This is a genomic window from Paenibacillus sp. BR1-192, from assembly GCF_029542445.1.
GTDB lineage: Bacteria > Bacillota > Bacilli > Paenibacillales > Paenibacillaceae > Paenibacillus_AQ > Paenibacillus_AQ lautus_A.
Window position 1 is genome coordinate 882397 of sequence record NZ_CP120718.1, and the last position, 110104, is coordinate 992500.

General features: G+C 53.3%; 91 protein-coding genes, 2 pseudogenes and 1 riboswitch (2 of these 94 running past the window's edge). Of the genes and pseudogenes, 73 read left to right on the forward strand and 20 right to left on the reverse strand.

Features of this window, described 5'->3' with window-relative positions; all coding sequences use genetic code 11:
- A protein-coding gene (locus tag P0X86_RS03865; protein WP_277747822.1) for a sensor histidine kinase crosses the window boundary here: on the reverse strand, positions 1 to 432 show its beginning. 1062 nt of this gene lie to the left of the window's left edge; only the first 432 of its 1494 coding nucleotides appear in the window; the start codon lies at positions 430 to 432; the stop codon falls past the left edge of the window.
- Positions 429 to 1115, reverse strand: coding sequence for a response regulator transcription factor (locus P0X86_RS03870; RefSeq protein WP_036664469.1), 687 nt, complete (start codon positions 1113 to 1115; stop codon positions 429 to 431). Before P0X86_RS03870 ends, P0X86_RS03865 begins: the two co-directional genes overlap by 4 nt.
- Positions 1116 to 1354: 239 nt before the next feature.
- Between P0X86_RS03870 and P0X86_RS03875 the strand changes: the two genes are divergently transcribed.
- From P0X86_RS03875 to P0X86_RS03890, 4 genes are all read left to right on the forward strand, one after another.
- Complete coding sequence (locus tag P0X86_RS03875; protein ID WP_096777035.1) at positions 1355 to 2119, forward strand: pirin family protein; 765 nt, start codon at positions 1355 to 1357, stop codon at positions 2117 to 2119.
- Positions 2120 to 2535: 416 nt separating this feature from the next.
- Positions 2536 to 3342 (forward strand): C40 family peptidase, encoded by an 807-nt coding sequence (locus P0X86_RS03880; protein ID WP_012818990.1) that lies wholly within the window; start codon positions 2536 to 2538, stop codon positions 3340 to 3342.
- A 189-nt stretch (positions 3343 to 3531) separates the two neighbouring features.
- Positions 3532 to 3729, forward strand: a complete 198-nt coding sequence (locus P0X86_RS03885; protein WP_036673676.1) for a YwbE family protein — start codon at positions 3532 to 3534, stop codon at positions 3727 to 3729.
- 165 nt (positions 3730 to 3894) lie between these two features.
- The gene (locus tag P0X86_RS03890) at positions 3895 to 4500 is read left to right on the forward strand and encodes a hypothetical protein (protein WP_277747823.1); all 606 of its coding nucleotides are present in this window, start codon (positions 3895 to 3897) and stop codon (positions 4498 to 4500) included.
- A 59-nt stretch (positions 4501 to 4559) separates the two neighbouring features.
- On the opposite strand, the gene P0X86_RS03895 is transcribed toward P0X86_RS03890, so the two are convergent.
- Together P0X86_RS03895 and P0X86_RS03900 are read right to left on the reverse strand one after the other, a co-directional pair.
- A complete protein-coding gene (locus tag P0X86_RS03895) occupies positions 4560 to 4922 on the reverse strand; it encodes a hypothetical protein (protein WP_012818992.1) in 363 nt (120 codons plus the stop codon).
- Positions 4923 to 4998: 76 nt separating this feature from the next.
- On the reverse strand, positions 4999 to 5484 hold the full coding sequence (locus P0X86_RS03900; protein WP_192569754.1) for a GAF domain-containing protein: 486 nt from the start codon (positions 5482 to 5484) through the stop codon (positions 4999 to 5001).
- 186 nt (positions 5485 to 5670) lie between these two features.
- Between P0X86_RS03900 and P0X86_RS03905 the strand changes: the two genes are divergently transcribed.
- Positions 5671 to 5976 (forward strand): hypothetical protein, encoded by a 306-nt coding sequence (locus P0X86_RS03905; protein ID WP_009594879.1) that lies wholly within the window; start codon positions 5671 to 5673, stop codon positions 5974 to 5976.
- Positions 5977 to 6060: 84 nt separating this feature from the next.
- Here P0X86_RS03905 and P0X86_RS03910 read toward each other — a convergent pair whose 3' ends face one another.
- Positions 6061 to 7131 carry an alpha/beta hydrolase gene (locus P0X86_RS03910; RefSeq protein WP_096777031.1) on the reverse strand — a complete coding sequence of 357 codons (1071 nt, stop codon included), beginning with the start codon at positions 7129 to 7131 and terminating at the stop codon, positions 6061 to 6063.
- A gap of 166 nt (positions 7132 to 7297) precedes the next feature.
- On the opposite strand from P0X86_RS03910, the gene P0X86_RS03915 reads away from it, so the two are divergent.
- The 12 genes from P0X86_RS03915 (at position 7298) to P0X86_RS03970 (ending at position 23514) form a co-directional block, all read left to right on the forward strand.
- Positions 7298 to 7861: a GNAT family N-acetyltransferase gene (locus P0X86_RS03915; RefSeq protein ID WP_277747824.1), complete on the forward strand. Its 564-nt coding sequence runs from the start codon at positions 7298 to 7300 to the stop codon at positions 7859 to 7861.
- A 19-nt stretch (positions 7862 to 7880) separates the two neighbouring features.
- Complete coding sequence (locus P0X86_RS03920) at positions 7881 to 8639, forward strand: energy-coupling factor transporter transmembrane component T family protein (RefSeq protein ID WP_277747825.1); 759 nt, start codon at positions 7881 to 7883, stop codon at positions 8637 to 8639.
- A 125-nt stretch (positions 8640 to 8764) separates the two neighbouring features.
- A complete protein-coding gene (locus tag P0X86_RS03925) occupies positions 8765 to 9352 on the forward strand; it encodes an ECF transporter S component (RefSeq protein ID WP_096777028.1) in 588 nt (195 codons plus the stop codon).
- A gap of 4 nt (positions 9353 to 9356) precedes the next feature.
- Positions 9357 to 10988, forward strand: a complete 1632-nt coding sequence (locus P0X86_RS03930) for an ABC transporter ATP-binding protein (RefSeq protein WP_277747826.1) — start codon at positions 9357 to 9359, stop codon at positions 10986 to 10988.
- A 146-nt stretch (positions 10989 to 11134) separates the two neighbouring features.
- Positions 11135 to 12649 carry an MDR family MFS transporter gene (locus tag P0X86_RS03935; RefSeq protein ID WP_277747827.1) on the forward strand — a complete coding sequence of 505 codons (1515 nt, stop codon included), beginning with the start codon at positions 11135 to 11137 and terminating at the stop codon, positions 12647 to 12649.
- A gap of 256 nt (positions 12650 to 12905) precedes the next feature.
- A complete protein-coding gene (locus tag P0X86_RS03940; RefSeq protein WP_277747828.1) occupies positions 12906 to 14696 on the forward strand; it encodes a sensor histidine kinase in 1791 nt (596 codons plus the stop codon).
- Positions 14677 to 16314 (forward strand): response regulator, encoded by a 1638-nt coding sequence (locus P0X86_RS03945; RefSeq protein WP_277747829.1) that lies wholly within the window; start codon positions 14677 to 14679, stop codon positions 16312 to 16314. The genes P0X86_RS03940 and P0X86_RS03945 overlap by 20 nt, the downstream gene beginning before the upstream one ends.
- A gap of 97 nt (positions 16315 to 16411) precedes the next feature.
- Positions 16412 to 18097, forward strand: a complete 1686-nt coding sequence (locus P0X86_RS03950) for a type 2 periplasmic-binding domain-containing protein (RefSeq protein WP_277747830.1) — start codon at positions 16412 to 16414, stop codon at positions 18095 to 18097.
- 172 nt (positions 18098 to 18269) lie between these two features.
- Positions 18270 to 19160 (forward strand): ABC transporter permease, encoded by an 891-nt coding sequence (locus tag P0X86_RS03955; RefSeq protein WP_277747831.1) that lies wholly within the window; start codon positions 18270 to 18272, stop codon positions 19158 to 19160.
- Between the two features lie 21 nt (positions 19161 to 19181).
- A complete protein-coding gene (locus tag P0X86_RS03960; RefSeq protein ID WP_009594891.1) occupies positions 19182 to 20060 on the forward strand; it encodes a carbohydrate ABC transporter permease in 879 nt (292 codons plus the stop codon).
- Positions 20061 to 20100: 40 nt separating this feature from the next.
- The gene (locus P0X86_RS03965; RefSeq protein WP_277747832.1) at positions 20101 to 22173 is read left to right on the forward strand and encodes a beta-galactosidase; all 2073 of its coding nucleotides are present in this window, start codon (positions 20101 to 20103) and stop codon (positions 22171 to 22173) included.
- A gap of 333 nt (positions 22174 to 22506) precedes the next feature.
- Positions 22507 to 23514 carry a glycoside hydrolase family 53 protein gene (locus P0X86_RS03970; protein WP_277747833.1) on the forward strand — a complete coding sequence of 336 codons (1008 nt, stop codon included), beginning with the start codon at positions 22507 to 22509 and terminating at the stop codon, positions 23512 to 23514.
- A 72-nt stretch (positions 23515 to 23586) separates the two neighbouring features.
- Here the strand turns inward: P0X86_RS03970 and P0X86_RS03975 are convergent, their stop codons facing one another.
- Positions 23587 to 24057 carry a MarR family winged helix-turn-helix transcriptional regulator gene (locus P0X86_RS03975; protein ID WP_012819005.1) on the reverse strand — a complete coding sequence of 157 codons (471 nt, stop codon included), beginning with the start codon at positions 24055 to 24057 and terminating at the stop codon, positions 23587 to 23589.
- Between the two features lie 212 nt (positions 24058 to 24269).
- On the opposite strand from P0X86_RS03975, the gene P0X86_RS03980 reads away from it, so the two are divergent.
- From P0X86_RS03980 to P0X86_RS03990, 3 genes are all read left to right on the forward strand, one after another.
- Positions 24270 to 24404, forward strand: a complete 135-nt coding sequence (locus P0X86_RS03980; protein ID WP_277747834.1) for a hypothetical protein — start codon at positions 24270 to 24272, stop codon at positions 24402 to 24404.
- Positions 24405 to 24486: 82 nt separating this feature from the next.
- Positions 24487 to 25218, forward strand: a complete 732-nt coding sequence (locus tag P0X86_RS03985) for an ABC transporter ATP-binding protein (protein ID WP_192569744.1) — start codon at positions 24487 to 24489, stop codon at positions 25216 to 25218.
- 14 nt (positions 25219 to 25232) lie between these two features.
- Entirely contained in the window at positions 25233 to 26498 is a 1266-nt protein-coding gene (locus tag P0X86_RS03990) for an ABC transporter permease (protein ID WP_277747835.1), read from the forward strand.
- A 50-nt stretch (positions 26499 to 26548) separates the two neighbouring features.
- Here the strand turns inward: P0X86_RS03990 and P0X86_RS03995 are convergent, their stop codons facing one another.
- A complete protein-coding gene (locus tag P0X86_RS03995; RefSeq protein WP_277747836.1) occupies positions 26549 to 27826 on the reverse strand; it encodes a BaiN/RdsA family NAD(P)/FAD-dependent oxidoreductase in 1278 nt (425 codons plus the stop codon).
- A 210-nt stretch (positions 27827 to 28036) separates the two neighbouring features.
- Here P0X86_RS03995 and P0X86_RS04000 point away from each other — a divergent pair, with 210 nt between their 5' ends.
- The 3 genes from P0X86_RS04000 (at position 28037) to nadE (ending at position 31442) form a co-directional block, all read left to right on the forward strand.
- Positions 28037 to 29761 (forward strand): two-component system sensor histidine kinase NtrB, encoded by a 1725-nt coding sequence (locus P0X86_RS04000; RefSeq protein WP_213580205.1) that lies wholly within the window; start codon positions 28037 to 28039, stop codon positions 29759 to 29761.
- Between the two features lie 323 nt (positions 29762 to 30084).
- Positions 30085 to 30519 (forward strand): BrxA/BrxB family bacilliredoxin, encoded by a 435-nt coding sequence (locus P0X86_RS04005; protein ID WP_009594942.1) that lies wholly within the window; start codon positions 30085 to 30087, stop codon positions 30517 to 30519.
- Positions 30520 to 30632: 113 nt separating this feature from the next.
- Positions 30633 to 31442: an ammonia-dependent NAD(+) synthetase gene (gene nadE / locus P0X86_RS04010; protein WP_009594931.1), complete on the forward strand. Its 810-nt coding sequence runs from the start codon at positions 30633 to 30635 to the stop codon at positions 31440 to 31442.
- Between the two features lie 77 nt (positions 31443 to 31519).
- On the opposite strand, the gene P0X86_RS04015 is transcribed toward nadE, so the two are convergent.
- Complete coding sequence (locus tag P0X86_RS04015) at positions 31520 to 32071, reverse strand: dihydrofolate reductase family protein (protein WP_277747837.1); 552 nt, start codon at positions 32069 to 32071, stop codon at positions 31520 to 31522.
- Positions 32072 to 32267: 196 nt separating this feature from the next.
- On the opposite strand from P0X86_RS04015, the gene acpS reads away from it, so the two are divergent.
- From acpS to P0X86_RS04030, 3 genes are all read left to right on the forward strand, one after another.
- On the forward strand, positions 32268 to 32663 hold the full coding sequence (acpS, locus tag P0X86_RS04020) for a holo-ACP synthase (protein ID WP_096777114.1): 396 nt from the start codon (positions 32268 to 32270) through the stop codon (positions 32661 to 32663).
- Positions 32664 to 32688: 25 nt separating this feature from the next.
- Positions 32689 to 33837 (forward strand): A/G-specific adenine glycosylase, encoded by a 1149-nt coding sequence (mutY, locus tag P0X86_RS04025; protein ID WP_277747838.1) that lies wholly within the window; start codon positions 32689 to 32691, stop codon positions 33835 to 33837.
- 64 nt (positions 33838 to 33901) lie between these two features.
- On the forward strand, positions 33902 to 35137 hold the full coding sequence (locus P0X86_RS04030) for an MFS transporter (protein WP_096777014.1): 1236 nt from the start codon (positions 33902 to 33904) through the stop codon (positions 35135 to 35137).
- Between the two features lie 101 nt (positions 35138 to 35238).
- Here P0X86_RS04030 and P0X86_RS04035 read toward each other — a convergent pair whose 3' ends face one another.
- On the reverse strand, positions 35239 to 35847 hold the full coding sequence (locus P0X86_RS04035) for a superoxide dismutase (RefSeq protein WP_009594941.1): 609 nt from the start codon (positions 35845 to 35847) through the stop codon (positions 35239 to 35241).
- 320 nt (positions 35848 to 36167) lie between these two features.
- On the opposite strand from P0X86_RS04035, the gene P0X86_RS04040 reads away from it, so the two are divergent.
- The 9 genes from P0X86_RS04040 (at position 36168) to folE (ending at position 46656) form a co-directional block, all read left to right on the forward strand.
- On the forward strand, positions 36168 to 38735 hold the full coding sequence (locus P0X86_RS04040; protein WP_277747839.1) for a hypothetical protein: 2568 nt from the start codon (positions 36168 to 36170) through the stop codon (positions 38733 to 38735).
- 27 nt (positions 38736 to 38762) lie between these two features.
- Positions 38763 to 39530 carry an ABC transporter ATP-binding protein gene (locus P0X86_RS04045; protein ID WP_012819016.1) on the forward strand — a complete coding sequence of 256 codons (768 nt, stop codon included), beginning with the start codon at positions 38763 to 38765 and terminating at the stop codon, positions 39528 to 39530.
- A gap of 50 nt (positions 39531 to 39580) precedes the next feature.
- On the forward strand, positions 39581 to 40876 hold the full coding sequence (locus P0X86_RS04050; RefSeq protein ID WP_096777011.1) for an ABC transporter permease: 1296 nt from the start codon (positions 39581 to 39583) through the stop codon (positions 40874 to 40876).
- Positions 40877 to 40909: 33 nt separating this feature from the next.
- Complete coding sequence (locus P0X86_RS04055) at positions 40910 to 41998, forward strand: efflux RND transporter periplasmic adaptor subunit (protein ID WP_277747840.1); 1089 nt, start codon at positions 40910 to 40912, stop codon at positions 41996 to 41998.
- Between the two features lie 449 nt (positions 41999 to 42447).
- Complete coding sequence (locus P0X86_RS04060) at positions 42448 to 42870, forward strand: GNAT family N-acetyltransferase (RefSeq protein ID WP_012819018.1); 423 nt, start codon at positions 42448 to 42450, stop codon at positions 42868 to 42870.
- Positions 42871 to 43076: 206 nt separating this feature from the next.
- Positions 43077 to 43679, forward strand: a complete 603-nt coding sequence (lepB, locus tag P0X86_RS04065; RefSeq protein WP_277747841.1) for a signal peptidase I — start codon at positions 43077 to 43079, stop codon at positions 43677 to 43679.
- Between the two features lie 41 nt (positions 43680 to 43720).
- Positions 43721 to 45565, forward strand: coding sequence for a tRNA epoxyqueuosine(34) reductase QueG (gene queG / locus P0X86_RS04070; protein WP_277747842.1), 1845 nt, complete (start codon positions 43721 to 43723; stop codon positions 45563 to 45565).
- 137 nt (positions 45566 to 45702) lie between these two features.
- Positions 45703 to 45939, forward strand: a complete 237-nt coding sequence (locus P0X86_RS04075; protein ID WP_009594912.1) for a YneF family protein — start codon at positions 45703 to 45705, stop codon at positions 45937 to 45939.
- 123 nt (positions 45940 to 46062) lie between these two features.
- Complete coding sequence (folE, locus tag P0X86_RS04080) at positions 46063 to 46656, forward strand: GTP cyclohydrolase I FolE (RefSeq protein ID WP_012819021.1); 594 nt, start codon at positions 46063 to 46065, stop codon at positions 46654 to 46656.
- 110 nt (positions 46657 to 46766) lie between these two features.
- On the opposite strand, the gene P0X86_RS04085 is transcribed toward folE, so the two are convergent.
- The 5 genes from P0X86_RS04085 to P0X86_RS04105 all read right to left on the reverse strand — a co-directional run bounded on the left by P0X86_RS04085 (position 46767) and on the right by P0X86_RS04105 (position 51467).
- Positions 46767 to 47039, reverse strand: a complete 273-nt coding sequence (locus P0X86_RS04085; protein ID WP_277747843.1) for a hypothetical protein — start codon at positions 47037 to 47039, stop codon at positions 46767 to 46769.
- A gap of 32 nt (positions 47040 to 47071) precedes the next feature.
- On the reverse strand, positions 47072 to 48352 hold the full coding sequence (locus P0X86_RS04090; RefSeq protein ID WP_277747844.1) for a Tle-like phospholipase domain-containing protein: 1281 nt from the start codon (positions 48350 to 48352) through the stop codon (positions 47072 to 47074).
- A 72-nt stretch (positions 48353 to 48424) separates the two neighbouring features.
- Positions 48425 to 48709 (reverse strand): hypothetical protein, encoded by a 285-nt coding sequence (locus tag P0X86_RS04095; protein ID WP_009594886.1) that lies wholly within the window; start codon positions 48707 to 48709, stop codon positions 48425 to 48427.
- Positions 48710 to 49132: 423 nt separating this feature from the next.
- Positions 49133 to 50311, reverse strand: a complete 1179-nt coding sequence (locus P0X86_RS04100; RefSeq protein WP_009594876.1) for a Fe-Mn family superoxide dismutase — start codon at positions 50309 to 50311, stop codon at positions 49133 to 49135.
- Between the two features lie 163 nt (positions 50312 to 50474).
- On the reverse strand, positions 50475 to 51467 hold the full coding sequence (locus P0X86_RS04105) for an alpha/beta fold hydrolase (protein WP_096777006.1): 993 nt from the start codon (positions 51465 to 51467) through the stop codon (positions 50475 to 50477).
- A 221-nt stretch (positions 51468 to 51688) separates the two neighbouring features.
- Between P0X86_RS04105 and P0X86_RS04110 the strand changes: the two genes are divergently transcribed.
- A complete protein-coding gene (locus P0X86_RS04110; protein WP_009591105.1) occupies positions 51689 to 52429 on the forward strand; it encodes an IclR family transcriptional regulator in 741 nt (246 codons plus the stop codon).
- Positions 52430 to 52665: 236 nt separating this feature from the next.
- Here the strand turns inward: P0X86_RS04110 and P0X86_RS04115 are convergent, their stop codons facing one another.
- Both P0X86_RS04115 and acnA read right to left on the reverse strand, forming a co-directional pair.
- On the reverse strand, positions 52666 to 52821 hold the full coding sequence (locus P0X86_RS04115) for a hypothetical protein (RefSeq protein ID WP_277747845.1): 156 nt from the start codon (positions 52819 to 52821) through the stop codon (positions 52666 to 52668).
- A 181-nt stretch (positions 52822 to 53002) separates the two neighbouring features.
- Complete coding sequence (acnA, locus tag P0X86_RS04120) at positions 53003 to 55720, reverse strand: aconitate hydratase AcnA (protein WP_277747846.1); 2718 nt, start codon at positions 55718 to 55720, stop codon at positions 53003 to 53005.
- A gap of 316 nt (positions 55721 to 56036) precedes the next feature.
- Here acnA and P0X86_RS04125 point away from each other — a divergent pair, with 316 nt between their 5' ends.
- From P0X86_RS04125 to P0X86_RS04195, 15 genes are all read left to right on the forward strand, one after another.
- A complete protein-coding gene (locus tag P0X86_RS04125) occupies positions 56037 to 57059 on the forward strand; it encodes an amidase domain-containing protein (protein WP_009591119.1) in 1023 nt (340 codons plus the stop codon).
- A 45-nt stretch (positions 57060 to 57104) separates the two neighbouring features.
- The gene (locus P0X86_RS04130) at positions 57105 to 58199 is read left to right on the forward strand and encodes a D-alanine--D-alanine ligase (protein ID WP_012819030.1); all 1095 of its coding nucleotides are present in this window, start codon (positions 57105 to 57107) and stop codon (positions 58197 to 58199) included.
- A 98-nt stretch (positions 58200 to 58297) separates the two neighbouring features.
- The gene (locus tag P0X86_RS04135; RefSeq protein WP_009591113.1) at positions 58298 to 58615 is read left to right on the forward strand and encodes a hypothetical protein; all 318 of its coding nucleotides are present in this window, start codon (positions 58298 to 58300) and stop codon (positions 58613 to 58615) included.
- Positions 58612 to 59613 (forward strand): UV DNA damage repair endonuclease UvsE, encoded by a 1002-nt coding sequence (uvsE, locus tag P0X86_RS04140; protein ID WP_277747847.1) that lies wholly within the window; start codon positions 58612 to 58614, stop codon positions 59611 to 59613. The genes P0X86_RS04135 and uvsE overlap by 4 nt, the downstream gene beginning before the upstream one ends.
- Positions 59614 to 59876: 263 nt before the next feature.
- Positions 59877 to 60740 (forward strand): inositol monophosphatase family protein, encoded by an 864-nt coding sequence (locus tag P0X86_RS04145; RefSeq protein WP_036671729.1) that lies wholly within the window; start codon positions 59877 to 59879, stop codon positions 60738 to 60740.
- Positions 60741 to 60806: 66 nt separating this feature from the next.
- On the forward strand, positions 60807 to 61073 hold the full coding sequence (locus P0X86_RS04150) for a hypothetical protein (protein WP_096777002.1): 267 nt from the start codon (positions 60807 to 60809) through the stop codon (positions 61071 to 61073).
- Between the two features lie 181 nt (positions 61074 to 61254).
- The gene (locus tag P0X86_RS04155; RefSeq protein WP_277747848.1) at positions 61255 to 61416 is read left to right on the forward strand and encodes a hypothetical protein; all 162 of its coding nucleotides are present in this window, start codon (positions 61255 to 61257) and stop codon (positions 61414 to 61416) included.
- Positions 61413 to 61583, forward strand: a complete 171-nt coding sequence (locus tag P0X86_RS04160; protein WP_277747849.1) for a hypothetical protein — start codon at positions 61413 to 61415, stop codon at positions 61581 to 61583. The genes P0X86_RS04155 and P0X86_RS04160 overlap by 4 nt, the downstream gene beginning before the upstream one ends.
- Before the next feature lie 74 nt (positions 61584 to 61657).
- A complete protein-coding gene (locus P0X86_RS04165) occupies positions 61658 to 62920 on the forward strand; it encodes an SGNH/GDSL hydrolase family protein (RefSeq protein WP_213580214.1) in 1263 nt (420 codons plus the stop codon).
- 428 nt (positions 62921 to 63348) lie between these two features.
- Positions 63349 to 65214 (forward strand): SLC13 family permease, encoded by a 1866-nt coding sequence (locus P0X86_RS04170; RefSeq protein ID WP_145040883.1) that lies wholly within the window; start codon positions 63349 to 63351, stop codon positions 65212 to 65214.
- A gap of 303 nt (positions 65215 to 65517) precedes the next feature.
- Positions 65518 to 67350: a sensor histidine kinase gene (locus P0X86_RS04175; protein WP_096776998.1), complete on the forward strand. Its 1833-nt coding sequence runs from the start codon at positions 65518 to 65520 to the stop codon at positions 67348 to 67350.
- Entirely contained in the window at positions 67350 to 68669 is a 1320-nt protein-coding gene (locus P0X86_RS04180; protein WP_277747850.1) for a response regulator, read from the forward strand. Before P0X86_RS04175 ends, P0X86_RS04180 begins: the two co-directional genes overlap by 1 nt.
- A gap of 97 nt (positions 68670 to 68766) precedes the next feature.
- Positions 68767 to 69702, forward strand: coding sequence for a carbohydrate ABC transporter permease (locus P0X86_RS04185; protein WP_277747851.1), 936 nt, complete (start codon positions 68767 to 68769; stop codon positions 69700 to 69702).
- A 1-nt stretch (position 69703) separates the two neighbouring features.
- On the forward strand, positions 69704 to 70570 hold the full coding sequence (locus tag P0X86_RS04190; protein ID WP_090912776.1) for a carbohydrate ABC transporter permease: 867 nt from the start codon (positions 69704 to 69706) through the stop codon (positions 70568 to 70570).
- Positions 70571 to 70701: 131 nt separating this feature from the next.
- The gene (locus tag P0X86_RS04195) at positions 70702 to 72150 is read left to right on the forward strand and encodes an ABC transporter substrate-binding protein (protein ID WP_277747852.1); all 1449 of its coding nucleotides are present in this window, start codon (positions 70702 to 70704) and stop codon (positions 72148 to 72150) included.
- A 115-nt stretch (positions 72151 to 72265) separates the two neighbouring features.
- Here the strand turns inward: P0X86_RS04195 and P0X86_RS04200 are convergent, their stop codons facing one another.
- From P0X86_RS04200 to P0X86_RS04210, 3 genes are all read right to left on the reverse strand, one after another.
- Positions 72266 to 73138, reverse strand: coding sequence for an aminoglycoside 6-adenylyltransferase (locus tag P0X86_RS04200; RefSeq protein ID WP_277747853.1), 873 nt, complete (start codon positions 73136 to 73138; stop codon positions 72266 to 72268).
- Positions 73139 to 73311: 173 nt separating this feature from the next.
- Positions 73312 to 74628 (reverse strand): glutamate-1-semialdehyde 2,1-aminomutase, encoded by a 1317-nt coding sequence (locus P0X86_RS04205; RefSeq protein WP_277747854.1) that lies wholly within the window; start codon positions 74626 to 74628, stop codon positions 73312 to 73314.
- Between the two features lie 81 nt (positions 74629 to 74709).
- Positions 74710 to 75798 (reverse strand): LCP family protein, encoded by a 1089-nt coding sequence (locus P0X86_RS04210; protein WP_277747855.1) that lies wholly within the window; start codon positions 75796 to 75798, stop codon positions 74710 to 74712.
- Between the two features lie 130 nt (positions 75799 to 75928).
- On the opposite strand from P0X86_RS04210, the gene bcp reads away from it, so the two are divergent.
- A complete protein-coding gene (gene bcp, locus P0X86_RS04215) occupies positions 75929 to 76411 on the forward strand; it encodes a thioredoxin-dependent thiol peroxidase (RefSeq protein ID WP_012819045.1) in 483 nt (160 codons plus the stop codon).
- Between the two features lie 139 nt (positions 76412 to 76550).
- Here bcp and P0X86_RS04220 read toward each other — a convergent pair whose 3' ends face one another.
- Positions 76551 to 77399: a pirin family protein gene (locus P0X86_RS04220; protein WP_096776991.1), complete on the reverse strand. Its 849-nt coding sequence runs from the start codon at positions 77397 to 77399 to the stop codon at positions 76551 to 76553.
- A 167-nt stretch (positions 77400 to 77566) separates the two neighbouring features.
- Here P0X86_RS04220 and P0X86_RS04225 point away from each other — a divergent pair, with 167 nt between their 5' ends.
- The 21 genes and pseudogenes from P0X86_RS04225 to P0X86_RS04325 form a co-directional block, all read left to right on the forward strand.
- The gene (locus P0X86_RS04225; RefSeq protein WP_213580223.1) at positions 77567 to 78880 is read left to right on the forward strand and encodes a polysaccharide deacetylase family protein; all 1314 of its coding nucleotides are present in this window, start codon (positions 77567 to 77569) and stop codon (positions 78878 to 78880) included.
- Positions 78881 to 79149: 269 nt separating this feature from the next.
- A complete protein-coding gene (locus tag P0X86_RS04230; protein WP_277747856.1) occupies positions 79150 to 79620 on the forward strand; it encodes a helical membrane plugin domain-containing protein in 471 nt (156 codons plus the stop codon).
- 32 nt (positions 79621 to 79652) lie between these two features.
- Positions 79653 to 80827: pseudogene (locus tag P0X86_RS04235) on the forward strand (NAD(P)/FAD-dependent oxidoreductase).
- A 324-nt stretch (positions 80828 to 81151) separates the two neighbouring features.
- Positions 81152 to 82930 (forward strand): sensor histidine kinase, encoded by a 1779-nt coding sequence (locus tag P0X86_RS04240; RefSeq protein ID WP_277747857.1) that lies wholly within the window; start codon positions 81152 to 81154, stop codon positions 82928 to 82930.
- Positions 82905 to 84458, forward strand: coding sequence for a response regulator (locus P0X86_RS04245; protein ID WP_277747858.1), 1554 nt, complete (start codon positions 82905 to 82907; stop codon positions 84456 to 84458). The genes P0X86_RS04240 and P0X86_RS04245 overlap by 26 nt, the downstream gene beginning before the upstream one ends.
- 141 nt (positions 84459 to 84599) lie before the next feature.
- Positions 84600 to 85922: an ABC transporter substrate-binding protein gene (locus P0X86_RS04250; protein ID WP_009591115.1), complete on the forward strand. Its 1323-nt coding sequence runs from the start codon at positions 84600 to 84602 to the stop codon at positions 85920 to 85922.
- 157 nt (positions 85923 to 86079) lie between these two features.
- Positions 86080 to 86904, forward strand: a complete 825-nt coding sequence (locus tag P0X86_RS04255) for a carbohydrate ABC transporter permease (RefSeq protein WP_050802803.1) — start codon at positions 86080 to 86082, stop codon at positions 86902 to 86904.
- A gap of 29 nt (positions 86905 to 86933) precedes the next feature.
- Complete coding sequence (locus tag P0X86_RS04260; protein WP_012819052.1) at positions 86934 to 87767, forward strand: carbohydrate ABC transporter permease; 834 nt, start codon at positions 86934 to 86936, stop codon at positions 87765 to 87767.
- Positions 87768 to 87934: 167 nt separating this feature from the next.
- The gene (locus P0X86_RS04265; protein WP_277747859.1) at positions 87935 to 89482 is read left to right on the forward strand and encodes a helix-turn-helix domain-containing protein; all 1548 of its coding nucleotides are present in this window, start codon (positions 87935 to 87937) and stop codon (positions 89480 to 89482) included.
- 17 nt (positions 89483 to 89499) lie between these two features.
- Positions 89500 to 91344, forward strand: a complete 1845-nt coding sequence (locus P0X86_RS04270) for a sensor histidine kinase (protein WP_012819054.1) — start codon at positions 89500 to 89502, stop codon at positions 91342 to 91344.
- On the forward strand, positions 91316 to 92848 hold the full coding sequence (locus P0X86_RS04275; protein ID WP_213580225.1) for a response regulator transcription factor: 1533 nt from the start codon (positions 91316 to 91318) through the stop codon (positions 92846 to 92848). Before P0X86_RS04270 ends, P0X86_RS04275 begins: the two co-directional genes overlap by 29 nt.
- Positions 92849 to 92974: 126 nt before the next feature.
- A complete protein-coding gene (locus P0X86_RS04280) occupies positions 92975 to 94678 on the forward strand; it encodes an extracellular solute-binding protein (protein ID WP_192569717.1) in 1704 nt (567 codons plus the stop codon).
- An 86-nt stretch (positions 94679 to 94764) separates the two neighbouring features.
- Positions 94765 to 95724 carry an ABC transporter permease gene (locus tag P0X86_RS04285; RefSeq protein WP_036664362.1) on the forward strand — a complete coding sequence of 320 codons (960 nt, stop codon included), beginning with the start codon at positions 94765 to 94767 and terminating at the stop codon, positions 95722 to 95724.
- Positions 95724 to 96682 (forward strand): annotated as a pseudogene (locus tag P0X86_RS04290) (carbohydrate ABC transporter permease). Before P0X86_RS04285 ends, P0X86_RS04290 begins: the two are co-directional and overlap by 1 nt.
- 57 nt (positions 96683 to 96739) lie before the next feature.
- Positions 96740 to 101179 carry an endo-1,4-beta-xylanase gene (locus P0X86_RS04295; RefSeq protein WP_277747860.1) on the forward strand — a complete coding sequence of 1480 codons (4440 nt, stop codon included), beginning with the start codon at positions 96740 to 96742 and terminating at the stop codon, positions 101177 to 101179.
- 255 nt (positions 101180 to 101434) lie between these two features.
- Positions 101435 to 102442, forward strand: a complete 1008-nt coding sequence (locus P0X86_RS04300) for an AAA family ATPase (protein WP_213580227.1) — start codon at positions 101435 to 101437, stop codon at positions 102440 to 102442.
- Positions 102439 to 103737, forward strand: a complete 1299-nt coding sequence (locus tag P0X86_RS04305; protein ID WP_213580228.1) for a DUF58 domain-containing protein — start codon at positions 102439 to 102441, stop codon at positions 103735 to 103737. The genes P0X86_RS04300 and P0X86_RS04305 overlap by 4 nt, the downstream gene beginning before the upstream one ends.
- Entirely contained in the window at positions 103709 to 106033 is a 2325-nt protein-coding gene (locus P0X86_RS04310; protein ID WP_277747861.1) for a transglutaminase-like domain-containing protein, read from the forward strand. Before P0X86_RS04305 ends, P0X86_RS04310 begins: the two co-directional genes overlap by 29 nt.
- A 78-nt stretch (positions 106034 to 106111) precedes the next feature.
- On the forward strand, positions 106112 to 107650 hold the full coding sequence (gene guaA / locus P0X86_RS04315; RefSeq protein ID WP_096776979.1) for a glutamine-hydrolyzing GMP synthase: 1539 nt from the start codon (positions 106112 to 106114) through the stop codon (positions 107648 to 107650).
- Positions 107651 to 107875: 225 nt separating this feature from the next.
- On the forward strand, positions 107876 to 108814 hold the full coding sequence (locus P0X86_RS04320; protein WP_277747862.1) for an NADP-dependent oxidoreductase: 939 nt from the start codon (positions 107876 to 107878) through the stop codon (positions 108812 to 108814).
- Between the two features lie 282 nt (positions 108815 to 109096).
- Positions 109097 to 109195, forward strand: a riboswitch (purine riboswitch).
- Positions 109196 to 109407: 212 nt separating this feature from the next.
- Positions 109408 to 110104, forward strand: the 5' portion of a protein-coding gene (locus P0X86_RS04325) for an NCS2 family permease (RefSeq protein ID WP_192569711.1). It continues 674 nt past the right edge of the window; only the first 697 of its 1371 coding nucleotides appear in the window; it begins with the start codon at positions 109408 to 109410; its stop codon lies beyond the right edge, outside the window.

The window sequence follows — 110104 nt, forward strand, 5'->3', positions numbered from 1 at the left end:
AACGGGCATACGCTTTTTGAATTGCTCCAGAATCGAGGTATAAGTCTCTGCTGCCAGCTGCGGAGCGGACAGACCGTTGTCACTGGCCAGGTCGGTGTAACTTCCGTTCGTTGCGATCTTGGCAAGCGACATATTCGGCAGAAAGAGCAAAGGTCTATTCTCCTGGCGGGGCATGCCCGCATGGGCGTCGTTATTCGGAACAGAAGGCCGGTTATGTTGCACGCGATCAGGCTCCCACATCTCCACGGGGATAGAGCGGACCTGAAGCGAAAGCGCCTCGGCTTGATTGCGGAACAGGGCGTTTTTCATCAGTACATATTGCAGCGCCCCGATCAGCACGAGCAGAAGCGCCAAGACGAGAAGGGAACGCGACAGGAGCTGCGTGCGCAGAGACGTTGGCCGAGATGCGCGTATGCGGTTTCGGAAACTCATGGCAAATCCACCCGGTAGCCGGCTCCGCGAAGCGTGCGAATGACCCGATGCTCCTTGTCTCCGAGCTTCTCTCGCAGGGATCGGATATAGACCTCCACGATGTTATCCTCTCCTCCAAAATCATAATCCCACACAATATTCAATATGTTCGATTTGCTCAGAACGCTGCCGTGTTTGGTCACAAGCAGTTTGAGCAATTTATATTCCGTAGGGGAAAGCTCCAAGGCTTCCCCCAGGTATGAAATTTCTTTCTTGCGGTCATCGATGGTGAATGGCCCAAGCCGGATTTCGCCCAGTAGGCTCGGGAACTGATTGCGGAGCCGAGCTTGAATGCGGGCCAGCAGCTCTTCGAAACTGAAGGGTTTGGCCATGTAGTCGTCCGCTCCGGTCATAAGGCCCGTTACACGGTCATCGATCTCATCCTTCGCGGTAAGCATAATGACCGCAACATCCCTGCCTTCCTCCTTCAAGCGTCTGCACACCGCAAGACCGTCCATTCCCGGCATCATCACATCCAGAACGATGACATGCGGCTCGAAGCTGGCTGCTTCCCTTAACGCACATTCCCCATCGGAGGCCGTGCGCACCTCAAACCCTTCATTTTGGAGACCAAGCTCCAGAAATTGCAGTATGTGCGGCTCGTCATCCACAAGCAAAACGCGAATACGATGCATGGATCCCATGACACAAAACTCCTCTTCTTTCATTCCTTCAACTTTATCATACGTGCCGTAGCTGAATGAAATCTGAACGCGAACTGAAAATAAACTGAAAAATGATTCGCAAATATGCATTCTCAAATCAGGGAATTTAAGGATGTTGATATCTGTTCGGTTATCGTTGATACTATCTTAAAGCCAAGATAATCAATGTAGCACCTGTTCAAGATCCATCATGGATGGGTGAAAGGAGGAGACTGGACATGATAGGAAATGTATATCCACCCGAGAATCAGGGCAAGGGCTCACTCGATGGAGGAAGGATAACGGAGTTGAAGCCGATCGGTTTCTCCGGAGAAGGGTCAGCCGTGACCCGGGTAGGGCCGCTTTTCTATTGGTCCTGGTTTCGTTCGCCCGTCGAAGGCTATATCGCGCCTCATCCCCATCAGGGTTTTGAAATCGTGACTTATATGATTCAGGGAAAGTGCGACCATGAGGATTCGCATGGTACGCACAGCATAATCGGGCCAGGAGGCCTGCAATTGATGAGGGCCGGTTCCGGACTTACGCATGAGGAACTTCTGACCGGGCCGGATGCAGAAGGATTCCAGATTTGGTTTGAGCCGTATCTTCGCGATTCATTGAAGCAAAACCCTGCCTGTCGTCAGTATCGTCCGGACTCCTATCCGGTAACCCGTATCCAGGGGGGATTGGTCAAAACGATGATCGGCGGTTCCGCGCCAACCGATCTGTCCGTGGACGTGAGGATGCTGGATATTCAAATTCTGGCCGGGCACGAAGCACGATATGAACTGAAAACCGGCAGGCGTGCGGCTGCGCTTGCCGTAAGGGGAGCCGGCAGCTTTAGCACGGAAGAGGATAGCCTCCTGTTTCAACATCGGGACTTTATGGTAATCGATACGGTGCTCGGTGAGACGATAAGCCTTAAGGCGCAAGAGAATGTCAGGGTCATCCTGATTGACGTACCGGAAAACCCTGGATATCCGCTCTATTCCAAGCGGCCATAGGGTCAAAAGTTTACAATATTGTAGTGGAATGAAATTTAGAAGGTACGATAAACTAGAGTCTGTCAGATGGGGTATCCGTCTGTACAGGCTTTTTTAAAAAGCGTGGCAGGGAACCAAAGCTCATCTTTCATGCAGCAATTGCAAGGAAAAATACATATATATGGTAAGCAGAAAGACCCAACAAAGAAATCCGGACTTCTTTAGGCCGGACCGGTTGGGTTATTTTGGCATGTTTTTTTGCTATAATAATCTATTTATACTAAATTCAAGTATAATAAGAGACTAAAGTCCTCCTCTTTACCAATAGTTGGCATGTGTTTTTGTGAGGATGGTAGCATGCGTCCCGAGACACAGCCTGTCTATAATGATTGCGGGATCACGAAAATGACATTTTCGTGATTCCACAATCAAACGAGATGGGGGAGATCGTTATTTTCTCGAAAAAAAGATTTAAACAATTGATGGCCGGAGCGCTGTTATCAGCAGCGGTTCTTGGTTCTTACGGATATGGGTCTGTGAATGAAGTGTCTGCTGCCAGCGTGCAGTCTGTAACCAAAGGTGTAGCAAGCTCGAATGTGTATATGCGCAATAAGCCTTCGACTTCGGGTAAAGTCGTTGACCGCGTGCATAAGGGTGAGCGCGTTCAAATTCTGGGCAAGAGCTCAAGCTGGTATAAGATCAAGACTTCGGACGGCAAGCAAGGATATGCTTCGTCTAAATATATTAACCAAAGCAGCGGATCTTCTAACACTTCCGGCAATTCGGGAAGCACGGCGCCTTCTGCGAGCGCAAGCGTTGAAAAAGTAATCAGTGCAGGCATGAAGTATCTGGGCACGCCGTACGAATTCGGTTCTAACCGCAATTCAACGAGCACCTTTGACTGCTCGGCATTTGTCCGCCGCGCATTCATGGACGGTGCTAACATTACGCTGCCAAGCGATTCCCGGAAGCAAGGGCAGTACGTCAAAGATAAAGGAACGGCTGTATACAACGTTAATCAATTAAAGCGCGGGGATCTGGTATTCTTCATGAGTTACCGAGGTTCATCGGCATCCGCTTATGCCGGATTGGACAAGTCCAAACAGCGGATTACGCACGTAGCGATCTATCTGGGAGACAACAAGCTGCTGCATACGTACTCGAAACAATCGGGCGGCGTCCTCGTAGGTAACTTCGGCGATTCTTGGAAACACCGCTTCATGCACGGCGGAAGCGTGCTATAAAACATCGTTCCATGGATAAGATTCATCCATGGTTAGAATAAAAACAGAAGGACTGTCCGGTTGGGAGATCTGAACGATCTTTAACGGGCAGTCCTTTGTGTTATGCGATTTGCATTTCGCTCTCGATTTCAGTAAGGTGGACAGTAGGAACGGGACAACAGCATGAAGATAGGAACAGGAGGGACGATGATGAACGGTGGGCAGCGTTCCAATATCAAACCGGGGCTTGAGGTTGATATCGTACTGAAGCAGGACCAGAGAACGGGCAAATTAACCCGCGGCGTGGTCAAAGATATTTTGACCAATTCGCCCAACCATCCGCACGGCATTAAAGTACGTCTTCAGGACGGCCAAGTGGGACGGGTAAAGAACATTTACGAGACATAACATTCGATGCAGTCCGCGACTGCGGCCATAGGCTGCGGGATATAGCAAACCAAAAGCCGCATCCAAAACTTCGCAAATCTGAGGAGTTTTGGATGCGGCTTTTTTGCATTTCTATGCAACATTGCTCCCAATCCATCCGTCTGGAGGTTGAGGTGAACAAAAAAGATGAGAAGATACCTTTATATGGGGTTTATCTTGATGTTGATGTTAACGGGCTGCGCGAAGCAGGAGATGCAGGGGGCAGATCCGACTGGACCTTCATTGAATAAAGCTGCCAGGGGAAATCAGGCGGAAATTACCGACGGGGACTTCGTGTATCGACTCGTTAGCGAGAAAGAAGAGCATGAACAGGGAGATCAAGTTCAAGTATACGGGGAGCTGGAGTATATCGGCGAAGAGGATGAGATTACGATCGGCCATGCGGCCTCCGCTTTTTATTTCCCGATGAAAGAGCTCACAAGAGACTACAACATCAGTTATGCCATGAACGAGCCCTATATTACAACCAAGCTGAAAAAGGGCGAGCCGCTGCGCGAATATTACAAAATCGGCGGTGGATACGACAGCAGGGACGACAAGACATTCAAAGATTTCATCCGTTCGCTGAAGGATGGTTTTCCGGGCGGGCGCTACGTCGTCTACGGATCCGCGGATTTCGTGATTGATTCCATGTCGCAGGGCGCGAGTCAGAGCGGTTCGAACGGGGAAGAGCCAAAGCGCTATAAGATACAAGCCGAGATCGAATTCAGCGTAAACGAAGAGAAGGAATAAAGCAATGGGGGGGTAACCCGCAGGTTCTAGGAACCTGCGGGTTACCCCTTTTAGCATGCTTATTGGAAGCCTTGGCCCTGATGTGTGTTAGGAAAACCTTGTTGGCCGTATGAAGGCTGAATATGCTGTGTTTGGTTGTGGGCTTGTACGGAATACTCCACTTGTTTAACGATCTGGGAGATTTGCTGATACTGCTGCATCGCCTGTTGATGGCCTTGAAGGGCAGTTTGGATCATCTGCGCCGCTTGACGCTCACGCTGAGCGAGTTCCTCGAGTCGGGCCGCATTTTGCTGCTCTTGCTGCATCAGCTGCTGGTACATAGCCGAGCCCTGCTGCGTTTGCTGGGTCAGCTGCTGAAGAATTTGCTCGCACTGACGAATTTGCTGCGAAATTTGCGAGTTGTTGTTATTCATTGGATACATGGTTGTGTATTCCTCCTAAGAATTGTGGTTTCAATCCTTGGTTAGTGTACGGAAGAATACGTCAAATCATCCTGAATTATAATGTGAGTTGGCCTTCCAATATATGGACGAATTCCTCCAAAAAGGCTTGATCCTCTTGATCGAAACGGTTCTTGAGCGGACTGTCGATATCCAGAACGCCATATAATGCGCCATCCACCATCATGGGCACCACAATCTCGCTGTTCGAAGCCGCATCGCAGGCAATGTGCCCCGGGAACTCATGTACATCGGCTACAAGCAGTGTCTGCTGTTTAGCCGCAGCGGTTCCGCAAACTCCGCGATTCATCGGAATCCGGATGCAAGCGGGCAGTCCTTGGAATGGCCCGAGCACCAGCTCTTTGCCATCATAAAGATAGAAGCCGACCCAATTCGTATCGGACAGAAACTGATTGAGCAGCGCAGATGCATTGGACAAGTTGGCAATGGCATTCGGCTCGTCGTGGATAAGTGCTTTCAACTGATTCAGGACCTGGGCGTATTGCTCGCTCCTAGTGCCTTCATAGGGTGTGTTTTGAAACATTGGATATCCGCCCTTCCTTCATTTGCGTTGATTCATTCACATTAGTATAAGTATATGATATTCGTCAAGGGACAAGCCATGGGAAGAAAGGCTCCGGCGAATCCGGCTGATTCCTGACCATGTCGCAGGGGTAATGTATGACATGACCAGGTATCAATTCAATCAGGTGGAGGGAGAGAAGATCGAATGCGCGCAGACGTTCAAAATTTGTTTATCGGTATTCATATGCTCTATCACGCCCATGAGCGGGACCTTACGATCAGCGAGATGCAGCCCGAGCTGGAGCGTCATGGATATAAGGTCGGCGATCGGGAGGTTAAGCATGAACTCGAACGCTTGACCGAGGAGAACTTCCTAACGGCGCACGGTGAGGGGTACAGCCTCACGGGAGCCGGGATCGAGGAGTTCAAGGAAATCCAGATCAGGCTTAAGGAGCTTTGCGATGAAGTGCTTAAACCGGTGAACCCGAAAAAGGCCGATTCCATGGCGTAGGGCAGATAACAGCATAACAATTGAAAAAAGCCCCCGACTCACGCAGATCCAGCGTGCAGTGCGGGGGCTTTTTGAGCCGCCGTCCTATACTGTCTCAAGGGATCCGTCCAGCTCCAGTTGGAAGGTGCTTTGGGCTGGCGCTGCTTCCGGCTGCGCTGCACGGGCAGCTTCCGGCAGCGGTGCCTGAACGGGTTGATCTATATGTTCACGAAGGAAAGAGTGCACGCCTTCCCGATATTGCTCAGGATCCACATGATAAGCGTTCGCATGGATAGCGCCTTCGATAAGAAGAAGTTTTTTCGGGTCCGGTTTGGCTTCGTACATCTCGATGCTCATTCGGGTAGGCACGTAATTATCCTTGGTGCCATGGATGAACATAACCGGAAGCGTGCTGTTCCGAACAGCACGGATCGGGCTGACCTGATCGAGGCTGAACCCGGCTTTACGCCGAATTCTGGCGTTCACCCAGGACAGGAACGGCACGGAAGGGATTTTGTTGATGCGCGTGAGCTGATGCCGCATTAAATCCGTCAAATCGGAATACGGGCAATCCGCGATGACAAGCTTGACCTGCGGATCAGCGATGGATAAATACTCCAGCACGGTTCCGCCTCCCAGCGATTGTCCATGAAGCCCGATCGCCACATCCTCGCCGTATTTGCGGGTAATCCAGCGCACCCACGCCTGCACGTCGTGTTTCTCATAATAACCGTAGGTGGTATAGCGTCCTTCGCTTCGTCCATGCCGGCGCTGATCGATCAGGAGCACGTTGTACCCCTCTTCCGTAAACAAATCAATGAATTGGGTGGATACGGCTCGCGAACCGGTATAGCCGTGGGCAAGAAGCATCCAGTGCTTGGAGCCGGGATTGTTTAGAATGGCTGCGCCGCACAGCTTCAACCCGTCAAAGCTCTTGATCGCCACTTCGTTCTTTTGAAGCGATTCATATTTCTCTCTGCTGTACAGTCCGGCTTTTTCCAGCACCGTGAACAGCTTGAGGTCATTCTTTACGCGCATCCGCGTAATCTGCAGATATCCGATTTGCGTAATGGCAGCGGCAATGACAACGACGGTGAACAGCAAGACAATCGCGATATACATACTCAGATGACTTCCTCCTTCTTCCGCACTGTACAAGGGAGCCGTGACAAGCATATTGACGGAAGCCTCCCGAATCCATCAATATATATACATCCAGCTCTAAGATGTTGATGGGGGACCAGGATACGGATTGATTTTCGCTATACTCTTTTATACACGCACATAGTATCACCGGAAACAGCCGATGCAAGTCAGTTTTTTTGCGAGAGGGTGGAATACCATGTACAGATGCGAAGGAATCGTTCCGGGAATGAAGGGGCGGCGGATCCGGCTGCGAAGGATGGAGACGGAGGATGCGGAAGCGATGCTGGGCTGTTGGTCCGATCCCGCCGTAGCCGCCTTTCTGGATATGCCCGTCATGGATTCAGCCGAGGACGCAAAGGCACTGATTGAGTGGCTGCAACGGCTTGCCGAGCAGGACGAAGCCATTCGCTGGGGCATCGAGATCACCGAAACAGGCCAATTGATCGGCAGCTGCGGATTTAATATTTGGCAGCTGGAGGGCGCGTTCAAGGGCGAGTTTGGGTGTGAGCTGGCAAGCCGTTATTGGGGGAAGGGCTATATGACCGAGGCGGCCGAGCTGGTTGCGGCTTTCGGGTACGCGTCCATGGGACTAAACCGAATCGAGGCTTTCGTCGATTCAAGAAATGAGCGTGCATGCCGATGGTTCGCGAAGCACGGTTATATGCGCGAAGGAGTGCTTCGCGATTATCGCCATACGTCCGGCGGTTATGTCGATGCCGTCGTTTTTTCGCGATTGAGAAAAGATTGGAACACGCTATAAGAGAGGCAGTTGGTGGAATATGCTGATTCAATATGAGAAGGGCGGCACGCTTCTTCATCGATATGATCCTTTAAGCAAGCTGGTGATCCTGTTCTGTACAGCGGTAATCGCCATGCTGCTCGACCAAGCCTGGCAGCAGGCGTTGTTTCTCCTGTTATGCATCGGCCAAGCCCGATTCGCCGGCCGGGTGTCTTTCAAGCGTCTGCTGGGAGGGATCCGGCTCATTGCAATCGTTGCGGTACCCTACTTCATTCTGACCAGCTTGACGGTCCAAGGGGACACCGTATGGCTGCAGTGGGGGCCCATCGCCCTGACGGTTGAGGCTCTGAACGCCGCGGGTGCCATGTCGCTCCGGATGTTTACGTTGTTTCTGACCTCGATGGCGTATATCTTGACGACGGATCCAAGAGAACTGGTTGCCGAGCTGACCAGACGTCTTCGAATCCCTTACCGGTTTGCGTTTGGCGTATCCGCTGCGCTGACCTTCATTCCGCTGTTGGAGGAGGAGGGTGCCCATATTCTGGCTGCCCAGCAGGTAAGGGGCCATCGACCGCCCAAGGGACTCGGAAGCCGCATCGGCTACGGATTGAAGTTTGTTTCGGCTGTCCTGCTTAATGCGCTGCGTCGTGTTCAGCAAACGGCGGGCGCAATGGAATCCAAAGGATTTGGCGCATACCCGGACCGAACCTATCGCACGGAGGTTAACATTCCTTCATGGGCGGTCGCATCGGCAGTTATGTATGTACTGGCAACGGTTTTCGTCTGGTGGATTGCCTGAATTGTTAACCTGAATCAACAAAAAATGGGTTGACGTTAAGAGCGGAAGTGTGCAAAATATGAAAAGAAGCGTTGACGAACGCTAGCACAGCCGCCGAGGGCGGTTGGTATGAAGGAGGACTACCTTTGAATTCATCATCACAGAAAAAATGGTTTGCTTTTACGACGCAGGAGATTATCCTGATGGCGATGCTTGCTGCCGTTAATGCCGTTCTCACCGTATACATAGGGCCGGTTAACAAGCTGTTGAACAGTCTGGGCGGACCCATCGCCACTTCAACGACGACGGGAATCTACATGGTTTATGGACTCTTGGCTTACTACATCATTCGTAAACCGGGAACGGCGGTTGTCACGTTTGCGATCGGCGGCACGATTCAGGCTCTGACCGGTACGGTATACGGCATTGCTTCGTGTTTTGTGGCCGCGGGCTGCTACATGATCGTGGCGGAGACGATTTTCGCGATCTACCGATACAAAAAATGGAGCGCCGGCGCTCTCATGCTGGTTGGCGGGGCGATGGTACCGCTCTGGTTCCTGTTCGCGGCCAACATGTTCGGGTATACGTCCTGGCCGATCGAAGTGCTTGGCATTGCGCTGGCGGTGCGTATTCTGAGCGGCGTTCTCCTCTGCGGCCTGTTAACCAAGGTTTTAGGCGAAGCGTTAGTGAAGACGGGCCTGCTTCGCCGTTTCGCCGTCTCCGTTAAGGGATAGCCCGATGTCGGGAACAAGGGTGTCATGCCGGGGACTGGGATTCCTCTATGACGGAGAGGAACGTCCGGTTATCCACGATATGAATCTGGACATAGCGGAGAACGATTGGGTCGCGATTCTTGGTGCCAGCGGCAGCGGGAAGTCGACGCTGTGCCAGCTGTTATGCGGCCTTCTTCCGCGGAGCGGCGGAGGCGCAAGAACGGGGGAAGTGCTGCTGGACGGCATGGATCCTGCAGCGGCGCCGATAGCCGACGTAGCGGATGCGGTCGGGGTGCTGTTTCAGGATCCGGATGCCCAGCTCGTTCAGGGGATCGTAGAGGACGAAGCAGCCTTCGGCCCTGAAAATATGCGGGTTCCGCCCGCGGAAATCGAGGAGCGGGTGGTGCAGTCCCTTGCGGCGGTCGGGCTGCTTCATCGGCGGACCGATCCGGTGCGCAGCCTGTCCGGCGGACAGCGGCAGCGCACGGCCTTGGCCGCGGTGCTGGCGCTGCGCCCGCGGCTCTTCGTCTTCGACGACGCCTGCGCCAGCCTGGATGCCGCGGCGCAGGCGAACTTCCTGCAGCTGTGCCATAAGCTGCAGGCGGAGGGCCGGACGCTGATCACCGCGTCCGGCCGCTTTGACGATGTCGCGCGCGCCGCGGGGCGCGTCATCGTCTTGGACGGCGGCACCGTCGTGCAGGACGGGCCGCCGGAGGAGCTGCTGCACCGCTGCGGGGAGCAGCTGGTGCAGCTGGGCTTGCTGCCTCGGCCCGCAGGCGAGGCAGCGAGTGCCGCCGCCGGGGACAAGCCTGTCCCGGCAACAACTCCCCCGCATCCGGCAGCGCGCCATGCGGAATTGCCGGTCCCCGCAGGTTCCGCGCGTGCGGCGGTATCCCATGCGGGCAAGCCAGTTCCTGCAGGTTCCGTACCTGCGGCGGAATCCCATGCAGAAGGCGCCAGGCTGCCTGCCGTCTCCCCGCTGCTCCGGATCGATTCGCTGACGTTTGCGTATCCCGGCGGCCGGGAGGCGCTGAGCGATATCAATGCGAAGATTGATCCCGGCGACTGGGTGCTGCTGACGGGGGAGAACGGATCGGGCAAAACGACGCTCAGCCGCCTGATCATGGGCCTGCTGCCGTCTCCGGCAGGCAGCATACGCTGGCAAGGGGAAGATACGAAGGGAATGGCCGTCTACCGCAGGGCCGAGTCGATCGGCTACGTGTTCCAGCAGCCGGAATATATGTTTACGGCCCCGAATGTTTGGGAGGAGCTGATCTACAGCCTCCATGGCGGGATGTCCGTGAAGAAGCGTCCGGAGCTGACGGCCGGCCAGCAGCAGCGGGCGAGGTTTCTATTAGGGATGGCGGGACTTACGGATCGTCTTCAAATGTCTCCTTATTTGCTTAGTCAGGGCGAGAAGCGTCTCTTAAGCATCATCAGCCAATTGATGCTGGAAAGACCGCTGTATATCCTGGACGAGCCGACCTCGGGAATGGACTATGCCGCCATCGATAAAGTAACCGATCTGTGCCGTTATGTCATCGGGGAAGGCTCGGCCGTCCTGATGATCACGCACGATCCCGAACTCATGAAGCGGCATGCCACTTCCTTTATTCATCTGCGGAACGGGAAAATGTCTGTGCAACCTTCGCGGTAACCTTTATAATAGAAATGTTACATGATGTGAAAGCGCTCCTGGTATCGGGAGGCGCTTTTATGCTGTTGGCCCCGGTTTTGTCCTAATAGGATCGGCAGGGACAGGAGTCATGCCGGGGCCGTCTAGAGTAAAGGGGACGAAGGAACGTGGGTGTATTAAGACAAGACAAACGCAGTTATATCCTGGTCGGTATTCTGTTATCCACCTTTATGGCTGCGATCGAAGGAACGGTTGTCGGTCCGGCGGGTCCGGCCATTATCAGCAGCTTCGGCAGCGTAAGCCTGATGAGCTGGATTTTTACGGCCTATCTGCTGACGATGGCCGTTACGACGCCGATTTTCGGTAAAATAAGCGATTTATATGGACGCAAGCCCGTATTTTTATACGGCTCGCTGATCTTTCTCGTAGGCTCATTGCTGTGCGGGCTGTCGCAGAACATGACGCAGCTGATCATTTTCAGGGCAATCCAAGGGATCGGAGCCGGTGCGGTTATACCGGTGACATTCACGATTGTCGGAGACATTTACAATCTGGAGGAACGAGGGAAGATTCAAGGGATGATCAGCTCCGTTTGGGGAATTTCATCGCTGATCGGACCGCTGCTTGGCGGGTATTTCGTGGATTACTTGTCCTGGCACTGGATCTTTGTTTTTAATGTTCCGTTCGGGCTGTTATCGATAGGGCTGATTTTCCGTTATTTCAAAGAGGAGCGCAACGCCCGCGAAGTATCGATCGATTACGGTGGGGCGGCCCTGTTTACCGTGGGAATGACCGCGCTGCTGTTTGCGCTCGCGGTCGGCGGCGGGGAGAGCTATTCCTGGAATTCTCCGTTCATGCTCGGTCTGATGATCGGTTCCGTGGTGCTGCTCGCTGCGTTCCTGGTGGTGGAGAGCAGGGTGAAGGAGCCGATGCTGCCGCTCCATCTGTTCAAGATCCGGGATATTACGGTATCGACGATAGCCAATATTCTGGTAAGTGCGCTTATCATCGGGTTGACCACGTATTTGCCGCTGTGGATTCAAGGCGTTCGTGGCGGCAACGCCACCTTGTCGGGTCTGACGCTGGCCCCGATGTCGATCGGATGGCTGATCGGCTCGATCATCAGCGGTCGACTGATCGTTAAATCCGGCTCCCGGAAAACGGCGCTGATCGGCGTCGTGCTTCTAATCATCGGAGCGGTGGGATTGGCGTTCATGCATAAGGATACGGCGCTGGGCGTGCTGCTGGTCTTTACGTTCATTTATGGCGTCGGCTTCGGTTATATCTCCACCTTGTTTCAGATCATTGCGCAATCCTCGGTCGGCTATGAGGTTCGCGGAGCTTCCACGGCGCTGAACTCCTTCATCCGGACGTTCGGTCAGACCGTGGGCGTAGCGGTGTTCGGATTATGGGTCAATGCGGGAATCGCGGGCAGGCTTGCCGCTGAGCCGGATGCGGCCGGCATTACGAGCGACGACATTAACAAATTGCTCTCCCCGCATGGAATGGCCGAACTGCCGGAAGGGTCAGGCAGCCTGTTGAGCGGAATACTGGAGGGAAGCCTTAATTCCCTGTTCGTGGTGATGGCCGTGATGGCGGTGATCTGTATGTTGATCGTGGCCGCCTTCCGCAATGCGCCCCCTGAACCGGAGGCGGGAGAGGAACAACCGTCAGGCCATTGATCGATGGACGCATGTAAGGCATATATTTCATAATAAAAATGTAACAGGACCCCGGTCTCTTTGAGGCCGTGATCCTGTTTTTTTGTTGGATGCACTCTTTGGGGGCTGCGCAAACGTCCATGTCGTAACAATCCCTTCGAAAGTGCCCGAAATCTTGCTTTTATGCCCTACACGGCACAGGGCGAACTCCGATATAATAAACATATTTCGCTATAAATGACTTCTCACACTACATAAACCAAGGGGCTGCCGATGTATGTCCAAATTTAATCTGTTCCGAAAAATCGTCCTGTTCATTTTTCTGATGTTGATTCCGATTGTCGGCCTCTATTTCTATTCGAACCAAACCACGACGAACGTGCTCAGCAAGGAGCTCAGCCAATCGAATACGAACCAGCTTGTTTTTTTTCAGAATCAGGTGAATACCAATATCGATATTTTGGCATCATGGCCGAATTTGCTCCTGCATGACCCGGACATCTCAAGCTTTCGGGATATATATTTGGAGGATAAGTATTTGAACCTGGACGCGATTAATCTGGTGAAGCAAATTCAGACGAAGCTGAGCATACAGGAGAGCTCTTCGAACTGGCGGAGCCATCTGGCCATTTATTCCCCATCCCTCGGGCGGGTGGTCACCGAAAGCGATGCCGGGTTTTATTCGCCCGAGGAGCTCGCGGAGGACGTGAAGCCGGGGTGGCAGGTCACTCCTTATTACGAGGGGAGCGACCGGCGTTTCCTGTTTGTCTGGTATTCGGTGGCACCGTATTCCACCCAGCATCATACGGGCAAGTCGAATACCGTGATCAAGGTTGAATTCGACAGCACCAACATCCAGGATATGCTGGACCGCTTTAAGAGCGACGGAAGGAGCGATCCGTTCTACTATAAACCGGATTCGGGCGTTATCTACAACCGTACCGCGGACCAGGAACTGATTAACCATATGATGGCGGAGCTGGATCGGGAGCCGCTCGAAGACGTGGAGAACCGCGTGAAGGAAGTGGGCGGCAAAACCTATTCGGTCAGCATCGTATTATCGGAAACGACCGGATGGTATTTGATAGACTATATTCCGCTATCGGACATTATGAAGCCGATCCATACGTCGAACAGGCTCTTTTATATTTCGATCGCAGCATTGCTCCTGATGAGCTGCCTCGCCGCATATCTGCTGTACTCCCAGGTTCAGGTTCCGATCAAGCAGCTGGTTTATGTGTTCCGAAGGCTCCAAGCCGGGGATTACGGGGTGAGGATGAAGGTAGCGGGCCGTAACGAGTTCAGTTTTCTGGCCACGAGATTCAACTCGATGGTGGAGCAGATTCAGGAGCTGTTCGAGCATGTATACATGGAGAAGATCCATGTCAGGGAAGCGAAGCTGAAGCAGCTGCAGTCCCAGATCAATCCCCATTTCTTCTACAATTGCTTCTCGTTTATTACCAGCATGGCGAAGCTTCGGAAATACGAAGCCGTCGTGGCGATGTCGCACAGCTTGTCCCGGTATTTCCGATATACCACGCGTCAGGAACGGGAGCTGGTTCCCTTGTCGGACGAGGTGGAGTTCGTTACGCATTATCTGGAAATCCAGCAGATGCGGATGAGGCGTCTCCAATATCATCTTGATTTGACGGAGGAAGCGGAAGGCATGGAGATCCCGCCGCTGGTCATTCAGCCCTTGGTGGAGAATGCCGTGCTGCATGGCATTGAACCTCACTCGGGCGACGGTGAAATCAGGGTAACCTTCCGGATTGTGAACGGTCTGGCCTGCATTCAAGTGGATGATAACGGTATCGGCATGAACGGGGAGAAGCTGGCCGAGCTGGAGGCCCGGCTGAACAGGCCGATGGATCAGGAGATGGGCTGCGGCGTCTGGAATGTTCACCAGCGCATGCGGCTGCGTTATGGCGAAGAAGCCGGCTTGCGGTTTGCGGCATCTCCGCAAGGCGGCGTACGGGCTGTACTCTACTGGCCATTGCCGGAACGCTTGGGAAGAATCAATCAAAGTCAGGGCAGGGGGCAAAGAGTCGATGAATATCTTATTGGTTGATGACGAGAGTTATGTTACGGAAAGCTTATATCAGACGATACCATGGCGTGAGCTGGATATTGAAGAAGTGTATCAGGCTTCTTCCGCCCTGGAGGCGATCGACCTGCTGGAGGAGCAGGACATCGATGTGGTGGTTACGGATGTTCGGATGCCGGTGATGACCGGCCTGGAGCTGATGGAGACCATAACCGAGCGTTGGACGCATATCCGCTGCATTTTACTTACGGGTTATTCGGATTTTGAATATGCCAAGCAGGCGATTCGGCTGCAGGCATCCGATTACATTTTGAAGCCGGTGGACGATGGTGAATTCATGCGGAGCGTGAGCTCCGCCTTGGCGTCGATCCAGGAGGAGCGGAAGGAGCTTGGGCACTACCATCAGCTGATGTACAGCCGCAAATCGGATCTCGGCATTCTGCGAAACAGCCTCATGCATGATCTCTTGCTGGGACGCGAGATGCCGCGTCATTCGCTTGATCACAAGCTTCATGAATATGAAATTCCGCTCCGAACAGACCAGCGGACGATCATGCTGCTGATCCAGCTAGGGCAGAGGTTTACGGGAATGGACGACTATTCGGTGGGACTGATGGAATATGCCATCGGCAACATTGCCGAGGAGGTATTTGCCGAGCTGCTCCATGTGTGGTCCTGTAAAACGCCGCATCATTGTTTGATTCTATTGGCTCAGCCCAAGAGAGTGCCGAACGCTGGAGATATGGAAACATTCGCGGATTCCCGCGAATTGAAACGGTATATAACCCAGTTTCAACAGGATGTGGGCAGCTATTTAAAGGGAAGCATTTCGGTTTTCGTGTCAGACTCCTTTGATTTTCCGGGGGAACTGGGATCCGTTTACCGGTCGGGACTAAGCTCGCTTTACCTCTGGGGAAACGGAGATCATGAAGCTATCCGATTCGCCGAAGACCAAGATGACCGGCTGCATGAGCCTGTATGGGACGTTACCCAGGCGTTTGCAAAGCCGCCCAGCCTGCTGCATCTGCTGGAAACAAGGCAGTGGGATGCCGCCCGGGACAAAATAGAACAAGTTTTTGCAGAAGTTGAAACCGCATTCATCGGGCAGACGGCGTTGTATGAAATATTTTTATCGGTTGCGAATGCCTACATGTACCTTGCTCACAAGCAGGGGCATTACATTCATCAGCTGGACCAGGCCGGCTGGGACCCCTTATATATTCAGCAGGTGGTTCAGTCGGCTGCCAAGCTGCGCTCCTGGTCGCTTGATATGCTGAATAAACTTCATGATATCTCGTCCGAACAGGAGACAACGGGCAAGAGCCATATCATCAAGCAGGTCCAGGAGATGGTGACTGCCGATTCGGGTCACGACCTGTCCGTCAAGACGATTGCGGACCGGGTATTTCTGCATCCGGTATATTTATCCAAGATTTATAAGAGCGAAACCGGAGAGGGACTCGGCGATTATATCATCCGCAAGCGAATGGAGCGGGCGTTATATCTGCTGAAGCATACGAACAAGAAGATTTATGAAATTACCGCTGAGCTCGGATACCAGAATCCGCAGTATTTCAGCAAGATGTTCCGGAAGCACTACGGAATGACCCCGAACGAATACAGAGACCAAGGATGTTGCTAAAGGTGCAGAAATCTTCGATTCGTGACATAGGATGCGGCTGCCGGCCCCTCTATAATTAAACATGTAATCCATAAGGTGGTAGAAGGGGGATTTAACGATGACCGCTAGAAGAAAGAAATGGTTCCCGATCCTGGCCGCGTCCTTGCTCCTGGCCGGATCCTTGGCCGGATGCTCCGGCGGCGAGCCGAAACCGGAAGCGGCGCAGCAGCCGGCCGAATCCAAAACTGAAAACGTCTACAAAGAGAAATACGATCCGGAAGTTACGATTACGACGGTGTGGGGCGTCGATCCGACGCTTCAATTCAAGAATGGGGAAACGATCGAGAACAACGTGGCTACGAAGTGGGCCAAGGAGAAGTTTGGCATCAACATCAAATCGTTGTGGTCCATTACGGATACCAACGGCGCTTTTGCAACCAAGCTGCGGCTGGCCATGTCCTCCGGACAGGAAATGCCGGATATCGTCACGCTCGGCACCGAAAATCAGCAGCTGGCCCAGGATTTGATCGATTCCGGCATGTTTGCCGAGGTCGGCACGCTGTTTGACCAGTATGCATCGGAAACGTGGAAGAACGCGATGAATCTGGATCCCAACGTGTGGAATCAGTACAGCCGGGACGGTAAGCGAATGGGGCTTCCGGTTCTGGATTTTGCCTATAATCACGACTATGTATTATGGATCCGGCAGGATTGGCTGGACAAGCTGGGGATGAGCGCACCGAAAACGATGGATGAGCTTGAGCAGGTGATGGATGCTTTCAAGAACCAGAACCCGTCCGGTCTTGCTCCGGATAAAGTCACGCCGCTGAGCATCGGCTTCAAAACGTCCATGAGCACCTGGATGGGCGATCCGTCATGGATATTCGGCGCTTACGGAACGCTGCCGCAGCAGTGGAACGTGGCTGAGGACGGAAGCCTGGAATACGGCTCGGTCCATGCGGGCATGAAGCAGGGCTTGGTGAAGCTGAACGAGTGGATGAATAAAGGATACATTCCGAAGGAAGCCGCATTGTGGGATGAGAACAAAACGGCGGAGCCGGCTGTAGCCGGAACGGCCGGCATCATTCCGGGGCCTTACTGGATGAGCGGCTGGCCGCTGATCGATACCGTGAAGAATGCGCCGGAAGCCGTCTGGAAGCCTGTCCAGATTCCGGCTGGCCCTGACGGCACTGCGATGCGCCATGGAACGCAGTATACGAACGGCGTTACCCTGATCCATAAAGATATGGAGCATCCTGAGGCCTTCTTCACGTATCAAAACTACTTGTTCGATAACTTTGCCGTATCCAAGGAAGGCGGCGAATTTGCCAACGGGCTGTTCGAGGGCTACGACTTCGAGCTCGATGCCAATGGCGAAATGGTGCCCAACGATCAGATCCAAGGCGGTTACGTGAATGTCGTCCGTTACTTGCTGGTCCGCGACGGTGCCCGCATTCCGGACGAGCAGATGAAAGCGCTGCTGAAGCTGGCGAAAGGCGGGAAGCCGGAGAGCCGCCTCGAAAAGGACGTTGCGGTCAACTATGGCAAGGATACGCCTGCCGCTGCGGAAGTGCTGCTCTCCCAAGAGGAGATCTCCAAGAAGAACATGTTTACGGGACCGGTAACCGCCACCATGAAATCGAAGTGGGATTATCTCCTGAAGATCGAGAACCAAACCCTGAACGAGATCATTTACGGCAAACAGCCCGTTGAATCGTTTGATACGTTTGTGGAAACGTGGAAAGCCGGAGGCGGGGAACAGATCACCAAAGAGGTTAACGAATGGTATCAAAGCGTGAAGTAGTTGTGGTTACCGAGTAATGAAGGGCGGCCTGCCTAGGCCGTCTTTTTTGTTCCATGAGAGACGCTGCAAATTGATTGCTATCGTGCCATGAATATTGGTTTTGTGGGCTACTGCGCCCCGTGGGACGGGTCCTATAATCAAGAGGTAGATTGATTTAACGGGAGGATCTTGGATGAAGAGGATGAAGAAAACGTGGCCTTTCCACGTCATGCTGCTGCCGGCCCTTATCTGTCTGTTCTTGTTCAGTTACTTGCCGATGGGCGGCATCATTATGGCTTTTCAGGACTATAAGCCGTGGGAGGGCGCCCGCGGCTCCGCATGGGTGGGCTTGGACAATTTCCGATACTTGTTTGAAAGGCAGGACAGCATGCAGGTCATATGGAACACCTTTGTCATCGCGGTGATGAAAATCGTGTTCAATCTGCTGATTCCGTTCGTGTTTGCCATTCTGCTGAATGAAATCCGAAAAACGGCGCTTCAGCGGAGCATCCAAACGATGGTGTATTTGCCCCACTTTTTGTCCTGGGTCATCCTGGGCGGAATTTTGATCGAAATGCTCGCCGTCGACGGCTTTGTTAATCGAATTCTGGCCGCTGTCGGCATCGATCCGATCTTTTTTCTCGGAGACAATAACTGGTTCCGGTTCACGGTGATCGTATCCGACGTTTGGAAGGAGTTTGGCTACAATACGATTGTATTCCTGGCTGCGCTGGCCGGCGTTAGCCCGACCCTGTACGAAGCCGCGGAAATCGATGGAGCGGGACGCCTGAAACAAACGCTTCATATCACGATCCCTTCCATGATTCCCATCACGATCGTTGTCGGGACCTTGGCGCTCGGCAACATCCTGAATGCCGGGTTTGACCAAATCTTCAACCTGTACAATCCGCTGGTATACGAGAAAGGCGATATCATCGATACCTTTGTATACCGGACAGCGATCCTGAATGGCGAGATGGGGTTCGGAACGGCTATCGGCTTGTTCAAATCCGTGATCAGCATGGTCCTTATTCTCGTATCCTATCGGCTGGCCTACAAGTGGGCGGGCTACCGTATATTCTAGCAGAGCGAAAGAGGGAGAGCCATGTACCATAAAACGATGGAATACCGCATATTTAACGTGTTTAATACCTGCTTGCTTGTCGCGCTGGCCATTCTCTGCATCATTCCGCTGCTTCATGTGCTGGCGATTTCGTTCAGCTCCAAAGCCGCTGCCGACGCCAGTCTGGTGGGATTATGGCCGGTCGATTTTTCGCTGGAAGCTTACAAGAAAACGATCAATAACCCGGCATTTCTACACTCGATCTGGATCTCGATTGCACGTACCGTACTGGGAACGGCTTTGACGCTTGCCGTGACGTTTCTGGCCGCATATCCGCTGTCCAAAGAGAACCGCGTCTTCCGCAGCCGCAGTGTTTATTCCTGGCTGTTTGTGTTCAGCATGGTGTTCAATGGAGGCCTGGTGCCGTTCTATATCGTGATTCAGAAGCTGGGCCTGATCAACTCCTTCTGGGTGCTGGTGATCCCCGGCACCGTGAACACCTTTTTGGTGATCCTGATGCTGAACTTCTTCAGGGGAATTCCGAAAGAACTGGAGGAAGCGGCTTTCATCGATGGAGCCGGCCATTTCAAAACGCTGTTTAAGATTTATTTGCCGATCTCGCTGCCCTCGATTGCCACGATTGCGCTGTTCAGCATGGTGTTCCACTGGAACTCGTGGTTTGACGGGCTGCTGTACCTGAACAATGCCAAGGATTTCCCGCTGGCGACCTTCCTGCAGACGGTCATTATCCAGCGGGACATGAGCTCGATGAGCATGAGCCCGAAGGAGATGGAGCTGTTGTCCCAGACGACGGTGAATGCCGCACAGATCTTTATCGGCGCGGCGCCCATCCTGCTGGTTTATCCTTTTTTGCAGCGTTTTTTCGTTAAAGGGATGACGCTGGGTTCTGTCAAAGAATAAGAGATGCGATCCTATCAGGAAACAGGAGGTTTAACTTACTATGAAACGAACGTTTAATCCGATTAGCTCGCGGGTTCCGCACATGCTGCATGGCGCCGATTATAATCCGGAGCAATGGCTCCGTTATCCCGAAGTGCTCGAAGAGGATATCCGGCTGATGAAGCTGGCGAATTGCAACGTGATGTCCGTCGGCATATTTTCATGGGTTTCATTGGAGCCCGAGGAAGGGGTATTCACGTTTGATTGGCTTGACGGCGTATTGGACCGCTTTGCCGCCAATGGAATTTATGCTTTTCTGGCAACGCCAAGCGGCGCAAGACCGGCCTGGATGTCGGAGAAGTATCCCGAGGTGCTGCGCGTAAGCGAGAGGCGCGTTCGTAACCTGCACGGCTTTCGTCATAATCACTGTTATACTTCGCCGGTCTATCGGGAGAAGGTCCATACGATCAACAGGAAGCTTGCGGAGCGGTACGGCAACCATCCGGCCGTGATCGGCTGGCATATCTCTAATGAGTTTGGCGGCGATTGCCACTGCGACTACTGTCAGGACGCATTCCGGTCTTGGCTGCAGGCGAAGTACGCCACGCTGGATGACCTCAACCATGCCTGGTGGACCGCATTCTGGAGCCATACGATTACGGATTGGAGCCAGGTTGAATCTCCGTCGCCGCACGGGGAGACGCAGGTACATGGAATGAACCTGGATTGGAGACGGTTCGTAACCGATCAGACGGCGGATTTCATCCGGCACGAAACGGAACCCCTCCGCAGGGTCAATCCATCCCTTCCGGTGACGACCAACCTGATGGAATATTTTGAAGGACTGAATTACTGGAAGTTTGCCGATTTGCTGGACGTGGTATCCTGGGACAGCTATCCGACCTGGCATGATCAGGGCGGGGATGAGGCCGCGCAGGCAGCCCGCGTTGCCATGATGCACGATATCGTCCGCTCGATCAAAGGCGGGCAGCCGTGGATGCTGATGGAGAGCACCCCAAGTTTGACGAACTGGCAGCCGGTGAGCAAGCTGAAGCGTCCGGGTATGCATTTGCTGTCTTCCATGCAAGCCGTTGCCCATGGTTCGGATACGGTGCAATATTTTCAATGGCGCAAGAGCAGGGGATCGAGCGAGAAGCTGCACGGCGCCGTCGTCGATCATGTCGGTCATGAACACACGCGGGTGTTCGGCGACGTGGCTGAGGTCGGGGACTATCTCAACAAGATGGATGCCGTTGTAGGAACGGGCATTCCGGCGGAAGCGGCGGTCATTTTTGACTGGGAGAACCGCTGGGCCATCAACGATGCGCAAGGTCCGCGGAATAAGGGAGTCAAGTATGAGGAGACCGTGCAAGAGCATTACCGGGCTTTATGGAAGCAGGGAGTCCCGATGGATGTCATCGATATGGAGCAGGATTTCTCCGGATATAAACTGGTGGTCGCCCCCATGCTGTACATGGTGCGCCCAGGCGTGGGCGAACGGATTCAACAATTTGTGGAAGCGGGCGGCACATTTGTTGCGACGTATTGGTCGGGAATCGTCGACGAGTTTGACCTTTGCTTCCTTGGCGGATTTCCGGGTCCCCTTCGTAAGACGCTCGGCATATGGTCGGAGGAAATCGATGCTCTCCATGATCACGATGTCAATGGGATCGTAACGAGTGACGGAGGGGGGCTTGGCTTGGCCGAGGCCTATGAAGCCGTTGAGCTGTGCGACCTCATTCATCTGGAGACGGCGGAGGCGCTGGCCGTTTACCGGTCCGATTTCTATGCGGGACGGCCAGCATTGACGGTCAATCAGCTTGGGAAGGGCCGGGCCTATTATATCGCCTCCCGGAACAAGGAGCCTTTTCATTCCGATTTTTACAGGAAGCTCATTGAAGAGACAGGCGTCCGCCGGGCGCTGCCGGTGGAGCTGCCTTCTGGCGTCAGCTCATCCATACGTACGGATGGAGAGTCGGATTACATTTTTGTGATGAACTTCTCTGTCGAAGCGAAGCGGGTCACGCTGGACGGAGCCGATTACCGTGATTTTATCTCGTGCGAAGCCCTAGGGGCAGAGCTAGAGTTGGCGCCTTACGGAGTGAAGGTGATCAAAAAAGGAGCGAGAGCGTAAGCCGGCTCAGCCTTCCAATGTTCCGATTCGTTTCAAAACATGCCTCTTCCAGGGACAGGTGCCTTCGTGCGAAGCCTGTCCCTTCATCATGCACCGCGCCGCTCATTTGCCTATTCCATGTGATCGTCCTTTCCGCACCGGATCTGACATTTCGGCCCCTTGCGCCGGGTTCATTTTGCTTGGAAAAGGACCGGATATGTTGGCATTATGCCCTGTTGCTTCATATGGAAAACGCTTACAATTAGAGTGTCGCTTGCGCAGTGAACGAAAAACCAAGGAGGTATCGTAATGACTGGAGTCGCGAAAGGAGTTTGGTTCAGAATGTTTCTTTGCATGTCAATGCTTGCATTAACGTTCGGCTTTTCGGGTAACGACGCCGCCGAGGCGGCACCTGCCTTTGCAAAAGGTGCGGACATCAGCTGGGTTCCAGGTATGGAAGCTCAAGGGTATAAATGGAAGGACAAGACAGGGGTTCAGCGCGATATTCTGGACATTCTGAAGAACGATTACCAGATCAATTCGGCAAGGATCCGTGTCTGGGTCAATCCCAACATGAATGATTACATGAACGGTTATCTGAATGCGGAAAAAGCCGCCGAGCTGGCCCAGCGTGCCAAGAATAAGGGCATGAGCATTATGCTTACGCTGCATTACAGCGATTCCTGGGCGGATCCGGGACAGCAGAACAAGCCCTATGCTTGGCGTAATTTCACTTTTCAGCAGCTGATGGATGCGGTCTATTCCCATACCGTCTATGTGATGAACACCATAAAGAACAAGGGCGTGACTCCGGATTGGGTACAGGTCGGCAACGAAACCAACAACGGAATGTTGTGGGAGGACGGCAAGGCCTCAGCGAACATGAAGAATTACGCATGGCTCGTCAATACGGGGCATAACGCGGTGAAGTCCGTCAGCAGCCAGACCAAGACGATCGTTCATTTATCGAATGGCTACGACAATGAATTGTTCAAGTGGAATATTGGCGGCTTGATCAGCAACGGCGCGAACTTTGATATTATCGGCATGTCGCTGTACCCGGAAGCGGGCGATTGGTCATCGAAGGTCGATCAGACGATAGCCAATGCCAAAGACATGACCGCCAGATATGGAAAAAGCATCATGATCAGCGAAATCGGCATGGATTACAATCAGCCGGCGGCAGCCAAGAGCTTTATCCAGAGCATCAAGACCAAGGTGAGAGGCTTAGCGGGAGGTACCGGGCTGGGCGTGTTCTACTGGGAGCCTGAAGCTACGCCGGGATACAATGCGGGATACAACAAGGGAGCCTGGCAGGCTGACGGGAAGCCGACCATTGCCTTGGAAGGCTTTAAAGACTGAGCGTTCTAACCGGTATATTGAGCAAGAAGAACCCTGTTTCCGAGAAGGAGGAAGGGTTCTTCTCTTTTTTTTTCAGCCCTGCTGGCGCACGATCTGCACCTGTTCCGCATGTTTTCCCATTTTGCCCAGCAGTCCGATCAGCTGGCGCTTCTCTTCCTCGTCCAATCCTCCCAAGGCATGCTGGATGTGTTGTTCATGCAGCGGGTACAGCTTCTGCATCAATTGCTCTCCGGATGGAGTCAGCTCGGCATAGATCACTCGTCTGTCCTCGGGGCAGGGTCTGCGGCGCACGTAGCCTTTTTCAACCAGCTTATCGACCACGTAAGTTACGTTTCCGCTCTGCAGGAGCAGCTGTGCCCCGATCTGCTGGATGGGCTGGCGGCCTTTATAGAACAGTACTTCCATTACGGCAAAAGAGGTTGGATTAAAGCCTTCGATTTTACTGCCATTCACGACATGTTCGTTGACGCTCTTGAATGACTTGGCAAACACCCGATACAGGTGCATCGCAAGCTGTGTATCGCGTTCATGTGACACCTTCATACATTCTCCCGCCTTTGGTATGGACTCATGTCCTGAATTACTTCAAATCTAAGATTACGCTGAAATGTACAAATGCAACATGTGATTTGTCACAATGCGGACGAAACATTTTTCATCCTCCGGCTCCGGCAGCCACGATGCCTCCAGCCCGATACGCCCTTCGCGCGCCGATCCTATAATGAAATTCAAATGGGAAGAAAAGGGTGGGGGACATGAAGCAAGCACAAACCGCAGAATCCGCGGGGCTCAAACCGCTGCTGCTGTGCAAAGGCAGAATCGACAGGAAAGATGTTGCCGCTGCAGCAGGGAAAGGTGTCTATATGGTCCCTGAAACGACTACGATATAATGCAAGAATGTTTCGCTAAATGCAACTAATCCTTGCCCTGATGCGTAATACTGGGAATAGAGACAACGGATGGGGTGTTAGGATGCATAAGATTCAAGAGAATGGACTTGGGCCTGAACCGGTGCTGAAGGTGGATATTCAGGAGGCAGGATACGAACCAAGCCGCCCGCGCATACGGGATATATCGTTTCAAGTGGTGCCCGGCGAGCTTTTGGGTTTGATCGGACCGAACGGAGCGGGGAAAAGCACGACCATTAAGACGGTGCTGGGGCTTCTTAAAGATAGCAAGGCCGACGTCTATATTGCGGGCAGTCCTCCGCGATATGCTTACGTTCCCGAGCAGCCCGTGTTTTACGAGGACTTGACGCTGTGGGAGCATTTGGATCTGGCAGCCGCTGCTTTTGGAATGGACGATCAGCATTTCGAGGAGCAGGCCGCCCAGCTGCTTCGGCAGTTCGGCATGGAGTCGGTTCGCCATGAACTGCCGGGAGGCTTCTCCAAAGGAATGAAGCAGAAGATGATGCTGATGATCGGCTTTCTCTCCAAACCCGACGTTTATATCGTAGACGAGCCGTTTATCGGTTTGGATCCCCGGGCAACGCGCGATTTCCTGAATTTGCTGCTCGAGGAGAGGCGCCGCGGCGCCGGTGTATTGATGTCTACCCATGTGCTGGATACCGCGGAGAGAATTTGCGATCGATTTGTGCTCATTTCCGCAGGACGGATTGCCTCGGAGGGCACGCTGGACCAAATCCGGCAGTCCGCTGAACTTCCCGGCGCATCGTTGTTTGACTGCTTCGATGCGCTGACATGAGGGGGATGATGGATATGGAACGATCACATCACTTCAGACATCCGGGCTCCCTCTTATGGCGAAGGGTGACCGCTCATTGGAAGAATCAGCGCGACAATCTGGCGACGGTGGTCGACTGGGTCGTGATGCTCTACATTATTGTCCCCGGCCTTCTCTTGGGAGGCGGGTTATACCGCGAGTTATGGACGAGCCCGCTTCCCGGATGGGTACAATTCCTGCCGCTGCAAGCGGTGGTAGGGATCCTGCTCTTCATGTTTTCCGGCAGAGTGCTGCTATTCTTTGAAGAGGCCGACACGTTGTTTCTTCGCCAGCAGCGGGAATGGATGAAGGGATTAATGATCGGAGGCATGGCGTACAGTCATGCGGTTTCAACGATCAAGGGTTTGTTCATTTCGGTGCTGGCGCTGCCGATTCTCGTCAGGGAACATGAAATTACCGGAACTGCCCTGATGACATTGCTTGTGGTTACAGCCGTATGCGCCTCGTGCGCCAACCTATGGACGGCCATGATTCGTTCCCGTTATAAAGGCTGGCGGAAGCATCTGATGACGTATGTTGTACGCTGGCTATCATTCGGACTGCTGACGCTGCTTGTTACGTTTTGGCTTCAGTCCTATGTTGTGATATGGGCGGCGGTTTTGCTTCTACTCATACTGCTTTTTTTTCTCAGCCGAAAGCGTCTGGCCATGCAGGGGACCTTCCTGGCCGATGCGCGCGAAGATGCAAAGACTCGGGTCCAGCTGACGGAGAAGCTGCTGGTTCAAGCCGTCGGGAAACCGCCCAGCATACGAAGCAAAACCTGGTTTATGCGGAAGTCCGGCCGATTGTTCAAAGGCACGGCAGAGAAAAGGCTCGCCGACGCGGGGCTTAAAGCGATTTTGCGCCAACCTGAGAGCTTGTTATTGTACGTTCAGATTACGCTGGTCGGCATCCCGGCCGTCTGGCTGCCGCCGCTGATCATCAAAATCATCGTTTATGCCGCCCTTGTCTTGATGATGTCGTATTGGCTGAACACAAGATGGGCATTGTTTGCCAAAGCCGAATTCATGCATGTGCTTCCGTTTACGAATCAGCAGCATCGAGCCGCCGGCATTGTTGCGGTACGAGCTTTGCTCGCCGTTCCCGCATTTCTTTATTCGCTCGTGGCAGGGTTAACGCTTTTTCAGGGCGTAATGGGATGGCTCGCCGTGCTTGCATTGACCGTGCTTGCTCTCATGGTCGCGCCATCGCTCATGTCTTGGCCGGTATACAAGGAGGAGAAACGCCAACCTCAGGAATAATCAAAGCGCGCCGGAATGCTCCCGTCTACAGGGCATTCCGGCGCGCTTTTTTAATCGGCTATGTGCGATACGGACTCGGCGGCATGCTTGCCTGCCGTATATCCGGTCGCAAAGGCGGCCGTGATGTTGTAGCCGCCGGTGTATCCATGTATATCCATTATCTCGCCGCAGAAGAAGAGGCCGGGCATCAGCTTCGATTCCATGCTTTTGGGCTGGATTTCCTTGAGGCTGACGCCGCCGCCCGTCACGAAGGCCTCCTTCAGCGAACGGGTGCCTGAAGCGCGGAACGTAAACTTTTTAAGAACGGAGGCCAGGTTTTCCTGCGCGGCTTTGGATATGCCGCTGCAGATCATGTCGCTATCGATGGACGATTTGGATAACAGCAGCGGGATCATCCGCTCCGGCAGCATGCCCTTAAGCACGTTCTTGATGCTCTTTCGCGGCTCATCCTCCAATCGTCCTTTGAGCTCGGCCGCAAGCTCCGTTTGAGAGCGCTCGGGGAACATGTCGATGGCCATGTCCACGTTGACGACATCGAATTTCCGCTGCACCTGGCGGATGAACTGACTGCAGCGAAGCGCGATCGGTCCGGACACCCCGAAATGGGTAAACAGCATATCTCCCCGGTGGGCAATCACTTTTTTTCCTTTCGGATTCCAGACGGACAGCTCCACCTCCCGCAGTGACAAGCCCTGCAGCTCTTTAGAGGCAATAAAAGGCTCGGTAGACACGATAGGCACCTCGGTCGGATACAGCTCCGTTATCGTATGGCCTGCGGCTTCAGCCCATGGATAACCGTCTCCCGTCGAACCGGTCTGGGGCACGGATTGCCCGCCGGTGGCAATGATCACGCAGGAAGAGTGGATCACTTCCCCGGATTTCAGCTCGACCCCACACGTCCGGCCGTTCTCGTAGAGAACGCGGTTCACCGGGCTATTCGTCCGGATATCGGTACCGAGCTCCTTCACTTTGCCGATCAGGGCATTCACCACGCTGGAGGCTTTGTCCGTAACAGGGAACATGCGCCCGTTGTCTTCCTCCTTCAGCCGAATGCCAAGACCCTCGAAGAAGGTCATGATGTCCCTGTTGTTCCAATGCTGAAAAGCGCTGTATAAAAAGCGTCCGTTCCCCGGAATGTTGGCAATCAATTCATCCTGTTCTTTGGCATTCGTGACATTGCATCTTCCGCCGCCCGAGATGCCAAGCTTACGGCCTAGCTTGTCCCCTTTGTCGATCAAGAGGACAGAAGCTCCTCTTTCCCCTGCAGCCACGCAGGACATCAATCCGGAAGGTCCGCCTCCGACGACGATAATATCATAATCAAGCATGTTTGCTCATAGCTCCTTTGGGGGTATATCAATTAATAGATGGATCTTATTATATAGGATATTCACGAATTATCCCAAACCTCATGGATAGGACATAAGACGTGGGACTCCGTCGCCGCTGCAGGAATTTACAAGATATTGTAATATGATGTCGCCTGTGCTTTAATCAGAAATATTAGATGCGTTGTCCAATTGAGGTGATGGATCACTGTGCTGAGCCTATGGAAAGATATTTTGCTGCAAGTTTTGCTGTCTGGTACACTCATCTTTCATCTGCCGCTTCTCCTCGACAGACATCTAAAGTGCCTGAACAAGAAGAACCCGGATGATCTGCTTCGATTTCGCAAGCATATTGTCATTGCCAGCGGAATCAGCACCGTATTGTGCGTCTTGATTTCTGCAATGAGCGATTATTACGTTCCGATCCATCTTGGCGTGATCCCGTTATTTTTAGGCATATTATATGGAAGCAGGAGTTCAGGGCTATGTCTTGCAGTAATTTATGCCACAAGCCATGGGCTGATTAACGGCTGGTCAACGACCGGCCTCGTTCTGAATTTGCTTGTCTTGGGATACTCGCTATTACCTAGGGTATCCTCCAATTTCAAGCAAGGCTCCATGACCGAAAAGATTTATTGGCTCTGGAGCGCGCTCGTTCCGGCTATGCTGATTATTGTAGCCTGCCACGCGATGGAAGGAAAGGCTAGGAATGACGATCTGAATCCGGACACGATTCTGGTGACCATTCTGTATATGCTGATCGGCATTTTTTATTCGGGCGTGATCGTGTATTGGATCGAATTAACCTCTGGGCGTCTGGCTTCGGGCCAGTACGACGTGAAGGGCGGAGAGATTGCTTCATTAACGAAAATGATGGAGATGATTCCTTTAGGGATGGTTGCGGTGGATCGCAGCGGCAATATCATCGCCTTTAATCAACCGCTTATCCGCAGCTTTCGAAGCGTGTTTCCCAATCTGACCACCAAGGATGTCATCGGCAGGCCGTTGTTCGACTTGTTGGAGGGCATGATTCAAAAGGAACATCTGCGCAGCCGATTTCAGAGAGCCATAAACGGTGTCGAAAGCACCGGGGAAATTATGCGCAGCGCTACTAGAGTGTATTCTACCGGCATTTATCCGCTTATACATAATGGGAACGGCGACATCATGGGTGCGGTAGGCATTATGGAAGACATTACGGAGCTTGAGAAGCTCCGCACGGAATTTATTAATGTAGAACGGTTAAGCTTGGTCGGCCAAATGGCGGCAAGCATCACCCACGAGATTCGCAACCCGATGGCTGTCGTGCGCGGATTTCTGCAGCTTATGAAAGAGAAGAGTCCGGATACGCTGGATCATTATTACCGGATCGTCATGGAAGAGCTCGATCGGGCCAATGGCATCATCAGCGACTTTTTGTCCCTGGCCCAGAACCGGGCAGCCGAGAAAGAAGAGTGCCACCTTCATGACATTATCCATGAGCTCAGCCCGCTCTTGTGGGCGGACGCCAATTTGCGCGGACAGAACATCGAGCTGAAACTGGGAACCGGCATTCCCGAACTGTATCTGAATGCCAAGGAGATGAAGCAGCTCATTCTGAACTTGTGCCGCAATGGGATGGAGGCCATGGATGACAAGGGGACGTTGACGATCGAAACCCGGCTGGAAGGAGACCTCGCCCAGTTGTATGTGGCGGATACCGGAATCGGCATACCGGAGAATGAGCTGGAGCGCTTGTTTGAACCTTTCTTTACCACGAAGAGCAAGGGGACGGGGCTTGGACTCGCCCTGTGCATGAGCATTGTACAGCGTCATCATGGAACGATAGACGTAAAATCGCACCTAGGCGAGGGCACGGTGTTCATCATTTCTTTTCCTGTCCGCTCGTACCCGCACGGCCTGACGGAATCCCAGAGCGCTGCCGCTTCCGAATAAACGGTCTGTTAATTACGCATCATAAGGCAGAGCTCAGGGTAAAGGAGGGATTCGGATGAGTAAGAACGATTCCAAGCAACAGGAGCAGCAGGAGCGTGAAAACAAAGATCGCCGTGGCGAGCCCATCGTTGACAAGAAAAAGGACGGGGTAAACTATCCTGCTACCTAGTATGATGATTGAAGCAAGAAGACGGGCGGTATCCCATTTTGTGATGCTGCTCGTTTTGTATTTTCTTGCTTTCACTCTTTAGGATTGTATAATATAGATATCGATGAGCTGTTATAATTCGAACAATCTTGTTTATATAAGGAGTGAAGCAGTTATGGGTATGTCTTTTGACCGATATATGCGCGATATGGTTCAACCGATGCGGGATGAACTGACCAGTTTGGGAATCAAGGAGCTCACAACACCTGAAGAGGTGGAAGAAGTGCTTCCGGAGGCGAAAGGCACAACGCTGGTCGTTGTAAACTCCGTATGCGGATGCGCAGCAGGGCAAGCACGTCCTGGTGTAGCCATTGCGCTTGAGAACCAGGTGAAGCCGGATCATTTGTATACCGTGTTCGCCGGACAGGATAAGGAAGCAACGGCGAAAGCCCGTGAGTATTTTGCTCCGTATCCTCCGTCCTCCCCATCGATTGCGCTGCTGAAGGACGGGGAATTGGTACACTTTATTGAGCGTCATCAAGTGGAGAACCGTTCCGCCGAGGAAATCGCCGCAGATTTGACCGACGCATTCAATCGCTACTGCCAGTAATTCGGCAGTTACATAGGCCCCGAAGCATTCGGCATATTCCGAAGCCGCGGGGCTTTTGTTGTATGAATGAAGTACTTAAGTTAGAGAGAACATACTGAAAGGAGTCATCTATCATGAGCCTGCAAGAACAAATTATCGCTGAACTGGGTGTCAAGCCTACGATTAACGTGGAGGAAGAGGTACGCAAGCGCGTGGATTTCCTGAAAAACTACGTGAAGAACTCCGGCACTTCCGGACTGCTGATCGCCATTAGCGGCGGGATCGATTCGGCCGTGGCCGCCGGCCTGTGCAAGCGGGCTACAGACGAGCTCACGGAGGAGAACGGCAAGGAATACAAGACGCTCGGGGTGTTCCAGCCATACGGCGAACAGGCCGATATTTCCGACAGCTACGCAACGGCGAAGGCCTTCGATTTGAAATATACCGTCGAGACCAATATCGAGGAGGCGGTGAACGAGGTTGCTTTGGAAGTGGAGCATGGCCTGAAGAATATCGGCGTCCATCAACATATGAGTATCCCCGGCAAAGGCAACGTGAAGGCCAGAGTGCGTATGGTGGTACAATATGCGCTGGCATTCGAGCAGAATTTGATCGTTGTCGGCACGGACCATGCATCCGAGGCGATTACCGGCTTCTATACCAAGTGGGGGGACGGCGCAGTGGACATTACGCCGCTGAGTTCCCTGAACAAGCGTCAGGTTCGCATGCTTGCATCCTATTTGGGGGTACCGCAATCGATTCTGGACAAAGCGCCTTCTGCCGGACTTTGGGAAGGACAGACGGACGAGAAAGAGCTCGGAATCAGCTATGATGATAACAGCGACTATCTGGAAGGCAAAACGATCAATCCCGAGGTTCAGCAGAAGCTTGAGAGCTATTACGTCAAAACGGCGCACAAGCGCAATACGATTCCAGGCATCTAACATAACCATATCCCAAGCGCAACAAGCCTTTCGGAGGATATCCCATCCCCCGGAAGGCTTTATATTTTTTATAGAGACTAGGTATATATGATGTTGTAGGTCGGTTTGAGAACGCCGTTGGCATATTGCTTCATATCGATCAAATCGAACTTCAACCTGGGTTTGACACTGCCGAATAACGGAACACCGTCACCAACCATCACTGGATTAATTTTTAAAACCAGCTGATCGATGAGTTTATGCTGGAGCAGGCTTCCTGCCAATTCTCCGCCGCCGCACAGCCACAGCTTGCCCTCTGCCTGCTCTTTGAGATGACGGATGAAGGGGATGGCGTCCTCCTTGATCAATTCAACCTCATCGTTGGATTCGAATTCTAACGAACGTGAGAATATATAATGCTTAAGACCTTTGTAACCTGGCTCCCCCGGCTTAGCCCCCATCTTAAAACCAAACGCATACGTTTTTCCGCCCATGAGGACCGCCTCATAGTCCTGGATTTCCGCTAGAAAGTCCGGAACATGTTCCCCATCGAATAAAAAAAGGGTCTGATCGATTCTTCCCTCCATCATGGCCTGATCAGCGATAAAATAGTCAAGCGAAACGGCAACGTGATAAATTAATGTACCCAAAACATGATTCCTCCTTTGTTTTATATGCTGTTTTGTTCAGTTTATATGGATAAAATTTGAAATACAACAAATGTATTTAATTCATGCTGTTGTAACACCGTAGTCTCGCGTTGGCGGACATCGACTGCTACAATAAGAAGGAGTGTTTATTTTTTTGGAACAGGAAGACTGGATCAACGAAGGGGAGCAGACGATTGTGATCTACGGAATCGGGCATGATGTGCTGGACATGAAGCGAATGGAGACGTTGATGACAGGCCCGCATGGAGAGAAGTTCATTCAGCGCGTGCTTACGCAGCAAGAGCAGGCCGTTGCCGCTAAGAAGGGGGCAAGACGGACGGAGTTTATTGCCGGGCGTTTTGCTGCCAAGGAGGCGATATCCAAGGCATTTGGCTGCGGAATCGGCCGCCTGATCGGATTCCATGACATGGAAGTAATGCCGGGTGCTCTCGGCAGGCCGGAAGCCAGTCTGTCCAAGGAAGCCTGGGACCGCCTGGGCTTGGGGGGCCCAGCCCATTATGCGATTCATTTGACGATTTCCCATCAGGCCACGCTGGCTTCCGCCTTCGCCGTGGTGGAGAAGATCAAGTAAGGAAGACGAAGGAGATTACGAATAGATGCTTAACACGGAACACAAACGATACTTCAGCCAAGTGCTGCTGGATTGGTATGAAATCAATAAACGGGATCTGCCATGGCGCAGGCATCGCGATCCTTATTATATATGGGTATCTGAAATTATGCTGCAGCAGACCCGGGTAGATACGGTGATCCCGTATTTCCATCGGTTTATCGAGCGGTTTCCGACGATCCAATCGCTTGCGGACGCGCCGGAGGACGATGTATTGAAATGCTGGGAGGGTCTGGGCTATTATTCCCGCGCACGCAACCTTCAGGCTGCCGCAAGACAAGTGACGGAGCAGTACGATGGCGTGATGCCCAGCGGCAAAGACGAAGTGTCGGGTCTGAAAGGGATAGGGCCCTATACCTCGGGCGCCATTCGCAGCATCGCGTTCAACATTCCGGCCGCGGCCGTGGACGGCAACGTGATGCGCGTGCTTTCCCGTTATTTTTTGATCGAGGAAGATATCATGAAAGTGAAAACCCGTACCAAGATGGAGGATCTGGTGCTGACGCTGGTTCCGGATGGACGGGCCTCGGATTTCACCCAGGCGCTGATGGAGCTGGGGGCCTTGATCTGTACGCCGAAGTCGCCCAAATGCCTGGTATGTCCGGTCATGGAGCATTGTTCGGCTCGGCTGGAGGGCAAAGAGGAATCGCTTCCTATTAAAACGAAGGCCAAGCCGCCGCGTCCTGAATACCGTCTTACCGCGATTGTAGAGGGCACCGGCGTGCACGAAGGCAAGATCCTGATCCGCAAGCGTCCAGCCGCCGGTTTATTGGCCGGGATGTGGGAGCTGCCGCATGTGATCGTATCGGCCGATGGGAGCAGCGTACCGGCTGCAATGCCCGAGGAGACGGCGATGGTCCGCTTGCGCGATGCCTTGCTGGAGGATGGGGTCCCGGTCCAGCCGATCGGCCATGTGATGGACGCGGAGCATACCTTTAGCCATATTCAATGGAATATAAGCGTATACCGCTGTAAGTGGCAGGATGTGCCGCCGGCAGTCCTGCAGGCTGCGGAAAGCGCGGCTGCATATGAGACGGGAGAAGAGAATTTCCGGTGGATTCACGTTCAGGATATGGAGCGTTACGCATTTCCCAATGTATTCATCCGGATTCTGAATGCCTATTTCTCATCTTGAAGCCGCTTTTGCCTTTTTCATTAGGATGTAATGCAGAAGAGGTTTGTAAGGAGTCGTGAAGCTTTTGCATAGTTGGAAGAATGCGTTGTTGTACATTTTTGGCATCGGGATCTCCAATCTCGGGAACTGGATCTATCTGGTTGCCATCAATTTGCTCGTGCTCCACATGACGGGGTCTCCCGCGGCAGTGGCCGGATTGTTCATCATCCGGCCGCTCGCTACCCTGTTGACCAACTCCTGGGCGGGCAGCATCATCGACAGGGCGAACAAGCGCAGGCTTATGATGATCACCGATGTGATCCGGGGGGCCTTGATCGCCCTGATTCCCTTCATGTCCTCGGTGTGGGGCATCTATGGCATCATGTTTCTGATTAACGTGGCGGGCTCTTTCTTTGGGCCTACGTCCATGACGTACGTAACGAAGCTGATTCCGGCAGAGGAACGAAAGCGGTTCAACGCATGGTCCAGCTTTACGACTTCCGGCGCGGTGCTGCTTGGACCCGCCTTATCCGGCCTGTTGATCGCCTACACGGATATTCGGGTCAGCATCGTCATCAATGCGGTATCCTTCCTGATCTGTGCGCTTGTCATCTATTTCCTTCCCGATGTGGATGAAGAGGAGGCGGCAGACAGCAAGCGGGAGGCCATGACGATGAGAATGCTGCTTCGGGACTGGGCCGCGGTGATCGATTTCGGAAAGGCCGCGAAGTATTTTATGCTCGTATACGTGCTGTTTCAATCCGCCACGCTGCTTGGTTTTGCGCTTGATTCCCAGGAGGCCACGTTCATTAAGCAGGTGCTGCTCCTCGGCGACGAGGATTACGGATTGCTTGTCAGCGTTGCGGGAGCAGGGTATCTGGCAGGCTCGATGGCTGCGTCTTTATCCGTTAAACGGCTGTCGCTGCGTATGTTTATCGGTGCAGGGATGCTCCTGTCGAGCATCGGCTATATGATCTTCTATGCGGCATCGGGCCTCATGACGGCCGTAATCGGTTTTATCGTGTTTGGTTTCTTCTCTTCGTATGCCAACGCGGGCTATACCACCTTTTTTCAAAACCAGGTACCCGTTGATCTCATGGGACGCTTTACGAGCGTGACCCGACTGCTGGAAGGGATGCTGCAGATTCTCTTCACGCTCCTGCTCGGTTTTGCCGCCGATGCCTGGTCGCTGCAGGCCGTATGCCTGATCGGTGCAGGCGCAGCGGTTCTGTCCTCGGCCATGCTGCTGGCGGTCATCTACTCGCCGTCCAAAGCGCGTTATTATGAGACCGGCCCTGCGGCAGCGGCAAACGATGCGTAGGAGAATTCAATGAAAATGAAAAGGCTGCTTTCGCGGTAGACAGGGTCTACGGCGGAGAGCAGCCTTTTTTGTGATATGAGATCGGTTGTAGTCAGACGATATTACTTCGCGTTGTCGTAACGTTTGCCGACTTCTTCCCAGTTTACAACATTCCAGAATGCGGAGATGTAGTCCGGGCGTTTGTTTTGATATTTCAGGTAGTAAGCATGCTCCCAAACGTCCAGGCCGAGGAGAGGAGTTTGACCTTCCATGATCGGGCTGTCTTGGTTAGGAGTGCTGGTTACCGCCAGTTTGCCGTCTTTAACAACGAGCCAAGCCCAGCCGCTGCCGAAACGAGTTGTAGCCGCTTTGGCGAAATCTTCCTTGAATTTATCGAAGCCGCCGAGCTCGCTGTTGATGGCATCAGCCAAAGCGCCGGTTGGTTGCCCGCCGCCGTTTGGTCCGATCACTTCCCAGAACAGGGAGTGGTTAGCATGGCCGCCGCCGTTGTTGCGAACCGCTGTGCGGATGCTTTCCGGTACAGCATCAAGGTTGCCGATCAGATCCTCAAGGGATTTGCCTTGAAGCTCAGGAGCGTTCTCAAGAGCAGCGTTCAAGTTGGTTACGTAGGTATTATGGTGGCGATCATGGTGGATCTCCATCGTTTGTGCGTCGATGTGGGGCTCGAGCGCGTCGTTTGCGTAAGGAAGTGCTGGTAATTGAAATGCCATAGTAAAAACCTCCTGTAAATTTAGTTTTTGGTTATGATGAAAGGCCTTCCTTCATCAGGAAGCCTTTATCATCCCGGAGCAATGGAATATGTAATCCGGCTACACTACATATATTAAACCGTTTTGGGTGATTAAATCAACTTTTATGTTTGAAAAGTCCGCGAGAGCCGTTTTAACGCTTAAAGAATGTTGTTTCGCCGCAATGGAAAATGATGAAAAACTTTCCTAAGAAAGTTGTCGTTATATATATAGCCTTGAAGAAATCTGTACTTATAGATGGAGCATGAAAGGGATAGATCGAGGTAGAAAGGAGTCGTAACATGAATAGTACAAAGTTCAGAGTGACGGCCATCTTGATGGCTGCGATTCTGGCTGCGGCACCGCAAGTCGAAGCTGCTGCATCTAAGACGGAGACATCGCAGATCGCGAAGTCGGCCGTGCAGAAAAATGCAAATCTGGCCTGGAGCGTGAAGCTGGGCAGCAACGTCACGGCGAAGCTCGACCATGCCGACGTATGGCAGCAAAACGGGTCGCATGCGGCGGTATTTACCCTGACCTATAAAAATGGGGGCAAGAGCGCGGCGCGCCTGGTATCTTACTTTCCCAAGGTGGTCCTTCCCGGCGGTTCCGTGAGCGCGGCCAATCCCATTTCCAAGGACCTGGCCAAGAAAAAGGTAGAGCCCGGGCAAAGCGTGAGCGTCACTTACTATGCGAAGACCGACAGCAGCTCTTTGGCCGGCATGAAGCTGGTCATGGACGTATGGAATCCGCAGGTCAAAGGCTACCTGCAGCGCGTCGGAACGTACAGAATGCCCGCCAATTATTCCGCTGCCGTCCCAACGGGCTCAAGCACCAAGCTGAAGCTGGGCGGAACGCCGGTTACCGTACAGGCGGAATCGCTGGAGATCATCAAGTACGACGGCAAAGTCATCGCCAAAGTCGGGATGTATATGACCAATCATGGCGGCAAGGTATGGAACGATCGGGGATTCGAGCCGCATTTGGTAACGGCAAGCGGCAATTCGTTCCCTTTGCGTCATGAGGCGGGGGCAGAGGGGGTGCCTGTCCAGCCCAAAGAAAAGAAACTGGTTTACTACATAACGGAAGTTCCCTCTTACCTGAAGACGGCCGGCCTGCGTTTCTTATGGACCGAAAACGATGACACGCTGAAGCTGTCCCTGCCTGTCGCCTCATTCAAGCTGCCGGCGGCAACAGCTCCGAAGTGGGACGTCAAGGCGGGCGAAGCCAAGAAGTTGACCATCCGGGGGATTCCGGTCGATGCCAGAATACGCCAGTCTTCGCTGCGTGCCTCCGGGGGACAGGGCATATGGACCATCGAGATGGCCTTCAAGAACAAGGGTAAAAAATCGGTGGAGGTTCCGGCCTACGAGTTCGCGATTAAAGCATCCGAAGGCTCCTTCCATCCTTATACGCCGGACGCCAAAGCGGGCTTGACGCTCCGCCCCGGGGAAGAGAAAACGATGGTGATGGAAATCGCGCTTCCGCTTGATCTCAAGCAGGACCGGCTGAAGCTGCAAATGATCGGGGCATCAGGCACGGCCGGCTCATCCAAACCGCCCGCGAATCCGGGTGAGTCGGGCAGCGAGCCGACCTCCGAGGTCCAGGAGCCGTTGACCTTGCCGATTGCATACTTTGCCATCCCGTACCAAACGGAACGCAAGTCATCCATCGGCGTGGAATACGGCGCGCAGTCGGCCAAAGGATTTGCGTACACGCTGGAATCCATCCAGCGCCTTCCGTGGCAGGACCAGGACCTGATCGTGGCGAAGCTGCGGCTGCGGAATACCCAGGAATCCAAATCGCTGCCGCTGCCAGAGCTTAAAGCGAACGTCACGGCGGATGAAAAAACAAGCTTGGCCGGCCCGGAGGTCATCGCTGAGGAGCAGGGCTCCCTGATTGCGCCGGGGGCATCAACCGAGGTGTACGTCATGGCGCGGATCCCGTATACGAAGGATATCCGTTCGCTCCGTTTCGAGCTGTTTACGCAGCAGGAGACGGCGAAAACGTCGTTCCTGACCATGACCACGTCCGGGATGATGCAGTCGATCGGCGTTCTGGAGAAAGGGAAGCCGTATACGGTCACGGTTGCGGGTAAACGTGCGGAGGCACAAGAACGGCGGACGGTCATCTATGAAGGAGCAGACTCCGATATCGTCTATTCGGAATTCGTGCTGACCAGCAACGAACAGCGCCGCGTTCAAGCCGCAGTGCTGAAAGGGTACTTCCAAAGCGCGGACGGCAGGATTTATGAAGCGGAGACCCTTCAGCCGGAAGCGGCCCTTCAGCCGGGATCCAGGCAGTCGATCGTCTTTTGGGCCCGAGTGCCGAAAGGGGCTGCCAGCGAATTGGGCCTGGCCCTCGGCACGGCGATGTCCGGAGGCAAGCTTGCGGAAACGGGCAAGGACGCTACGGGTGTGCTGGGCGTGAAAAAATTGATGCTGAATCCGGCCAGACCTGCGGCAAGCTCCGGCCTGACGCAGCTCGATTGGTATCCTTACAGCGTTTCGGTCACGAAAGCGGCTGGGCATTTACAGGAGGGCAGTTCCACCATATCGCTCAATGCCACGTTGGATGTGAAACGGAGCGAGAGCATTGCGGCCGCGGATTCCGGCCGCAAGCTGATACTCATCATCAAGGACAGCCTCGGACAAACACAGGAGCGGACGCTTACGCCAGGCACCGATATCCAAGTGCCGGGCACCCGGTCGATATCGATGGAGCTGACGGACGAGCAGTACAAAAAGCTCCGCGGCGGCTGGTTTAACTTGACCCTTGTGGACGAATTCCAGAACGAGCGGATCACGCTGGGCAGCCAGAGCTACAACCTGACGTTCCAGCCCCTTCTGGACCCGAACGAGGAGAGATAGACTAAGAACCGGAAAGGAATAGCGAACATGCTGCGTTTGGAAAATGTATCGCACAGCTTTAAGAACGGCAACGAAGTGTTAAAGGTGCTTCATAACATCCAGTTCGAAGTCCAGAAGGGCGAGATGATTGCACTGCTCGGCAGCTCCGGATCGGGCAAGTCCACGCTGCTCAACTTGATGGCCGGGCTGATGAAACCGACCGAAGGCCATATTTATATTGCGGATCAGGATATCGTCAAATACGGGGAAAACAAGCTTGCCGTTTTTCGGCGCAAGCATATCGGATTTATTTTTCAGGCTTACGAATTGATTCCGACACTCACGGTTCGTGAGAACGTGGAGCTTCCGCTTGTTTTTCAATCCGTTTCTCCGTCCAAGCGCCGCAAGAAAGCGATGGAGCTTCTGGAGATGACGGGGATCGGCGATAAGGCTTCGCTGTACCCATCCCAGCTGTCCGGCGGACAGCAGCAGCGCGTCAGTATTGCCCGCTCGTTGATTACCGAGCCTTCCGTCATTTTTGCGGACGAGCCGACGGGCAACCTGGACACCAAAACGGAAGAGGAAATTATCCGAATCATGATGTCGCTGAACGAGTCCATGAAGACGACGTTTGTCATCGTTACCCATGAGATGGAAGTCGCCGCCCAAATGAAAAAAACGATTATGCTCCGCGACGGTTATTTGGTTCAGCCGGAGAACTACGCAACTTCCACGGGAGGGCAGCGGGGGCCGAGCGCCCCTTCGCCCCTGTCCGGGGTCCCGGTTCATTCGGAGGAGGCAGGTGAGGTCAGCTGAGATTTTTAGACAGCATACGGCTGGCATGGGGACAGATCAAACGCCGTAAAGTGGTAACGGCCCTGTGCATGACGGGCATTTCGATCGGATGTGCGGCTATCATCGTAGCGATCAGCATCGGAAACGGCGCCCAGAGTTATTTGGAGACGGAAATCATAGGCGGCATGAAACTTGACGAAATTACGGTGACTCCGCAGAGCACGGGCGGGCCCGGGGAAGGCGGCGGCCAATCGGCGGGAGGAGAACGGGGATTGCTTACGGATGATAAGGTTCAGGTCATTCAGGGCTTCAATCACGTCAAATCCGTTGTAGCCACCAAGCAGCTCGGTTATTTCCGGACCATTTCGTCCGACAACCTGATCCATGAAGGCATCAACGTCGTGGCCGTGGACCTGTCCAAGCTTAAAGAGCAGGGAAACCGGTTCAAGGAAGGCGGCCCGCTGGAGCAGATCGGTGCCGTGGTGCTGAATTACGGAGCGACAACCGGATGGAAGGACGCGGAGACGAGCGAAAGATTGAACAATATGATGAATTCCGATCCCAACAATCCGCAGCTATGGGAAGAGTTCCAGAAGTATGAGAGCGCCGTTTCGGAAATGATCGGAAAGAACGTTCAGCTGGAGCAGATGGACAACGACAAGAAATTGCTCAGCCCGCAGCTCTACGTCGGGGGCGTGCTGGATGTGCCCAAGGGGCGGGATGCCCAGTTTGCATTCTATGACCGTCAGGCCTACATATCCTTTGACACGGCAGATTGGCTGACGGACAGCTTGAATCTGCAAAAAGGGCCAGCTTCGAAACAGCGGGTTTACGATAATCTAACGGTCAAAGTGGAGGATCTGCAATATATTAAACCGCTCGAGGACCTGATCTCCAAGCTTGCGCTGAATGCGAGCGACAATCTGGCCATGCGGGATCAGGTTGCTTCCCAATTGGACACCTTCAAGGCGATCGCTCTCGGCGTAGGCGTATTTATCCTGTTGCTGGCCTCGATTTCGATCATCGTCGCCATGACGATGTCGACGCATCAGCGCCGCCGGCAAATCGGCATCATGAAGGTTCTGGGAGCGAATATGCCGCAAATCCGGAACATGTTCATCGTGGAAGCCAGCCTGCTCGGTTTGCTTGGCGGCTTGCTCGGCATCGTATTCGCGTATTTGATCATCAAAGGGCTGAATTCATTCATCATGGCTTCGGCAGGCATGTCGGGACTGCAAATCGCCGTGACGGCGGAGACGCTGCCGATCGGCATTGCCTTCGCCGTAATGACGGGCATCTTCTCGGGGATATACCCGGCGATCAGCGCAGCAAGAACGAATGCGCTGCTGGCCATCAAGCGGGATTAGGATCATGAGTTTCGGAAAGGAAGCTAAATCGGAATGATAAAAAAAATCATAAAATGGACGGTTATCGCTGCTGTGCTGGGTCTGGTGGGATATTGGGGATATGGGCAGGTGAAACCCAAGGAACCTGAGATTCCCATGATGGAAGAGCCGCAGGTCATCTCATTCCCCGTAACCGAGGAAACGATCCTATCGACCGTGCAGGTCAAGGGAACGTCCGAATACGGAAAGGAAACGAACGTATACGCGCCTTTTGAAGCGAAGGTGGAGTCCTGGAACGTCGAGAACGGCCAGCAGATCAAAAAAGGCGACGCCCTTTTCAAATTGGAGCAAAAGGCGATTCGCCAGCAGCTCCAGCAGAAGGAGGCCGAGCTGCAGAAGCGGAAGCTGGAGCAGGAGCTGAAGGAGTTTACGCTGAATCAGGATCTCGACAACGCGCCTGTAGGCGCAACGGAGGCGGGGCGCCTGAAAATGCTGGCAGACCAGGAAAATGCGCGGCTGAGCAGTCAGCTGGACGAGGTGAACAACGATATCGAACGTCAGACGCTTGCCGATTTGAACGACAGGCTGAGGCAATCGACATACGTATCTCCGGCAGCAGGCCTGTTCCTGTTCGACCCGACCCAGCAGCGGCCGCAATCGGTGACGGCCAACCAGTATATCGGCAAAATCGTCGACCTGGATTCCCTGCGGTTAGTGGCATACGTCGGGGAAAACGACATCTTCAGCATTCAGCCGGACATGGCGGTAGAGGTCAAGCTGCCGTCCATCAAGGATTTGAAGCTAAAGGGCAAGGTGCTGGAAGTGGCCAAATTCGCCGAGGCGACGGCTCAGGAGAAACAGACGTCCCAGACGCCGCAGTTCAAGGTCATCATCTCGCTGCCGAAGAACGAACGCTTGATCGGCGGATTGACGCTGAACGGAGAGATCGTGACCAAACGGAAGAACAAGGCGGTGGTGGTTCCCAAGCTGGCCGTCATGACGGAGGGAGATAGCTCTTATGTCATGGTGGACAAGGGAGGCGGCCAGATCGAGCGGCAGGATATTGAGACGGGGATGCAGACGCTTGATAAAATCGAGGTTTTGTCAGGGCTGAAAGCGGGAGATACCGTCGTTCTCCAGTAAACATGGATGTACGAAAGCAGCGTTCCTCCAAAGGCACATGGCCGGGGGGCGCTGTTTTTTTTCATCAAGTTCCTTCATTACAGCATGTATCGCCACAGGAAAGGTAGCCCGGTGATTTCAAAAATACATGGAGACAATGAATGATGTAAACTCATTGGTAATTAATGGAGCAATTTTTACCATGAGCTAATGGTTTAACGGCAGGAAACGAATCGTTCATTCAACAAAAATATGGAATTTTATCCATCAAAAATAATGAAAACGCTTCATATAAAGCGCTTTCAGAAGAAAACTCGTGAATTTACGAGAAAGATGTGGTTTAATGGACAAGGAAACAGGATTTTCGGGTTTTTTGTAGTAAACTTAAATGTCAGGTTTGCGTTAACGGAATACTAGATCTTTGTAAACCGGGTAAACCGCATCATGCTAACGAAAAGGGAGATTTTGAAATGCATGTTCGTTCCTTTCAGTTGAGTGACTGTAACCCCGTAACCGAGCTATTACAGATTGCTTTGTCGGAAGAATGCTACGAAAACACGATGGAGCCTTTCTCCAGGCAGCTCGCTTGGGACTCCGATCTGATTATGGTGGCAGAAGAAAACGGTGAAATCGTTGGTGCCTTAATCGGTACGATCGAGCGCAATCATGGCTGTTATTACCGCATCGCCATTCATCCCGACTATCGCAGGAAAGGGATTGGCAAAGCCTTGATATCAGCGATGGAACAGCGTTTTCAATCACGGAAAGTCAGTCGGATCATGGTAGCCGGAGATGAGCACAACGCCGCAGCCATGCCATTTTATGAAGCCATGGGATACGGTGCCAGCCAAATCCTGCGGTCGTTCCAGAAGCTCAGTATCCTTGGTCAATAGTTGCAGCGACTACAGCGGTACATACGAGCAGCGCAAAACGGCGGCCTTAAGCTTCGACAGAGATAAGAAACGACATTTTTTCGATATGAAGCATATCTTTCAGCCGTTGCAAATGGGTGGGAGATATGCTTTTCTATTAATGTACCTGTTTTTGAAGGTGCCACCCTCGATGCTCGAAGGTGAAATCGAAGTAAAGTAGGTGTAGCATGGGACAAGTGATTCCTCCGGATTCGACTGATCATGGCGAGAACAACGGGCCTCAGAATCAACCGGCCAAGAAGAACGGCTGGGCCGCCGAGCTGTGGGATTGGGTAAAGACGATTGCGATTGCATTTGTTATTATGGTGCTTCTAAATATGTTTGTGTTTAACCTGTCTATGGTTAAGGGCGAATCCATGCAGCCGACGCTGGTGGCATCGGAGCGGCTCTTTATTAATAAAGTGGTCTATCGCTTTTCGGAACCGAGCCACGGCGACGTCATTGTGCTTAAGGATCCGAGCGACGGCCCGGACAAGAAGGAGTTTCTTGTTAAGCGTGTCGTCGGCGTACCCGGGGATACCATTGAGGTAAAGGATCAGAAGCTGTACGTGAATGGCGTGGCCCAAGAGGAAGGGTATACCGATGTACCGATCGAGGATCCTGGCTTTGAGCCCGTTACCCTGGAAGCGGGAAGGTATTTTGTTATGGGGGATAACCGCCACCTCGGAAAGAGCAAGGACAGCCGCATGTTCGGCAGCGTGAAGGAAAGCGACATCGTGGGCAGGGCCGAATTTATTTTCTGGCCGTTGTCGGAGATCAAAAAGCTGTAGCTTAAGACAGAACATCATCCCAGAAAAGGAGGCGCTGGAGAATGACCTACACACTCGGCTCGTACGCTCCTCCGCCTTCGGTATGGGAGGAGCTCAAGCAGGAGCTAAAAGCCGTTGCACCCGAGCTCGGCATTGATGATATCGGCTTCGCCTCGGCGGAGCCGTTCCAATCCCTGAAGGGGATTTTGCAATCCCATCGGGATAAGGGATATGAGTCCGGGTTCGAGGAGTCGGACCTGGATAAGCGGGTGACTCCCGCACTCCCCGGCACCGAGCCGAAGTCCCTGATCGCCATCGCGATAACGTACCACTCCAAGATGGAGAACCCGCCGAAATCGGAGCCTGGCAAGTACAGGGGCATCATGGCGCGATCCGCTTGGGGAAGGGATTATCACCATGTGCTCCGGGAGGCGATGAGCCGCCTGGAGGCGTACATCAAGGAACGCGTGCCGGATGCAAAGCTTGAAAGCATGGTGGACACCGGCGCGCTTGTCGACCGGGCCGTCTCGCAGCGGGCCGGCATCGGTTTCAGTGCCAAGAACTGCTCCATCATCTCTCCGAAGTTCGGTTCCTGGATATTCCTTGGCGAAATGGTAACCAATATCCCGTTTCCGCCGGATTCGCCGGTAACCGAGGATTGCGGGGACTGCACCAAATGCATCGATGCATGCCCAACCGGCGCCCTTGTCGGTCCCGGGCAGCTGAATGCCCAGCGCTGCGTTTCTTTTCTGACCCAGACCAAAGGATTTCTGGACGAAGAAGCCATGCGCAAGATCGGCAACCGGCTGTATGGATGCGATACCTGTCAAATTGTTTGTCCGAAGAACCGGGGCAAGAGCTGGACCCATCAAGAGGACTTCAAGCCCGATCCTGAAAAAGCCAAGCCGCTGCTCCTGCCCATTCTGGATATGAGCAACCGGGAATTCAAGGAGACCTTCGGAGATACGTCCGCCGCTTGGCGCGGCCGTAAGCCGATTCAGCGCAATGCCGTCATCGCGCTCGGCAATTTTAAAGATATTTCAGCCGTACCGAAGCTGAGCGAAGTACTGCTGAAGGACCCGCGCCCGGAGCTGCGAGGAACCGCTGCATGGGCTCTGGGCCGTATTGGAGGCGAAGAAGCGTTGAACAACTTAGAGAAAAGCATGAAATCAGAAGGGGATTCCCGAGTACGAGATATGCTGCAGCAAGCCTTGAATAAACTAAAGCCTGAACCGGCTGGGAATGAAGCACCTGCCGAAGCGCAAGCCGCGGCCGAGGCTTCATCCGCCGGGGCTCCGAGTTCCTCTAGTGGGGGCAATCCGGAGCAGGAGGGTTCTGTCATTCAGGGGGTCGAGCCGATGGCCATCCCTGAAGGAGGACCGGAAATGCTGTATTATGATGAAGTTCAATCTCCGATCGGACCGCTGACGGTCTGCGCCACGGAGAAGGGGCTTTGTCTCATTGAATTCGGCAGCTTCTATGTGAAGGAAGCGGTCATCCAGCAGTGGTCGCGGACTTGGGCCGGCAACGGCGGCTACCAACGGGACGAGGCCAGACTAGCCCCTGCGATCACGCAGTTGAAGCAGTACTTTGCCGGGGAACTGAAGGCTTTCGACGTACAGCTGGACATGCGTGGAACCTCATTCCAACTGCAGGTATGGGAAGCGCTGAAATCCATTCCCTATGGAGCGGTTTGCTCCTATAAGGATGTAGCCGAATCCATCGGACGTCCGAAAGCGGTTCGAGCCGTAGGCGGAGCGAACAATAAGAACCCCGTTCCGATCATCGTGCCGTGCCACCGGGTGGTAGGAGCCGACGGAGCGTTGATCGGCTATGCCGGCGGCCCGGAAATCAAACGCACCTTGTTGACGATCGAAGGAGCCATGCCGGACCGTAAAGGGTCGTAGTTGAGCAAGGCGTAATCATCGGAACTGCCTGCTGCCAAGCATCCGTTATTTTCATTTGCTGTGACGAAAAGGACATGCTATGATAGGTTCGTGTATGCGCCATGAAATGGCAGATATTAGTAGAAGGTGGTCAAGTGATGGATATTGTCATTCCGATTATTACATTGATCGTGGGTCTGGTCGGCGGATTCTTCATCGGCGTATTCTATCTGCGCAAGCAATTGGAGAAGATGCAGAACGATCCGCAAATGCTGCAGAAGATGGCAAAACAAATGGGGTATAACATGAACAGCAAGCAGATGCAGCGTGCACAGCAAATGATGAAAAATCAGCCTATGCCGGGCAAAGGGCAAGGCCGCAAACGCAAATCATAATGCAAGAAAGCCCGCTCCCGTCTAAATGGAACGACGGAGGGGCATTTCTATTTAAAAAGACCGCTAACAGCGGCTATAAGTTAACCGTTTGCTTTTTTTTGGAACGGAAAGGGGGATTGTACTGTGGCGGGCGTAAAGGACTATGTGAACCATAAAGTAGGCCAAAACCGGGAGCAGATCGAGTACCATGTTGAGCAAATATTGAAGCTGATCGGTGAAGATCCCAAGCGTGAGGGTCTGCTTGAGACACCGGCCCGCGTGACGCGGATGTACGAAGAGATCTTTGCGGGATATGAAGTCGATCCCAAGGACGTTCTCGGGGTTACCTTCGACGAGAATCACGAGGAACTGGTCATTGTGAAGGATATCGTGTACTACAGCCAGTGTGAGCACCATATGGCGCCGTTCTTCGGCAAAGTCCATATCGGATATGTCCCGAGCGGTAAAATCGCCGGCTTGAGCAAGCTGGCACGCTTGGTAGAGGCGGTAACTCGCCGTCTTCAGGTGCAGGAGCGCATCACTTCGCAAATCGCCGATATTATGGTGGAGGCGCTGCAGCCTAACGGCGTTATGGTCGTGGTGGAAGGCGAGCATCTGTGCATGTGCGCACGCGGCGTGAAGAAGCCGGGCAGCAAGACGGTAACGTCGGCTGTACGCGGTACGTTCCAGAGCGATTCCGCGCAGCGCTCGGAGTTTTTGTCCTTGATTAAAGACTGAGCAGGATCATATGATATCGAAAAGGCTTCGCCCACGGAGGCGAAGCCTTTTTTTGTTATCCCTGTAGCAATATGAAGTCATCTGATCATCCAAGCACAGGCCGGGAAGGCTCAAGATGCGCCATCGACTTGTTTCATATATTGCACATACTGGACGAGGGCGCTTTTTTGCTCCTCGATCTCCCGGATTCGACGAGACATCTCCATGAAAAAGACTTCGATCTGATCTCTCAGCACATTGGCCGATTGTCCCTTCCAATCCTGAAGGCGGGCATACATGACCCGCGCCTCTTGTTCGTCGGCCCGAAGGGCTGCAAGCAGCCCCGTCAGCTCGCGTTCGGCTTGAAGCAAATCATCAAGCTCCAGCAGAATCTCTCGACTCATCCCCATTCCTCCCGGTGGTTGCTAATAGATGTTTACCCGCTGTTATCTGTACGTTCAAACAGATCCGCCTTAAATTTAATGTACTGCACGATGTCGGTGGTATGCTGCAGATGCCACTGACTCATCGACATGATGGATGTATCCAGCTGCTGGACGATCGGCTGCAGACGCCGGCTGTGGCTGGAGAACATGTATTTGGAGAGACGCTGCCGGATTCCCTGCATTTCGGCATCGCTCTGATGGGCATGCGCTCTCCATTTCTCGGCTACGCTTCGCAGCTCGGCAGGGGTAACCTGGATGGTGCCGGAGGAGCCTCCTGCGGAGCCGGCCAGGGCTCCCATCGAGCCGCCCAAACCTAAACCTAAGCCCAAGTTGCTCAACGGCCCGCCAAGACCAAACAAGAGACCGCTATGGGAAGGGATTCTGGGCGAATCCACGGATTTACCGGTAGCGCCGTCATACAGACGGTTCGAAATGTAACCATTCTCGAATTGATAGCGGTCCAACTGGTGATAGTTGGGGCCTCCCAGCGTATTATCGATTTTTTCTTTGATACTGAGCCCGTCATTGGCATCCTTGTAACTGGAGTCTATGTAATAGGTAGAGCCGACGTGACCGTCGTAACCTCCGAGCGCGCCGCTGGCAATAATGTCGCCGGGATGGGCGAAATTAATGATCTGGGAGTCGAATTCCCCATTCTCGGCTTTTCTTCTGGCTTCAGGGGAGAGGCTTCCGATGACGGACGGGGCGCTGAAGGTGACAGCCGACATGCCCGTATAAGCGGCAGCATATTGCGCATTGGCTCCGCCCAGCGAATGACCGGTAAGGGAAAAATCAACGCCCTTGTACTTCTCCTTCATTTCCAGTGCGTAATCCTCGGCTTGATACAACTGATTGGTGCCCAAGATATCCGTTTTCTTATCGATTTTCCTCGATTGTTCGCCGAACCAATCCGTGACATCGTTAATGCCCGTCACTTCTTTGACTTTGTCTACATGGTCGGCCCAAGGAGCCCGGAACTCCGGAATTTTCCTTTTGATCTCTTCAATGCCAATATCCGCGTCGGCCAGATAATCGGGGAGAGCATGGGATAAATCTCTGCCTGCTTCGGTGCCGCGGTATGCGATAACGGCCTGGTTCGTTTCCTTGTTGTAGAAAGTTACCGCGTCAAAACCGGATATGCTGTTGCTCTTATAGTCCTCAAGAACCTCCCATCCCGGCAGGTCCTCAACGGTATCTTCTTTTTCCAGATCGAGATATGCCGCTTCCGACATAAGTCGGTATGTCTCGTCATCCACTTGCGGTGAACTCAAATATATTCCCTCCCTTAACGTGATCTATCAGGTTCAGAGCCTATGGTTATTGCAAAGAGAAACCTAGGCCCGTCACTCGCCCTTAATAGCTTTTCTAAGCTCCGGGTTCATCACGAAATTGGACGTTTCGCCTGTGTTGAAATCTACGGATATTTTAAAGGTTTGTTCAGGATGATCCACAACAAACCCTTCGAGGTTGACCTTGTCCGCTACGATCGAAGGCATCATCTCTTCTTTGGTAATCTCTACATCCAAATTGTATTTTTCCTTAAAATGCTGAACGGCCGTGGTTTTCGCCTTTGTTATAACCTCGTCCGAGCTGCCGTTTGCAGTGGCTTCGTTTTGATTATGGTTCACGGGCTGGCATCCTCCAACAATTAGAATAATGAATACAAAAGCAAAAATGAAAATACGCGATTTGAACCTACTGTTCACACTGACCCATCCCTTCAGTCGTGATGTCCTGCTCCCACAGGCACGCCGGATCTTTCGGTTGTTGCCTTAGACCAATGCTGAGGCTGCGTACCAAGCTTACTGTCATATCATAATCCAGCATATGGTAGCGATCAACCGAATAAATAACCAGATATGTGGTAAAAAAGACCTAACAATAAGGTTGGGTTACTCCTTAACTTGAATAATCCTGCTCGAATCCGGGCTCATGACCAAGTACCCCTCTGAACAGGAAGCCCTCCCTAAACTCCCTAAAGGAAGTAAGGAGGGCTATAGACTTCATACCCAATATTAACCAATCCGAAGCAGCTAATGCCGGAGTGAGAGTTAAAACGGTTTCCATTTCAGCTTGCTGGCATGCTTGAAACGCTCTGCGACTTCCGGCCAGTAGACCACGTTCCACCAATCGTTGATGTAATCCTTGCGTTTATTTTGATGTTTAAGGTAATATGCATGCTCCCATACATCCAGGGCGAGGAGAGGGACGACGTCCCACTGGGAGAGATTTTGATGTTTCTCGGCCTGCAAAATCTCAAGCCGATGGCTGCGCGGACTCCAGACGAGGATCGCCCAGCCGCCGCCTTCCACTTTGTCTGCTGCTTCGGTAAAATGCTTCTTGAATCGATCGAAGCTTCCAAAATCCTTCTTGATCTGCTGTGCAAGCTCTCCGCCCGGTTCGCCGCCGCCCCGCGGGTTCATGATGTTCCAGAAGATCGTATGCAGATAGTGCCCGGCACCGTGGAACGCAAGCTCGCGTTCCCAATGCTTCACGAGCTCGAAATCGCCGCTTTTTCGGGCCTCCTCCAACTTCTTCTCTGCCTTGTTCAAGCCGTCGACATAGCTTTGGTGATGGATGTCGTGGTGAATCCGCATGGTTTTCTCATCGATATAAGGCTCGAGCGCATTATAAGCGTAAGGCAGTGGAGGGAGGCGGTGTCCGCCAATCGGCACAGCCTTGCCGCCGTTGTCTCCCATGCCTTGAATGGACAGCTCGGCTTCGGGAGTAGACGGCGGAGGAGACGTGGCCTCGTGCAGCGTCATCGACTGCAGCGGCATATCCACATCCATGAATCTCTCCAGCGCTCCGGCGGCGTTCAGTGTTTCGAGTGCATTCAGGAAATATTCGGACTCCCGAATCACATGGTGCAGGACCGTACCGGCAAGCGGTACTTTCTGAACGGCCTCACTGTTCTCTTTTAAGCTGTGCAGCTGGCGAATGAACTCCCTGGACTGCTCGCAGGAAGCGCGCAAGAGCTGCTCGACCTGGGCCAGCATTTGAGGTGTGGGAGAAGCATTATAACTTAGAATATGGCGCAGAAGTTCGTCTGCCGCCTTCTCCGTGTCGGAGAACACGATGGCCCATTGATCCAGCATCTTCACGTAGACCGGCTCCAGATCGGGCACCACGGCTTTGATCAGCGCGAGGTGTTTTCTTTCCTGATGTTTCCAAAAGCGAATTTCCTCCAGTAATCGTACCGGGAGCTTCGCTCCATAATGAAATAACATGTCCGTTCCCTCCAGTATCAGGTTCACTAAACACACTATATTCATTTGGCGGCCTGTATTATGAAGGAAAAATAAAAAACCCCCGCTGCATCAGGCAGCAGGGGAGTAGAATCGTATCATGAAAGGCACGGCCTCTTCGCTATATAAACAACTGATGAAAACCTCAGGATTCGTCCGGCGTTTCGAGTTTGCCTAGGAAGGTCGATACTTTGCGCAGATATTCCCTAGGATGCTCGCGGAAAATAAGCTCATGATGGGCATCCTCTACAATCCAGGAATCGGAATCCGCATGCGTCTGGTTGGAAGCGATTTTCTCGGCGATCGGGTAAGGAGCCTTATCGTCTTTCGTTCCGTGGATGAACAAGGTCGGGAACGGGTAATCGTGCTTCTTCACCTCATTGTACGGGATCTGGTCCAGACTTGTGCCGTTAAGCACAGGGAAGAGCAGCTCCAGAATCTCCAGCGATGGATGACGGGGGAGATCAATCTGGTTGTGGATATTGTGGTAAAGCGTGTCCGGCTCCAATAAAAAGGCGCTGTCCAGAATCATGGCATCCACGTCCTTGGTCTCAAGTCCTGCCTGCAGCGCGGTACCGGCCCCCATGGAGAATCCCCAGACGACAATTTGCTTCGCGCCCCGCTGCTTCACATGCTCAATGGCTCCAAGAAGCTGGCGTTTCTCCTCCTTGCCGCCGGTCGCCACTTCCTTGCTGGTCTGGGAGGCAAAACCGTAATCAAACATGAGCACATTGAAATTCATATTGTGCGCGTAGTGGGCAATATCGTACATCGGTACCCAGGTTTCCTCCCTGTTGGCGCCGTAACCATGGCTGAGCACGATGGTTTTCGAGGAATTCTCGGCCGGGATATACCATCCATTGATATTTCGTTTCCCGTCAATCGAGTGGAACGTGACGTTCTCGTAATTCATATCTTTCGCAAGCTTGGGATTGGAATAGAGCGGAGCCACCGTCGGATTCGACAAAACCCAAGCGATATAGGCATGAAGCGCAATAAAACAGAAAACGAGGAAAAAAACGACAGATAATAGCAGCGCTAATATAATATGCTTTAGACGGACCAAGCCCGTGGACAGCTCGGCCGGCGCGTCATTCAATTGGGAGAGTGGGGCATTACTACCAGTTGTAGTGCTCATAAGTGGCCCCTCCTTACCATATAGTCTGAGTGCGTTTCGTGAACATGAAAAAGTTGAAATTATAATAATCGTATGCCCGGATGCCTATAAAGTCAATGCAAAACCATAGATTGTAAGACAACTGTAAAGTCCCTGTCCCCATGGTTTACTTTTGAGAAGAATTCTCATATAATTCTTGTAACCAGGTTTCATACAATGAAACAGGAGAGGAGCTGATCGGGATGGAAGACCGCAAATTGACGGTACGCGCCGTAGAGCGGGCCCTTGATATCTTGATGTGTTTTACGAAGGATGGCGAACTTGCTCTCACGGAGATTTCTTCCCTTATCGGATTACATAAAAGCACCGTCCATCGGCTGCTAACAACGCTGGAAGACAAAGGATTCGTTGTGCGGAACAAAGAGACGGAGAAATACCGGCTCGGCTTGAAAATATGGGAGCTGTCGATGCATCTGTCCCAAAGCGACGACCCTGCCATTCGCCTTCAGCCGGCGATGGAGGCCTTGCGGGATCGGCTTGGGGAAACGGTGAGTCTGTATTTAAGGGACGGTTCGGATCGCCTTCGGATTCAAGCGGTTCAGAGCAACCAGGGGATCCGCCGGGTCGCCCAGGTCGGCGTGCGGCTGCCGCTCTCGGTGGGCGCGTCCAGCAAGGTTCTTGTGGCCTTTGCGCCTGAGGCGGACCAGGAGGAGCTGCTGAATGCGCCGGATTGGCCGGAGGCGGTCGATAAGAACGCGTACCGGCAGCAGCTGGCGGAAATACTGGAGAACGGCTACGCGATCAGCATCGAAGAGCGCGAACCTGGAGCGGCTGCCGTATCGGTGCCGATCTTCGACCGCAGCGGCCGCGTCGCCGCCGCGTTGTCGATGTCCGGGCCTGTAACCCGCCTGTCGGCCGAAACGCTTCGCGAGCATGCTCCAATCCTGATGGAAGCGGCAAGGGAAATGGGAATGATGATTTAATTTATTCTATTGCCGGATCAGAGACAGCATCACTATAAGTTATTGAATGACCGGGAGGCTGCGGGTGATACAGCCGTCCGGCATAACAAACCGTCCAAGCGCTGGCCGTCTTCGGAGAAGGCTCGCCCATAAACGCTATTTCTTATAGGATGGAAAAGGACCGTCCCCATGATCTTGGTGATCGCGGGGACGGTCCTTTTGACGTTGCAGCTCAGTATGTAACACGTAAGCGCAACTTAGGTCAGCTTCACGTTCTTTTCCTTCATTTTCTGATTAAGGATTTCTTGAAAGGTCAGGGGTTTGTCCGTCGCTTCCTCTTTCTTAGGCGCCGCCACCTGGTGCGGCCGCTGGTATTGATAGTGGAACGAAGCCATCGTATGTATTTTGATCATCGGTACCTTCCTCCTGGATATGGGTTTCCGCAATGTTTTGTACCCATTAACCTGTGCGGCCTTATTCGAAACGGAATTTCCAATATTCAGGAAAAAAGTACCGGGAAATAACAAAATCCCCATCATCCACGCGTGGATGATGGGGATTTTTGACTAAGGCCAAATCGCCTATAAGAATGCTTTATTGGTTCGATGCGATCATTTGACGCAGTACCGTTTGGAGGATACCTCCGTTATGGTAGTAATCCACGTCCACCATGCTGTCGAGACGGGCGATGGCTGGGAACTCGAATTGGGTTCCGTCTTCGCGCGTAGCGACAACCGTCAATTCCTGGCCTGGCTTCACGTCGTTGCTGAGGCCCAAAATATCGAATGTCTCGCGGCCGTTCAGACCGAGGCTCTTCCAGCCGTGACCTTCCTGGAACTGGAGCGGCAGAACGCCCATGCCCACCAGGTTAGAGCGGTGGATACGCTCGAAGCTTTCCGCCAGTACAGCCTTGACGCCGAGGAGATACGTACCTTTTGCCGCCCAGTCGCGGGAGCTTCCCGTACCGTATTCTTTACCTGCGATAACGATCAGGTTCTGTCCGCCTGCTTGATAATTCATCGATGCATCATAGATGGACATCACTTCTTCCGTTGGCAGGTAAGTCGTAACGCCGCCTTCCGTACCTGGAGCTACCTGGTTACGGATCCGGATGTTAGCGAACGTACCGCGCATCATGACTTCGTGGTTACCGCGGCGGGAGCCGTAGGAGTTGAAGTCTTTGCGTTCCACGTTGCGATCGCTCAGATATTTGCCGGCAGGGCTGTTCGTTGCGATGTTGCCCGCTGGAGAGATGTGGTCCGTCGTAACGGAATCGCCCAAGAGAGCCAGCACGCGCGCTTCCTTGATGTCCTGGATGTCGTTCAGGCCGTTGCCCAGGCTTTCGAAGAACGGCGGGTTCTGAATGTAAGTGGATTGATCGTCCCACTCGTACAGCTCGCCTTCAGGCACAGGAATCTTGTTCCAACGCTCATTGGCGGTGAACACGTTCTCGTACTTGGCGCGGAATGCTTCAGCGCTGACGGACAGGCCGATCGCTTCGCGGATTTCCGCGCTCGTTGGCCAGATGTCTTTCAGATATACAGGCTCATTGTTCGGATCGTAACCGATCGGATCGTTCTGAAGATCGATGTTCACCGTGCCTGCCAGGGCGTAAGCAACAACCAGCGGCGGCGAAGCCAGGTAGTTGGCTTTGACTTGAGCATGCACGCGGCCTTCGAAGTTACGGTTACCGGACAATACGGCAGCTACCGTCATGTCGTTGTCGGCAATCGCTTCGCTCACTTCATCCGGCAATGGACCGGAGTTACCGATGCACGTTGCGCAGCCATAGCCTGCCACGTAGAAGCCGAGGGATTCCAGATAGTGCAGGAGGCCGGCTTTTTCCAGGTAGTCGGTTACGACGAGGGAACCCGGTGTCAAGCTGCTCTTCACGTAGCCAGGCTTCTTCAGGCCGCGTTCAACGGCTTTCTTGGCCAGGAGGCCAGCGCCGAGCATAACGCTTGGGTTCGACGTGTTTGTACAGCTGGTGATGGCCGCGATTACAACCGCACCCGTACCCATTTCGCTGGTAGAGCCGTCTCTATGGTTAACTTTAACGGTCTCTGCGATTTTCTCGTCGCTGAGTCCATATCCGCCCTTATCGATCGGTGTACGGATGATGTCGTTAAAGTTTTGTTTCATGCTGGTAAGCTCGATACGGTCCTGCGGACGTTTCGGTCCGGCCAAGCTCGGCACAACCGAAGCCAGGTCCAGCTCGATTACGTCGGAGAACTCAGGGTCCGGCGTATCGGCCGTACGGAACATGTTTTGCGCTTTATAGTAATTCTCCACAAGCTCAACCTGCTCATCGGAGCGGCCCGTGTTGCGAAGATAAGCCAGCGTTTCGTCGTCAACCGGGAAGAAGCCGATCGTAGCGCCATATTCCGGAGCCATGTTGGCAACCGTTGCACGGTCAGCCAAGCTGATGTTGGCGAGGCCTGGACCGTAGAATTCTACGAATTTGCCTACGACGCCTTTCTTGCGGAGAAGCTCGGTTACCGTGAGGGCAAGGTCAGTCGCGGTAGCGCCTTCTGCCAGGCTGCCTGTCAGTTTGAAGCCGATAACTTCAGGGGTGACAAAGTACAGCGGCTGGCCGAGCATACCGGCTTCCGCCTCGATGCCGCCGACGCCCCAGCCTACAACGCCAAGACCGTTGATCATGGTTGTATGGGAGTCCGTGCCTACGAGGGAATCAGGGAAGACCAGCGTTTCGCCGTCAACGGTCTTCGTAGCCGCAACGGAAGCCAGGTACTCCAGGTTAACCTGGTGAACGATACCTGTTCCCGGAGGAACCGCGCGGAAGTTGTTGAATGCCGTTTGAGCCCAGCGGAGGAAACGGTAACGCTCCTCGTTGCGCTCAAATTCAAGCTTCATGTTCGTTTCAAGCGCTTGGTCGGTACCAAAAGCGTCGACCATGACGGAGTGGTCGATAACGAGGTCGACCGGTACGAGCGGATTGATCTGTTTAGGATCGCCGCCGGATTTTTTAACGGTGTCGCGCATGGCTGCAAGGTCTACGACAACGGGTACGCCGGTGAAGTCCTGCAGTACGATACGGGCAGGGATAAACGGAATTTCCTTGTTGTTGTCGCGTCCTTCGTTCCACTTGGACAAGAGTTTTACGTGATCTTCGGTAATCGCGCGTCCGTCAAACTGACGAACGGCAGCTTCAAGCAGCACCCGAATGGAGAAAGGAAGCTTGGACACGCTGCCGTATCCTTGCTCTTCGAGCGCCTGCAGGCTGAAATAGCGGTAATTTTTACCGCCCACCTCTAGGTTGCGAGAGATGGAGAATTGATCCTTTGCTGGCATTGATGAACCTCCTTAAGTCATTTCATAAATCGAATAAAGACAGTTAGGGTTAAATCCTTTTTGGTTTCACTAGATGAAACCTAATTTCATAAATTAACTACTTTAAGTATAACGTTTTCAACTCCCCGCGTAAAGCATTTTTTATAGAAGAAACGCATTTCAAAAAGGTGAAAACAAGCCTGTTTTCTTACCGGAAAACAGCCGGTGCAATCCCGTGTTTCTGCAATCTCTTGACCGAAGTTCATAGCCTGAAGATTTGCTTCATATAGTTGTGATAGGGAACGGCGTGAATGGCAAGGTTAGAGGAGGAGAGAGGATGAACAGTTTGAAGCAAGCCGAGAAGCCTTGGAAGCAAGCTCTATATATTTACGTCAATCAATATAACCAAAATCGCGTGGACTATTCCTCAGGCCTGAAAGAGCAGATTGTGGCGGACCTGAACTACCTGGTAGAGAGAGGAGAGAGGCAGTTTCGCCTGCAATCGTGGTATGCGGAGCGGGAGGCAACGCCGCTTAAGAGCGAGACCCGTGCCCGTCTTCAGCGCATACTGAGGGAAACGGAGGATGATGTGGTCGCCGACGTGCGGCTCCACAGCGTCTTTTATTATGAAAAAAGAGGGATGACGCATCGGGAAGACACGGTTGTCGGGGAACGGCTGACGCTGATTCGGGACGGGGATGCCTGGCTGATCGTCGGCATCGAACGTCTGCAGGATGAACGCCATCCTTTGCAAAGGGCCGATATTCCGGGAGCAGGCTCGGACGCGGCCGGAAGGGAGCCGTCCACTCCTTTCATGAACGGACGCGTATACGCCGCTGGCAGCAGTCCGCGATCGGGACGTTACGAACGCGAAGCCGCGGCTGCCTATGCCGACCGTTGGTGGGATTCGGGGAATCCGGAGTTTGAGGAATTCGACGTGGATTGCACGAACTATATCTCCCAATGCCTCTTTGCAGGCAAAGCCCCAATCCACTATACTGGTAAAAGAGAAACGGGATGGTGGTACAAGGGATACGTCAACAAACGGGAGTGGTGGAGCTACAGCTGGGCGGTGTCGAACAGCTTCGCGCATTATCTGAATGCCAGTACCACGGGCCTTCGGGCCGAGCGGGTGGAGCGTCCCGAACAGCTGATGCTGGGGGACGTCATCGTGTACGACTGGGACGGCGACGGCGCGTTTCAGCACAGCACCATCGTGACGGCGTTTGACGCGGGCGGGATGCCGCTGGTTAATGCGCATACGGTGTCAAGCCGCCACCGCTATTGGGACTACCGGGATTCCTATGCTTGGAACGATAACACCGAATACCGGTTTTACCATATACCCGATTATTTTTAAGATGACAGCATGTCATGCTGCAATACGGACAAGAGAGAGGTTAACATGGGACAGGATAAATTGACGGTTGGTTTAGTATACGGGGGAAAATCCGGCGAGCATGAGGTGTCGCTATCCACGGCATTCGCGGTCATGAACGCTTTTGATTTTGATAAATACGAGATTGTCCCGTTTTATATTTCAAAACAGGGAACCTGGAGAATCGGCAGCAAGATGTCGGCTCCTTTCGCCCGGCAGGAGGAATTGAAGCTGGCTGAAGGGGAAGGCACGCAAACGGCGCTGAACGCAGTGTTCAGCAGACTGTACGGGGAAGAGAATCAGGCGGTCGATATTATGTTCCCGCTGCTTCACGGGACGTTCGGCGAGGACGGGACGATCCAGGGGCTGTTCGAAATGGCGGACATCCCTTACGTGGGAACCGGCGTGCTTGCATCCGCTGCCGGGATGGACAAAGTCGTCATGAAGAAGCTCTTTGCCCAGGCAGGATTGCCGCAATGCGAGTACTGCTATTTCAACCGCACCCAGTGGGAGCGGAGCCAGCATGAAGTGCTCAAGAACATCGAGGACAAACTCGGATTCCCGAGCTTCGTGAAGCCGGCTAACCTCGGCTCGAGCGTCGGGATTTCCAAGGCCAAGAACCGGGAGCAGCTGAAGGCAGCGATTGAATCCGCGCTCCGCTTCGATGACAAGATCATCGTTGAAGAGTTCGTCGATGCGCGCGAAGTGGAGGTCAGCGTGCTCGGCAATGACGAGCCGATGGCGTCCGTTCCGGGTGAAATCGTCTCTTCCAGTGAATACTATGACTACGCGGCCAAATATACGGATGGACAATCGCAGATGCAAATCCCGGCCGAGATCGACCCGGATACGGCGGATCGTCTGCGCGACCTGGCCATTGCCGCCTTCAAAGCGATTGAGGGCGGGGGCATTACCCGCGCCGACTTCTTTGTCCGCCGTTCGGACGGTGCGATACTGATCAACGAAGTGAACACGATGCCGGGCTTCACGCCGTTCAGCATGTACCCGCTCTTGTGGCGGGAGACGGGCGTTTCCTATCGCGAGCTGCTTGACCGGATGATCGAGCTGGGCCTTGAGCGGTACCATCGCAAGCAATCCCTGATTTATGAGAACCAGGCGTAAGCCGTCACAATAGGATATGAAACACCAGGGGGAGTCCGCGCTATTCATTACGGCTCCCCTTGAGTCTAATATTTTGGGATGAAAGGAAGAGACATGATATGGGATTTCAAACCGAGTTCAATTCCGTTTGTAAGTTTAAAAGCGAGCAGGAGCTCTACGAGCTGCTGGAATACGGCCGCGGCAAAATGCTGAAGGACGGGCTCCGGGTGTTTCCGACGGGACAGAAGGTCATTGCCTATACGCCGGATAACCGGGCGGTGGCCATCGTCCTGATCACCGCATGCGTATCGGAGATCAACTTCCAGGGGCGGGAGGTCACTTCGGTCGAGCTGCAGCTCATCCGCAAATTGACGGATGAGGAAGCGCGCGTACAGACCGCGCTCGCGCACGAGATGTTCTTCGGAGACCATGCATGATTGTCCGTTTCGGTTATGTGGCCATGTCCACGGTCGTGCAGAATGCTTCTCCTTCCAAGACGATGACGATGAAGAGTTTCATGAAGCTGAATGACCGTGAGGCCGGCCTGCACAAACTGGAGCGGATCGCGAATGAGAACCTACATAATACCCTTCGGCTTCTGAAGCATAATGCGGCTCACGATATCAAGGTATACCGCTTCTCGTCCAAGCTGATTCCGCTGGCCACGCATAACGACATGCGGGACTGGGACCCGTTCCCGGCTTTGCGGGAAGGCTTTCAGGCCATTGGGGAATTCGTGAAAAAACACGGGATGCGGGTTTCCTTCCATCCGGATCATTTTACGGTGCTGAGCACGCCACGTCCCGAAGTGCTGGTCAATTCGGTTCGCGACTTGGAGTCGCACGTCCGCATGCTGCAGGCGATGGAACTGCCTGCTTCCATGAAGAATAACATTCACATTGGGGGAGCTTATGGGGACAAGCCTTCGGCAGCGGCCCGATTCGTTGAACATTTTCATGAGCTTGACCCGCACATCAAGGAACGGCTGACCCTTGAAAATGACGATAAAACCTTTACGGCGCAGGAAACGCTGGCCGTATGCAAGCAGATCGGGCTGCCGATGGTGCTGGACATCCATCACCAGTGGGTTAATAACGACGGCGAGGCGTCCTGGGAGCTGTGGCCGGATATCCTTCGCACCTGGGAGACGCCGCTGGCGCAGGCCGATTCGGAGCCGGCTCAGCCGCTCCCGCCTAAGATTCATGTCTCCAGCCCCAAGAGCAAGACCGATATCCGCAGCCATGCGGACGGGGTGGATGTCGTGCCGCTGCTGGCTTTTTTAAGGAATATTGCCGGATCTACACCGAAAGTGGACGTGATGATCGAAGCGAAGATGAAGGACGGCGCCTTGTTTGACCTGATGAGGGATCTGGGAAATTATACGGAAGAGGGCATTACCATACTCGACGGTGCTTCCATCGAAGTGAACCCTTAACCGATAAGTTGAGCTTGTTAACACTTGCAAGTTGATGGGTTTTGGGTTACGTTGGAAGTAGCCAAACAGGGATTCCCCTTAAGATAATGACATTGGACTAAAAAGTTCGTTCTCGCCAAGCATTCAGGTGCACAGCATAGGACGGACTTTTATTGAAATAGGCGGAATTTTCGCGTGGCTGCCCTTTCGGCTACCGTAATGACGGAATAGGATGTAGAGATTTCCAAGATTACTAGATTTATATAGAAAGTAGAGTGAGTGCTTTGAACGAGAATGAAAAGATTCCTTATGTTGTCAGCAGTAAGAGCTATACCGCCGTTGCGATTAATTGCGCCGCGAAAGCGGGAGAATGGATTAAGAGCAAACTGGGCACCGTCAAGCAGCTGAGCACCAAGTCTTCGGCACAGGATATCGTAACCGAGGTCGACAAAGGCGCGGAGCAGATGATCCGCAAGCTGATCCTGACGCACTTCCCGGATCATGCGATCCTGGGAGAAGAAGGGGTTGCCCCGGGTACGGATGCCTATGCGAAGGCGCTTGAGGAAGCTAAAGATGAAGAGTATCTTTGGATTATCGATCCTGTGGACGGCACGACGAACTATGTTCACGGATTTCCGTTTTACTCCGTATCCATCGCGCTGGCTCATCATGGAGAAGTGATTGTCGGCGTTATCTACGACCCTTCCCGGGACGAGTTGTTCGTGGCGGAAAAAGGCAAAGGGGCTTACGTTCACGGCAATCCGACCTATGTCTCCACGGAGGAACAATTGTCGGACAGCTTGCTGGCCACGGGCTTCCCGCTGGACAGCAAGGTCAACTTGCCGCTCAACATGGCGGAGCTTCAGGCGCTGCTGCCGATGGTACGCAATGTAAGGGCGGGCGGTTCAGCCGCGCTTCATCTTGCTTATGTGGCGGCCGGCCGGCTGAGCGGGTACTGGGAGCACGGCTTGAGTGCCTGGGACGTTGCCGCAGGCGCGCTGCTGGTTCAGGAGTCCGGCGGCAAAGTAACCGATACGGAAGGACGTCCCTACGATCTGTCGGTGCGTCATTTAGCGGCAACCAACGGGTTGATTCATCAGCGTTTTTTGGATACGCTAAAAGATGCGGGCGAGGCTTTGGTCCGCTAAACGGTCACCATCCGCAGAGAGAATGCCGTTCACTATTAACCGTTTGATAAAAGGAGTGTGCGTACGATGAATGAGAAGTCGGATCAGGATTTGGAGCGCCAGCTCAGCGAGATGTTAACGGACGGTGAAATGGAGAAGAAGGATCGGGAGAAGGAGGAGCGCAGGCTGCTCTCTCCGAAATATGAGATCCGGATTCAGACGCAGCTCGACCCCATCGTGGAGGAGACGCTCAAATACCGCAGCATGGCAAAGGAATTGGATGACCGCTATGACAAGTATATCGATAAGGCGGTAAAGAAGGAGAAGCCTGAGGATTCAGGCGAAGGCGTGTGATAGCGCTTCAAGGAATATTGCGGTATTGGAGCGTAACATCATCCTAGTTCGCGGTATCAGGAATGGACAGCATGAAACAGGCTGTCCATTTTTTTGTGCAGCAATCAAGATAAGACTCTTCAAGACGGTGAATGTCGGAGTCAGGATGTGCGACCTTGTCCATATAGGGGGAGGAGAAACAATGCGGGTTCAGCTGAAGGCTTCTCACTTTTTGGCAGGATTATCAGGTGTGGGTTCCATCCTGTTGTGGTGCATACTTATCATCTTTAATCCGTATACGGACGTTATGAACTGGAGTCCGGCCCTGAATACGTTCATTATGTGCCAGGCTGCTTGGCGTTGATTGCGATGGTGTATTCGTACAGAATGCTGCTGCTGATTGCTTTTGGATGGTCGATACTGCCAAGCCTGTATATGGCAGGCACGCCAGGGATATTTGCTTGGTTTGGAGTTACCTCCATAGGTTATCTATTCGCTTATCTTCTCATGAAGCCGACTCGTCCGGCTTGATTCGGTACCATTCGCCTGATGGTGGTGGTAAAATAAGGCTGTATCAAGATATTCGACGTTAAGGGAGTGAAGTCATGTTCAAACAATGGAAGAAGGGGCTGGCGGCAGTAACCGGCAGCTTGACGCTCGCGGTGGCGCTAGTCGGACCGGGCGTTGCGCCGGCTTATGCCGATGAGGCTGCGGCTAAGCATACATATCGTATCGTAACGCTGGGGGATTCGCTGACCGTCGGGTATGAGCCGGGAATGGATCTGAACAGCAAACCGTACGGTTTTGTTGACCGGCTGTATGAGCAAGGGCTGTTCCATGGCAGGACCGAAGTCACGAATCTGGGGATCGGCGGGTTGAAGACCGACGGGCTGAACAACTACGTCAAGGCCGTCCTGGATGAACGGGCGATCACGCCGGAGGAGCTGCAGCCGGGACTCAGCAGCATCGATCCGCGGACCAAGCAGATAGGCGCCGATGCAGCGAAAGCCAAGCCGATTATCGCCGAAGCCGATCTGATCACCATTACGATCGGCGGCAATGACATGATGAGTCTTGTCAGCACCGTGGAAACGTTAAGCGATGAGCAGCTGCAAGCCAAGATGCAGGAACTGTTCCAGATCTATAAGGACAACGTGTCATCCGTCATTACAGGCCTGCATTCCCTGAATCCGGATGCCGCGATCGTCGTGGCCGACCAGTATAATCCGGTTCCCAAAATCGCCGACGACGTCGCATACGCGAAACTGCTTGCGGCATCCGGTGAGTTCACGAAGCTGGTGGACGGGGTGGCCGGCGGTTTTGCAAGCCAGGGCGTAGACATCAAGGTAGCGCATGTCGCGAAGAAATTCGTGGGCTCCGAGCTGACGATGACCCATATCCTGAAGGATGACATCCATCCGAACCAATACGGATACGAAACGATGGCCAGCGTGTTTGCCGAGACGATCTGGGGCAGCTATCAGAAACCTCCTGTACAAAATGAGGGGCAGCCGATGCGCATCGTCGTGAAAGGGCAGGAGCTGAATACGCCATACAAGCCGATCCTCCGCGACAACCTGAATTACGTAGCCATACAAGACATCGTGAACGCGGTGGGGGCGACTACCAAATGGGAGAATAAAACATCCAGCGCAACGATTACCTTCGGAGACCAGACGGTCGTGGTGAAGATCGGCGCCAAAACCGTTCAAGTCAACGGAACGGCCGTACCGATCGATACGCCGGCTTTCCTGCACAAAGTAGGAAAAGAGGATAAAACCTACGTGCCGCTCGCCGTGATTGCATCCGGCCTGGGCTTTGACGTTCAGTACAGTTCCAAATTGCGTACCGCATTCATCAATTTGTAATTCCATGAGCAAGCTGCACCGGCTGGAAGGAGCCGATGCAGCTTTTTTTGTGATTCCCCCGTGACGGCCTACGAGAGAAGTTCTTTGTTTACCCCTCGTTATGGTCGACGGTTCGATAGAGGATCGGATGGGGATATCGTGCACACTGCTCCCTGTGCGCACGATGCGTGGTTCGGGGCATGCTTGGATGGCTGTTATCGTCTAGAGATGTTTTTGCACACAGCGTTGTGACGTTTTTAACATGAGATGCTCCCGGCAGGTGTTACAATACTACATCATTTCCCTTGAATGGGTGGTGTGACGTTGGCGCAGATTGGCCGCCCGCTCCGGACCGGAAAGTGGCAGATCCGTGAAATGGGCAGGGAAAGGCTTATCGAATGTCGAATCTTGGAAGAAACATAGATATGGCATTATAGGGGGATCAAGGAATGAATGGACCGATGATCATTACGTTGTCTGTTTTGGCCGTGGCATCCGTATTGTTCATGTCGGGAAAAGTGCGGTCGGATTTGGTCGCGATCGGCGTGTTGATGGTACTTATGCTAACGGACATTTTAAGTCCGGCTGAAGCCCTGTCGGGCTTTTCCAATTCGGTTGTCATCATGATGATCGGTTTGTTTGTTGTGGGGGGCGGGATTTTCCAGACCGGGCTGGCCAAGATGGCCAGCGGGAAGCTGCTGAAGCTGGGCGGAGGAAGCGAGACCCGGCTCTTGATCATGATCATGCTGGTGACGTCGCTCATCGGCGGATTCGTCAGCAATACGGGCACGGTAGCTGTGATGCTGCCCATCGTTGTCAGCCTGGCATACAGCGCGGAGATCAATCCGGGGCGGCTGCTGATGCCCCTTGCGTTTGCAAGCAGCTTGGGCGGCATGCTCACCTTGATCGGAACGCCGCCGAACCTTGTGATTCAGGAGACGCTGATTAACGCAGGGTACGAACGGTTGTCGTTTTTTGCTTTTCTGCCGATCGGCTTGGTGTGTCTGGCAACCGGGATTCTTGCGATATTGTTCCTTCGCCGTTATCTTCCCAGCAATGAAGAAGGAAGAACGGGGAACCAGGGCGGACGCTCGCTCAGGGAGCTGGCCAAGCAGTATCGGCTGACCCAGAACCTGTATCGGATTCAGGTCGGAGCCGATTCCTCCATTCGCTCCAAGACGCTGCGGGAGCTGGATATTCCGGCACAGTTCGAAATCAACATCATTGAAATCCGCCGTAAAATGTCGGCCAAGAATCAATTCTTCAAAACGATCAACCAGGAGATCGCAGGTCCCGGGACCGTGATAGAGGAAGAGGATATTCTGTACGTGAATGGTCCATTCGAGCGGGCATCGGAGTTTGCGGAGACATACGGGCTTGTCATGCTGGACCAGGGTGTGCCCGAGCATCGTAAACATGCCGAAGAGTCGCAGTACGCCACAAGCGACGTCGGCATTGCGGAGGTGATGCTGACGCCGTCCTCGCGTCTGATCGGCCGGCTCGTCAAGCATTCGGGATTCCGCGAGAAGTATCGGGTGAACATTCTGGGCATACAGCGTAAAGAACAGTATTTGCTGCATCATCTGAAGGAAGAGAAAATGCGCTTTGGCGACGCGCTGCTCGTGCAGGGCACGTGGAAGGACATTGCCCTGCTGGCAGCGGAGCAGACGGATGTCGTGGTGGTGGGGCAGCCTGCAGAGGAGTCGCGCAAATTGACGATGGATCACAAAGCGCCGATCGCGGCGGGGATCATGCTGCTGATGGTGATCCTGCTCGTGACGGAATGGATTCCGGCGGTGGCCTCCGTGATGATTGCCGCGGTGTTGATGGTGGTGTTCGGCTGCGTGCGCAACATGGAGGAAGCCTATAAGACGGTCAACTGGGAGAGCATCGTCCTTATTGGAGGGATGATCCCGATGTCCATTGCCATCGAGAAGACGGGAGCCGCCACGCTGATCTCGGATATGCTGGTTCATTCCCTGGGCAGCTATGGATCGCTTGCCCTGCTGGCAGGGGTGTATTTCACCACTTCGCTGCTAACGCTGTTTATCAGCAATACCGCCTGCGCGGTATTATTCGCGCCGATTGCGTTATCGGCTGCGATCCAGATGGGAGCCAGTCCGTATCCGTTTCTGTTCGCCGTTTCGATTGGAGCGAGCATGTGTTTTGCGTCCCCGTTCTCCACGCCGCCCAACGCGCTCGTCATGTCGGCAGGACGTTATAAATTCAGCCATTACGTGAAGGTCGGCCTGCCGCTTCAACTGACGATCGGGCTCGTCATGATGGCGGTACTGCCGCTGTTCTTTCCGTTTTAAAAAAGGGAACCGCCACCTAACACCCGCATGTTCAATCCGATGAGGATCGCGCATGCGGGTGTTATTCCATTTTGAGGGTAGATAGCGTGGAAGACGGGCGGTCAATACTCCCTCATACCTCGACAGATCGACTCCCGCCAGACGCTCCTGCCCCTTTTGCAGGAAATCGCCAGCCGCAGGGCTAATACATCCACTTAGGGCATCCTGCCTAATCGTAAAAATGCGCATCATTTCCGTAGAAATGACTACGCAGATCCCGCTGGATTGTTGCTATGCTTGAGAAAGCCGGAGGTGCAAGGGCCGATGAAGAACCGCTTCAAAAATCCGCTGGGCCGCATGAACATCAAACAGCAGATGATTCTGCTGTTCCTGGTGCTGGTCATTCCGTTATTCGGGCTGAACGCCTACGGGAATTCCATGGCCGGGCAAATCCTGAAGCGCCATGTGACCAATGCTTATATCGAACTGAACAAACAAAATTTCAAGCTGATTAACCGGGACATTGAAACCGTCAACAAAGTAACCTCCACGGTCATCCAGAACTCGCAGATCCAGCAGCTGGATCCTTTTGCCGAGGTTACAGTACTGGAACGCGTCAAAAATTACGAGCGGCTCGAAAAGATGCTGATTTCCTTCTCCCAAGAGACGGATGAGCGTGAACCGGTCTATTACTCGCTTTATGTGTACGACCCGGACAACAGCTACTTCTTTGCCCCGTATTACCCAGACCGCAGAAAAGCAGGGGTATATTTTTTCTCCGACGAGAAGGAGAAGCCCGCTTGGTTCGATGAAGCCGTGGCGATGAAGGGGAACGGGTACCTGAAGCGCATGGCCAATCTGTCGCCGCCGGTGCAAGGACGACAGGATCAAGAGACTTTAAGCTATGTGCGGGCCGTTAACAATATCTATCGGGGCGGTACCATCGGCGTATTGCTGGTCACCAATTTGGACGCGCGCATCGGCGAGTCGTTATCGACGGTCTCGATTCCCGATGGGGAGCTGTATTTTACGGATTGGGACGATAATATCCTGACCTCGTCGGTACAGGGCATGGCGGGCAAGCTGGAATTGCCGCCCGAAGCGGATCCGGGCCATTCCACGATCGGCGTCATGGACGTGATCACGTCGGATTTCATCTATGTCATCGATTACAATTACGTGCTCCAGCAGAAGCTGGTCTACAAGGTGCCCGTCAAAACGCTGCTTGCCCAGCAAAGCGAGATGAAGCGCGTCATACAGGTCATTTCCGTCGCTTATTTTGCCGTGGGCCTCATTATCGTCTTTTACTTCTGGCAGTCGCTGATGACGCCGCTCCAGAAGCTGGCGCATTTCGTGAGGAGGTACGAACCGGGAAACGTCGTGCCGGAAACTCCTTATCGGCGCAGAAAAGACGAAGTCAGCGTCCTGATCTCCACGATCTATGACATGGCCCGCCGACTGAATGACCTGATCCATTACAAATACAATATGGATTTGAAGCAGAAGGAAGCGCAGCTGCAGCTGCTCTATCAGCAGATCAATCCCCACTTGCTGTACAACACCCTGGAGAGCATTTACTGGAAGAGCACGATGGAGGGCAATACCGAGTCCGCCGAAATGATCAAGGATTTATCCAAATTGATGAAGATTAGTCTCAGCCGGGGCCGGGATCTTATCACGCTTGGGGAAGAGCTTGAGCATGCGGGGGCTTATATGAATCTCCAGCTGAACCGTTATGATTATCAGTTTACGATCCGATGGGACGTTCCCGAGGCATTGCTGGCGAATCATGTGCCGAAGATCACGCTCCAGCCGCTGCTGGAGAACGCGATCATTCATGGCATTAAAAATATGGGCGAGGACGGAATGATCCGCGTATCGGGTCATCTGGAGGGTGATCGATGCCGGATCGTCATTGAAGATAACGGCTTCCGCCCCGTGAACTACGAATCCATTCACCGGCTGCTCCATGATGATGCACCCGATCATTCGCTGGGCTACGGCATCCGCAATATCCAGGAGCGGATCCGGCTGCATTTCGGCAGCCGCTACGGGCTGCAGTATGAGCCCGGGGAAGAAGGGGGAACCCGCGTGACGATCACGATACCGCGAACAGAAGCAGCAACCATTACAGCAACCGGACAGGAGGTTTCCTGATGTACAACATTTTGGTGGTAGATGACGAACCTTTGATATGCAAGGGCTTGGCAGGGCTGTTAACGTCCTCGGGCCTTGCCATCGATGGCATAACCACGGCTTACAGCGGGCAGGAAGCGCTGGACTACATACGGATGGGGGACATCGACCTGCTGGTCACCGATATCCAGATGGGCGAGATGAACGGCATTGAGCTGATGCAGCAGGCGAAGATCGTGAAGCCTTGGGTACAGACGATCATTATTTCAGCCCATGAAACATTTCAATATGCGCAGCGGGCGCTTCAGCTAGGAGCCAAGGATTATTTGATCAAACCGCTGAACAGCGAGCAGTTTCTGGATTCGGTACGCAGCGTGCTGCTCAAGATGGACCGGCCGGCGCCCCAGGTCGAGCCGCTTCTCATGGCCGATAATGAGCATTTCCGGATGGAGGAGCCGCCGTCCGAAAGAATAGAGCGGCTGAACGAGCGGCTCTCCATGGAGCCGGATCCATCGGCTGCTGCCGGTGCCGACGAGTCGGAGCTAGGCCTGGTCGGCCCCTATTTTGCCGTTATCAAAATGAAACTGGGACTGGCGGAAGAGCGCAGCGTTTCTTTTTCCAGTCATGATATAAACCTGATTCAATATGCCGCGCTGAATATCGCCAAGGAGCTGCTGGAGCAGGAGCCGCACACCTTAGTGTTCTATTCGCCGGAACGGGACGTCAACATCATCCTTCAATGGAGCGAGCAGGAAATGGAGGAGAACGCCAGCGGGAAAATCCATCACCTGGAGATGATCGGCCGGAGTCTGCACCACCATGTGGAGCTGCACCTGAAACGGAGCTGTACCGTGGGCATCAGCCAAATATTGAGGGGACGGGAATTCTTGAGCGTGCTCAGCCGCCAGGCGGACAAAGCGATGCTGTGGAGCGAGCAGCTGCATGATTTCCATGTCTTTTATTACGGGGATTTCAATTGGCACAATTATGCCCAGGAGACGTCGCAGGAGGTGCTTTCGAGCCAGAGCAACCGGATCGTGGAGAATACGAGGCAATATATCGACGAGCATTACCGCCAGAAGGGATTGACCATTCACGATGTAGCGAAGAACAATCACGTGAGCCCCAACTATTTGAGTTACCTGTTCAAAAAATATACCGGCAGCAGCCTGTGGGAGTATGTGGTGAAGCTGCGAATGGAGGAGAGCAGGGCATTGATCCTGAACACGGATCTCCGCCGGTACGAGATAGCCGAGCGGGTGGGGTATGAATCCCCGGAGCATTTCAGCAAAATCTTCAAAAAGTACTACGGCGTCAGCCCAAGCGAGCTAAAGAAGTAAGATTCGTCATACTTCACATAGTTTTAGACATGTTCGAAGGCTCCCCGGCTTTTTTACAATAAAAGCTAGACATTGAATAAAGGAATGAGGGAGTCGGATGGAAGAAACGATCATGTCACAAGGCCAGGCTCTGATCGAGCCCGGCCGCCGCGCCCGGAAGGAGCATAAGCGCAAGCCGCTGTGGAGGAAGTATATATGGGGGTATTTGTTCCTTGTCCCGGCCATAGCGATCTTTATCGTCTTTTTATGGGTGCCGATTTTCAAAGGGATCTTTTACAGCTTTTTTCATATCGATTTCGTAAAAGGCAATACCTTCGTCGGTTTGGATAATTACGCCAACGTTCTGAGCAATCCCGACCTGCTGCTATCGGTCAGGAATACGTTGTATTTCATGCTGTTAACGCTTGTCATCGGCTTCTGGGTGCCCATCGCCGCATCCATTGCCATCTCGGAGCTGAAGCTGTTTCAAGGGTTCGCCCGGATTGCCGCGTATCTCCCGTTTGTCGTGCCCGGGGTCGTGCTCTACGGCATGTGGCGATGGATGTACGATCCGGTGGGCCCGGTCAATGCGTTGTTCGGCTTCTTCGGGGCAGAGCCGGTATCGTTCATATCGGATAGCCGCTTCTCGATGGTATCGCTGGTGGTCATGGAGACATGGCAGCAATTCGGCTCGGCGATGCTGATCTATCTGGCCGGAGTGCTGAGCATACCGAAGGATTGGTATGAAGCCGCCGAAATCGACGGTGCCGGCGTGTGGGCCCGGATTAAATACATCACGCTTCCCTCGATGCGCAATCTGATTGTGCTCATGCTGATTCTGCAGCTGATCGGCACGTCACAGGCGTATCAATCGCAGCTGGCGATGCTGGACGGCGGACCGAACAAGGCCACGCTCACCTATGCGCTCCTTACCGTAAAATATGCGTTTAACCAGCTGGATTACGGGGCCGGAACCGCGATGGGGATCTTGATGTTCCTTGTGCTGAGTTTGCTGGGCATCCTGCAATTCAAGATGAACAGGGAGGAGTACTAGGATGAAAGAGAGAGGCATTCTGTCCGCTTCGGATTTGAGAAAACCGTGGAATAAGGCGGTTTACGGATTTATGGTGCTGTGCATTGCCGTGATGACCTTCACGATGCTGTACCCGATCGGCATGACGATGTTCAACGGATTGAAGAGCAATCAGGAAATCAACACGTTTCCGCCGCGCTTTTTCCCGTCGGAATGGCATTGGGAGAACTTCCCGAAGGGGTGGGCATACATCGATCTGCCGATGTTTCTGAAGAATACGCTGCTGATTTTCGGCGGTAATCTGTTGGTCACGATTCTGGTGCTGGGCATGGCGGCATTCAGCATTTCCCGCATCCGGGTTCCGTATCATCGGGCCATCTATTTCTTCATTCTGATGACCTTGTTCATTCCGGCGTCGAGTTACATGATTCCGAATTTCGTCAATTTGAAGGAGCTCGGCCTGCTGAATTCCTACTGGGCCTTCTGGCTGCCGGCCGGAGCGAACGCGTACTTCTTCCTGCTGATCAAAAACTTCTTCGACGGCATTCACCCGGAGATCTTCGAGGCGGCGCGCATCGACGGCGCTTCGGAGATGAGCAGCTTCCTGCGGATCGCCATACCGCTATCCGTTCCGATCTTCGCGACGCTGGCGATTTTTACGTTCTCCACGGCATGGAACGACTGGTTCTGGCCGTCGCTCGTCATGCAGACCCAGGACAAATATACGCTGGCTACGGCCATTTACAAGTATGTCATCAACGCAAGGAGCCTGGACAGCAGCGTTAAATTTTCGATCCTGTTCATGGTGATGGTGCCGCCGATCTTCGTATTTCTGGCGTTCCAGAAATTCATCATGCGCAGCGTCAGCCTCTCGGCCGTCAAAGGGTAGGGCAGCAGCGGTACACATCGTAGCCCTGCACACGATCGTCATATGAATGCACATCGTCCTTTCCGGATTTGGCTTTTATGATGGAGAGAGGAAAGGACATCATTATTTCAATAAGGAAAAGGGGAGTATCCATGCGCAAGTTCCCAGCATTACTGATCTGCCTTATGCTGTTCAGCTCCTTGCTCGCCGCATGCGGCGGCGGCAAAGCGGCGCCGGAGGTCACGAATACAGTGGGAGGGACCGCCAATTCGGGCGGGACGGCCACGACGCAAACGGAGGAGCCGAAGGAGGATATCGCGGATCAAAAGATCACGATCAAGATTCACTATCCGCTGCCGGATGATACAACGCTGCGTCAGCAGGAGGATGATAAAATCGCCCGCTTCCAGGCGAAATATCCGAACGTGACCATCGTGAAGGACGACTGGCAGTACAGCGTCAACGAAATTGGGGTGAAGATGGCTTCGAACGAAGCGCCGACATTTTATAACACTTGGGCCACGGAGGCACAGCTGCTCGTGGAGCGGGGCTGGGTGGCCGACATTACGGAGTTCTGGAACGAATGGGAGTACAAGGACGACATGAATCCCGTGCTGCAGGATCAGTTCATCGTGGACGGCAAGGTGTACGGCGTCACGCAGAACGGTTATATCACGTCTACGATCGTGAACAAGAAGCTGCTGGACGCGAAGGGCGTGCCCGTACCGCCGATGGATTGGACATGGGACGACATGTACAACACGGCGAAAGGCACTGCGGACCCGAAGGCCGGCATCTCCGGAATCGCGCCGATGGGCAAGGGCAATGAGGCAGGCTGGAACTGGACCAACTTCCTGTTCGAAGCCGGCGGGGATATCGAAGTGAACGAGGACGGCAAAGTGAAAGCGGTGTTTAACTCGGAAGCCGGCGTGAAGGCGCTGGATTTCTACAAGAAGCTGAGATGGGAAGCAAACGCCATTCCGCAGGACTGGGCCCTCGGCTGGGGCGATGCCGTCAGCTCGTTCCAGCAAGGACGGACGGCGATGGTCATTGCAGGCGCATTTGACGTGATCCAGCCGGCATTGAACGAGGGCGGCATGAAGCCTGCGGACGTGCTTGCGTATCCGATGCCTGCGATGGAGAAAGGCGGAGCGCACCACGGCATTTTGGGCGGCAACTATCTGGTCATCAATCCGAATGCCACGAAGGAAGAACAGGAAATGGCATTCCGCTATATCACGTTTGATTATTTTACGGATGATGCGCTGAAATCGGTGGAAGATACGATCAATGCCCGCAAAGCCGAGGGCAAATATTTTGTGCCGACGCCGCTGGAATATTTCAGCGACGATTCGGAGTATGCGGCGAAGGTGAAGGCGATCTACGATAAGTACGACAACGTCTATGAATACGATCCGCAGCTCTTCAGCCTGTTGGAAGGAAAGCCTGAAGCGCAATTCGGCACGCAGGATTATTATGCCGCGATGTCCAACGTGGTGCAGGAATCGTTCTCGAAGGAAGGCACGGATTCCAAGAAGCAGCTGGACGAAACGGCCAAGCTGGTTCAGGAGAATTTCTTCGATAAGATCGAACAGAAGTAGGAAAGAGGCCATTTGATGTCCCGTGAATCTAGTAAATAAACGTAATAGAACAACCCGCCCAAGGATTATCCTTGGGCGGGTTGTTTCTGTTTCATAGGGATGACCGTGGAATCGATTAGTAGATCTCGCTCGCATCCGCCGGCAGCTGCCGGACATGCTGCAGGAAGCCCGTTACGCGCTGATCCTGCCCCATATCGTATTCAAAGCCCAGCTGCTTGGCGACATCCAGCGCTGTTCTGCGGAACAGCGCTCCCATCGTAAACAGCGCCTCCCACACCTCTTCGTAGGTTCCGCGAGGGTAGGTGGACATCAGCTCGTTCCAGCTGTCCGCAGACATATAGTTTTTCAGGTACTTGCCGTTCTTGCCCACGCTGAGCGAGAAATCGGTCTGTGTGCCCACCTGCCACTCCAGCATTTTCATCAGCATCGGACGCATGATGTTGTGAAGATGGTCCTGGGCATACAGGATTTCTTCCCGCCACAAGCCTTTGGCGACATACGTGGATACCCACCAGAACTCGTTGCAGCAATCCTCGAAAAAGGCTGCTGACGGACGCTGTACCCAGAAATCCTCGTCGGACGGAGAAGGAACCTTGGGAAAGGTTTGATCTTTATCCATTAAGATCTGGATCAGTTTGTCTTCCTTGCAGTATTTCTCCTTCTCCTCGATGGGGATCAGGGTCATGTCAATCCGGTTCCCGTCGGTAAATAACATCAGGTATGAGAACCAGCCTCCAAGGTCGGGAGGGAACAGGTCCATATCTTCCGGCGTCTGCAGAATCAACCGTTCCCCGAAGACGTCAATCCAGTTTGGATCCTGGATAAAGCTCTCCATATCCGTAACATGAAAGCTGATGTCGTAATCCTGAAAAATATCCTTAGGCACGTTGGGATTCGTTCTGGAGCCTTCCAGGGTCACGGCCCGAACCCGCTCATCGCGGGCTGCATAGCCCAATACCAAATCCATCATTTCTTGCTCGCTTCTCATATGTTCGTAGCCTCCGTATTCGTATTTGGACTACCGACGATTCGAATCGAACAGGTAAGGAGGTCCACGGATCCGGATCGTAGAAGCATGGCATGGATGTGGAGCTGGTTATAACTTGTTCAACAGCTTTTTCATGAGGAAATCTCCTTTCGCGTTCTTTGAATTTATCTAGGTTAATTCTTCATGGCCTTAAAAGATTCCTCCGCGGCCTCAAGCGTTGCCTCGATGTCCGCATCCGTATGGGCCGTGGTCATGAACCAGGCTTCGTATTTGGAAGGGGCCAGGTTCACGCCGCGGTCCAGCATGTGGCGGAAGAAGGCCGCAAAGGCTTCGCCGTCGGTATCCTGCGCTTCGTCATAGTTCGTTACCGGATGATCGCAGAAGTGCGTGGAGAAGGAGCCCCGGATGCGGTTGATCGTGAGCGGAACGCCATGGCGGTCTGCTGACGCTTGCAGGCCTTCCGTCAATTTGATGGTCAAGCGCTCCATCTCCTCATACACGCCTTCGCCCTGCAATACCTCCAAGCAGGCGATTCCGGCCGCGATGGAGGCCGGATTGCCAGCCATGGTTCCCGCCTGATAAGCCGGGCCGAGCGGGGCAACCTGCTCCATCACGTGCTTCCGGCCGCCATAAGCGCCGATCGGCAGTCCGCCGCCGATGATTTTGCCAAGAGCCGTAAGATCCGGCTGAATCGCCTCGTGATTGGCCAGACCCGCATAGGTTTGGGTGGATCCGTAATGGAAGCGGAAGGCGCTGATAACCTCGTCATAGATGACCAGCGACCCGTTGTCGTGCGTCATCTGGCACAGTCCTTCGAGGAATCCCGGCTTCGGCATGACCATTCCGAAGTTGCCGACGATCGGCTCGACCATCACGGCGGCCACATCTTCGCCCCAAACGTCGAGGGCAGCGCGCAGGCCTTCCAGATCGTTGAAAGGAACGGTAATGACTTCCGTGGCAATGCTGGCCGGGATGCCGGCGCTGTCCGGAATGCCGAGCGTGGAAGGCCCGGAGCCTGCAGCCACGAGGACCAGATCGGAATGGCCATGGTAGCAGCCGGCGAACTTGATGATTTTGTTGCGCTTGGTGTACGCGCGGGCGACCCGAATCGTGGTCATGACGGCCTCGGTGCCGGAATTGACGAAACGTACCTTGTCCATGGACGGGATGGCTTCCTTCAGCATTTTGGCCAAGGTAATTTCAAGCTCCGTCGGCGTTCCGTATAGGGTGCCGTTTTGGGCAGCCGCCGTGATCGCCGCCGTAATATGCGGATGGGCGTGTCCGGTAATGATCGGGCCGTAAGCCGCCAAGTAATCGATATAACGGTTGCCGTCCTCGTCCCAGAAGTGGGCTCCGCTTGCGCGTTTCATGAAGACGGGGGCACCGCCGCCTACGGCTTTAAACGAACGGGAGGGGCTGTTTACGCCGCCTACGATATGCTGCAGCGCTTCTTGATACAGGGCTTCGGAACGGTTTCTTGAGGTTGACATGATAGTAAAACTTCCTTTCTTCATGAAGCAGGACAGGAAGCTAGATTGACGTAGCGCCCTGTCCTGATTGCTGTAAGTGTATTAGTTGCGATCCGTTGTCGCAGATGGTGTTGCGGAGCTTTCAGAGTCGCTGTTCTCGGAGTCGGTGTTCCCGGTATCGGTATTCCCGGAATCACCTTCCGTGCCTTCGCCGCCTTCGGTCTCAGGGTCTGGCGTCGGCGGGTTCATGATGTCCTGGATATACTGCTTCAGCGTATCCGGATTGCCGACCGTTAAGACGGCCGCGCCGCCGATATGTTCTTCTTTCAGGAGTTTCATCGGAGGCACCTGCTCGCTGCCGCTCATTTTGCTCTTGTAGGCGACGTTCGCAAGCTTCCACATATCCTCGACATCGAGATTCGTATCAATATAAGGGCTGACGGACTTCAGGATGTCCGGAAGCTTCATGATGGAAGTGGTGGTCTGCATTTTCTTGGCTACGGCCTTCAGGAGCTCGCGCTGCCGCTCGGTGCGGGTGAAGTCGCCCATCGCATCATAGCGGAACCGGACGTATTGCAGTGCCGCATTGCCGTCCAGATGCTGCATGCCTTGCTTCAAATCAATGTCGTACTCGTTCTTGTCGGCTTTACTTGAATAACTCATGTCCTTCTCCACGTAGAAGTCCACCCCGCCGACGGAATCAACCAGCTTCATGAAGCCCTGGAAGTCCGTATAGACGTAGTATTGAATCGGTATGCCCAGCAGATCGCCTACCGCCTTCATGGCCGTGTTCGGGCCGTGCGTGATGGCCGTATTGATACGGTTTCTGTCATACCCGGGTATTTCTACGTAAGTATCGCGCAGAATAGAGAATAAGTGCATTTTCTTTTTTACGGGATCAATCGAGGCAACAAGCATACTGTCGGAACGAGGAATTTCCCCTTCCTCGAAACCGCGCGCATCGACGCCCATCAGCAGAATGTTAACCGTCTCCTTGCCTTCCCACTCCGGCGGGGCAGGGACTTTGGCATCCACCTTCTCGATTTCCCGAAAAGGGGAGGCTTCGCCAGTTTTCTGAAGACTTTGCAAGCCGTCATAAAACGAGGCCGCATAATAGATGCCGTAACCGATGACGGCGGCCAGTATGATGCTGACACTCCATATAATCGTCTTCTTTGTTTTTTTGGTCATTGGGTTCTTCCTTTCGGATTACGCTGATGAATAAATTCGATAGAACATTTGAACATTCGACATTCATTCTATTATAATTTTTTTCGAAAAGACAATCAATTTTACGGGCCTAAAGTCCGTATAGCAGGAGTTGAGCCTTATCGCAGACCAAAAGCAGTTGAAGATTGGAAGCAAGGTGCCGGATTTTTCACTTCCGGCTTCGAACGGGGAGAAGGTAGCATTAAGCGATTTTCGTGGGCGCAAAGTCGTGCTGTTCTTCTATCCGAAAAATATGACCCCAACCTGCACCGAGGAGGCTTGCAGCTTCCGGGACAACTATGGTGCGTTGGAGCAAGCCGGCGCAGTCGTGATCGGGATCAGCCCCGATCCGCTGAAATCCCACGCCAAATTCATCGATAAGCATAGCCTGCCCTATTTGCTCTTGTCTGATGAGGAGCATAAGGTAAGCGAAATGTTCGGCGTATGGCAGATGAAGAAGATGTTCGGCCGTGAATATATGGGTATTGTACGCTCAACCTTCTTGATTGATGAGAAGGGGAAGCTGGCCGGCGAGTGGCGGAAGGTGAAAGTGAAAGGCCATGTCGAAGCGGTTCTCGCAGCCGTGCTGTCATAGCTATATATGAAGAACGGTCCCTCGGCATGCCTGAACAGGCATGGTAAGGGACCGTTTTTTTTGAATATATCTTGCAAGCAGGGAACCTCGAATGAGGGGCTTATCACCTAAATCAGAGGATTTGGCCAAGCTGAATGAATCAGAACTTCAAGAACGTACCCGTCCGATATTCGCGGAAGGCTTCGTTCACTTCTTCCTCCGTGTTCATGACAAAGGGACCGCGGGCCGCCACGGGCTCCCGCAACGGCTCGCCTGCGTACAGAACAAAGCGAAGAGGCTCCGCAGCCGCTGCCCGTATTTCGCTAGGTTTTCCGTCGATTCCAGCGCCCAGCCACAACACCTGGCTTTTAGCCGCGTTTACGCCATTGCCTCCGAAGGTTCCGCTGCCCTCAAGGATGTAGATGAAGCCGTTATAACTGCCGGGCAGGTCCTGCGCGATGGAGGCGCCGGGCTCCAGCAGCACCTCGACCATCGTGACCGGAACATGATTTTCGGTGGCGGATACGACATCGCCGGAAGAACCGGAGAAGACTCGCACAACCGCGCCATCCTCTTGTCGGATCGGCATATCCGCGCCTTTCAGGTTCTGGTAGCGGGGAGTCGTCATCTTCTGCTCGCGGGGCAGATTGATCCAGAGCTGCAGGACGTGGGCCGTTATGCCTTCTGACGGCACTTCGTTGTGGATGACGCCGCTTCCCGCCGTCATCCACTGCACGTCTCCAGGCCCTAGCACGCCGCCCTTGGAGAGGCTGTCATAGTGTTCAACGGTTCCATCGATGACAAAAGTAACGGTTTCGATTCCCCGATGGGGATGGTCGTCGAATGAACCGGCCTGGAACTTGTCCTCCATCATCCCGAGAAACGGATCGGCTTTGCTCCAGTTTCCAAATTCGATGACGGGTCCTGAGGCATGGATGGAGCTGTGCCGCCGAAGAACGACATCCCGGACTTCCGTAATATCACGCTGAATGACCGCTTGGTGATTCATATGTCTATCATCCCTTCCGAGTTCTGGATTTGAATTCAGTTTACTAGTAATGTGAATAGGAATCAAGGGACGTAAGAAAATATCAGATTCTAGTCTTTTTTTGATTCGCCCTCCATATAATCTATCAGGAAGCCGAACTCATAGAAACGATGGAGGTAGAATTGATAATGAAAAATATGGTGCGGGTTACATCGATAGCGGTATTCTTCGGCGTTGTGGCAGTGCTGATCATGATCGGCATGGGACTTGAGGTTCAGGCGCCGATGGCAGACTATGCGGAGCAGGCCCCTTTAGCAGCGGCACCCCTGACAGCAGTGCCAGAGCAGAATGTTCAAGCAAAGACCCGGGAGGCAAGCAAGCCGGTCGTCACCACTGCAATCAAGAAACCATCGGCTGTGAACGCCGCACCTGTTCAATATAAGAAGAAGCCTAGCGACAAAACGGTATACCTGACATTTGATGACGGACCATCGGATTTAACGCTCGACGTGCTGGATATTTTGAAGCGGGAAGGAATCAAAGGCACGTTTTTTGTACTGGGCAAGGAGGCGGAGACCCGTCCCGAAATTATCAACCGCATCTATGAGGAAGGCCATGTGATCGGGAATCATACATATGATCATCGTTATGACGAGCTCTACGGGCATTTTCAGGATTTCTGGGGACAGATTAAGAAAACCGAGGAAATCATCCGTTTGATTACAGGGGAACGGCCGCAGCTGGTCAGAGCTCCCGGGGGGACGGCCGGACATTTCGACGAAGCTTATTTTCAATACATGAAGCAGGGGGGATATCATGTATTCGATTGGAATGTCGACAGCGGCGATTCCAGGTATAGGGGCGTCCCGGCTAAAGACATCGTAAAGGGGGCGACCACGAAAGTGAACGGCAAGGAGGCGATCGTGCTTCTCCATGACGGTAAAGGCCATGCCGAAAGCGTCAAGGCTCTGCCTGACATTATTTCTTATTATAAAAAGCAGGGCTATGCCTTTGACGTGCTGTCTCCGGAAACCGAGCCCGTTCAATTTCGTGCTCAGCAGACCGCCCGCAAGGCTTCACAGCCTTCACAGCAGTGGGTTCGCGAGCACGTCGCCGTCAACGCCGCGTTATTCGGGACCGGGCGAACGCTGGCCGTGGAATTCGGAGGGCTTGAAACCGCGTTTGCGGCAGGCGAATACAAGCTGGTCGACGGCCGGCTGATGGTTCCGCTGCGCGCTTTGGTGGAGCGGCTTGGCGGAAGCGTATCCTGGAAGTCTCACAACAAGACCGTGCAGGTGACGCTGGCAGGGAATCGCTGGGAAGCCGATCCGGTGGGAGGCTTGCTGTTCCCCATGCAAACCGGCGGCAAACCGGTGTCCTCCGATGTTCATTTAATCGGCGGCACCGCTTGGATTCCGCTTCGGGAAGCGCTTGACTTTTCCGGCCGACCTGTTACAAGAGTGACATATGAAGAAGGCGAGTATCGCGTTCTAACTTTGTAGTCGAAAAATGTATTTTATGTTTGTAATTATGCTTCACAAGTTATAGACTAGTACTTAGAGATATTTATCACAATCCCTAAGATTGTTTCAGATAAAGGAGGGGGAAGTTTCCCCCTGCTTTATTTTTGGCGATAGTGAGTCACCCATAAGTTCGCACTTTTGTAAGTGATGCATAATAGATACCGGTTATCCCAAAATTAAAGCTAGCCGGTACGATCGTCGCCAAGTTCATCTTGGGAATTCACTTAAAGAAAAGGAGGCAATTCATTATGACAGAAACATCTTCTCCACAGCCGTCCGAAACTCCGGAAAATGTTGTAGGAAACCAAGAAGCTGCGGCGTCCAGCCGTCCTGATGTGCTGCTCGAACAACTGCTCAAGCCCGAGGTTCAAGAATCCCTAACAACTCTCGTGGACAATCTTCCAAAACTTACGGAAATGCTGACCGTCATGACTAAGGCGTATGACTTCGGTAAATCCGTAGCTACGGATCCCGTGCTAGCGGAAGACACCATGGCTTCCCTGAGCGGATTCGCGAAGCCGATCACGACAACAGCAAAAAGCGTTGCATCTGCAGCCATCGAAGCCGGAGACCGCGTACACGTTCAAGGCGACCAAGCTCAGATCGGCGTATTTGGTCTGATGAAAATGCTGAAAGATCCTCAGGTTCAAAAGGGTCTTCGCTATGCTCAGGCTTTTTTGGACGTTCTTAACGAGCGCGACCAACAAAACAAGCGTTAATCCATAAATCATACGAAGAACGGAGGATGGTCATGTCTAAACATATTTTAATTTTGGGCGGAGGCTATGGCGGCTTGCTTAGTGCGCTTTCTGCACGCGAGCATTTTGGTGCTGCCGCAAAAATCACGCTGATCAACCGTTTCCCAACCCATCAGATCATTACGGAATTGCACCGTCTGGCAGCAGGCAACATCGCAGAGAAGGCAGTAGCTTTGCCGCTCGACAAGCTTCTGCGCGGCGCGAACGTTGACCTGCGCATCGGCAACGTTAAGGAAATCAAGCCGGATGAGCGTTCGGTTTCCCTCGACGACGGCGGAAACTTTACCTATGATGCCCTGGTTATCGCACTGGGCAGCGAAACGGCATTCTTCGGCATTCCGGGACTGCAAGAGAACAGCTTTATTCTGAAGTCCGTGAACGATGCTAACCGTCTGCGTGCTCATGTGGAGTCCCGCATTGCGGAATACAGCAAAACCAAAAACAAAGCGGACGCTACCATCGTGGTTGGCGGCGGCGGCTTGACAGGCGTTGAGCTTGTTGGCGAATATGCCGATATGAGAAGCGAGCTGGCTCGCAAATACGGTATCGACCCACAAGAAATCACGCTTTATTGTGTTGAAGCAGCTCCTTCCATTCTGCCGGGCTTCCTGCAGAACTGGTTGACCGTGCGACAACAAGCCTGCAAAAACGCGGCGTGAACTTCCTGACCGGATTGCCGATTACCAAAATGGACGGCACGACCGTTGAACTGAAAGACGGCAGCACGATTGAAACCAGCACCTTGGTATGGACTGGCGGCGTACAGGGCAACTCCGTTGTGGCTAACTGCGGCATCGAAGTCAACCGCGGACGTGCGGTTGTCAACGAATTCCTGCAATCCGCTTCCCATCCTGACGTATACGTTGCCGGCGACAGCGCGGTTGTTATGGGACCGGAAGGCCGTCCATACCCGCCAACGGCACAGCTGGCATGGCAAATGGGCGAGCTGATCGGCTACAACATCTTCGCTCAATTGAACGGCGGCGCACCAGCTTCCTTCAACCCGGTATTCTCCGGTACGCTCGGCAGCTTGGGACGTAAAGACGCCATTGGCACCATCGGCGCCAACAAAACCCAATTGAAAGGTCTGCCTGCAACCTTGATGAAGGAAGCAAGTAACATGCGTTACCTGTCCCACATCAACGGTTTGTTCACGCTGGCTTACTAAGCCTGGAAGGCGACATTATATCCAAATACAAGAGATGGACCCGGAATGATTCGGGTCCATCTTTTTTTATTGCGCAGCCCAAACATAAGCGCATGGACTTAGGGACAACGTCAGGAAAACATAATACGATGGATACACCCGAAGCGAGGATGCAAGCAGGGAAGGGATTCCCGGGCGCCGCTCCCGACGGGATGTGGGAGAAGGAGGTAAGAAAGGGCAGAATGGATGAGCGTCCAGAGCGAAGAAGAAAGAAGGTCAGATAGTTATGTAAGCGCTATCTCAAATGTTCGCAATTTTCATTTCATGAAACAGGAGGGAGCATGTATGCGGGGATACCGTCGTCTTCATTCGATCGTGATTCAACTGTTTTTGTTTTTTTTCATCGGCACAACACTCCCGGTTCTCATCATGGGTTTCCTTTCGTATCACAAATCGGCCTCGATCGTGGAGGAGCAGGTCAGTAAAGTGGCTTCCCTCACGATCACCCAAGTCAGCGACAAGCTGAACATGTTCTTCAAGAAACTGGACGACTCCTCGATGATGGTGCTGAACAGTAAAGTGGTTCACGGCATACTGGAGGATCAGGATATCAGTAAATACGACCTGACGTTGAAGGTGAAGGAGGGGAAGGACCTGCTGACGTCCATCATGATTAATTCGCCGGAGATCTTGGATGTATACGTGTTTGACGTGCAGCGGAACAATTCGGTCCTGAGCGCGGATTCCTTGATGTCCATCCCGGACCAGTGGGATTCGCCTTGGTATCGGGCGATATTGGAGGCGAACGGGCAGGCGGTATGGTTCGGCTTGTCGGATACCTCCTACCTGAAGCAAACGGGAATGGGATTTCCCGTGTTCGGGCTGGGCCGGGCAATCCGGAGCTGGGATACGGGGGAGATCGTCGGGGTGATGTTCATCGAAATTATGGGGGATGTCCTGATCGATGAATTAAACCATGTCCAATTCGGCGACACGGGGTATATGTACGTGGCGAATGACGAGAATCGCTACTTTTACCATCCCGATCCATCGATGTACGGGAAGCAGTCCAGGATCAAGCTGCCCTCGGGTTTGACGGAATACAACCTGAATAACAACAAAACGCTGATGATCCCCTCGCGCCTGAACAACGGCTGGCATGTGGTCGGCATGGTGCCGCTTAAGGAACTGACGGCCGATTCCGCCAGCATCCGGAGTTTTACGGTCTGGATCGTATTCGGATCGATTCTGGCCGCGATCGGCATCGGATATTTCATGACGAGGAGAATCGGCAATCCGCTCGTTCAGCTGAGCCGCTTGATGCGCAGAAGCGAGGCGGGCGATTTATCGGTCCGCAGCAAGAACGTAGGTCCCAGCGAGATCGGTCAGCTGGGCCGAAGCTTCAACAAAATGATAGAGCAGATCGACCTGCTCATCAGGCGGATCGCCGCGGAGGAGTCCGAGAAGAAAAAAGCCGAAATCCGCGCGCTGCGGTATCAGATCAATCCCCATTTTCTCTACAATACGCTGAACTCGATCCGCTGGATGGCCAAGCTGAATCGAACGAATGACGTGGACCGATCGGTCACGGCCCTGGTTCATCTGCTGGAGGGGAGCCTGGAGCGCAACGGTGTGTTTATAAGGCTTGGAGATGAATTGGAGCTGCTTCGGAAATATATGATCATCCAGAATTACCGTTATGACCAACCAATCGAGCTGCGGATCGATTGCCCCGAGGAAATGGAGGACCTCCACGTTCCCCGGATGCTGCTGCAGCCGATCGTGGAGAATGCGATCTTTCACGGAATTGCCCCGCTTGATGAAGGGGGCGTCATTCAGATCCGGATAACATTGCAGCAGCAGGATGTCATGGTGCGGATCGAAGACAACGGAATCGGCATTAAGCCTGAACGGATCAAGGGACTGCTGTCGTATGAGCAGGATCATTCCAAGCATGGCATGACCCATATCGGCCTGCGTCATGTTCACCAAACGGTCCAGCTGTATTACGGCAGCAGGTACGGGGTATGGGTGGAAAGCACGGAAGGCGGAGGCACGAGGGTCACGGTCACGTTTGCGAAACAAAGGGGGGACGATTATGTACAGAGTGCTGCTCGTGGATGACGAAGCGATCGCGCGTACGGGACTGCGCTCGACCTTCGATTGGGAGAAATACGGTTACCGGCTTGTCGGGGAGGCCTCCAATGGACAACGGGCCATGAAATGGATCGTAAACGGGGATCTGGACATTCTGATCACGGATATCGCGATGCCGGTCATGGACGGCCTGGAATTGACCCGCCGGACAAGGGAGCTTTGTCCATGGGTGAAGGTACTGCTGCTCAGCTGTCACAGCGATTTCGAATTCGTGCGGGAAGGCATCAGGCTTGGCGCATCGGATTATATCCTTAAGCCGACGCTGGACGCGGACTCCCTGGTCGCCGTGCTTGATCACATGCGATTGAAGCTGGAGGAGGAGAAGCAGATGCAGCGGATTCTGACCGAGCATGAGCAGCAGCAGCGGCTGAATAAGAAGAAGGCTGCCGGAAAAATGCTCTTTCAGGCGCTGTCCGGTGAGCCGGACGCGCTCGCGAAGCTGGAAGCATGGAACCGTAACGGCCCGTATCTGCTGGCCGTGCTCCAGCTAGATTCGGACCTGGGCGGTGCCGCGGCCGGGGGACAGCCAAAGGATTGGCAGGAGGAGATCGAACGGTTCATGGGACAGTTATACGACCAGGCGCCGGAGGCGCTGGCAGCTCGGCTGGAAACGGACCGGATCGCAGTCTGCTTACCGTTAAGGGATGAAGCAAACGGGCAGGCTTCAGAGCACGAAGGAGCTATCCGCCTGCCGATCCGGAGCACGATGGGGCTCAGCAGGAGATATAACAGCATGGATAAGCTGCAAGAAGCGTTTAGAGAAGCCGTTGAAAGCCTGGAGGGCCTCTTCTTTCATCGAGATCAACAGATATTGCGGGCAGAGGAGCTTCCCCTGACCGATGCCGATTCGGCTCAGGAGAGACAAGCTGCCGAGCTGCATGCCTTAAGGGCCGCGCTGACCGTCGGGAACATGGACATAGGCGAGGAACGTCTGCAGTCCATTATGCAGCGCTGGCGTCCCGGACGGATGAAGAAGCCGGCGGTCCTCCGGGAAGCAGAGGAGCTTCTGAGCTTGCTTGCTATGTTTCATCTTCCCGGCGGCCCGCCGCTTCCGCAGATCGGGGAGGTGGGCAAGCTTCGCTCGGTGGAGGAAGTGAAGAAGCTGGTGCTCCAAGGCTTCCATGCGCTGCGGGAGGAAGCCATGCGCCACCCTGTACCGGAATCCACGCTGCATGAGCGGATCGTGCTGCAGGCCGTCCGATATATTAAGGCGCGCTTTACCGAGCCGATCTCCCTGCAGGAGGTGGCGGACGAAGTGGCCGTCAGCCGCAACTATTTTAGCGAGTTGTTTAAGCGCGTCACGGGACACAACTTCATTGACTATGTCATTGATCTCCGCTTGAAACGGGCCAAGGAGCTGCTTTCCACAACATCGCTGCGTGTGTATGAAGTGGCGGATCGTTCCGGATTCAATGACGTCAAATACTTCAGCAAGCTGTTCAAGAAAATGGTAGGCATGACGCCAGCTGAGTACCAGGGACAGCATCGAAAATAAGCGGGATTTCATAGGATCGGAAAAGAAACCACTTTTTCGGAACATAATCCGTTCAAAAGCTTTTTGCCAAAATTTTATAATTAAAGCGTTTACAAAAGCTATGCCAGCGAGTCCAAATCTGGTTTGAATGGAGGAAATGAAATGACAAGGAAACAGGTGAGAGGGTCATTGCTTGCAATCATTCTTCTACTATCATCCATACTCCAAGCGTGTGGAGGCGGCGGAACATCAGAAGGCGGGGAGTCCGGAAGCGGGGAGAAGGTCAAGATCAAATGGGCGACCTGGGGAAATCCCGGCGAGCTTAGCCGCTTTCAGGAGCTGACGAAGGAATTTAATAAGAATCACTCGGACATTGAGGTCGAATTTATTCCGATTCCGGGCGAGTATGATCAGAAAATATTAACCCAATTAACAGGCGGGACGGCTCCGGATATCTTCTATGCAGGCGACGCCCTGGTCGTGAAACTGATCGAGAATCAGAGCATTGAGAATTTGACGACGTATATGGAAGCTCCGGAAAGCGTGATCAAGAAAGAGGATTATTTCGAAGGCTTGTGGGGCGCAGCCGTGCGGGATGACCAGATCTTCGGGGTACCGGTGGATTGTAACCCGATGGTGCTGTGGTACAACAAGAAGGTGCTGAAGGAAGCAGGAATAACCGAGATGCCGGCCGATCTTCAGGCGAACGGACAGTGGACCTGGGACAAATTCAAGGAGATGGCGGACAAGATCAGGGACAGCAAAAAGTACGGCTACGTGCTGGATAACTCCTGGAACAGCTACCACAGCTGGGTTACTTCCAACGGCGGCCGGGTGTACGACGACGAAGGGAATTTCGTAGCGGCTTCGGATCCGAAGGCGATGGAGGCTTTCCGCTTCCTGTACGACAACGTGAAATCCAAAAACATCACCTTCTCCGGCACGCTTCCGAAAGGGCAAGGCGGGGACGCCATGTTCATGTCCAACCAGGTCGGATTCGTTGCTGCAGGCCGCTGGTACCTGCCGCTGTTCAAGAAGAATCAAGGACTTGAATATGACGTAGTCACATGGCCAACCAATACCGGCAATAAGATCGAGCCGGCCGGTATTCCGACCGCCTACATGGTGATGAACAAGGCATCGAAGAATAAGGAAGCGGCATACACCTTCTTCTCAGAGTACGTAAGCAAAGAGGGCCAACGCTTCCGCCTGCAGGGCGGCGGCAATGCCGTCCCGTCGGTACAGGGAACGGATGAGGTGGTGCTGGAAGGGAATCTGCCGGAGCACGCCCAGTTATTCCTGGACGCGCGCGAGATCGGGTATTCCCTGACTCCGTTCGAGGCGGGCATTCCCGGGCTAAGCCAGGATATAACGTCCAAGTTCGAGGCGCTGTGGCTGAAAGATCAGGAGCTTGAAAGCTCCTTGAAGGATATACAGGATATGGCCAACAAGAAAATTCAGGATTACAAGAGCGGCAATAATTGATCCAGCTCTGGGGAGGAACGGTGAGATGAAATGAACACGCAGCCTGCAAGGAAGCTCCGGAGCCGCTCCTTCTCCGGAGCGGTTTCCGGAGAGGAGAACAACCTTAAAGAGCAAGACGTCCGACGGTTTGTGGGGGTACTTTTTTATCTTTCCCCAGATGATCGGTTTGATCGCTTTTTCATTGGTTCCGCTCATCTCGGCTTTTGTCATCAGCATGATGAACTGGGACGGCATGGGGGCGAAGAAGTTTATCGGACTCCAAAATTTCGTGTCCCAGCTTCAGGATGAGGAGTTCCACATCGCTTTGGTGAACACGGTGTATTACACGATTCTGTCGGTACCGACCGGCATCGTTCTCGCCATGCTGGTGGCGGTGGGCTTAAACCGGGTTCGCGGAAAGATTCTGTACCGGCTGATCTACTTCATGCCGAACATTACGATGTCCGTCGCCGTGGCCGTCGTGTTTATGTGGCTGTTCAACGCCGACTTCGGCCTCATTAACATGTACCTGCAGCAGTGGTTCGGGATAACGGGCCCCTCCTGGCTGACGGATTCCAGGTACGTGATGCCTTCGATTGCCCTGCTGAGCGTCTGGATGGGGCTGGGAGGCAACATGGTGCTGTTCCTGGCCGGACTTCAGGGCATATCGAGAAGCTATTACGAGGCGGCCGAGATTGACGGCGCCGGCAAATGGCAGCAGTTGATCCATATTACGATTCCGCTGCTGTCCCCGACGACCTTTTTCGTGACGATCATGTCCATCATCGGTTCCTTTCAGGTGTTCGACCAGTCGTTTGTCATGACCTCCGGCGGACCGGCGAAGGCCAGTTATACGCTTGTCTATCACATCTACGAGACGGCCTTTGCGGACTTTACCTTTGGCAAGAGCACGGCGTCGGCGGTCATCCTGTTCGTGATGATCCTGTCGCTCACCTTGTTCCAGATGAAGATGTCCAAGCGGTGGGTGCATTACGAAGACTGACGATTCGAACCTAGGAAGGAGGAAAACGAATGATACATCGGGGATTGAGGATGTCCACCGTGGTGCTGCATATCGTGCTGATTTTAGGCGCCTGCCTGATGGCCCTGCCGTTTGTGTGGATGGTGCTCAGCTCGCTCAAGGATTTGTCGCAAGTATTCGTCGTGCCGCCCAAATGGATTCCGGATCCGTTCATCTGGTCCAATTATAAGGATTCGCTGACGGCCCTGCCGTTCGGGCGCGCGTATTTCAACAGCTTCTACATCAATATCATCGTGGTGGTTTCACAGCTGGTTACCTGTTCCATGGCGGCTTATGCTTTTGCCAAAATCACGTTCCCGTTCCGGGAGCCGCTGTTCGTCTTGTTTCTGGCAACGATGATGGTTCCGGGACAAGTGACCATTATTCCGCTCTATCTGATCATGAAAAATATCGGATGGCTGGATACGCATCTGGCGATTATCGTCCCTTCTGCGCTGCTGAACGCCTTCGGGGTATTTTTGCTCCGGCAATTCTTCAGGGGCATTCCGAAGGAAATGGAAGAGGCGGCCATCGTGGACGGCGCGAATCGCTGGACGATCTACGCCCGGATCATGATTCCTCTAATCAAGCCGGCTTTATCGGCACTTGGGATATTTACCTTCCTCGGGATGTGGAACAACTTCTTTAACCCGCTGATTTTTCTCAGCAGCACGGATAAGTTTACCGTGCCGATGATGCTGAATTTGTACCGGGGCATGTATGCAACGGATTGGACGCTGATGATGGCGGGGGCTTCCATTGCGCTCGTCCCGGTGCTCATCGTGTATATCATCGGGCAGAAATATATTATTGAAGGCGTTACGTTATCCGGGATTAAGGGATAGGCCAGCTTGAGCAGACCGTAAGCGGGGTTCCTTTGTACAAAGGAACCCCGCTTACGGTTATTTGTGTTTGTGTTCCTGTAGTATATTCTCATAGATATACTAGTATGGTAGTATAAGTAAAAATGAGTACGCTTACATTATTCGCTTGGTAAAGGAGGACGAGGGCGATGTTCAATGTGCTTCTGGTGGACGACGAACCATGGGTCTTGGAGGGATTGAGAACGATGATCGACTGGGAACGGTTCGGATTCCAAATATGTGGGGAAGCCCTGAGCGCTCCCGAAGCGCTAAAGCTAATGGAACAATGGAAGCCTGAACTGGTGATGACGGATATCCATATGCCTGTCCTGAACGGCCTGGAATTGATTGAGCACAGCAATCGGACAATGCCTCTTCCTCCGAAATTCGTTATTTTGAGCGGATATGATGATTTTGGATACGCGCATCAAGCCATGCGCCAACGGGTTGCCGAGTATTTGCTGAAACCGATTGATGACGAGGAGATCGAGGCAGTGCTTGCCAAGCTCAGCCATGAGATCCAGGACGAACGAGACGCTGAACGCAGCAACCGGAAGAAAGCCGGCCTTGCCGTCCATTATTTGTTGAACCGGCTCATTCGGGAAGAGTTGAGTCCTGATTTGGCCGAGCAAGCCAGCAATGCGATGCAAATCCAGGGCGAGCCGCTGCTGCAGTGCCTATTGATTGAAACAGGGATTACTGAAACGGGAGTGGATTGGATCGAATGGATGACCGATTACGGGCCCCCGAGCTTACTGGGATGCTTCCAGGACAATAGCGGGAGCATAGGAGTGGTGCTGCATGTCGAGCATTCGACTCCGGATGAGGTCATGGAGACTGCGCTGCTGTTGCAGTCTGCTCTGGCCCGGGAGCTTGAAGGGCCGGTTATCGTGGCGTTAAGCGGCACAGGGGAGGGAATCCAGGCGATCGGAAAGCTTTACAGGCAAAGCGCGGAGGTGCGCGACGATAAGCGAAGCCAAGGCCGAAGCGGCGTGTTTTGTTGCCAAGAACCGAGAGGAGCGGAGCGGCTCCGGGGACTTCCCTGCGGATGGATGGACGAATTGCTTTCCATGATTATGGCGGGGGAGCATGCGTCCATCGAGTCATGCTTGGCGCGGATTTTTACGGCCATGCCCGATCATCTCCTCCACCTGAGGGCTTTTCAAGCCGATGTGGCCGATCTGGAATTGAAGCTGTGTCGAAGAATCGCGGAAATGAATGGGGATCCACATCTATTCATGAACCGGCTGCAAAGGAAGCTTGGTCATCTGAGTGATGCTTGCCATAAAGCGCCGTTGAAGAATTATATGCGGTTGCTCGCGTTTGAGGCCGCTTCGCAGCTGGAAGAGTTAAGCAAGCTTAACGAGCACAACACCATTTATCAAGTGATTCAGTATGTCGACCGGGAGTACCGGAGCAGGCTTCAGCTTCAGGATTTGGCACGACATTTCCATATGAACGCCACCTATTTGGGGCAGCTGTTCAAGAAGCATGCTGGCAAGCCGTTCAAGGAATACCTGAATGACAAGCGGATCGAGGAGGCCAAGCTGCTGCTGAAACGGAGCGGAATGAAGGTTTCCGAGATTGCGCTCCATGTCGGGTTCCCGAACGCGGACTATTTTATCCATAAGTTTAAGTTGACAACCGGGATTCTGCCCTCGAATTACAAGAATCATGTTGAAAGCAAGCAGCGCTAAACCGGGAGGGTGCCTTCATGAAGAGAATGTTCAGGCTGGGGAATTTCGTGAACGATATTCCGTTGAAAACTAAATTTTTTCTTATTTTTGTCATTGGTGTACTGCTGCCTATTCTGGTGGTCAACCTCATCTTTATGGATCGGATGTCGGAGCTGATCCGGGAGAGAGAGGAGCAGAACCTCGATATCTCGATGGAGCGGGCTAGGAAGGATATTCATAATTTCATCGACGGCGGGGTGGCTGTAAGTCATGCGCTGAGTACGGATAAGACCCTTTACGAAATGCTTGATCGCGAGTATGAGTCCCAGCTGGACTTCTACGAAACCTTTGATGAGCAGCTCCGGAATCGGGTAACGAGCTACATACCGGTTAACAACCAGATTCAGCGGATTAGCATCTTCACCGAAAATTCCACCATTGTGTCCGGCGGCAATTATCATGTGATCAACGATAATGTGCTCGAGAGCGACTGGTATGCATTATGGAGCAGCTCGGCCCATCCGGTGCTGGTGGCGGCGTACAGGGCGGCAGAAGCGAACAACTCGGCATCGACGGTTCCGTACTTAAGCGTGATTGAGAAGATGGATTACTACGATACCTATGACACCTATGAGAAGCTGCTTCGAATCGATATCGATTTAAGCAAGATTTATGACGTCATTGTACGGGAACGCGATTATCTGGATATGTATTTGGTGAACGAGAACAATGAGATTATTATGTCGGCCAGCAGCGGTTATGAAAGAGGGAAGTACAGCGCATATTCGAAGCTTGACCTGGAGCAATACGACGAAGAGGATCGGCATGTGTTCTCGATCGGAACGGCCAGGTACGTGAAGGGGTGGAAGCTGATCGGCATCAACCGGGGGAGCCGGATTACGAGCGCCATGCTGGATATGCAGCTGTTTACCGTTGTATTGGCAGCGGTTGTTACGCTGGTTGCGGCGGTCTTTATTACGGTCATGCTGAGATCCTACAATTACCGGGTGAAGCGTTTGGCGCGTCATATGCAGAAGGTGAGCAACGAGAAATTCGACTTGATTGAACTGGACGAAGGCCGGGACGAAATCGGCGGACTCATCCGGAATTTCAATCAGATGACAGCGAAGATGAACTCCCTGATCAACAATGTGTACAAGCTGGAGATTCAGAAGAAAAGCCTGGAGATGGAGCGGGTTCGGGCTGAATTGAACTTTTTGCAGAGCCAGATGAATCCCCATTTTCTGTTCAATACCCTGAATGCGATATTGGTGGTCTGCACGAAGAATCGATACACGGATGTGACGGATATTATCAAAAGCTTGTCCAAGCTGCTTCGCAGACTCCTGAGCTGGAGAGAGGATTTGGTCTCCGTGGAGGAGGAAATCAGATTTATCGAAATGTATCTCAAAATCGAAAAATTCCGCTTTCGGGATAAATTCGAATATCAATTCAACATCGATATGGAAGCGCTTCATTATAAAATTCCGAAAATGAGCATTCAGCCGCTCGTTGAGAATGCATGCAAATATGGCTTGCAGGCGATGGATGGAGCGGGTCTGGTGACCATAAGCGCTTCGGTTGCCCGTGATTATCTTCGCATCGTCATTACGGATAGCGGTAAGGGCATTGAGCAAAGCAAGCTACGGGACATTATTCTCTCGGTTCGCAACGAGCAGTTCTCGGGCAACAGCTTCGGCATTCGAAACGTATATCGGCGGCTGGAGCTGTACTACGACGATCATGTCATTTTCAACATTGCCAGCACCCCGAATCAAGGGACAACCGTTTCATTCGAGATTCCGATCCGGCTGTTGGAGTCTCGAGAGCATGAAGGCGGAGAGGGGGAGAACCATGCCTTTCAAAGTGCTGTTGATCGATGACGAACCGGGTGCGCTGGAAGGGCTGGCGCTGTGGATCGATTGGGAACGCTTGGGGTTTAGCGTCTGCGGAACCGCGGGCAACGGAGTGGAAGGCTTGAAGATGATTCATGGGCTTGCGCCGGATTTGGTCATTACCGATGTAAACATGCCGCTAATGGACGGGCTTCATATGATTGAAACCTGGCAGCAGCATCACCGGGATAGCAGTGTGAAATTTGCCATCATGAGCGGCTACAGTGAATTTGAATATGCAAGGAAGGCATTGCGGCACGGCATCCATCACTACATGCTGAAGCCTATTATTGCAGAGGAAGCCGAGGAGGAGCTCGGCAAGATTCATGCTGAGCTGATGCAGGAGCATCGCAGATTAAGCCTGAGTGCGATTGCTAAGAGGGAAGAGGATGTTTCGCTGATCATGCAAACGCTCTTGGAGATGCCGCTTAGGGCTAGCGGCCTGTCGAGGCTTCAGGTTTTATCCTCCGCCCATCAAGAGTGGAACGTATGTCTGATCCAAGCAGAGTCTGCCTTGTTTCCTGACGTCAAGGAAACCGTCGCCCGCTTGTCAGCCCACGCGAATTCGGAGTATGTCATCGATCTGGAATCGAACCGGCTTGGTTTGGTGAACGGTTATTCCCCTGACAACGGGAGCGTACCCTCAGGCACGATCCGCGAGCTGGTCCGCCATTATGCAGGACAGCGGCTGTTTATGGCTGTAGGAGAAGGCCAGCAGTCTCTGGTGCATATCCGTCGCTGCTACGAAACCGCCAAGGAAGCCATCGAGCATCAATTTTACGATCCGGCGTACGGCGGGATGATTTCATATGAAGAGGTACGGGATCGGCCGTTTCATTATCGTTACCCCACGAACCTGATGGATGATGTCATCAGGTCCGTGGAACTCCTCGACAAGAAGGGATACCGCGAGGCTGCCGGATTGGCTGCGTCCAGGTTTGCGGAGCAGCGTATCGCGCCGGGGATCGTGAAGAAAATGGTGATCCATGTTTTGTATAAAATCATGGATTTGGTGAGGGAGGCGGAAGGTGCGGAAGCTCGAATCCTTGCAGCCAAATCCAATGCAGCTGGATTAACGGACGGAACCTTCCATTTGAACGACTTGATGGGAGAGCTGCTGCGCTTCGGGGAAGAGTGCATCGAGCTTCTTCTCAAGGAGCAGGCCCGGCATTCGCAAGGCATAATCCAGGAGATTAACGATTATATTCGGCAGCACTACCGGGAGAATCTGACCATTAAGCGATTGGCGGAGCTTTTTTATCTGCATCCCGTCTATCTCGGCCAGCTGCTGATGCGTAAGAATGGGATTGGCTTCAACGAACTCATACATAATTTGCGGATTGAGGAAGCGGCCGCGCTGTTGAAGCATAACAAGCTGAAGAACAGCGAAATCGCCGAAAGGGTCGGCTACACCCACTACAACCAATTCCTTAAGCATTTCGAAAAAAGATGGGGCATGGCACCGAATGAGTTCAAGAAGAGGATGTTCTAAAGTTTTTAAGGTTAATGCTTTAATTATAGTATAGTCCGCCTTTGAAAGCGCTTTTAAAATAAAGGAAGGTTACATGAAGAGGCGTATCGACCAACGATGTAACCACATTATGACGGAGGTGCTTTTATGGGGGGTAAGACAAAATCATGGCTTCGGCTCAGCACGGTGTTGCTGTTGTCGCTTTGCATCGGCCTTACGGGCTGCGGGGGCGGAAACGGGAATAGCGGGGCCCAGCCGGAAGCAAAGGACTCCGCAGAACAAACAACACCCGGGACGGACGGGGATAAGATCGAACCATTTGAGGTGAGTGTTTTTATCGGTCAGCCCGACCAGCAACCAACACCTGACAACAAGATTTATAAATTAATCAGGGAAAAGACAGGAGCATCCTTCAAATTCGAGTTCCTGGCAGGCGATATTGACCAGAAGCTCGGCGTTATGATTGCAGGCGGCGATTATCCGGACATGATGACAGCGAATCAAAAGCTGACAGCTGCCGGTGCCTTTATCCCGCTCGAGGATTTGATTGAAGAACATGCGCCAAACTTGAAGAAGCATTATGAGAAGTACTGGAACATGATGAAAGACCCGAATGACGGTCATATTTACAATCTTCCAAACTACGGTGTAACGAATGCTGATGTTACCTCGTCTTATTATTCGGGCCCAGCCTTCTGGATTCAGAAGGACGTATTGGCAGAGGCAGGATATCCAGAGGTTAAAACCTTGGATCAATATTTTGACATCATTAAACAATACAAGGAAAAGCATCCGACCATCGACGGTACCCCGACGATCGGCTTTGAAATTCTGAACTATGACTGGAAAAACTGGGGCCTGTTCAATGCTCCTCAGCATTTGATCGGTCATCCGAATGACGGCGGTGTAGTTGTTAAAGACGGCAAGGCGGAAATTTTTGCAGATAAGGACTATGCCAAACGTTATTATAAAAAGCTGAACGAAATGAATGCCCTGGGTATCATCGATAAGGAAACGTTCACCCAGAACTTTGACCAGTATATGGCGAAAATCTCCAGCGGTGCAGTTCTTGGCATGTTTGACCAGCACTGGAACTTCCAAAGCGCAGAGGACGCGCTGATTACTCAGAAGAAAGATGAAAGAACGTATGTCGGTCTTCCGCTTGTATTTGATGAAAGTATCAAGGATCATTACAAAGATCGTCCGGCTCTGAACCTCAACAACGGTTTCGGGATCACGGTCAACGCATCCGAAGAGCAGGCAATCAGAATTATCAAATTGTTGGATACGCTGATTCAAGAAGATTGGCAAAAAATCTTGTCCTGGGGGATCGAAGGGGAAGATTACATTGTCAAGGACGGCCGCTTCATGAAAACGCAAGAGCAGCGCGATCTGTTTACCGATGCAACCTGGAAGCTCGCGAATAAAGCCGATTCTTTCCACGGTCAAGCACCAAAAATGGAAGGTTTATTCTCGGACGGCAACGCTACGGACGGCGCTGCACAGCCTGAAGAAATGGTAGCCGCTTTGAGAGAGTATGACAAGAACTTCCTTGCCCAATACGGTTTCAACAGCTATGTTGACTTCTTCAGTCCAGCTCCTGAGAACGAGATTGCTTACCCGGCATGGTCGGTCGACCTGGTAGACGGATCTGAGGCGAAAATCGTGAATACGAAGCAAAATGAGTTGTCCACGAAGTACTTGCCAAAAGCCATTCTTGCTAAACCGGAAGAATTCGACAGCGTCTGGGATGAGTACGTCACTGATATCCGCAAGCTCAACATCAAGGCTTATGAGGATCGGATTAATGAAGTGCTGCAATGGAGAAGAGACACTTGGTCTGTTAAGTAAAGCAGCGGAAGGTACATGAATCGGAAACGGGAAGGCTTCTTGCCTTCCTTGTTTACGAAATATGGGGTTTTGGGGAGAACAAACTTATGGAAGAGACCGTAGTCAAAGACTCTGCCGTCCGCAAGCCTAAGACAAACAAGAAAATCACCTGGGCCGTACTCAAAGAACAGAGACAGTTGATCTATATGTCGGTGCCTCTAATGGCTTACATCATCTTGTTTGCCTACGTTCCTATTTGGGGATGGACCATGGCTTTCCAGGACTACAAGCCGGCTAGAGACTTTAGTGAACAGAAGTGGGTAGGCTTTAAACATTTTGAATTTCTTTTTAAGGACGATAGTTTCCTGCAAGTGCTTCGCAATACGCTCGCAATGAGTGTTATCAATATGATTCTCGGCTTTACGACTGCAATTATCCTTGCATTGTTACTGAATGAAATCCGGAAAGTATTTTGGAAAAGAACCGTACAGACGATCTCCTATCTTCCGCACTTTCTATCCTGGATCATCGTAACCGGGATTGTGGCGACGAGCTTGGCTTCGGACGGAATCATCAATGATGTCCTTATGAAGCTGCATCTCATCAAGGAGCCGATCCAATGGCTCAGTGAAGGCAAATACTTCTGGGGAATCGTCGGAGCGTCGCATGTTTGGAAAGAAGTTGGCTGGAATACGATTATATATTTGGCTGCGATGGCATCCATCGACCCGGCGCTTTATGAGGCTGCCGATATGGACGGGGCAAGCCGCTATCGGAAAATGTTCCATGTTACTTTGCCGGGCATTAAGCCAACGATCATTATTCTGTTGATCATGCAGGTCGGTCACATTCTGGAAGCAGGCTTCGAGGTTCAATACTTGCTGGGCAACGGTCTTGTTGTCGACTGGTCGCAAACGATTGACATTTTCGTGCTGAAGTACGGGCTTGCCCAAGGCAATTACTCATTAGCAACGGCTGCCGGTATATTTAAAACGGTCGTTAGTGTGACGCTGTTATTGATTGCAAACGGAGTCGCGAAACGGCTAGGGGAAGAGAGGCTGCTATAATGGCAAATCAAACAATCAGCCCTGGGCCAGCAACTGCTGCCGCAGCGACTAAACCTGTCAGAAAAAAAGCGTAGAGCCGATCCTTTTTAATACGTTCAATACCTTGTTTATGATTGGTCTTGTCGTTGTCACATTATATCCGTTTCTGAACACGATCGTCGTTTCCCTGAATGCGGGGAATGATACGATCCGGGGCGGAATCTATCTCTGGCCGAGGGAATTTACCTGGCAGAACTACAAGGCGGTATTCGCTTCGGGAACGATATATGACGCGTTCTGGATTTCCGTGGCAAGAACAGTGCTTTCAACGCTGCTGAATCTGGTCTTGACCACGATGCTGGCGTATACGCTGAGCCGTCGGGAATATGTATTCCGCAAGCCGATTACATTGATCTTTATTCTGACGATGTACTTTAACGCAGGCTTGATTCCTGGATATTTCTTGATGAAGGACTTGCACCTGCTGAATTCGTTCTGGGTATATGTGATCCCGTCGATGATCAGCGCATTCAATATGATCGTTATCCGGACGTATATCGGAACGATTCCGGAAAGCTTGGTCGAATCGGCAAGAATTGACGGAGCCGGAGATTTTAAAATCTTCATCCGGATCATCTTCCCGCTGTGTAAGCCGGTGCTGGCAACCATTGCGCTGTTCGTGGCCGTGGGGGCTTGGAACTCCTGGTTCGATGCATTCATCTATACCTCCTCCCGCCAAGAGCTGAGCACTTTGCAGTATGAGCTGATGAAGCTGCTGTCATCCAGTATGAACGCGAACAGCAACCCGGCAGTAGCTGCCGGCGCAGGGATGACGAAGGACTCTGCGGTGAACATGGTAACGCCGATTTCGATTCGCGCTGCCGTAACTGTCGTGGCATCGGTTCCGATTCTGCTGGTTTATCCGTTCATGCAGAAATATTTTGTCGTTGGGTTGAACGTAGGCAGCGTCAAAGAATGACCAGGATTTTGCTAGTGGACAGATCATACATGCAACCGATGAGGAGGCAAGCATTCCGTGTCTAAGAGAACGATCTTTAGAAAGATCAGCCTGATGCTGATCGGGTTCATGCTGCTCATTCCGCCCAGCTGGAGTTCGGCGGCACATACGCCCGCCGATCAGGATCTTGTGATACACCATCATTTCGATGGCGGGACGGAGGGGTGGTTTAAGCGGGGGACGGAGACGGTGACTTCCGCGACCTATGCCTATGAAGGGACAGGGAGTTTATTGACGGAGGGAAGGACGGCGACATGGAACGGACCGGGGTTTAATCTGGCCGCCACGAATCGGCTGGACAAGGGAGCGACATATGAAATTTCCGCTTATGTCCATCTGAAGGAGGGCACCCAAGGGTCTCAGAAGCTTCAGCTTGCCATGCAGCAAACTGGAGCCGAGCCGGAATACGTGAACTTCAGCAGCCCGGTCGATGTAACCGCCGACGGGTGGGTGGAGGTAAAAGGCCGTTATAAATACGATGCCAATGCATCAGCCCTGCAGGTGTATCTGCAGAGTCCGAGCAGTCCGGACGTCGCTTATTATATGGACGAATTCAAAGTCCGGCTGATTGAGCCGGCACCGGACCCGGGCAATGGGGTGCCGGGAGGAGAGAATACGGTCGTATGGGATTTTGAAGACGGAACGACGATGGATTGGGGACCTCGCGATTCGGAGACCGTAGAAGCTGTGCCAGAAGCAGCCCGTAGCGGCGGCTACGGCTTAAAGGTCCATGATCGGACGAACAGCTGGAACGGGCCCAGCCAGGATGTCAAGGACATCATGGTGAGCCAAAAAACGTATACGATCTCAGCCTATGCCAGGCTTGAGCAGGCTCCTGCCGCTGCGGTCAAACTATCGCTTTCGATGGAGAATAAAGCGGCGGGCGCAGCAGAGACGTCCTATACGACCCTCGCCTCAGCCTCCGCGAGCGGCACGGAGTGGGTGGAATTGAAAGGAACCTTCGGCTTCAGCTCGGATATGGAAACATTGAAGCTGTACGTGGAAACCTCGGATCTTTCCAATTTCTATGTCGATGACATTAAGCTCGCTCTGCCGGGCTCCATTCAGACGGATATACCCGCCCTGAAGGATGTGTATCGAGAGTATTTCGAGATCGGGGCAGCCGTGGAGCCCAAGCATCTGTCCGGCGTGCACAAGGAGCTTTTGGATTACCATTACAACTCGCTTGTTGCCGAGAACGTGATGAAACCGGAATCTCTCAATCCGAGAGAGGGAACCTATAACTTTACCAACGCGGATCTGATCAGGGATTATGCCAGGGATCATGATATGAACCTCCGGTTCCATACGCTGCTGTGGCATCAGCAGGGCGCCGAATGGATGCTGAAGGATGATCAGGGCCAATATCTCGAAGCCACGCCGGAGAATAAAGCGCTTGTCCTTCAGAGGCTGGAAGCTTATATCCATGAGGTAGCCGGCCGCTACAAGGGAGATGCCCGCGATTGGGACGTCGTGAATGAGGTCATTGACGAAGGGCGTCCGGACGGCATGCGGGACAGCCAGTGGTACCGGATAACGGGACTCGACTATATCCGGACCGCATTTCATGCGGCGCGAGATGCAGCCGGCCCCGAGGCCAAGCTGTACATCAACGATTACAGCACGTACAACCCGAAGAAACGCGATTATTTGCTGAATCTCGTAAAACAGCTGAAGGCGGAAGGCGTTCCGATCGATGGCGTGGGCCATCAAACGCATATCAATATCAGCGGGCCCTCCATCCAGCAAATCTCGGATTCCATCCGAATGTTCGGCGAGGCGGGCTTTGATAATCAGCTTACCGAGCTGGACGTCTCGGTGTACACGAACAATACCGACGCCTTCCAGACCGTTCCTCAGGAATTGCTCGACAAGCAAGGCTATCGGTACAAAGAGCTGTTCGAAGAATTGAAGCGGCTGGACCAAATGGGCATTGATGCAGGCGTGGAGGACGGCTGGATCAGCAATGTCACCCTTTGGGGGATTGCAGACGACCATACCTGGCTGCATGACCGCCCCGCCGGGACGGGCCGCCAGGATGCCCCGTTTCCTTTTGACAAGCAATATCAGGCCAAGCCGGCTTATTGGGGAATGGTCGATCCCTCCAGGCTAACGATTGTGAGAAAAACCGGAACGGCTGTGGAGGGTAAGGCGGTCATCGACGGACAGCCGGATGCAACCTGGAATCTGGTTCCTGCACTTAAGACGGACCAATTAGGAGCGTTGTCTGCCGAATTTAAGACGCTATGGGACAAGGACCATATCTATGTCAGGGTTGACGTGAAGGACGGATCGATAGCCCCGGGGGATCAGGTTGATATCTTCGCGGTGGTGAACGGTACCCTGCAAGAGGCCCGGATTCAGCGTGGAGCCGCCAACACGGCAGAGACCGTAGGAGGTTACGCAGGGGAGGCCCTTCTTCAGCTAAACGGAGCAGGGGCATTGGGCGGTGACATTTATTTCGATGTCAGGGTAACGGATTCCGGTTCGGATGACGGTTCCGAGCATGGCAAGAACGGAGCGGTGGTGTCCTGGAGCGATCCAAGGCATGCCCAGGAGAGCGATCAAGACGGACTCGGCATTCTTACGCTCGTTGCTGCGCCGAAATCGGCCCAAGCCGGCTACGGGACCCCGAAGGTGGACGGCGAGCTGGACCGTGTCTGGAAGGACGCCGCGGAACTGGCAACCGACGTGTGGGTCGAGGGTAACAGCGGCGCAACCGCAACATTCCGGACGCTATGGGATGAGAATTACCTGTATGTTTACGCTATGGTTAGCGACAGCTTGTTGTCGGATGCGAGTCCCAACGTATGGGAGCAGGATTCGGTAGAGATTTTTGTGGACCAGAATAATGGAAAGACGGATGCTTACCAAGAAGATGATGGACAGTACCGGATGAACTTCAACAATCTGCGTTCCTTTGGCGGTTATGCGGGCGAGGATAACTTCACTTCGGCAGCGAAGGTGACCGACGGGGGATATGTCGTTGAAGCCGCGATCCGCCTGGATAAGATCAAGCCTGAGAAAGGCACGGTCATCGGATTCGATTTGCAGGTGAACAACGATGAAGACGGCCAGGGTACAAGAGACAGCGTGGCCATCTGGTCGGATCCGTCGGGTCAGTCCTATCAGAACACGTCCAGGTTCGGCGTGCTGGAATTCACGAAGAGCTCCGCTCCTGGTGGAGGAGACGGAAACGGCGGAGAACATAACGGCGGCGGTGACGGAGGAAGCGGTGCAAACGCGGGCGGTGGCGGAAGCAGTACAAGTCCAGCTCCGAACACGCCTTCACTCGAAATCCGGAACAATGACGGGCGGATTCTCGCTGTAGTCTCGAGCCAAGTCCTTCAGCAGGCATTGGACAGGGCGACAGCCGGCGTGGAAGGACCGAAGCGAGCAATCGTGGCTATCCCGGCTCAAACAGAGGCCCAGTCCTACGAAATTCAATTGCCGGGCAAGTGGCTGCTGGGGAACTCGGAGGTTGTGTTGATCCTCCAAACGGAGTTCGGCGCACTGGAGCTGCCAAGCGCATGGGTTCGGGGAGCCGGAGTAAAGGATACGGAAACCGTCGCGCTGCGTCTGGCGAAAGCTTCGGGCAGCAATCTGGGTGCAACCCTTCGCGAGGAGATCGGTGATCGTCCGGTGTTCCGGGTAGAGGCTCTTGCCGGCGACCGGGCCCTGTCGTGGAGATCGGGCAAAGCTCGCTTGATCTGGTCGGTGCCTTACACACCAACCAAGGAAGAGCTGGCACAACCGGACCATATCTTTGTCAGGGAGATCGATGCCAACGGGCAAGGCGGGCCTCTTCCTAACAGCCGTTATGATGCGAAACAGGGGATCGTTCGCGCAGCGCTGCCGCATGGCGGCACGTTTGCAGTCGCTTCCGCATTCAAGACGTTTCATGACCTGAAGCATGTGCCGTGGGCGATCGATGCGATCGAAACGATGGCATCCCGCGGATTTATCCAAGGGGTAAGCGAAACGATGTTCGATCCGCAGAACGAAATCACCCGGGCCGAATTCCTCGTTATGCTCGTACGCGTGCTGGAACTGGAAGGTTCGGGCGAAGGCCGGGCAGCATTCGGAGATGTTACGTCTTCGGCCTATTATTACAAACACGTGCAAATCGCCTCAGAGCTTGGGCTCGTTCAAGGCGTCGGCGGAAATCGTTTCTCGCCGGACACGCCGATGACGCGCCAGGACATGATGCTGATCACGCAGCGTGCCCTGGAGGCGGCAGGCAGGAAGCTGGAGGGCGAAGGGGCGCTGGATGCTTTTGCCGATGGGGATGAGGTTGCCGAATATGCCAAATCGAGTGCAGCTCTGCTTGCAGGGTCGGGCATCGTGAACGGCATGAACGGCAAAATCGCGCCGAAGGCTTACTTTACGCGTGCCCAGGCAGCCGTGATTCTGGACCGGATTTGGAATTGGGAACTGATTAAGGCCGTGAATCGTTAATGCGATGATCGGACGTGAACGATGAAAAGCAGCATGTACGTATGAATGAGATGGAGGCCACCCGTTGCAACGGGCTGGCCTTTTTCGTGCAGTTCCTCCAGGCCAGGCGGGCGGCGCGCTATGAATCATGCGGGACAGGGGAATCCTTTTCTAGCAAAAGACGTCTATCTTCGTGCTTTCTTGGAAAACCTATTCATAGATTCAAGATTCTAAGTTAGCGCTATTAAATAATCTATGAATATAGGTTGGAGGTTGATGTACTTGTATCGTTCATCCGTTCATGCTGAAGAAGCCGATCATCCGGAGTGGGCGCCAGATCTTCTGGGGAGGGTTACCAAACGGATCGGCAGCGTTATCGTCGGACATGAGGAGCAAATTTCGTTAACGATGATTGCCTTGCTGGCCGGGGGCCATGTGCTGCTGGAGGACGTGCCGGGAGTCGGGAAGACCATGCTGGTGAAGTCGGTGGCTGCGTTAATCGGCTGCGATTTCAGCCGCATTCAGTTCACTTATGACCTGATGCCAGGGGACATTACGGGCGCATCGGTCTATTATCCGCACACGGGAGAATTTGTATTTAGGCCCGGACCGGTGATGTCCAATATCGTGTTGGCCGATGAGATTAACCGGGCATCGCCGCGGGCGCAATCCGCGCTGCTGGAGGCGATGGAAGAGGGGCGCGTCACCGTGGACGGCCATACCTATCCGCTGCCTGCCCCGTTCTTCCTGCTGGCAACGCAAAATCCGTACGAATATGAAGGCACAAGCCGCCTGCCGGAGGCGCAGCTGGATCGATTTTTGATGAAATTATCGCTGGGCTATCCCAACATGGAAGGCGAATTGGAGCTGCTGGAGCGGGGAATGGGCAGTTCCAGACTGGAGGATCTGAAACCGATCATGATGGGCTCCGAGCTCATCCGGATGCAGCAGAGCGTGTCCCGCGTCTTCGTGGATGACACCATCAAACGCTACATGGTCAGTGTGGCCGATGCTTCCCGAAGGCAGCAGGGCGTATCCCTGGGCATCAGTCCGAGAGGGACATTAGCGTGGCTCCGTGCTTCGCAGGCAGCAGCATTTTTGACAGGACGAATGTATGTCATCCCGGATGACTGCCTGCGCGTTGCCGTACCGGTGCTGACCCACCGGATTCACCTCGGTCATGATGCACGCGCAGCCGGCGTGACTCCTTATGAAATGGTAGAATCCATCCTTACGAGGTTTGATCTGCCGCGCCAGCGCAGCCGGAAGGGAAGCACCTCATGAGACGGCGTCTGCTGGAATGGTTGAGAGGCATAGCCATCTGGTCGGTGTCTTTGGGGCTCTATCTTTGGTTAGGCGGGGAATCGCTGCGGCTTGTTTGGTGGGCATCCACGATTCTATTGCTTGGAGGGGCTATGACGAGCTTGCTCGGTCCGACCCGAATCACCATCTCGCACACAAGCTCCCCTTTGTGCATACAGGCTGGGGACTCCGTCCAGATGACGGTTCATGTTGCCTATCGTTGCATTCTTCCCCTGCCATGGCTTATCATCACCGACCGCATCGGCAGCAGGACATATCGCAAACTGCTGTTCCCGGGCATGCGGCGACGACTTGAGTATACCTACCGACTGAACCAGGTTCCCCGCGGAGTCTGGTCTTCGATCTATAGCGAGATGGAATGGGGCGATCTGTTCGGCTGGTTCAGGACAAACCGAAGTCTGCTCAGCGATTCGGGCGGCCTGATCGTGCTGCCAAAGCCCGCGGAGTGGCCTGTGGCCCAGATGCCCATGCATAGAAGCGATATGGATACGGAAGATGAACGCGTACGCTTCAACGTTTGGAATGAAATGAGAGGATCGGGTGTGCGCGATTATGTTCCAGGGGATCCCATGAATCGGATTCATTGGAAGAATTCCGCGAAGCTTGGCCGCTTGCAATCTTTTATGCCTCATGAGGGCTTTGGAGCAAGGCAGGGCGTTGTGCTGGATACATCGCTCCAAGGGTATGAGGGCCATGAAGCCCGGAAACCTCGGGAAGTATTTGAAGAAGCGGTATCGGCTGCAGCGGGAATGGTATCCCGGCTTATCCGCTATAGAATCCCCTATCAATTATGCATGGATGGGACGGATTTAGAGGGTTCATCGATTGAACGCAAAGGCGGGTCCAAGGGGCAGCCGGATTCGTTGGTGCCTCTGGCCTCTGTTCAGCTAACCGGGAATGATCCGATGCGGAACCGAAGATTCCAGCAATCCTTCAATCCCTCGCAAAAGAATACGGATTGGGCTATCATCACCGGGTACTTCCATCAGGGTGCCGCTGTCACCGGCATAAGCCTCCTGAATGCGGGCTGCAGAAAGGTGACCATTTATTGCATTCAAAGCGTAAGCCGGTTGAAATCGGCTGAAAGCACAGCGGCGGCCCCATCGGAGAGTCAGGCGCATCCGCCGTGGGCGCACGAATTTTTCGGCAAAGGCGGGAAGCTGGTGTATGTACATGAAAAACCAGCAGTAGAGGCAGAGCACCCTATCAAGATCGGAGGTGCCGTCCATGACAGGACCGGACAGCTCGCCCGTTAGGGCTGGCGGCAATCGGGAAACCGGGTCATTCGGATCAAGGAATGTGCCTTCGGTATTCGTTTCCAGATTGTCGCACGGAACGCTGCTTCATCGCATATTAATCACGCTGCCGGTGACGGGACTTCTGTCAGAGTGGCTCTTGCCCCTTCGGAATGCGGGTGAAACAGGCGGCCGGTTTGTGCTGGAAACCTTATTCCTATGGGCTTTGTTTCTGCTGCTTCAAGGGTTGTTTACATGGCGAGGCTGGGTGTGGCTGCCGCTGAATGCCGGGTTGGTGGTCTGGCTTTGTTCCCGGTTGTTTGAATATAGCGATCCGCTCGCATGGCTGTCCGATTACGCTTCGCTGATACTTCCAGGCGACGCTTCGGCTTTCAGAAATGCGTGGAAGTTTACGATCTTAAGCCAGGAAACGAGGACGATCATCCTGCTTGTCGGCTGGGGCATCATGGTATCCGCAGTGCATATGCTGGCTCTGTATCGCCGGACCGTTTGGCTGTTTGGCGGTTCGACGCTGGTTTATTTGGCGGTTCTGGAGTCTGCCATGGAAGAAAGCGTCTATGGGGATATGCTGCGCGCGGTGCTGTACATGTTGCTGGCCCAGGGCATGATGCTGATCCTTAAGCTGAAGCAGGAAACCGTGGAGGGAACCTCTTCGGAAATGGTCCTCCCCGAACCAATGCGAACCGGCCGCTTGTCCGGGCTGCCAGTGCTGCGCTGGAGCCTGTTTGTGCTGCTGGCCTCCGTTCTGATCGCGGGGATTACCCGAGTAGGAGGGGGCTTGGGCGAGCCTTCGCCAGGCATGGGATTGAGTGTGGCGGAAATGGCGGAACGACTGGCGGGATGGGGGGATCGGCTCCGCGGAAATACGGAACCGTCGATTCCTGCCTCCCAGGTTGCGGGATATGCTTCCCAAGGAGAAGATTTGGGAGGCCCTCTGACGCTCAGCGATGCATTGTATTTTACGGCGCAATCGCCTGTACCGACGTATTGGCGCGGAGACACGTATAATCGATATGACGGCCGGAAATGGGATGCAGATCCCTCCATCCGCAAGCCAGTCAAGCTATTGGAGGACCTGAGCGGTTTCCTGCCGTATTGGGAGCGTCCTTCTGGAGAGACGATCGTGCAGTCGCTGACTTTTGTAAGGGAGACCCCCGTCCCATCTTTGCTGTCGGGAGGTATTATTACCCGTGTGAAGGAGATGCATTCTTCCAAAGAGCGAGGTGCGCCAAGGTTGGCCGTCGACAGGCTGTCCGAAACGATTTCCTTGCAAGGCGAGAGGACGGTGTCCGGTTATACCGTGGAGACTTTATACGCGCAGCCGGAGGAGCAAGCGCTCCGCAGTGCGAACGGGGACGATCCCGAATATATGGAAGAAATGTATCTGGAGCTTCCCGAGGAGCTGCCTTCCAGGGTGAAGGATTTAGCGCGGAAGATTACATCGGACGCCGCGGGCAGGTATGAAACGGCGCAAGCTATCGAATCCTATTTGGAGCAGAACTATACGTATACGCTGCAAACCTCCGTGCCACCGGAGGGCCGGGATTTTACGGATCATTTTTTGTTTGATGCGAAGGAAGGGTACTGCGTTCATTTTGCTACGGCGATGACCGTCTTACTCCGATCCGAGGGCATCCCCGCACGCTATGTGACGGGCTTCGCGCCTGGCGAACGGGTGGCCGGCACGATGGATCGTTACGAGGTCGCCCAAAAGAATGCGCATGCGTGGGTGGAAGTGTTTTTCCCGGGACAGGGGTGGGTCCTGTTTGATCCGACTCCGGGCTTTGGGGTCGAGGGGATGTCCCCGCCTCTGGCTGCCGGCGATTCCGGCTCCGCCGGAATGATGTCATGGCATACCTTGTGGAGTACCATGATCTACACTGCCGTTAAAGTGCTCCTTGTGATATCCGCCATCGGTCCCGTGATGTTCGGGGTCGCGCTTTTGTTGATCCTCCCTCTTATTGTGGCCGTCATTTACCGAATTCCGGCCGTACGCCAAAGTTGGGCCTTCATGAGGATGGCCCGGACGATAGCGGTCAGCGGGCGGGAGGGACTCGTATCGGCGGCGGTATGGGTCTGGGACAAGCTGCAGCGCAGGTATGGGGATCTGGAAAGAGGGCAGACCATGCGTCAATACGTCAGCGCCCTGTCGATTGCCGATGCCGAATTCAGGGCGGAGCTGGAGGCATTCGCGTCGCGCTGGGAGCGTGCGGCGTACCAGGATGAACCGTGGTCCCGTACGGAAAAAGTACTCTTTTTGCGCCAATGCATTCGAATTGTCAAAAAACTGGCATGAAAACAAAGGGCCCTCTTTCTTGACGGTATGAATTGGGGTTGCGTATAATTAATTTCATTAATCAAGGGAGGCCCGGTAATGAATAAGCCTAATGAAATCATCGTCGTTTTGGACTTCGGTGGACAGTACAACCAACTTATAGCACGACGCATTCGCGATCTTGGCGTTTATAGTGAGCTTCTGCCATACAATACGCCCGTCGAGAAGATTAAAGATCTCTCCCCGCGCGGCATTGTTTTCTCAGGAGGTCCTTCCAGCGTGTATTCCGAGAATGCACCGCATGTGGATCCTGCCATTTACGATCTGGGACTGCCTATCTTCGGCATTTGCTACGGCATGCAGCTGATGGCTCAGCAGCTGGACGGAAAAGTAGAGCGTGCTTCGAAGCGCGAATACGGTAAAGCCGAATTGGAGTTCGCTCCGAACTCGACGCTTGTCAAAGGGATTGAGCAAAAACAAACCGTATGGATGAGTCATGGCGATCACGTGGTATCGCTGCCTTCCGGCTTCAAGCTGGATGCAGGAACGGAGTCCGCTCCGATCGCCGCGATGAGTAACGAAGACAAGAAGCTGTACGCCGTGCAATTCCATCCGGAGGTTCGCCACTCCGTCCATGGTAACGAAATGATTAAGAATTTCCTGTACGAAGTGTGCGGCTGCGAAGGCAACTGGAGCATGGAGACTTTCATCGAGGATCAGGTTCGCGAAATCCGTGAAGTGGTCGGCGAGCAAAAAGTGCTGTGCGCGCTGAGCGGCGGCGTTGATTCCTCCGTTGTGGCCATGCTGATTCACAGAGCCATCGGCGATCAGCTGACATGCATGTTCATCGATCATGGACTGCTGCGCAAGGGCGAGGCCGAGAGCGTAATGGAGACCTTTGTCGGCAAGTTCGACATGAAGGTCGTCAAGATTGACGCTCAGGAGCGTTTCATGTCCAAGCTGAAGGGCGTGGACGATCCGGAGAAAAAACGTAAAATCATCGGCAACGAGTTCATCTACGTATTCGATGAGGAATCCAGCAAGTTCGATGATTTCGCATTCCTGGCTCAAGGCACGCTGTATACCGACATCGTGGAGAGCGGAACGGACACGGCACATACGATCAAGTCCCACCACAATGTCGGCGGGCTGCCTGAAGACATGAAATTCGAGCTCATCGAGCCGCTCAAAGCCCTCTTTAAGGACGAAGTTCGCAAAGTCGGCGAAGAGCTTGGCTTGCCGGACGAGATCGTTCATCGTCAGCCTTTCCCTGGCCCGGGTCTTGCGATTCGCGTACTGGGCGAAGTAACGGAGGACAAGCTGCAAATCGTCCGCGACTCCGACTACATCCTGCGCGAGGAAATCGCGAAGGCTGGTCTGGATCGCGAAATCTGGCAGTATTTCACGGCGCTTCCGAACATGAAGAGCGTCGGCGTTATGGGTGATGCGCGCACGTATTCCTACACCGTAGGCATCCGCGCCGTAACCTCCATCGACGGCATGACAGCGGACTGGGCGCGCATCCCATGGGATGTGCTGGAGAAAATCTCCGTCCGCATCGTGAACGAAGTCGAGAACGTCAACCGCATCGTGTACGATGTGACTTCCAAGCCGCCAGCAACGATCGAGTGGGAGTAATTTTTATACTGCTGCACTAAACATAAAAACCTTCAAATCCACATCCGTGGGATTGAAGGTTTTTTTTGTGTTGGTCAACGAGCTTTCCTCTTTAAACAAATGGATTGAGGCCCTGGTTTATTGCATGCATCTTTTGTCCAATAAGATAAATAATACGTTAAGGTGCAATGGGTGAGCGAGCTTTAGGGAAGTCGAACCAAGACCGAACCTTTGAGGAGGAAAAGAATGAAAGCTATCGTCATTGACCGTTATGGTGGCAAGGAAGAGCTTCAGGAAAGAGAAGTACCTACTCCTGCACCGCAAGCGCATCAGGTCTTAGTCAAAGTGGCCGCCACCTCGATCAACCCAATTGACTGGAAGCTTCGAGAAGGCCATTTAAAACAAATGATGGATTGGGACTTTCCCATTATTTTAGGATGGGATGTTGCCGGGACCATTTCGGAAATCGGGAGCGAGGTAACGGATTGGAAAGTGGGGGACGAAGTGTTTGCCCGCCCGGAAACGACCCGTTTTGGCACATATGCCGAATTTACTTTGGTAGATGACCACCTGTTGGCACGCAAGCCTGCTGCTATCTCATGGGAGGAAGCGGCATCCGTTCCGCTCGCGGGACTCACTGCTTGGCAGGCGCTGTTTACACATGGTGAACTGACCAAAGGAGAGAAGGTATTGATTCATGCAGGCGCTGGCGGCGTCGGCATGTTCGCTATCCAGTTTGCCAAACAAGCGGGTGCTTACGTCATAACGACCGCCAGCGAACGCAATCATGAACTGCTGGCCTCACTCGGTGCTGATCGGATGGTCGATTATCGGACGACCCGATTTGAAGATGAATTATCGGATGTGGACGTTGTGTTCGATACGATGGGCGGTGACGTGCAGAAGAACAGCTTTAAAGTACTGAAACAGCATACCGGGCGAATCATATCGATTGTCAGCGATTTTGATGAAGAACTGGTAAGAAAATACGACGTGACCGCCAAAAATATATGGCTGGATCCCAATGGCCAGCAGCTTCAGGAAATAGCCGATATGTTAGAGCAAAAAAAGGTAAGAGCCGTCGTGGGAGCTACGTTTCCTTTTTCGCGAAAAGGGCTCTACGATGCCCACGCATTAAGTGAGACCCACCATGCTGTCGGTAAAATAGCCATAAGTTTCTCCTAAGGAGATAGACGATCCGATTTCATCCTGCCTGTCCGGTTTCGACCCGCGTCTGCCACCATCGGATGTAAAACACCTCACCGGGCGGATTTCGATGATCATGTGCGCATCTTCCCAGGTTTTTGGGTTGTTTCTAGTCGTATGTAGGTCAGTTGTCCTAGAGTGGAAAGCTTTTGGAAAGGTAATTCCCGAACGTTTCTTTAAATTGACAAGTTTAATATTCGTTTTTGTTGTTGACAAGGTTGGGCTTCTCGTCCTAGAATATGTGTAGAAACCGACACGACAACTACAAATAACGAGCTTTTTCGTATAATCCCGGGAATGGGCCCGGGAGTCTCTACAGGTCACCGTAATGATCTCGCTACGAAAAGAAGAGCGGCAATATAATGATGCGGACTCGTCCAGCATTCGAGATCGGCCTGCAAGCAGGAGCAACAACGCTCCAATGCAGCAGACCGGTTATTCGATAAGGATGCTGCCCGGCAGCATGCGAAAGATTGTTTTGCGGCTCTTTTTTCAAGCGACGGCCCTAGGGATCTATCCTTAGGGTTTATTTGTATGTTGCCGGTCATTAATTTAAGGGGGATATCTCTACAATGGAGCGTTTCTTTAAACTAAAGGAACACGGAACGAATGTAAGAACCGAGATTATCGCAGGCTTGACGACCTTTATGACCATGGCTTACATCCTGCTGGTCAACAATCTGTTCCTGGGTCCTGACGGCGCGGGCATTCCACAGGAAGGCGTATTCTTCGCTACCGCTGTTGGTGCCGGTCTCGTGACAATGGCCATGGGCTTTTTCGTTAACATTCCGGTTGCGCTGGCACCAGGCATGGGTTTGAATGCGTATTTCATGACAGTTGTATTAAGCTCGAACGGTGCGATTACTTGGCAGGCGGCGCTCGGTGCCGTATTCATCTCCGGTATCGTCTTCATCATTCTTACGGTAACCAAAGTCCGCCAAATGCTGTTGACGGCGGTTCCGAACAACTTGAAGATCGCCATTACCGTTGGTATCGGATTGTTCATCACGATCGTTGGCCTGAAGCTGGGCAATATCGTTACGGCTTCCATCAACCCGGGAACGGATATCTCTCATCCGGTACCAGGCGGTGCCTTCAATCTTGGTCTTGGAAATTTCGTTGAAAACAAGGATACGCTGCTTGCGATCATCGGGCTGTTCCTGATTGCCATCCTGATGGTCCTGAAGCTGAAAGGCGCACTGCTTATCGGTATCGTGCTGACGACGCTGATCGGTATTCCGATGGGCGTTACCGATCTGTCGGGTCTGA

Coding starts and splice junctions, on each gene's coding strand:
- queG (WP_277747842.1), top strand. CDS start 43,721: ATGACCTACACACTCGGCTCGTACGCTCCTCCGCCTTCGGTATGGGAG.
- P0X86_RS03875 (WP_096777035.1), top strand. CDS start 1,355: ATGATAGGAAATGTATATCCACCCGAGAATCAGGGCAAGGGCTCACTC.
- P0X86_RS03870 (WP_036664469.1), bottom strand. CDS start 1,115: ATGGGATCCATGCATCGTATTCGCGTTTTGCTTGTGGATGACGAGCCG.
- P0X86_RS03930 (WP_277747826.1), top strand. CDS start 9,357: ATGTCGGGAACAAGGGTGTCATGCCGGGGACTGGGATTCCTCTATGAC.
- P0X86_RS03915 (WP_277747824.1), top strand. CDS start 7,298: ATGTACAGATGCGAAGGAATCGTTCCGGGAATGAAGGGGCGGCGGATC.
- P0X86_RS04175 (WP_096776998.1), top strand. CDS start 65,518: ATGAAGAACCGCTTCAAAAATCCGCTGGGCCGCATGAACATCAAACAG.
- P0X86_RS03920 (WP_277747825.1), top strand. CDS start 7,881: ATGCTGATTCAATATGAGAAGGGCGGCACGCTTCTTCATCGATATGAT.
- P0X86_RS04240 (WP_277747857.1), top strand. CDS start 81,152: ATGCGGGGATACCGTCGTCTTCATTCGATCGTGATTCAACTGTTTTTG.
- P0X86_RS04100 (WP_009594876.1), bottom strand. CDS start 50,311: ATGTTATTTCATTATGGAGCGAAGCTCCCGGTACGATTACTGGAGGAA.
- uvsE (WP_277747847.1), top strand. CDS start 58,612: ATGATTGTCCGTTTCGGTTATGTGGCCATGTCCACGGTCGTGCAGAAT.
- P0X86_RS04155 (WP_277747848.1), top strand. CDS start 61,255: ATGCGGGTTCAGCTGAAGGCTTCTCACTTTTTGGCAGGATTATCAGGT.
- P0X86_RS04170 (WP_145040883.1), top strand. CDS start 63,349: ATGAATGGACCGATGATCATTACGTTGTCTGTTTTGGCCGTGGCATCC.
- P0X86_RS04165 (WP_213580214.1), top strand. CDS start 61,658: ATGTTCAAACAATGGAAGAAGGGGCTGGCGGCAGTAACCGGCAGCTTG.
- P0X86_RS03890 (WP_277747823.1), top strand. CDS start 3,895: ATGAGAAGATACCTTTATATGGGGTTTATCTTGATGTTGATGTTAACG.
- P0X86_RS04130 (WP_012819030.1), top strand. CDS start 57,105: ATGGGACAGGATAAATTGACGGTTGGTTTAGTATACGGGGGAAAATCC.
- P0X86_RS04280 (WP_192569717.1), top strand. CDS start 92,975: ATGGGGGGTAAGACAAAATCATGGCTTCGGCTCAGCACGGTGTTGCTG.
- P0X86_RS03940 (WP_277747828.1), top strand. CDS start 12,906: ATGTCCAAATTTAATCTGTTCCGAAAAATCGTCCTGTTCATTTTTCTG.
- P0X86_RS04230 (WP_277747856.1), top strand. CDS start 79,150: ATGACAGAAACATCTTCTCCACAGCCGTCCGAAACTCCGGAAAATGTT.
- P0X86_RS04040 (WP_277747839.1), top strand. CDS start 36,168: ATGAATAGTACAAAGTTCAGAGTGACGGCCATCTTGATGGCTGCGATT.
- P0X86_RS03950 (WP_277747830.1), top strand. CDS start 16,412: ATGACCGCTAGAAGAAAGAAATGGTTCCCGATCCTGGCCGCGTCCTTG.
- P0X86_RS04260 (WP_012819052.1), top strand. CDS start 86,934: ATGATACATCGGGGATTGAGGATGTCCACCGTGGTGCTGCATATCGTG.
- P0X86_RS03905 (WP_009594879.1), top strand. CDS start 5,671: ATGCGCGCAGACGTTCAAAATTTGTTTATCGGTATTCATATGCTCTAT.
- P0X86_RS04305 (WP_213580228.1), top strand. CDS start 102,439: ATGAGACGGCGTCTGCTGGAATGGTTGAGAGGCATAGCCATCTGGTCG.
- P0X86_RS04060 (WP_012819018.1), top strand. CDS start 42,448: ATGCATGTTCGTTCCTTTCAGTTGAGTGACTGTAACCCCGTAACCGAG.
- P0X86_RS03910 (WP_096777031.1), bottom strand. CDS start 7,131: ATGCTTGTCACGGCTCCCTTGTACAGTGCGGAAGAAGGAGGAAGTCAT.
- P0X86_RS04110 (WP_009591105.1), top strand. CDS start 51,689: ATGGAAGACCGCAAATTGACGGTACGCGCCGTAGAGCGGGCCCTTGAT.
- P0X86_RS04005 (WP_009594942.1), top strand. CDS start 30,085: ATGGGTATGTCTTTTGACCGATATATGCGCGATATGGTTCAACCGATG.
- nadE (WP_009594931.1), top strand. CDS start 30,633: ATGAGCCTGCAAGAACAAATTATCGCTGAACTGGGTGTCAAGCCTACG.
- P0X86_RS04195 (WP_277747852.1), top strand. CDS start 70,702: ATGCGCAAGTTCCCAGCATTACTGATCTGCCTTATGCTGTTCAGCTCC.
- P0X86_RS04205 (WP_277747854.1), bottom strand. CDS start 74,628: ATGTCAACCTCAAGAAACCGTTCCGAAGCCCTGTATCAAGAAGCGCTG.
- P0X86_RS03880 (WP_012818990.1), top strand. CDS start 2,536: ATGGGGGAGATCGTTATTTTCTCGAAAAAAAGATTTAAACAATTGATG.
- P0X86_RS04225 (WP_213580223.1), top strand. CDS start 77,567: ATGAAAAATATGGTGCGGGTTACATCGATAGCGGTATTCTTCGGCGTT.
- P0X86_RS03955 (WP_277747831.1), top strand. CDS start 18,270: ATGAAGAGGATGAAGAAAACGTGGCCTTTCCACGTCATGCTGCTGCCG.
- P0X86_RS03990 (WP_277747835.1), top strand. CDS start 25,233: ATGGAACGATCACATCACTTCAGACATCCGGGCTCCCTCTTATGGCGA.
- P0X86_RS03975 (WP_012819005.1), bottom strand. CDS start 24,057: ATGAAGGTGTCACATGAACGCGATACACAGCTTGCGATGCACCTGTAT.
- P0X86_RS04200 (WP_277747853.1), bottom strand. CDS start 73,138: ATGAGAAGCGAGCAAGAAATGATGGATTTGGTATTGGGCTATGCAGCC.
- P0X86_RS04285 (WP_036664362.1), top strand. CDS start 94,765: ATGGAAGAGACCGTAGTCAAAGACTCTGCCGTCCGCAAGCCTAAGACA.
- P0X86_RS03965 (WP_277747832.1), top strand. CDS start 20,101: ATGAAACGAACGTTTAATCCGATTAGCTCGCGGGTTCCGCACATGCTG.
- P0X86_RS03885 (WP_036673676.1), top strand. CDS start 3,532: ATGAACGGTGGGCAGCGTTCCAATATCAAACCGGGGCTTGAGGTTGAT.
- P0X86_RS04045 (WP_012819016.1), top strand. CDS start 38,763: ATGCTGCGTTTGGAAAATGTATCGCACAGCTTTAAGAACGGCAACGAA.
- P0X86_RS04035 (WP_009594941.1), bottom strand. CDS start 35,847: ATGGCATTTCAATTACCAGCACTTCCTTACGCAAACGACGCGCTCGAG.
- P0X86_RS04220 (WP_096776991.1), bottom strand. CDS start 77,399: ATGAATCACCAAGCGGTCATTCAGCGTGATATTACGGAAGTCCGGGAT.
- P0X86_RS04180 (WP_277747850.1), top strand. CDS start 67,350: ATGTACAACATTTTGGTGGTAGATGACGAACCTTTGATATGCAAGGGC.
- mutY (WP_277747838.1), top strand. CDS start 32,689: ATGCTTAACACGGAACACAAACGATACTTCAGCCAAGTGCTGCTGGAT.
- P0X86_RS04150 (WP_096777002.1), top strand. CDS start 60,807: ATGAATGAGAAGTCGGATCAGGATTTGGAGCGCCAGCTCAGCGAGATG.
- P0X86_RS04250 (WP_009591115.1), top strand. CDS start 84,600: ATGACAAGGAAACAGGTGAGAGGGTCATTGCTTGCAATCATTCTTCTA.
- P0X86_RS04185 (WP_277747851.1), top strand. CDS start 68,767: ATGGAAGAAACGATCATGTCACAAGGCCAGGCTCTGATCGAGCCCGGC.
- P0X86_RS04265 (WP_277747859.1), top strand. CDS start 87,935: ATGTTCAATGTGCTTCTGGTGGACGACGAACCATGGGTCTTGGAGGGA.
- guaA (WP_096776979.1), top strand. CDS start 106,112: ATGAATAAGCCTAATGAAATCATCGTCGTTTTGGACTTCGGTGGACAG.
- acnA (WP_277747846.1), bottom strand. CDS start 55,720: ATGCCAGCAAAGGATCAATTCTCCATCTCTCGCAACCTAGAGGTGGGC.
- P0X86_RS03985 (WP_192569744.1), top strand. CDS start 24,487: ATGCATAAGATTCAAGAGAATGGACTTGGGCCTGAACCGGTGCTGAAG.
- P0X86_RS03995 (WP_277747836.1), bottom strand. CDS start 27,826: ATGCTTGATTATGATATTATCGTCGTCGGAGGCGGACCTTCCGGATTG.
- P0X86_RS04075 (WP_009594912.1), top strand. CDS start 45,703: ATGGATATTGTCATTCCGATTATTACATTGATCGTGGGTCTGGTCGGC.
- P0X86_RS04245 (WP_277747858.1), top strand. CDS start 82,905: ATGTACAGAGTGCTGCTCGTGGATGACGAAGCGATCGCGCGTACGGGA.
- P0X86_RS03980 (WP_277747834.1), top strand. CDS start 24,270: ATGAAGCAAGCACAAACCGCAGAATCCGCGGGGCTCAAACCGCTGCTG.
- P0X86_RS03970 (WP_277747833.1), top strand. CDS start 22,507: ATGTCAATGCTTGCATTAACGTTCGGCTTTTCGGGTAACGACGCCGCC.
- P0X86_RS04300 (WP_213580227.1), top strand. CDS start 101,435: ATGTACTTGTATCGTTCATCCGTTCATGCTGAAGAAGCCGATCATCCG.
- P0X86_RS04135 (WP_009591113.1), top strand. CDS start 58,298: ATGGGATTTCAAACCGAGTTCAATTCCGTTTGTAAGTTTAAAAGCGAG.
- P0X86_RS04105 (WP_096777006.1), bottom strand. CDS start 51,467: ATGAGCACTACAACTGGTAGTAATGCCCCACTCTCCCAATTGAATGAC.
- P0X86_RS03960 (WP_009594891.1), top strand. CDS start 19,182: ATGTACCATAAAACGATGGAATACCGCATATTTAACGTGTTTAATACC.
- P0X86_RS03895 (WP_012818992.1), bottom strand. CDS start 4,922: ATGTATCCAATGAATAACAACAACTCGCAAATTTCGCAGCAAATTCGT.
- P0X86_RS04210 (WP_277747855.1), bottom strand. CDS start 75,798: ATGACCAAAAAAACAAAGAAGACGATTATATGGAGTGTCAGCATCATA.
- P0X86_RS03945 (WP_277747829.1), top strand. CDS start 14,677: ATGAATATCTTATTGGTTGATGACGAGAGTTATGTTACGGAAAGCTTA.
- P0X86_RS04320 (WP_277747862.1), top strand. CDS start 107,876: ATGAAAGCTATCGTCATTGACCGTTATGGTGGCAAGGAAGAGCTTCAG.
- P0X86_RS04085 (WP_277747843.1), bottom strand. CDS start 47,039: ATGAGTCGAGAGATTCTGCTGGAGCTTGATGATTTGCTTCAAGCCGAA.
- P0X86_RS04115 (WP_277747845.1), bottom strand. CDS start 52,821: ATGATCAAAATACATACGATGGCTTCGTTCCACTATCAATACCAGCGG.
- lepB (WP_277747841.1), top strand. CDS start 43,077: ATGGGACAAGTGATTCCTCCGGATTCGACTGATCATGGCGAGAACAAC.
- P0X86_RS04055 (WP_277747840.1), top strand. CDS start 40,910: ATGATAAAAAAAATCATAAAATGGACGGTTATCGCTGCTGTGCTGGGT.
- P0X86_RS04255 (WP_050802803.1), top strand. CDS start 86,080: ATGATCGGTTTGATCGCTTTTTCATTGGTTCCGCTCATCTCGGCTTTT.
- P0X86_RS04125 (WP_009591119.1), top strand. CDS start 56,037: ATGAACAGTTTGAAGCAAGCCGAGAAGCCTTGGAAGCAAGCTCTATAT.
- P0X86_RS04310 (WP_277747861.1), top strand. CDS start 103,709: ATGACAGGACCGGACAGCTCGCCCGTTAGGGCTGGCGGCAATCGGGAA.
- P0X86_RS04190 (WP_090912776.1), top strand. CDS start 69,704: ATGAAAGAGAGAGGCATTCTGTCCGCTTCGGATTTGAGAAAACCGTGG.
- P0X86_RS03900 (WP_192569754.1), bottom strand. CDS start 5,484: ATGTTTCAAAACACACCCTATGAAGGCACTAGGAGCGAGCAATACGCC.
- P0X86_RS04275 (WP_213580225.1), top strand. CDS start 91,316: ATGCCTTTCAAAGTGCTGTTGATCGATGACGAACCGGGTGCGCTGGAA.
- P0X86_RS04270 (WP_012819054.1), top strand. CDS start 89,500: ATGAAGAGAATGTTCAGGCTGGGGAATTTCGTGAACGATATTCCGTTG.